Source organism: Leptothrix discophora, assembly GCF_030705305.1.
In the GTDB taxonomy this organism is placed as follows: Bacteria; Pseudomonadota; Gammaproteobacteria; order Burkholderiales; family Burkholderiaceae_C; genus Sphaerotilus; species Sphaerotilus discophorus.
The window spans coordinates 1-111,227 of the sequence record NZ_JAUZEE010000002.1; the positions used below are offsets into that span (position 1 = coordinate 1).

101 protein-coding genes, 1 tRNA gene, 1 other RNA gene and 1 pseudogene (1 of these 104 running past the window's edge) are annotated in these 111,227 nt (G+C 71.2%); 51 read left to right on the plus strand and 53 right to left on the minus strand.

Going from position 1 to position 111,227, the window contains the following annotated elements; all coding sequences use genetic code 11:
• Positions 1–299: 299 nt before the first annotated feature.
• Positions 300–986, minus strand: coding sequence for a recombination regulator RecX (gene recX / locus Q8X39_RS20505; RefSeq protein ID WP_369538090.1), 687 nt, complete (start codon positions 984–986; stop codon positions 300–302).
• A gap of 131 nt (positions 987–1,117) precedes the next feature.
• Positions 1,118–2,173, minus strand: coding sequence for a recombinase RecA (gene recA, locus Q8X39_RS03610; protein ID WP_305748281.1), 1,056 nt, complete (start codon positions 2,171–2,173; stop codon positions 1,118–1,120).
• A 200-nt stretch (positions 2,174–2,373) separates the two neighbouring features.
• Here recA and Q8X39_RS03615 point away from each other — a divergent pair, with 200 nt between their 5' ends.
• The gene (locus Q8X39_RS03615) at positions 2,374–3,045 is read left to right on the plus strand and encodes a response regulator transcription factor (RefSeq protein ID WP_130479999.1); all 672 of its coding nucleotides are present in this window, start codon (positions 2,374–2,376) and stop codon (positions 3,043–3,045) included.
• A 33-nt stretch (positions 3,046–3,078) separates the two neighbouring features.
• Complete coding sequence (locus Q8X39_RS03620) at positions 3,079–4,626, plus strand: sensor histidine kinase (RefSeq protein WP_305748282.1); 1,548 nt, start codon at positions 3,079–3,081, stop codon at positions 4,624–4,626.
• Here the strand turns inward: Q8X39_RS03620 and rodA are convergent.
• From rodA to Q8X39_RS03645, 5 genes are all read right to left on the minus strand, one after another.
• Positions 4,603–5,757, minus strand: coding sequence for a rod shape-determining protein RodA (gene rodA / locus Q8X39_RS03625; RefSeq protein ID WP_305748283.1), 1,155 nt, complete (start codon positions 5,755–5,757; stop codon positions 4,603–4,605). The two genes, Q8X39_RS03620 and rodA, sit on opposite strands and share 24 nt — an antisense overlap.
• Positions 5,754–7,898 carry a penicillin-binding protein 2 gene (mrdA, locus tag Q8X39_RS03630; RefSeq protein WP_305748284.1) on the minus strand — a complete coding sequence of 715 codons (2,145 nt, stop codon included), beginning with the start codon at positions 7,896–7,898 and terminating at the stop codon, positions 5,754–5,756. The genes rodA and mrdA overlap by 4 nt, the downstream gene beginning before the upstream one ends.
• A 25-nt stretch (positions 7,899–7,923) precedes the next feature.
• Positions 7,924–8,442 carry a rod shape-determining protein MreD gene (gene mreD, locus Q8X39_RS03635; protein WP_305748285.1) on the minus strand — a complete coding sequence of 173 codons (519 nt, stop codon included), beginning with the start codon at positions 8,440–8,442 and terminating at the stop codon, positions 7,924–7,926.
• On the minus strand, positions 8,439–9,389 hold the full coding sequence (gene mreC / locus Q8X39_RS03640) for a rod shape-determining protein MreC (RefSeq protein WP_305748286.1): 951 nt from the start codon (positions 9,387–9,389) through the stop codon (positions 8,439–8,441). The genes mreD and mreC overlap by 4 nt, the downstream gene beginning before the upstream one ends.
• A 78-nt stretch (positions 9,390–9,467) precedes the next feature.
• Positions 9,468–10,514 carry a rod shape-determining protein gene (locus Q8X39_RS03645; protein WP_305748759.1) on the minus strand — a complete coding sequence of 349 codons (1,047 nt, stop codon included), beginning with the start codon at positions 10,512–10,514 and terminating at the stop codon, positions 9,468–9,470.
• A 374-nt stretch (positions 10,515–10,888) separates the two neighbouring features.
• Here Q8X39_RS03645 and gatC point away from each other — a divergent pair, with 374 nt between their 5' ends.
• Together gatC and gatA are read left to right on the plus strand one after the other, a co-directional pair.
• A complete protein-coding gene (gene gatC, locus Q8X39_RS03650) occupies positions 10,889–11,188 on the plus strand; it encodes an Asp-tRNA(Asn)/Glu-tRNA(Gln) amidotransferase subunit GatC (protein ID WP_305748287.1) in 300 nt (99 codons plus the stop codon).
• A 16-nt stretch (positions 11,189–11,204) separates the two neighbouring features.
• Entirely contained in the window at positions 11,205–12,710 is a 1,506-nt protein-coding gene (gene gatA / locus Q8X39_RS03655) for an Asp-tRNA(Asn)/Glu-tRNA(Gln) amidotransferase subunit GatA (protein ID WP_305748288.1), read from the plus strand.
• Positions 12,711–12,718: 8 nt separating this feature from the next.
• Here the strand turns inward: gatA and Q8X39_RS03660 are convergent, their stop codons facing one another.
• The 4 genes from Q8X39_RS03660 to Q8X39_RS03675 are packed head-to-tail and all read right to left on the minus strand — an operon-like array spanning position 12,719 to position 14,509.
• Complete coding sequence (locus tag Q8X39_RS03660) at positions 12,719–13,453, minus strand: helix-turn-helix transcriptional regulator (RefSeq protein ID WP_305748289.1); 735 nt, start codon at positions 13,451–13,453, stop codon at positions 12,719–12,721.
• 2 nt (positions 13,454–13,455) lie between these two features.
• A complete protein-coding gene (locus Q8X39_RS03665; RefSeq protein ID WP_305748290.1) occupies positions 13,456–13,764 on the minus strand; it encodes a TfoX/Sxy family DNA transformation protein in 309 nt (102 codons plus the stop codon).
• A 3-nt stretch (positions 13,765–13,767) separates the two neighbouring features.
• Positions 13,768–14,058, minus strand: a complete 291-nt coding sequence (locus Q8X39_RS03670; protein WP_305748291.1) for a VOC family protein — start codon at positions 14,056–14,058, stop codon at positions 13,768–13,770.
• Between the two features lie 46 nt (positions 14,059–14,104).
• Entirely contained in the window at positions 14,105–14,509 is a 405-nt protein-coding gene (locus Q8X39_RS03675) for a VOC family protein (protein ID WP_305748292.1), read from the minus strand.
• Positions 14,510–14,640: 131 nt separating this feature from the next.
• Here Q8X39_RS03675 and Q8X39_RS03680 point away from each other — a divergent pair, with 131 nt between their 5' ends.
• Positions 14,641–15,954 carry an Hsp70 family protein gene (locus tag Q8X39_RS03680; RefSeq protein ID WP_305748293.1) on the plus strand — a complete coding sequence of 438 codons (1,314 nt, stop codon included), beginning with the start codon at positions 14,641–14,643 and terminating at the stop codon, positions 15,952–15,954.
• Positions 15,955–15,969: 15 nt separating this feature from the next.
• Here Q8X39_RS03680 and Q8X39_RS03685 read toward each other — a convergent pair whose 3' ends face one another.
• Positions 15,970–17,883, minus strand: coding sequence for a DUF6600 domain-containing protein (locus tag Q8X39_RS03685; protein ID WP_305748294.1), 1,914 nt, complete (start codon positions 17,881–17,883; stop codon positions 15,970–15,972).
• 83 nt (positions 17,884–17,966) lie between these two features.
• Between Q8X39_RS03685 and Q8X39_RS03690 the strand changes: the two genes are divergently transcribed.
• The 20 genes from Q8X39_RS03690 to Q8X39_RS03785 all read left to right on the plus strand — a co-directional run bounded on the left by Q8X39_RS03690 (position 17,967) and on the right by Q8X39_RS03785 (position 41,630).
• Entirely contained in the window at positions 17,967–18,935 is a 969-nt protein-coding gene (locus Q8X39_RS03690; RefSeq protein WP_305748760.1) for a DMT family transporter, read from the plus strand.
• 63 nt (positions 18,936–18,998) lie between these two features.
• Positions 18,999–20,222, plus strand: a complete 1,224-nt coding sequence (locus tag Q8X39_RS03695; RefSeq protein WP_407067967.1) for a multidrug effflux MFS transporter — start codon at positions 18,999–19,001, stop codon at positions 20,220–20,222.
• Positions 20,223–20,391: 169 nt separating this feature from the next.
• Positions 20,392–21,453, plus strand: coding sequence for a carbonic anhydrase (locus Q8X39_RS03700; protein WP_305748296.1), 1,062 nt, complete (start codon positions 20,392–20,394; stop codon positions 21,451–21,453).
• Positions 21,454–21,840: 387 nt separating this feature from the next.
• Complete coding sequence (locus Q8X39_RS03705) at positions 21,841–22,281, plus strand: division/cell wall cluster transcriptional repressor MraZ (RefSeq protein WP_305748297.1); 441 nt, start codon at positions 21,841–21,843, stop codon at positions 22,279–22,281.
• A 5-nt stretch (positions 22,282–22,286) separates the two neighbouring features.
• Positions 22,287–23,258: a 16S rRNA (cytosine(1402)-N(4))-methyltransferase RsmH gene (gene rsmH / locus Q8X39_RS03710; protein WP_305748298.1), complete on the plus strand. Its 972-nt coding sequence runs from the start codon at positions 22,287–22,289 to the stop codon at positions 23,256–23,258.
• On the plus strand, positions 23,255–23,611 hold the full coding sequence (ftsL, locus tag Q8X39_RS03715; protein ID WP_305748299.1) for a cell division protein FtsL: 357 nt from the start codon (positions 23,255–23,257) through the stop codon (positions 23,609–23,611). Before rsmH ends, ftsL begins: the two co-directional genes overlap by 4 nt.
• Positions 23,608–25,509: a peptidoglycan D,D-transpeptidase FtsI family protein gene (locus Q8X39_RS03720; RefSeq protein WP_305748300.1), complete on the plus strand. Its 1,902-nt coding sequence runs from the start codon at positions 23,608–23,610 to the stop codon at positions 25,507–25,509. The genes ftsL and Q8X39_RS03720 overlap by 4 nt, the downstream gene beginning before the upstream one ends.
• Positions 25,509–27,086 (plus strand): UDP-N-acetylmuramoyl-L-alanyl-D-glutamate--2,6-diaminopimelate ligase, encoded by a 1,578-nt coding sequence (locus tag Q8X39_RS03725; RefSeq protein ID WP_305748301.1) that lies wholly within the window; start codon positions 25,509–25,511, stop codon positions 27,084–27,086. Before Q8X39_RS03720 ends, Q8X39_RS03725 begins: the two co-directional genes overlap by 1 nt.
• Entirely contained in the window at positions 27,083–28,606 is a 1,524-nt protein-coding gene (locus Q8X39_RS03730) for a UDP-N-acetylmuramoyl-tripeptide--D-alanyl-D-alanine ligase (RefSeq protein WP_305748302.1), read from the plus strand. The genes Q8X39_RS03725 and Q8X39_RS03730 overlap by 4 nt, the downstream gene beginning before the upstream one ends.
• A complete protein-coding gene (gene mraY, locus Q8X39_RS03735; RefSeq protein WP_305748303.1) occupies positions 28,596–29,777 on the plus strand; it encodes a phospho-N-acetylmuramoyl-pentapeptide-transferase in 1,182 nt (393 codons plus the stop codon). Before Q8X39_RS03730 ends, mraY begins: the two co-directional genes overlap by 11 nt.
• The gene (locus Q8X39_RS03740) at positions 29,774–31,714 is read left to right on the plus strand and encodes a Mur ligase family protein (protein WP_305748304.1); all 1,941 of its coding nucleotides are present in this window, start codon (positions 29,774–29,776) and stop codon (positions 31,712–31,714) included. The genes mraY and Q8X39_RS03740 overlap by 4 nt, the downstream gene beginning before the upstream one ends.
• Positions 31,711–33,066: a putative lipid II flippase FtsW gene (gene ftsW / locus Q8X39_RS03745; protein ID WP_305748305.1), complete on the plus strand. Its 1,356-nt coding sequence runs from the start codon at positions 31,711–31,713 to the stop codon at positions 33,064–33,066. Before Q8X39_RS03740 ends, ftsW begins: the two co-directional genes overlap by 4 nt.
• The gene (murG, locus tag Q8X39_RS03750) at positions 33,063–34,214 is read left to right on the plus strand and encodes an undecaprenyldiphospho-muramoylpentapeptide beta-N-acetylglucosaminyltransferase (protein WP_305748306.1); all 1,152 of its coding nucleotides are present in this window, start codon (positions 33,063–33,065) and stop codon (positions 34,212–34,214) included. The genes ftsW and murG overlap by 4 nt, the downstream gene beginning before the upstream one ends.
• Complete coding sequence (gene murC / locus Q8X39_RS03755) at positions 34,211–35,623, plus strand: UDP-N-acetylmuramate--L-alanine ligase (protein WP_305748307.1); 1,413 nt, start codon at positions 34,211–34,213, stop codon at positions 35,621–35,623. The genes murG and murC overlap by 4 nt, the downstream gene beginning before the upstream one ends.
• Complete coding sequence (locus Q8X39_RS03760) at positions 35,620–36,696, plus strand: D-alanine--D-alanine ligase (protein WP_305748308.1); 1,077 nt, start codon at positions 35,620–35,622, stop codon at positions 36,694–36,696. Before murC ends, Q8X39_RS03760 begins: the two co-directional genes overlap by 4 nt.
• A 24-nt stretch (positions 36,697–36,720) precedes the next feature.
• Entirely contained in the window at positions 36,721–37,557 is an 837-nt protein-coding gene (locus Q8X39_RS03765; protein ID WP_305748309.1) for a cell division protein FtsQ/DivIB, read from the plus strand.
• Between the two features lie 44 nt (positions 37,558–37,601).
• Positions 37,602–38,828 (plus strand): cell division protein FtsA, encoded by a 1,227-nt coding sequence (gene ftsA, locus Q8X39_RS03770; RefSeq protein WP_305748310.1) that lies wholly within the window; start codon positions 37,602–37,604, stop codon positions 38,826–38,828.
• Positions 38,829–39,038: 210 nt separating this feature from the next.
• On the plus strand, positions 39,039–40,331 hold the full coding sequence (gene ftsZ, locus Q8X39_RS03775; RefSeq protein WP_305748311.1) for a cell division protein FtsZ: 1,293 nt from the start codon (positions 39,039–39,041) through the stop codon (positions 40,329–40,331).
• A gap of 167 nt (positions 40,332–40,498) precedes the next feature.
• Positions 40,499–41,434, plus strand: a complete 936-nt coding sequence (gene lpxC / locus Q8X39_RS03780) for a UDP-3-O-acyl-N-acetylglucosamine deacetylase (RefSeq protein WP_305748312.1) — start codon at positions 40,499–40,501, stop codon at positions 41,432–41,434.
• A 10-nt stretch (positions 41,435–41,444) separates the two neighbouring features.
• The gene (locus Q8X39_RS03785) at positions 41,445–41,630 is read left to right on the plus strand and encodes a hypothetical protein (RefSeq protein WP_305748313.1); all 186 of its coding nucleotides are present in this window, start codon (positions 41,445–41,447) and stop codon (positions 41,628–41,630) included.
• A 47-nt stretch (positions 41,631–41,677) separates the two neighbouring features.
• Here Q8X39_RS03785 and Q8X39_RS03790 read toward each other — a convergent pair whose 3' ends face one another.
• The 5 genes from Q8X39_RS03790 to dusB all read right to left on the minus strand — a co-directional run bounded on the left by Q8X39_RS03790 (position 41,678) and on the right by dusB (position 47,683).
• The gene (locus Q8X39_RS03790; protein ID WP_305748314.1) at positions 41,678–43,915 is read right to left on the minus strand and encodes a putative bifunctional diguanylate cyclase/phosphodiesterase; all 2,238 of its coding nucleotides are present in this window, start codon (positions 43,913–43,915) and stop codon (positions 41,678–41,680) included.
• 180 nt (positions 43,916–44,095) lie between these two features.
• Complete coding sequence (gene ruvC, locus Q8X39_RS03795) at positions 44,096–44,644, minus strand: crossover junction endodeoxyribonuclease RuvC (protein WP_305748315.1); 549 nt, start codon at positions 44,642–44,644, stop codon at positions 44,096–44,098.
• Positions 44,645–44,667: 23 nt separating this feature from the next.
• Entirely contained in the window at positions 44,668–46,287 is a 1,620-nt protein-coding gene (purH, locus tag Q8X39_RS03800; RefSeq protein WP_305748316.1) for a bifunctional phosphoribosylaminoimidazolecarboxamide formyltransferase/IMP cyclohydrolase, read from the minus strand.
• Between the two features lie 89 nt (positions 46,288–46,376).
• A complete protein-coding gene (locus Q8X39_RS03805; RefSeq protein ID WP_305748317.1) occupies positions 46,377–46,616 on the minus strand; it encodes a Fis family transcriptional regulator in 240 nt (79 codons plus the stop codon).
• Positions 46,613–47,683: a tRNA dihydrouridine synthase DusB gene (gene dusB / locus Q8X39_RS03810; RefSeq protein WP_305748318.1), complete on the minus strand. Its 1,071-nt coding sequence runs from the start codon at positions 47,681–47,683 to the stop codon at positions 46,613–46,615. Before dusB ends, Q8X39_RS03805 begins: the two co-directional genes overlap by 4 nt.
• A gap of 193 nt (positions 47,684–47,876) precedes the next feature.
• Here dusB and Q8X39_RS03815 point away from each other — a divergent pair, with 193 nt between their 5' ends.
• Positions 47,877–48,362 (plus strand): YqaA family protein, encoded by a 486-nt coding sequence (locus Q8X39_RS03815; RefSeq protein ID WP_305748319.1) that lies wholly within the window; start codon positions 47,877–47,879, stop codon positions 48,360–48,362.
• 87 nt (positions 48,363–48,449) lie between these two features.
• On the opposite strand, the gene Q8X39_RS03820 is transcribed toward Q8X39_RS03815, so the two are convergent.
• Positions 48,450–48,854, minus strand: coding sequence for a hypothetical protein (locus tag Q8X39_RS03820; RefSeq protein WP_305748320.1), 405 nt, complete (start codon positions 48,852–48,854; stop codon positions 48,450–48,452).
• Positions 48,855–49,353: 499 nt separating this feature from the next.
• On the opposite strand from Q8X39_RS03820, the gene Q8X39_RS03825 reads away from it, so the two are divergent.
• Both Q8X39_RS03825 and Q8X39_RS03830 read left to right on the plus strand, forming a co-directional pair.
• Complete coding sequence (locus tag Q8X39_RS03825; protein WP_305748321.1) at positions 49,354–51,378, plus strand: ShlB/FhaC/HecB family hemolysin secretion/activation protein; 2,025 nt, start codon at positions 49,354–49,356, stop codon at positions 51,376–51,378.
• 55 nt (positions 51,379–51,433) lie between these two features.
• Entirely contained in the window at positions 51,434–52,984 is a 1,551-nt protein-coding gene (locus Q8X39_RS03830) for a carboxypeptidase M32 (protein ID WP_305748322.1), read from the plus strand.
• 25 nt (positions 52,985–53,009) lie between these two features.
• Here the strand turns inward: Q8X39_RS03830 and Q8X39_RS03835 are convergent, their stop codons facing one another.
• Positions 53,010–55,073: a hypothetical protein gene (locus tag Q8X39_RS03835; protein WP_305748323.1), complete on the minus strand. Its 2,064-nt coding sequence runs from the start codon at positions 55,071–55,073 to the stop codon at positions 53,010–53,012.
• A gap of 96 nt (positions 55,074–55,169) precedes the next feature.
• Complete coding sequence (locus Q8X39_RS03840; protein WP_305748324.1) at positions 55,170–55,478, minus strand: copper-binding protein; 309 nt, start codon at positions 55,476–55,478, stop codon at positions 55,170–55,172.
• Positions 55,479–55,638: 160 nt separating this feature from the next.
• On the opposite strand from Q8X39_RS03840, the gene argB reads away from it, so the two are divergent.
• From argB to Q8X39_RS03865, 5 genes are all read left to right on the plus strand, one after another.
• Complete coding sequence (gene argB, locus Q8X39_RS03845; RefSeq protein ID WP_305748325.1) at positions 55,639–56,559, plus strand: acetylglutamate kinase; 921 nt, start codon at positions 55,639–55,641, stop codon at positions 56,557–56,559.
• Complete coding sequence (locus Q8X39_RS03850) at positions 56,556–57,371, plus strand: pyrimidine 5'-nucleotidase (protein ID WP_407067961.1); 816 nt, start codon at positions 56,556–56,558, stop codon at positions 57,369–57,371. The genes argB and Q8X39_RS03850 overlap by 4 nt, the downstream gene beginning before the upstream one ends.
• 146 nt (positions 57,372–57,517) lie before the next feature.
• Complete coding sequence (gene slmA / locus Q8X39_RS03855) at positions 57,518–58,123, plus strand: nucleoid occlusion factor SlmA (RefSeq protein WP_305748762.1); 606 nt, start codon at positions 57,518–57,520, stop codon at positions 58,121–58,123.
• A 43-nt stretch (positions 58,124–58,166) separates the two neighbouring features.
• Positions 58,167–59,090, plus strand: coding sequence for an ATP-binding protein (locus Q8X39_RS03860; protein WP_305748326.1), 924 nt, complete (start codon positions 58,167–58,169; stop codon positions 59,088–59,090).
• 5 nt (positions 59,091–59,095) lie between these two features.
• Positions 59,096–59,614: an NUDIX domain-containing protein gene (locus Q8X39_RS03865; protein ID WP_407067962.1), complete on the plus strand. Its 519-nt coding sequence runs from the start codon at positions 59,096–59,098 to the stop codon at positions 59,612–59,614.
• A 46-nt stretch (positions 59,615–59,660) separates the two neighbouring features.
• Here Q8X39_RS03865 and Q8X39_RS03870 read toward each other — a convergent pair whose 3' ends face one another.
• From Q8X39_RS03870 to pilB, 6 genes are all read right to left on the minus strand, one after another.
• A complete protein-coding gene (locus Q8X39_RS03870) occupies positions 59,661–59,873 on the minus strand; it encodes a DNA gyrase inhibitor YacG (protein ID WP_305748328.1) in 213 nt (70 codons plus the stop codon).
• 37 nt (positions 59,874–59,910) lie between these two features.
• Positions 59,911–60,666, minus strand: coding sequence for a cell division protein ZapD (gene zapD, locus Q8X39_RS03875; RefSeq protein ID WP_305748329.1), 756 nt, complete (start codon positions 60,664–60,666; stop codon positions 59,911–59,913).
• Positions 60,667–60,852: 186 nt separating this feature from the next.
• Complete coding sequence (coaE, locus tag Q8X39_RS03880; RefSeq protein ID WP_305748330.1) at positions 60,853–61,476, minus strand: dephospho-CoA kinase; 624 nt, start codon at positions 61,474–61,476, stop codon at positions 60,853–60,855.
• Positions 61,461–62,399, minus strand: coding sequence for a prepilin peptidase (locus tag Q8X39_RS03885; RefSeq protein ID WP_305748331.1), 939 nt, complete (start codon positions 62,397–62,399; stop codon positions 61,461–61,463). The genes coaE and Q8X39_RS03885 overlap by 16 nt, the downstream gene beginning before the upstream one ends.
• Before the next feature lie 24 nt (positions 62,400–62,423).
• Positions 62,424–63,647 (minus strand): type II secretion system F family protein, encoded by a 1,224-nt coding sequence (locus tag Q8X39_RS03890; protein ID WP_305748332.1) that lies wholly within the window; start codon positions 63,645–63,647, stop codon positions 62,424–62,426.
• Positions 63,648–63,723: 76 nt separating this feature from the next.
• Positions 63,724–65,448, minus strand: coding sequence for a type IV-A pilus assembly ATPase PilB (gene pilB, locus Q8X39_RS03895; RefSeq protein WP_305748333.1), 1,725 nt, complete (start codon positions 65,446–65,448; stop codon positions 63,724–63,726).
• A 264-nt stretch (positions 65,449–65,712) separates the two neighbouring features.
• Between pilB and htpG the strand changes: the two genes are divergently transcribed.
• Positions 65,713–67,614 (plus strand): molecular chaperone HtpG, encoded by a 1,902-nt coding sequence (gene htpG, locus Q8X39_RS03900; RefSeq protein ID WP_305748334.1) that lies wholly within the window; start codon positions 65,713–65,715, stop codon positions 67,612–67,614.
• 130 nt (positions 67,615–67,744) lie between these two features.
• Here htpG and Q8X39_RS03905 read toward each other — a convergent pair whose 3' ends face one another.
• The 7 genes from Q8X39_RS03905 to Q8X39_RS03935 form a co-directional block, all read right to left on the minus strand.
• Positions 67,745–68,794 (minus strand): serine/threonine protein kinase, encoded by a 1,050-nt coding sequence (locus tag Q8X39_RS03905; protein ID WP_305748763.1) that lies wholly within the window; start codon positions 68,792–68,794, stop codon positions 67,745–67,747.
• Positions 68,795–68,900: 106 nt separating this feature from the next.
• Complete coding sequence (locus Q8X39_RS03910; RefSeq protein WP_305748335.1) at positions 68,901–69,902, minus strand: DUF2726 domain-containing protein; 1,002 nt, start codon at positions 69,900–69,902, stop codon at positions 68,901–68,903.
• Positions 69,903–70,137: 235 nt separating this feature from the next.
• Positions 70,138–70,890 (minus strand): GNAT family N-acetyltransferase, encoded by a 753-nt coding sequence (locus Q8X39_RS03915; RefSeq protein WP_305748336.1) that lies wholly within the window; start codon positions 70,888–70,890, stop codon positions 70,138–70,140.
• A gap of 151 nt (positions 70,891–71,041) precedes the next feature.
• Positions 71,042–71,713 (minus strand): DUF799 domain-containing protein, encoded by a 672-nt coding sequence (locus Q8X39_RS03920; protein ID WP_305748337.1) that lies wholly within the window; start codon positions 71,711–71,713, stop codon positions 71,042–71,044.
• Complete coding sequence (locus Q8X39_RS03925; RefSeq protein WP_305748338.1) at positions 71,710–72,072, minus strand: DUF4810 domain-containing protein; 363 nt, start codon at positions 72,070–72,072, stop codon at positions 71,710–71,712. The genes Q8X39_RS03920 and Q8X39_RS03925 overlap by 4 nt, the downstream gene beginning before the upstream one ends.
• Before the next feature lie 14 nt (positions 72,073–72,086).
• Positions 72,087–72,731, minus strand: coding sequence for a CsgG/HfaB family protein (locus Q8X39_RS03930; protein ID WP_407067968.1), 645 nt, complete (start codon positions 72,729–72,731; stop codon positions 72,087–72,089).
• Positions 72,732–72,989: 258 nt separating this feature from the next.
• Positions 72,990–73,589 (minus strand): single-stranded DNA-binding protein, encoded by a 600-nt coding sequence (locus tag Q8X39_RS03935; RefSeq protein ID WP_305748340.1) that lies wholly within the window; start codon positions 73,587–73,589, stop codon positions 72,990–72,992.
• Between the two features lie 173 nt (positions 73,590–73,762).
• Between Q8X39_RS03935 and Q8X39_RS03940 the strand changes: the two genes are divergently transcribed.
• Complete coding sequence (locus Q8X39_RS03940) at positions 73,763–75,757, plus strand: RecQ family ATP-dependent DNA helicase (RefSeq protein ID WP_305748341.1); 1,995 nt, start codon at positions 73,763–73,765, stop codon at positions 75,755–75,757.
• Between the two features lie 239 nt (positions 75,758–75,996).
• Positions 75,997–77,061: a patatin-like phospholipase family protein gene (locus tag Q8X39_RS03945; RefSeq protein WP_305748342.1), complete on the plus strand. Its 1,065-nt coding sequence runs from the start codon at positions 75,997–75,999 to the stop codon at positions 77,059–77,061.
• On the opposite strand, the gene Q8X39_RS03950 is transcribed toward Q8X39_RS03945, so the two are convergent.
• The 3 genes from Q8X39_RS03950 to Q8X39_RS03960 form a co-directional block, all read right to left on the minus strand.
• Entirely contained in the window at positions 77,058–78,053 is a 996-nt protein-coding gene (locus tag Q8X39_RS03950) for a DUF481 domain-containing protein (RefSeq protein ID WP_305748343.1), read from the minus strand. The two genes, Q8X39_RS03945 and Q8X39_RS03950, sit on opposite strands and share 4 nt — an antisense overlap.
• Before the next feature lie 85 nt (positions 78,054–78,138).
• On the minus strand, positions 78,139–78,555 hold the full coding sequence (locus Q8X39_RS03955) for a hypothetical protein (RefSeq protein WP_305748344.1): 417 nt from the start codon (positions 78,553–78,555) through the stop codon (positions 78,139–78,141).
• A gap of 54 nt (positions 78,556–78,609) precedes the next feature.
• Positions 78,610–79,890 carry an acetate/propionate family kinase gene (locus tag Q8X39_RS03960; RefSeq protein ID WP_305748345.1) on the minus strand — a complete coding sequence of 427 codons (1,281 nt, stop codon included), beginning with the start codon at positions 79,888–79,890 and terminating at the stop codon, positions 78,610–78,612.
• Between the two features lie 268 nt (positions 79,891–80,158).
• On the opposite strand from Q8X39_RS03960, the gene Q8X39_RS03965 reads away from it, so the two are divergent.
• Genes Q8X39_RS03965 through Q8X39_RS03980 form a run of 4 tightly spaced genes read left to right on the plus strand, consistent with a single transcriptional unit; the run spans position 80,159 to position 85,055 of the window.
• Positions 80,159–81,169, plus strand: coding sequence for a BMP family lipoprotein (locus tag Q8X39_RS03965; RefSeq protein WP_305748346.1), 1,011 nt, complete (start codon positions 80,159–80,161; stop codon positions 81,167–81,169).
• A 25-nt stretch (positions 81,170–81,194) separates the two neighbouring features.
• Positions 81,195–82,919: an ABC transporter ATP-binding protein gene (locus Q8X39_RS03970; RefSeq protein WP_305748347.1), complete on the plus strand. Its 1,725-nt coding sequence runs from the start codon at positions 81,195–81,197 to the stop codon at positions 82,917–82,919.
• The gene (locus Q8X39_RS03975) at positions 82,916–84,088 is read left to right on the plus strand and encodes an ABC transporter permease (protein WP_305748348.1); all 1,173 of its coding nucleotides are present in this window, start codon (positions 82,916–82,918) and stop codon (positions 84,086–84,088) included. The genes Q8X39_RS03970 and Q8X39_RS03975 overlap by 4 nt, the downstream gene beginning before the upstream one ends.
• Positions 84,081–85,055 (plus strand): ABC transporter permease, encoded by a 975-nt coding sequence (locus tag Q8X39_RS03980; RefSeq protein ID WP_305748349.1) that lies wholly within the window; start codon positions 84,081–84,083, stop codon positions 85,053–85,055. Before Q8X39_RS03975 ends, Q8X39_RS03980 begins: the two co-directional genes overlap by 8 nt.
• A gap of 41 nt (positions 85,056–85,096) precedes the next feature.
• Here the strand turns inward: Q8X39_RS03980 and rnpB are convergent.
• Positions 85,097–85,447: RNase P RNA component class A (gene rnpB / locus Q8X39_RS03985), an RNA gene on the minus strand.
• Between the two features lie 63 nt (positions 85,448–85,510).
• On the opposite strand from rnpB, the gene Q8X39_RS03990 reads away from it, so the two are divergent.
• Positions 85,511–86,449, plus strand: coding sequence for a DMT family transporter (locus Q8X39_RS03990; RefSeq protein ID WP_305748350.1), 939 nt, complete (start codon positions 85,511–85,513; stop codon positions 86,447–86,449).
• 30 nt (positions 86,450–86,479) lie between these two features.
• Here Q8X39_RS03990 and Q8X39_RS03995 read toward each other — a convergent pair whose 3' ends face one another.
• A complete protein-coding gene (locus Q8X39_RS03995; RefSeq protein WP_305748351.1) occupies positions 86,480–87,202 on the minus strand; it encodes an RNA pyrophosphohydrolase in 723 nt (240 codons plus the stop codon).
• A gap of 106 nt (positions 87,203–87,308) precedes the next feature.
• Here Q8X39_RS03995 and Q8X39_RS04000 point away from each other — a divergent pair, with 106 nt between their 5' ends.
• Together Q8X39_RS04000 and Q8X39_RS04005 are read left to right on the plus strand one after the other, a co-directional pair.
• Positions 87,309–89,054 (plus strand): proline--tRNA ligase, encoded by a 1,746-nt coding sequence (locus Q8X39_RS04000; RefSeq protein WP_305748352.1) that lies wholly within the window; start codon positions 87,309–87,311, stop codon positions 89,052–89,054.
• Positions 89,055–89,074: 20 nt separating this feature from the next.
• Positions 89,075–89,728: a lytic transglycosylase domain-containing protein gene (locus tag Q8X39_RS04005; protein WP_305748764.1), complete on the plus strand. Its 654-nt coding sequence runs from the start codon at positions 89,075–89,077 to the stop codon at positions 89,726–89,728.
• Positions 89,729–89,759: 31 nt separating this feature from the next.
• Here Q8X39_RS04005 and Q8X39_RS04010 read toward each other — a convergent pair whose 3' ends face one another.
• From Q8X39_RS04010 to Q8X39_RS04020, 3 genes and pseudogenes are all read right to left on the minus strand, one after another.
• Entirely contained in the window at positions 89,760–91,277 is a 1,518-nt protein-coding gene (locus Q8X39_RS04010) for a tripartite tricarboxylate transporter permease (RefSeq protein WP_305748353.1), read from the minus strand.
• Positions 91,278–91,351: 74 nt separating this feature from the next.
• Complete coding sequence (locus tag Q8X39_RS04015) at positions 91,352–91,852, minus strand: tripartite tricarboxylate transporter TctB family protein (protein ID WP_305748354.1); 501 nt, start codon at positions 91,850–91,852, stop codon at positions 91,352–91,354.
• Positions 91,849–92,821, minus strand: a pseudogene (locus tag Q8X39_RS04020) (Bug family tripartite tricarboxylate transporter substrate binding protein). Before Q8X39_RS04020 ends, Q8X39_RS04015 begins: the two are co-directional and overlap by 4 nt.
• Before the next feature lie 112 nt (positions 92,822–92,933).
• On the opposite strand from Q8X39_RS04020, the gene Q8X39_RS04025 reads away from it, so the two are divergent.
• Complete coding sequence (locus Q8X39_RS04025; protein WP_305748355.1) at positions 92,934–93,641, plus strand: response regulator transcription factor; 708 nt, start codon at positions 92,934–92,936, stop codon at positions 93,639–93,641.
• 50 nt (positions 93,642–93,691) lie between these two features.
• Complete coding sequence (locus Q8X39_RS04030) at positions 93,692–95,077, plus strand: sensor histidine kinase (protein ID WP_305748765.1); 1,386 nt, start codon at positions 93,692–93,694, stop codon at positions 95,075–95,077.
• A gap of 9 nt (positions 95,078–95,086) precedes the next feature.
• Here the strand turns inward: Q8X39_RS04030 and Q8X39_RS04035 are convergent, their stop codons facing one another.
• The 6 genes from Q8X39_RS04035 to hemA all read right to left on the minus strand — a co-directional run bounded on the left by Q8X39_RS04035 (position 95,087) and on the right by hemA (position 100,308).
• A complete protein-coding gene (locus Q8X39_RS04035; protein ID WP_305748356.1) occupies positions 95,087–95,665 on the minus strand; it encodes a UbiX family flavin prenyltransferase in 579 nt (192 codons plus the stop codon).
• Positions 95,666–95,669: 4 nt separating this feature from the next.
• Positions 95,670–95,981 carry a Grx4 family monothiol glutaredoxin gene (grxD, locus tag Q8X39_RS04040; RefSeq protein WP_305748357.1) on the minus strand — a complete coding sequence of 104 codons (312 nt, stop codon included), beginning with the start codon at positions 95,979–95,981 and terminating at the stop codon, positions 95,670–95,672.
• Positions 95,982–96,113: 132 nt separating this feature from the next.
• The gene (locus Q8X39_RS04045) at positions 96,114–96,827 is read right to left on the minus strand and encodes a hypothetical protein (protein ID WP_305748358.1); all 714 of its coding nucleotides are present in this window, start codon (positions 96,825–96,827) and stop codon (positions 96,114–96,116) included.
• A 159-nt stretch (positions 96,828–96,986) separates the two neighbouring features.
• Positions 96,987–97,823, minus strand: coding sequence for a peptide chain release factor N(5)-glutamine methyltransferase (prmC, locus tag Q8X39_RS04050; protein ID WP_305748359.1), 837 nt, complete (start codon positions 97,821–97,823; stop codon positions 96,987–96,989).
• The gene (gene prfA, locus Q8X39_RS04055; RefSeq protein WP_305748360.1) at positions 97,820–98,902 is read right to left on the minus strand and encodes a peptide chain release factor 1; all 1,083 of its coding nucleotides are present in this window, start codon (positions 98,900–98,902) and stop codon (positions 97,820–97,822) included. The genes prmC and prfA overlap by 4 nt, the downstream gene beginning before the upstream one ends.
• Before the next feature lie 92 nt (positions 98,903–98,994).
• The gene (gene hemA / locus Q8X39_RS04060) at positions 98,995–100,308 is read right to left on the minus strand and encodes a glutamyl-tRNA reductase (protein WP_305748361.1); all 1,314 of its coding nucleotides are present in this window, start codon (positions 100,306–100,308) and stop codon (positions 98,995–98,997) included.
• A gap of 97 nt (positions 100,309–100,405) precedes the next feature.
• Here hemA and Q8X39_RS04065 point away from each other — a divergent pair, with 97 nt between their 5' ends.
• Positions 100,406–100,687, plus strand: coding sequence for a hypothetical protein (locus tag Q8X39_RS04065; protein WP_305748362.1), 282 nt, complete (start codon positions 100,406–100,408; stop codon positions 100,685–100,687).
• 22 nt (positions 100,688–100,709) lie between these two features.
• Here Q8X39_RS04065 and Q8X39_RS04070 read toward each other — a convergent pair whose 3' ends face one another.
• A complete protein-coding gene (locus tag Q8X39_RS04070; protein ID WP_305748363.1) occupies positions 100,710–101,672 on the minus strand; it encodes an MBL fold metallo-hydrolase in 963 nt (320 codons plus the stop codon).
• A 148-nt stretch (positions 101,673–101,820) separates the two neighbouring features.
• Between Q8X39_RS04070 and traF (Q8X39_RS04075) the strand changes: the two genes are divergently transcribed.
• Positions 101,821–103,167, plus strand: coding sequence for a conjugal transfer protein TraF (gene traF, locus Q8X39_RS04075; RefSeq protein WP_305748364.1), 1,347 nt, complete (start codon positions 101,821–101,823; stop codon positions 103,165–103,167).
• A complete protein-coding gene (locus Q8X39_RS04080) occupies positions 103,167–104,009 on the plus strand; it encodes a hypothetical protein (protein ID WP_305748365.1) in 843 nt (280 codons plus the stop codon). Before traF (Q8X39_RS04075) ends, Q8X39_RS04080 begins: the two co-directional genes overlap by 1 nt.
• A gap of 9 nt (positions 104,010–104,018) precedes the next feature.
• On the opposite strand, the gene miaB is transcribed toward Q8X39_RS04080, so the two are convergent.
• Both miaB and Q8X39_RS04090 read right to left on the minus strand, forming a co-directional pair.
• The gene (gene miaB, locus Q8X39_RS04085) at positions 104,019–105,317 is read right to left on the minus strand and encodes a tRNA (N6-isopentenyl adenosine(37)-C2)-methylthiotransferase MiaB (protein WP_455363813.1); all 1,299 of its coding nucleotides are present in this window, start codon (positions 105,315–105,317) and stop codon (positions 104,019–104,021) included.
• A 319-nt stretch (positions 105,318–105,636) separates the two neighbouring features.
• Positions 105,637–105,713 (minus strand) — tRNA-Met (locus Q8X39_RS04090).
• A 186-nt stretch (positions 105,714–105,899) separates the two neighbouring features.
• On the opposite strand from Q8X39_RS04090, the gene traF (Q8X39_RS04095) reads away from it, so the two are divergent.
• The 3 genes from traF (Q8X39_RS04095) (at position 105,900) to Q8X39_RS04105 (ending at position 109,521) form a co-directional block, all read left to right on the plus strand.
• Positions 105,900–107,264 carry a conjugal transfer protein TraF gene (gene traF / locus Q8X39_RS04095; RefSeq protein WP_305748367.1) on the plus strand — a complete coding sequence of 455 codons (1,365 nt, stop codon included), beginning with the start codon at positions 105,900–105,902 and terminating at the stop codon, positions 107,262–107,264.
• Between the two features lie 117 nt (positions 107,265–107,381).
• Positions 107,382–108,026, plus strand: a complete 645-nt coding sequence (ureG, locus tag Q8X39_RS04100) for an urease accessory protein UreG (protein WP_305748368.1) — start codon at positions 107,382–107,384, stop codon at positions 108,024–108,026.
• A gap of 121 nt (positions 108,027–108,147) precedes the next feature.
• The gene (locus Q8X39_RS04105; protein ID WP_305748369.1) at positions 108,148–109,521 is read left to right on the plus strand and encodes a TrpB-like pyridoxal phosphate-dependent enzyme; all 1,374 of its coding nucleotides are present in this window, start codon (positions 108,148–108,150) and stop codon (positions 109,519–109,521) included.
• Between the two features lie 79 nt (positions 109,522–109,600).
• Here Q8X39_RS04105 and Q8X39_RS04110 read toward each other — a convergent pair whose 3' ends face one another.
• The 3 genes in view from Q8X39_RS04110 to Q8X39_RS04120 are tightly spaced (at most 32 nt apart) and all read right to left on the minus strand, a layout consistent with a single transcriptional unit that may run on beyond the window.
• Positions 109,601–110,617 (minus strand): S49 family peptidase, encoded by a 1,017-nt coding sequence (locus Q8X39_RS04110; RefSeq protein WP_305748370.1) that lies wholly within the window; start codon positions 110,615–110,617, stop codon positions 109,601–109,603.
• A gap of 32 nt (positions 110,618–110,649) precedes the next feature.
• Positions 110,650–111,048 carry a Rieske (2Fe-2S) protein gene (locus Q8X39_RS04115; RefSeq protein ID WP_305748371.1) on the minus strand — a complete coding sequence of 133 codons (399 nt, stop codon included), beginning with the start codon at positions 111,046–111,048 and terminating at the stop codon, positions 110,650–110,652.
• A 24-nt stretch (positions 111,049–111,072) separates the two neighbouring features.
• Positions 111,073–111,227: the final stretch of an HAD family hydrolase gene (locus tag Q8X39_RS04120; RefSeq protein ID WP_305748372.1), read on the minus strand. It continues 499 nt past the right edge of the window; the window shows 155 of its 654 coding nt (coding positions 500–654); its start codon lies beyond the right edge, outside the window; its stop codon occupies positions 111,073–111,075.

Consider the following 111,227-nt stretch of genomic DNA (forward strand, 5'->3'; position numbering starts at 1 on the left):
ACCGGCACGTCGAACTGGCGCAGGATTTCCTTGCCTTGGTACTCGTGGATCTTCATGGGTGTGGTGTGTGCGTGGTCCTGGGGGGGACGGGGTGATGCACGGCTGCGATGCCGCGTCAGGGGAGGCGACCTGGGGCGGGCGTGCAGGGACACGCAAGGCCGACGGCGCGGCGGCACTCTAGCATGTTGCACTGCCGCAATCGCCACCTTCGGGCTCGATGTTCAGCATGCGGTCTATCGTGGTGCACGTGTTGCCTGAGTTGTGGCGTTCATGCCTCAGCGCCGTGGCGCATCGGTGCATCAACGACGGCGCCAGCGCGACGGCGGACGGCCCGCCGCTGGGCTGCGGCTGCTGCGGGTCCAGGCTTCGCCGTCGCCGTCGCCGTCGCCATCGTCCGGTTCGGCGCTGTCGTCGGCTTTCTGGCCGGCGGACCGCGCGTCTTCGACATCGTGCGTCCCTTCCGGCCCTTCGCCCGGCCCTTCGCCCGGCCCGATCGACTTCTCGACGGCGTCGTCATCACGTGCCGTTCGGTCGGCCTCGCGAGCCTCGTCGATGCGCACGATCCGCCGCACCACCTCGCTGCTGAAGCCACGCGACAACAGGAACCGGTTCTGCCTCGCCGCCTCGCGCAGATCGGCCGGCGGCTGGCCATAGCGACGCTGCCAGAGTTCCTGGGCGCGAGCGAGTTCGGAGGACTGCAGCGTGTCCAGCGCCTCGGCCATCTGCGGGGCGTCGATGCCCTGGGCCTGCAGTTCCTGGCGGATCCGGCTGGCACCGCTGCGGGCGGCGCGCCGATGCACGACCGAGGCCACGTAGCGTGCCTCGTCGAGGAAGCCTCGGCGGGTCAGTTCGTCCAGCACCGCATCGAGGTTCTCGCCGTCCTTCAGGTGCGGCGTGAGCTTGCGAACCAGTTCGGCGCGCGAATGCTCGCGTGCCGCGAGCAGCTTGAGCGCACGGGCCTTGAGCGACAGCGGGGACGTGGCCATGGCGGGCGTGCGGGTGTGGCTGGGCTGAGAAACGACAAGGCCCGGACGCGGGCCGGGCCTTGTCGGGTGATCGCCAGGGACTGACGGTGCAGCGCCGGGCGTCTCGCCTGGATCGGGTCGGTCGACCCGGATCAGGCCGCGCCGGCGTCCGCGCCCGCCGAAGGCAGCAGGGCGATGCCCAGCGAATCGCGGATCTTGTTCTCGATCTCGACGGCCAACGCCGGGTTCTCGCGCAGGAACTCGCGGGCGTTGTCCTTGCCCTGGCCGATCTTCTCGCCGTTGTAGGCGTACCAGGCGCCGGACTTGTCGACCACCTTGGCGATCACGCCCATGTCGATGATCTCGCCTTCGCGGCTGATGCCTTCCCCGTAGAGGATGTCGAACTCGGCGGTCTTGAACGGTGGGGCGACCTTGTTCTTGACGACCTTGACCTTGGTCTCGCTGCCGATGACTTCCTCGCCCTTCTTGATGCTGCCGATGCGGCGGATGTCCAGGCGGACCGAGGAATAGAACTTCAGCGCGTTGCCGCCGGTGGTGGTCTCGGGGCTGCCGAACATCACGCCGATCTTCATGCGGATCTGGTTGATGAAGATGACCATGCAGTTGGTCTTCTTGATCGTGGCGGTGAGCTTGCGCAGCGCCTGGCTCATCAACCGGGCCTGCAGGCCGGGCAGGGCATCGCCCATCTCGCCTTCGAGTTCGGCCTTGGGCGTCAATGCGGCGACCGAGTCGACGACGATCAGGTCGACCGAGCCCGAGCGCACCAGCGCGTCGACGATCTCGAGGGCCTGCTCGCCGGTGTCGGGCTGGCTGATCAGCAGGTCCTGCAGGTTGACGCCGAGCTTCTGGGCGTACTGGGCGTCGAGTGCATGCTCGGCGTCGATGAAGGCGCAGACGCCGGCAAGCTTCTGCATCTCGGAGATGACCTGCAGCGTCAGCGTCGTCTTGCCCGAGGATTCCGGGCCGTAGATCTCGATCACCCGGCCGCGCGGCAGGCCGCCGACGCCGAGGGCCACATCCAGGCCCAGCGATCCGGTGGAGACGACCTGGATGTCCTCGATCACCTCGCCCTCGCCGAGCCGCATGATCGAGCCCTTGCCGAACTGCTTCTCGATCTGGGCCAGCGCGGCCTGCAGGGCCTTGGCCTTTTCGCCGCTGAGGGCGGACTTCGCGGTGCTCGCGTCCATGCGTTTCTCCGTGGATTTGGTCGCCATTATCGTGATGTGCTGGATGTTTGTACAGTACCCGGCGCGCGGCGCATGGGCGGGAAAGAGCGCCGGATTCTGCATGCCGCACCGCGACAACACCGATGGAGGGCGGTCGTGAGCGCTTCCTACAATGACGCGACAAGAGCCTGACGTCGAGCATCCAGCGAGGAGACACCACGATGCGCATCCTGATAGCCGAAGATGACCAGGTCCTGGCCGATGGCCTGCTGCGCAGCCTGCGCGCGGCTGGCTATGCGGTGGACCATGTGGGCAGCGGCTCGGAAGCGGATGCGGCGCTCGCCGCGCACGAGTTCGACCTGCTGATCCTGGACCTCGGCCTGCCCAAGCTGCATGGCCTGGAGGTGCTCAAGAAGCTGCGTTCGCGCGGGTCGTCCGTCCCGGTGCTGATCCTGACCGCGGCCGACAGCGTCGAGCAGCGCGTGAAGGGCCTGGACCTCGGTGCCGACGACTACATGGCCAAGCCCTTCTCGCTGCAGGAACTCGAAGCGCGCGTGCGGGCGCTGACCCGCCGCGGCCTCGGCTCGGCCAGCGCCATCATCCGCCACGGTCCGCTGAGCTTCGACGCGACCGGCCGCGTCGCCTACATCAACGAGCAGATGGTCGACCTGTCCGCGCGCGAACTGAGCCTGCTGGAGGTGCTGCTGCAGCGCGCCGGCCGCCTCGTCAGCAAGGACCAGCTGGTCGAGCGCCTGTGCGAATGGGGCGAAGAGGTCAGCAACAACGCGATCGAGGTCTACATCCACCGGCTGCGCAAGAAGATCGAGCAGGGTCCGATCCGCATCGCCACCGTACGCGGCCTGGGCTACTGCCTTGAGAAGATCCCCGCCTGATGCGCGGATGCGCGGCGTGATCGGCGGCGACGCATGAAGCGCGCGGCGCTGGGTGCGCTGGCGCGGCGGCGCGAGCAGCGTTCGCTGTTCGGCGAGATCCTCGACTGGATGCTCGCTCCGCTGCTGGTGATCTGGCCGATGAGCCTGGCGCTGACCTGGCTGGCCGCACAGGGCATCGCCAGCAAGCCCTATGACCGGGCGCTGCGCGAGTCGGTGCGCACGCTGGCGCAGCGCATCGAGGTGCGCCCCGGCGGCCTCGGCTTCGACCTGCCGCGCGAGACCGCCCGGCTGTTCCGGGCCGACGAGGTCGACAACGTCTACTACCAGGTGCTGGGCAGTCGCGGCGAGTTCGTCAGCGGTGACCGCGACCTGCCGGTGCCGCACGAGAGCGAGTTGCCGCGCCCCGGCGAGCCCCAGTTGCGCGACGACGAGATGTTGGGCGACAGCGTGCGCGTGGCCTATGAATGGGTCGACGTGCCGGGGCAGGACCGCCCGGCGCTGGTGCAGGTGGCCGAGACGCTGACCAAGCGCTCGCGCCTGGCCACCGAGATCATCAAGGGCGTGATCCTGCCGCAGTTCGTGATCCTGCCGGTGGCGGTGCTGCTGGTCTGGTTCGCGCTGGCGCGAGGTCTCGCGCCGCTGAACGCGTTGCAGCAGCGCATCCGCCAGCGTCCCAGCGATGACCTGTCGCCGATCGACGTGCTCGACGTGCCCGAGGAGGTCTCGCCACTGGTCCAGGCCATCAACGACCTGCTCGACCGCCAGCAGGACTCGATGGCCACGCAGAAGCGCTTCCTGGCCGATGCCGCCCAGCAGCTCAAGACGCCGCTGGCGGGCTTGCGCATGCAGGCCGAGCTGGCGGCGCGGGCACTGGCCGACGGCAACGGCGATCCGGCCTCGCTGCGCGAGTCGCTGGAGCACATGGCCAATGCCTCGCAGCGCGCCGCGCACATGGTCAACCAGCTGCTGTCGATGGCCCGCACCGATGCCCAGGCAACGAACGCGGCGCGGGTGCCGCTGGACCTGCGTGCGCTGGCCGTCGACGTGGTGCGCGACTTCGTGCCCAAGGCGCTGGACAAGGGCATCGACCTCGGCTTCGAGGGCCCTGGCGGCGACATCGACGACGGCGATCCCGCCCACGACTGCCATGTGCTGGGCATCCCGCTGATGCTGCGCGAGGCCATCGCCAACCTGGTCGACAACGCGCTGCAGTACACGCCGGCGCGCGGCACGGTGACGGTGCGCCTGCTGGTCGATCCGTTCGGGCAGGTGGTGGTGCTGCAGGTCGAGGACTCGGGGCCGGGCATCCCGGCGAGCGAGCGTGAGCTGGTCTTCCAGCCCTTCTACCGGGCCCTGGGCACGACGGTCGACGGCTCGGGCCTTGGCCTGGCGATCGTGGCGGAGATCGCCGCGCAGCACGGCACCGCGATCGTGCTGGACGATGCCCGCTCGGCGCATCAGGTGCCGGCCGGCGAAGGTCCGGGCGCGCGCTTCACGTTGCGCCTGCCGCGCCAGTTGCCGCCGACGGCCATGGCGGTGGCGAGCGAGCCGGGTGGCTCAGCGCTGCATCAGTCCGCGTGAGCGCGAGATCGACATCAGGATGCCCAGGGACAGGCCGAGCATCGCCATCGCGGTGCCGCCGTAGCTGATGAAGGGCAGCGGCACGCCAACCACCGGCAGGATGCCGCTGACCATGCCCATGTTGACCATGGCGTAGGTGAAGAAGCTCATCGTGATCGCCCCGCCGAGCAAGCGCGAGAACACGCTCGGGGCCGCGAACGAGATCGTCAGGCCGCGCAGGATCAGGAACGAGAAGCCGGCCACCAGCACCAGCGCGCCGATCAGCCCGAATTCCTCGGCGTAGGCCGCGAAGATGAAGTCGGTGGTGCGCTCGGGAATGAACTCCAGGTGGGTCTGCGTGCCCTTCATGAAGCCCTTGCCGGTGATGCCGCCCGAGCCGATCGCGATCATCCCCTGGATGATGTGGAAGCCCTTTCCGAGCGGGTCCTTGGTCGGGTCCAGCAGCGTGCAGATGCGGTTCTTCTGGTAGTCGTGCAGGACGACCCAGTTGACGCCCGGTTCGCACAGCGTCGGCCCGGCCAGCACCAGCGCGACGATGCCGATCACGCCGACCGCCGCGACCGGCACGATCAGCCGCCAGGACAGGCCGGCAAAGAAGATCACGAAGAAACCGGCCGACAGCACCAGGATGGCGGTGCCCAGGTCCGGCTGCTTGGCGATCAGCGCCGCGGGCAGCAACAGCAGCACGCCGGCGATGACGAAGTGTCTCGTCTGCGCCCGGCCCTCGCGGCGCTGGAACCACCAGGCCAGCATCAGCGGCGTGGCGATCTTGAGGATCTCGCTGGGCTGGATCACCACGCCGACGTAGAGCCAGCGGGTCGCCCCCTTCTTGGTCACGCCGAACAGCGCGGTCGCGATCAGCAACAGCATGCCGATGGTGTAGAGCGGCACGGCCATGGCCATCAGGCGCTGCGGTGGCACCTGGGCGACGGTGAACAGGATCAGCGCGGCCAGCAGCATGTTGCGGGCGTGGTCGACGAAGCGTGTGCCGTGGTCGAAGCCGGCCGAGTACATCGCCAGCAGGCCACAGGCGCACAACAGCAGGATGGCGCAGACCAGCGGCGCGTCGAAGCCGTCGAACCAGGGGCGCAGGCGCTGGCGCAGGGTCTGGCGGTTGAAGGACTGGTTCATCGCGGGCGGATCGGGGCGGTCTTGTCGGATGTTGCCTTCGTGGCGACTGCGGCAGCCGTGGCTGCCGTGGCAGCCGTCGCGGAAGAACCCGCCTTGGCCGCAGCACCGGATGCCGCGCCAGATGCTGCCCCGGACGCGGCCCCGGAAGCGGCCCCGGACGCCGCACCCGGCGTCGCGATCCCCGCGTTCATCAGCGTGGGCAGCGCGATGTCGGCGACCCGGCGCTGCTGGCCGACCGGCGCACCGGCCTTGCCGATGCGGGCCAGCTCGAAGTCTTCCTCGCTCGGGTAGAGGCCGCTGAGCAGGTAGTCGAGCACGCGGCGCGCGATCGGCGCGGCGGCCTCGGCCCCGAAGCCCGCGTTCTCGACGATCACGGCCAGCGCCACGGTCGGCTGGTCCAACGGCGCGAAGGCGGTGTAGAGCGAGTGGTCGCGGAAGTATTCGGTCAGCCGGGCGGCGTTGTACTTCTCGTTCTGTCCGACGCTCTTGGCCTGTGCCGTGCCGGTCTTGCCGCCGCTGGCATAGCCGGCACCGGCGAAGACGCGGGTGGAGGTGCCCTCGACCGTCACGCCGTGCAGCGCGCGGCGGATCACCTCGACGTGCTCGGGCTTGAGCGGCAGCGCCTCCAGCGGCTCGCCTGGCGGCGGGCGGCGCTCGTGGGTGACGACGTTCTCGATCTCGTGGACCACGCGCGGTTCATGGCGCTGGCCACCCGATACCAGCGTGGCCATGGCGTGCGCCATCTGCACCATCGTGAAGTTGTTGTAGCCCTGGCCGATGCCCAGCGAGATCGTCTCGCCGGCATACCAGCGCTGCTGGTCGGGGCGCTTGTACTTGCGCCGCTTCCACTCGGTCGACGGCAGGTCGCCGGTGGCCTCGCCGTCCAGGTCGATGCCGGTGCGGCGACCGAAGCCGAAGGGTTCGAGCTGCTGGTGCATCAGGTCCACGCCCATCTCGTTGGCCAGCGAGTAGTAGTAGACGTTGCTCGACAGCACGATGGACTTGACCATGTCGACCGGCCCGAGACCGGAGTCGCCGTGGCTTCGGAAGCGGTGGTTGCCGAACATGAACGAGCCGTTGTCGTTGATGACCTGCGTGGCGCTGCGCTTGCCGGTGTTCAGCGCGGCGATGGCCATGAAGGGCTTGAAGGTCGATCCGGGCGGGTAGGTGCCCTTGAGCGCGCGGTTGAGCAGCGGCTTGTCGATCGACTCGTTGAGCTCCTTCCAGCTGTCCTGGTCGATGCCGTCGACGAACAGGTTGGGGTCGAAGGTCGGCTTGCTGACGAAGGCCAGGATCTCGCCGTTGCGCGGGTCGATCGCCACCAGCGCGCCGCGGCGGTCGCCGAACAGCCGCTCGATCATGGCCTGCAGCTTGATGTCCAGCGCCAGGCGCACGGTGTTGCCGGGCGAGGACGGCTCCGAGCGCAGCCGCCGCACCGGGCGGCCGCCGGCGCTGGTCTCGACCTCCTCGACGCCGGTGATGCCGTGCAGCTCGCGTTCGTAGCGCTGCTCGATGCCGAGCTTGCCGATGATCTCGGTGCCGCGGTAGTTGGCGTATTCCTCTTCCGGCCAGTCGTCCATCGCGGCCTTCTCGGCCTGGTTGATGCGGCCGATGTAGCCCAGCACGTGGCTGGCCAGTTCGCCGTAGGGATAGTTGCGGAACAGCCGCGCCTTGATCTCCACGCCGGGGAAGCGGTAGCGCTGGGCGGTGAAGCGGGCCACCTCGGCGTCGCTCAGCTTGGTGCGGATCGGCAGCGACTCGAAGCTCTTGCTGTCTTCCATCAGGCGGCGGAAGCGGCGCCGATCGCGCGGCTGGATCTCGACCACCTCGGCGAGCTGGTCGATCACCTCGTCGAGCGGCACGGCCAGCTGCGAGCGGTTGATCTCCAGCGTGTAGGCCGAGTAGTTGTCGGCCAGCACGACGCCGTTGCGGTCGACGATCAGGCCGCGGTTCGGGACGATCGGCACCACCGCGATGCGGTTGTTCTCGGCCTGCGTCGACAGCTCGTCGTGGGTGACGATCTGCAGGTGCACCAGCCGCATCACCAGCAGGCCGAAGCAGACCAGCACGACCAGGGCAGCCACGATCAGGCGGGTGCGAAAACGCTCCAGCTCCTGTTCGACGTTGCGCAGTTCGATCATCGGGACGGTCCGCCCGTGGGCGTCATCAAAGCGGCCGGTGCTTGTCGGGGTCCGGCGCACGTCGCTGGGGGGCCAGCAGCACCAGGCTCACGACCGGCCACAACAGCGCTTCGAACAACGGCGAGAGCATCAGTTCCCAGCCCGGGAACTCGCCGCCCGAGGCCAGCCGCAGCAGCAGCGTGACCACGTGCGATGCCGCCATCAACGGCAGCACGTGCAGGGCCTGCGCGGGCGCCGTGAACCAGAGCAGGCGGCGGTGGATGGTGATCGCGAAGTAGCTCAGCAGCGTGTAGGCCAGCGCGTGCTGGCCGAGCAGCGCGCCCTCGTGCACATCCATCAGCAGCCCGAACACGAAGGCCGCGCCGACGCCCACGCGGCGCGGCTGGTGCACGTTCCAGAACACCAGCACGACGGCGACCAGGTCGGGCATCGCCGGCTGGCGTCCCAGCGGAACCATGTTGCCGACCAGGGCCAGCAGCAGGGACCCCCACATGAACCACGGGTTGACCGGCAGCAGCAGCTGGTCGCCGATGCGCGGCATCATGGCCGGCCTCCCGGTGCGGGCATGGGGCGACGCGGGTTGGCGCGACCGCCTGCGGGCGAGGCCGACGACGCGGCCGCCTCCGGTCGTGGCGGCAGCTGGGTGCCGATCGGGTCGATCACCAGCACATGACGCACGCCATCGGCCATCGCCATGGGTTGCAGGCCGATGCGGGCGAAGTCGTTCTGGGTGCGGCGCTCCAGGCTGACCACGCGGGCCACCGGCAGGCCGGGCGGGTAGACGCCGTCAAGGCCGGAGGTGAGCAGCTCGTCGCCGTCGTGCACGTCGGCGTTGGCGGCCACGAAGCGCAGTTCCATGCCGTCGCTGCCGGGCGCGCCGTAGGCGACGTTGCGCTGCTGGGTGCGGCGGTTGAGCACCGGGATCGCGGCATCGCGGTCGACCAGCAGCGTGACCTCGGCCGTCAGCGCGTACAGGCGCGTGACCTGGCCCAGCACGCCGCGTGCATCGATCACCGGCGAGCCCTGCAACAGGCCGGCCTGCTCGCCCTTGTCGATCACGATCTTGCGGCTGTAGGGATCGGGTGCCTCGTAGAGCACCTCGGCTGCATGGCTACGAAGTGCCAGGCGGTCGCGCAGTTCCAGCAGGCTGCGCAGCTGCGCGTTCTCCTGCATCAGCTGCTCGACCGGCAAGGCGCGGGCGGCCTGCTGGCGGGCCTCGGCGCGGGCGGCCTCGGCTTCCTGCTGCGCCAGCGCGATGCCGCCGAAGTAGTCGCCCGCGTTGTTCGCCCCGCGCACCGGCGCGAGCAGCGCGACCTCGATCGGGTGCAGCGCCATCGCGAGCACCGCACGCACCGGCTTGCCGATGCCCAGCCGCGTGTCGGCCGCCATCAGGAAGACCGCTGCGGAGGCGAAGAACACCAGCCGCGTCAGGGCCGAGGGGCCCTGGCGGAAGAACGGCGGCGGTGTGCGGTCGAGGGTGCCCAGCGGCATGTCAGTGGGGCGCGGTCAGGGCGGCCCGTTCGGGGCGGCACCACAGGTCGGCGGCGCGGCGTGCAGGCTCGCGCAGCCTCATTCCGAGGTGAAGATCGAGCCCAGGCGCTCCATGCGTTCGAGCGCCATGCCACAGCCGCGCACCACGCAGGACAGCGGGTCCTCGGCCACGAGCACCGGCAGGCCGGTTTCCTCGGCCAGCAGGCGGTCCAGGTCGCGCAGCAGGGCGCCGCCGCCGGTCAACATCATGCCGCGCTCGGCGATGTCGGCACCCAGTTCCGGCGGGGTCTGCTCAAGCGCCTTCTTGACGCTGGAGACGATCTGGTTGAGCGGGTCGGTCAGGGCTTCCAGGATCTCGTTGGACGAGACCGTGAAGCTGCGCGGCACGCCTTCGGAGAGGTTGCGGCCCTTGACCTCCATCTCCTTGACCTCGGAGCCCGGGAAGGCGCTGCCGATTTCCTTCTTGATCGCCTCGGCGGTCGGCTCGCCGATCAGCATGCCGTAGTTGCGGCGGATGTAGTTGATGATGGCCTCGTCGAACTTGTCGCCGCCGACCCGCACCGAGCCCTTGTAGACCATGCCGCCCAGCGAGATCATGCCGACCTCGGTGGTGCCCCCGCCGATGTCGACGACCATCGAGCCCGAGGCCTCGCTGACCGGCAGCCCGGCACCGATCGCGGCGGCCATCGGCTCCTCGATCAGGTAGACCTCGCTGGCGCCGGCACCCAGGGCCGATTCGCGGATCGCGCGGCGCTCGACCTGGGTCGAACCGCAGGGCACGCAGATGATGATGCGCGGGCTCGGCCGCAGCAGCGAGCGCGGGTGCACCATCTTGATGAACTGCTTGAGCATCTGCTCGGTGACGGTGAAGTCGGCGATCACGCCGTCCTTCATCGGCCGGATGGCCTCGATGTTTCCGGGCACCTTGCCCAGCATGGCCTTGGCCTCGGCGCCAACCGCCTGGATGGTCTTCTTGCCGTTGGGCCCGCCTTCGTGGCGGATCGAGACCACGGAGGGCTCGTTCAGCACGATGCCCGTGCCTCGGACGTAGATCAGGGTGTTGGCGGTCCCCAGGTCGATCGCGAGATCGGTGGAGAAGTAACGGCGCATCGATCCGAAGAACATGGGCAACTCGGCGGCATCCGGAAGGTCGGCCACGTGCGGCGGACACCTTCCTTGAACTCAATGGAACCCCGCGAGGCGGGGCACAGGGCTTGGGTCGGTGACAGTTCGTGACCATTCGACCGACCCCAGAAACCACGAGCCGCCCGGGGCGAGACCACAGGCGGCAGCGTGCTTCTTGCAGGGCGGACCTGCTGGAAAGGCGGGCCATAATACCGCAAGCACCCGGGCGGCCTGCCGCACCGGGACCGCGTCGGAACCCTCGGCGCGACGGTCACGGCACCGGTCTTGCGACCGGCCGGGCGCAGGCTCCCGGGTGGTCCCGACGGCCCGCTCCGCCCCCGCCGACCGACGCGCCTGCACCCACTCCAGACACCATGGCCCTCACACCTGCGGACGTGAGCCGCATCGCCCATCTGGCGCGGCTCGACCTCGGCGAGACCGAGCAGCGTGACCTGCTCGGCCAGCTCAACGGCTTCTTCGACATCGTCGAGCGCATGCGTGCGGTCGACACCACCGGCGTCGAGCCGCTGTACACGCCGCTGTCGGCGGTCCAGGACGTCAGCCTGCGCCTGCGCGAGGACGGCGTCACCGAGACCGACCAGCGCGAGGCCAACCAGAAGAGCGCGCCGGCCGTCGAAGGCGGCCTGTTCCTCGTCCCCCGCGTGATCGAGTGAGCGAGCGAGCCCCGACATGACCGACCTCCATCACCTGGGCGTGGCCGACGTGGCCGCCGCCCTCGACGCCAAGACCGTCTCCAGCGTCGAGCTGACCCGCCACCTGCTCGACCGCGTCGCCACGCACGGGTCGCTCGGCGCCTTCCTCTGCACCGACGCCGACGTCGCGCTGGCCCAGGCCACCGCCGCCGATGCCTGGCGCGCCCAGGGCGTCACCAGCGCCTCCGGTGCCGGCCATGCGCTGCTGGGCGTGCCGATCGCGCACAAGGACATCTTCGTCACGCGCGACTTCCCCAGCACCGCCGGCTCGAAGATGCTGGCCGGCTACCGCAGCCCCTTCGACGCGACCGTGGTCAGCCGCCTGGCCGCCTCCGGCGCGGTCACGCTGGGCAAGCTCAACTGCGACGAGTTCGCGATGGGCGGCAGCAACGAGAACTCGGCCTGGTATCCGGCCCGCAACCCCTGGGATCCGAGCCGCATCACCGGCGGCTCGTCCGGCGGCAGTGCGGCGGCCGTCGCAGCCCGCCTGGTGCCTGGCGCGACCGGCACCGACACCGGCGGTTCGGTGCGCCAGCCGGCCGCCTTCACCGGCATCACCGGCATCAAGCCGACCTACGGCCGCTGCTCGCGCTACGGGATGATCGCCTTCGCCTCCAGCCTCGACCAGGCCGGGCCGATGGCGCGCAGCGCGCTCGACTGCGCCCACCTGCTGCAGGCCATGAGCGGCTTCGACCCGCGCGACGCCACCAGCGCCGAACAGCCGGTGCCGGACTTCGTCGCCGCGACCACCGCCGTGCGCGAAGGCGCCAGCGCGGCCCGCCCGCTGCAGGGCCTGCGCATCGGCCTGCCGCGCGAGTTCTTCGGCGACGGCGTGACCGCCGACGTGCTGGCCGCGACCCGCGCCGCGCTGGCCGAACTGGAACGGCTGGGCGCCACGCTGGTCGACGTCAGCCTGCCGCGCACCGAGCTGTCCATCCCCGTCTACTACATCATCGCGCCGGCCGAGGCCAGCTCGAACCTGGGCCGCTACGACGGCGTGCGCTACGGTCATCGCGCGCAGGACTTCAAGGACCTGGGCGAGATGTACCGCAAGAGCCGCAGCGAGGGCTTCGGCCCCGAGGTCAAGCGCCGCATCATGATCGGCACCTACGTGCTCAGCCACGGCTACTACGACGCCTACTACCTGCAGGCCCAGAAGCTGCGCCGCATGATTGCCGACGACTTCCAGGCCGCCTTCGCGCAGTGCGACCTGATCGCCGGCCCGGTCGCGCCGACCGTGGCGCGGGCGCTGGGCAGCCAGAACGACCCGGTGGCCGAGTACCTGGCCGACATCTTCACGCTGCCCGCCAGCCTGGCCGGCCTGCCCGGCATCAGCGTGCCGGCCGGTTTTGGCGCCGGCGGCCTGCCGGTGGGCCTGCAGCTGATCGGCAACTACTGGCAGGAAGGCGCGCTGCTGCACGCCGGCCATGCGCTGCAACAGGCGACCGACTGGCACCGCCAGGCACCTGCGCTGGCCGCCTGATCGACGCTTCAGTCCCGCGCCGAAGGCCCCCTCGCGGGGCCTTTCGTCTTCTTGAGGCGGCCTTCGTCCTCGATGCGCCGCAGGAAGTCGGCCAGCGTGCGGCCGGGCTCGTCGCGGAAGGGCTCGTCCAGCGTCTCGATCGCGGCCATGCGGTCGAGCCGGAAGTGGCGGAAGTCGCTGCGGGCCTCGCACCACGCGGCCAGCGTCCAGACCGCGTCCCAGCAGAAGCAGGCCAGCGGGCGCACGACGCGCTGGCTGGCCTGGCCGGCCGCGTCGCGGTAGTCCAAGCGCAGCTTGCGGCGCTGGTCGATCGCCAGCCTGACCGGCGCCAGCGCCTCGCGGCCGGGCATGCGCTCGCGCAGGTGGGGCGGCACGAACAGCGCGAGGCGGTCGGCGGCGGTGCGTTCGGTCGATGGCATGACGGCCAGGATGCGGCCCAGCGCGTCCTCGGCGTCGCGAGCCATGCGGTCGTCCAGCCGCGGTGCCGCGACCCGGATCGCGGCGACCAGTGCCTGAGCCTGGGCGCTGCTGAACATCAGCGGCGGCAGCTCGTAGCCGCGCCCGAGCCGGTAGCCGACGCCGGCCTCGCCCTCGATCGGTACGCCTTGCGCCAGCAGGTCGGCGACGTCGCGGTAGACCGTGCGGGCCGACACGCCCAGGCGATCGGCCAGCCAGGCGGCGGTCGACAGGCGCCGGCCCCGGATCAGCTGGACCAGTTCGAACAGGCGTTCGGCACGGCGCATGGTCAGCCCGGCTTGCCGGCGACGACTCGACCGGTGCGGCGCGGTGCCTGGCCCCGGTCATCGAGCCGCATCAGCAGCTCGGTGCGCCGCTCGCGTGCGACCTGGCGCCAGTCGCCGCCGTCCTGCAGCGCCACCAGCGCGTAGAGCAGGTTCAGGCTGGCCGCCGGCCAGATCGCGCGCACGGCGAGGTAGAGCTCGACGGCGTCGCGCGCCTTCACGTCCGCGACCCGGTGCACGCCGACCTGCGCCAGCCAGGCGGCTGACACCGGTCCCAGCGGCACGGCCTGGTCGTCGGCGTTCGACGGTGCCATGCCTTACCCACCCACCGGCGTGCACAGCTCCACCAGGCTGCCGTCGGGGCAGCGCAGGTAGGCGACGGTCAGGCCCCAGGGCTTGACGGTCGGCGGCTTCAGCACGGTGCCGCCGGCCTCGACCGCGCGGGCCAGCGCGTGGCGGGCGAACGAGAGCGTGGTCCCGCCAGTCTGCAGCTCGCCATCGTCGCCGTCCGGCGAGATGAAGCGGCGTTCGAGGCCGAAGGCGCGCTCGTCGAACGAGAGCGAGGCCTCCGGGTCCTGCACGTAGACGATGGTGTAGGCGTAGTGCATGGCGGTCTCCTGCGGGCCCGCCAGTATCGGCCGGGTGCCGGCGCGGTCAGGCCATCGCGTGCAGCCCGACCTGGTTGCCCTCGCTGTCGACGATGACCGCGAAGGCGCCCATCTCGCCAGGCAGGTTGACCCGGGGCACGACGATGCGCAGGCCGGCGCGTTCGGCGCGGCCGACGGCGGCGTCCAGCGACGGTTCGGCGTTCAGGTAGAGGCGCGGGCCGTCGCCGTGTGGCCGCAGCCCGGGCGACTTCATCAGGCAGCCGCCGGTGGCCAGTCCGGCCTCGTAGGGGAAGACGGCCAGCTCGGTCTGCGGCCCCATGGACTCGCGCCGCAGCGTGCGGCCGAGCACCGCCTCGTAGCAGCGCTGGGCCCGGTCGAGGTCGTCGACCGGGATCTCGAACCAGTTGATGGCGCGGGCGTTCAGGGCGGCGGGGGTGGTGTTCTGGTTCATAGAGGACTCCGTGGGGTCGGTTGCAGGAGCCCCCATGCTGCGCCGCCCCTGCTGACAACGGGGTGTCAGCAGGGGCGCGCCCGTATCATCCGCGCCCCGCCGAACCCAGCCCGACCGAGAAAGCCGACGACGTGACCGCAAGAGACTTGAAGACCGACGACTTTTGCGCCATCGACTTCGGCACGTCCAACTCGGCCATCGCGGTGCCGGACGTCGTGTCCGCCGGTGGCATGGCGCTGGTGCCGCTGGAAGACGGTCACCTGACCATGCCGACCGCCGTCTTCTACCTGTCCGAAGGGCCGGGCCTGCAGGCGCTGCCGAAGCTGTTCGGCCGCGCGGCGGTGGCGGCCTACACCGAGGGCACCGAGGGCCGGCTGATGCGCTCGATGAAGAGCGTGCTCGGCTCCAGCCTGATGGACCAGCACACCGACATCGGCGCCGGCCGCTCGGTCAGCTTCAGCGACGTCATCACCGGCTACCTGCTGCACCTCAAGCGCGCCGCCGAGGCCCGCGCCGGCCACCCGCTGCGCCATGCGGTGCTGGGCCGGCCGGTTTTCTTCGTCGACGACGACCCCGTGCGAGACGCCCAGGCGCAGTCCGCGCTGGAGGCCGCCGCCCGCGCGGTCGGTTTCGAGGAGATCGCCTTCCAGTACGAGCCGCTGGCGGCGGCGCTGCACCACGAGGCCACCGTGGACCGCGAGCAATGGCTGCTGGTGGCCGACATCGGCGGCGGCACCTCGGACTTCTCGGTCGTGCGCATCGGTCCCGAACGCCGCGCCCGGCTGGACCGGCGCGACGACGTGCTGGCCCACCACGGCGTGCACATCGCCGGCACCGACTTCGACCGCCGCGTCGAGCTGGGCGCGATCCTGCCGGCGATCGGCTACGGCAGCGTCGGCCCGTCCGTCGGCGGCCAGCCGCCGCGCGAGGTGCCCAGCCGGATCTACTTCGACCTCGCGACCTGGCACCTGGTCAACACGCTGTACCGGCCGCAGCGCCTGGCCGAGGCGCGTGCCACCAAGGTCAACTACGCCGACGTGACGCTGCACCAGCGCCTGATGAAGGTGCTGACCGACCACCTGGGCCATGACCTGCTGGCGCGGGCCGAGCGGGCCAAGATCGACGTCGCCGCCGGTGGTGAGACCCGCATCAACCTGTCGCTGGTCGAGCGTGGCCTGGAAGTCGGTCTGGACGGCGAGCGGGCCGGCGGTTTCGTCGCCGACGACATCGCCCGCATCACCGCCGCCGCACACGAGACCGTGCGGCTGGCCGGGCTGGAGCCGTCGCGCATCGACGCGCTGTTCTTCACCGGCGGCTCGACCGGCCTGAAGGGCCTGACCGACACGCTGTCGGCGGCCTTCCCCGGCGCCCGCCCGGTGCACGGCGACCGGCTCGCCAGCGTGGCGGCCGGCCTGGGCGTCTACGCGCGGCTGCTGCGGGCCTGATCGGTTCCCGGCGGCTCAGCGATCGCCGCCCCGCTCCGGCGGCCAGCGCTCGGGCTTGCCACCCCGTTCGGCACCCCGGTCCCCGCCGCCATGGCCACGCGGGACGTCCGGCTGCCGGATCTCGGGCGGACGCATCGGCTGCGGCCGGGCCATCTCCGGGCGCGCGGCCTCGATGCGGGGCGGCTCCAGGCGTGGTGCGGGTTGCTGGACCGGCGCTGCGGGCTGGACCTGCGGCGGCTGCGGCCTCGGGTTGTCATGGCGCTGCATGTCGGGCCGCTGGAACTCCGGCCGCTGTCCCTCCGGTCGCTGGCGCTCGGGCTGCGGCGGCTCCACACGCGGCGCGGGCCGCAGGATCTCGACCGGCATCGGCGCACTCTGCGAGGCCGGCGGCACCGGGCGGGGCGCGGGGATCACGCGGTCCAGGCCCCGGTCCGGAGTTCGATCCGGATTGCGATCCGGATTTCGCTCCGGGAGGCGCGGAGCCGGGAAGCGCCCGTCGCGCCCGTCGCGATCACCTCGCTCACCCCGATCGAATCGATCCGGCCGCTCGACCACCGGCGGTGCGGGCGGATCGCGGCGCAGCACCGGTGGCGGCGGTTCGGGGGCGCGCACGCGCGGCGGCAGGCGGGACTCGTCGCGCCAGGGTTGGGCCCGGATCACGCCGTGGCCGGCCTCGACCCGGCCGCGCAGGCCGTCGCCGACGCTGATCGCGGCGCGGAAGCCGCTGTAGCGGAATGGCGTGCCGCGCAGCACCTCGTCCGGGCGCTCGACCACGCGGCCCATCAGCCGGTCGTCGTGCACATGCGGGCGGTTGACGGCCTGCACGTAGCGCATGCCGACGCGGAAGGACGGCACGTAGACCTCGCGCGGCGCGAGCGGATACCAGGCCACGCCGCTGCCGATCGAGACGGACCAGGACACGCCGGGGTTGCCGTTCCAGACCACCAGCGCCGGGGCCCAGACCGGGCGCGGCGTCCAGTCGCCGGGCACCCAGCCCCAGCGGTCGCGCCACCAGACCCAGCGGCCGTAGTGGGAGGGCGCGTAGCCCCAGGGCGCGTCGTCGATCCAGGTCCAGCCCCACGGCCGCACCCAGACCCAGCGGCCGTCGCGGTAGGGCGCCCAGCTCGGGCCGACGCGGCGCGGGAACCAGACCCAGCCGTACTCGGGCGCGCGGGTCCAGTCGCCGTGCTCGTCCAGTTCGTCGGCGCCGGTCATCTCGGAGGGCACCGGGTCGTCGCGGCTGGCCAGCGGGCGGGCGCTGTCCTGCGTCATGGCCCAGCGCGCGAACGCGTCCGATTCGGGTGTGGTCAGCCGCCAGCCGCCGTCACGGTACAGCTCGGCGCGCTGGCCGGGGCGCAAGGTCTGGCGGCCGACGCCCGGTTGCTCGATCAGCAGGGCCTGGCGCCAGGCGGTCGCCGAGGCGGTGTCGGGCTCGCCCCGGCGCGGCGCCGGCACGTCGACGCGGAACAGGCCCGCGCCGCTCGGGCTCAGGCGGCCGGCGACGGTCTCGATCGACAGCTCGCGGGCCACCTCGTCGCTGCGCAGCACGATGGCCAGGCTGCCCTCGACCAGCTCCAGCACGATGCGGTCATCGTCCAGCGCCGTGACGGTCAGCTCGCTGTCCTCGCCCAGGCGCAGGCGGGTCGAGCCGATGGCGATCTCGGCGCGGCTGTCGCGGCCGACCGACAGGCGGTCGCCGCCGGTGACCGGCCAGTTGCGCAGGTTGTCCTCGCGGTGCTCGACCGCCGGCGTGCCGTCGTCGTGGCGCAGCCGGGCGTCGCCCTCGACCCAGGCGATGCGGCCGACCCGGCCTGGCGGATCGTCGGCCGCCCGGGCCGTGCCGGCGAACGCCGCCAGGCCGACCAGCAGCGCCAGCGTGGCGGCGGCCCGGCTCAGCCAGGACGCGGGGGCAACGGGACTCAGGGACATCGACGGCTCCAGGGACTTGGTGCTCCGGTCAACGGCCAGCCCCGGTTGGCGGCTGACATGGGGCCGGCATGGACAATGCAGCAATGCTGATCGGAACCTTGTTCGCCCTTGCGGCCGGCCTGATGTGGGGGCTCGTCTTCGTCGGGCCGCTGATGCTGCCCGAGTACCCCGCCGCGCTGCAGTCCTTCGGCCGCTACCTCGCCTTCGGCCTGATCGCGTTGCCGCTGGGCTGGCTGGGCCGGGCCCGGTTGCGCGAGCTGAGCCGGGCCGACTGGCGCGAGGCGCTGCGGCTGGCGCTGGTCGGCAACGTCATCTACTACCTGTTCCTGTCGGCGGCGATCCAGCGCGCCGGCGGGCCGCTGCCCACCATGATCATCGGCACGCTGCCGGTGGTCATCGCCATCACCTCCAACCTGCGCGACGCGCAGCGCGACGGCAAGCTGCCGTGGCTGCAGCTGCTGCCCTCGCTGCTGCTGATCGCCGCGGGCATCGGCTGCGTCAACCAGGTCGAGCTGGCCGCGCTGCGGGCCGATCCGGATGCCGACCACGGCCGCTACGCGCTCGGCGCGCTGCTGTCGGTCGGCGCGGTCGCCTGCTGGACCTGGTATCCGCTGCGCAACGCCGACTGGCTGCGCGCCCATCCCGACCGCAGCCCCAGCACCTGGGCCACGGCGCAGGGCCTGGCCACGCTGCCGCTCGCCGTGCTCGGCTATGCGCTGACCTGGGGCGTGATGGGCGCCAGCGGCAGCTCCTTCGAGATGCCGTTCGGACCGCGCCCGCTCTTCTTCATCGGCCTGATGACGACCATCGGCCTGCTCGCGTCCTGGCTGGGCACGCTGTGCTGGAACGAGGCCAGCCAGCGCCTGCCGACCACGCTGGTGGGCCAGCTGATCGTCTTCGAGACCCTGGCCGCCCTCAGTTACGCCTTCATCCTGCGCGGCCACCCGCCCGGCCCGGTGACGCTGCTGGGTGTGGCGCTGCTGGTGACCGGCGTGTTGACCGCGCTGCGTCTGCGGCCCGAGCCGCTGGTCGCCCAGGCCCACCCGGACTGATCGGACGCCGATGTGAACGACGCACCCCGCACCGAATGGCAGGCCCCGCGCTGGGCCCAGGCCGTGCTGCTGGCCAGCCTGGGCACGCTCGGGCCCTTCTCGATCGACACCTACCTGCCGGCCTTCGCCGGCATCGCCTCGGCACTGGGCGCCACGCCGGTCCAGATGCAGCAGACGCTGTCGGCCTACCTGCTGGGCTTCGCGCTGATGAACCTGTTCCACGGCGCGCTGTCGGATGCGCTGGGCCGCCGCCCGGTCGTGCTGGCCGGCGTCGCGATGTTCACGCTGACCAGCCTCGGCTGCGCGCTGACCGACCACATCGGCTGGCTGATCGCGCTGCGGGCCTTGCAGGGCATGTCCACCGGCGCCGGCATGGTGGTCTCGCGCGCGGTGATCCGCGACGTCTACCCACCCGAGCAGGCCCAGAAGATGATGTCGCAGGTGACCATCTTCTTCGGCATCGCCCCGGCGATCGCGCCGATGGTCGGCGGCTGGCTGTTCGTGCACAGCGACTGGCGCGCGGTGTTCTTCTTCCTGACGCTGGTGGGTTGTGCGATCTGGCTGGGCGTCTGGCGCTCGCTGCCCGAGACCCTGCCGCCGACGCGCCGCCAGCCGCTGTCGGTGGCCGACCTGTGGCGCGGCTACCGCGAGCTGGGCCGCGACCGCCGCTTCTGGCTGCTGGCGCTGGCTTCCGGCGTGCCCTTCAACGGCATGTTCCTCTACGTGCTGGGCGCGCCGAGCTTCCTCGGCGAGCTGATGGGCCTGCGGCCTGAGCAGTACTTCTGGTTCTTCCTGTCGACCATCGCCGGGATCATGGTCGGTGCGGTGGCCAGCGGGCGCATGGCCGGTCGCATCGCGCCGCGCCGCCAGATCCGCTGGGGCTTCGTGATCATGGCGCTCGCCTGCGGCCTGAACGTCGCCGGCAACCTGCTCTTGCCGCTGCACCCGCTGTGGGCCTTCCCGCCCATCCTGCTCTACAGCCTGGGCTGGGCGGTGCTGGTGCCGGTGGTCACGCTGATGGTGCTGGACCTGGCGCCGGCGCGGCGCGGCATGGCCTCATCGCTGCAGGCCACCGTCGGCAGCCTGGCCAACGCGCTGGTGGCTGGCGTGCTCACGCCGCTGGTGATGCACAGCGCGCTGGCGCTCAGCCTGGCCTCGGCCGGGCTGATGCTGATCGGCCTGCTGGCCTGGCTCTGGCAAGGCCGGCTGGTGCGCCAGTCGACCCTGCCCGAGCCGCGCGCCGCCCGGCCCGGCGAGACCGTCGAGGTCGACGCGCCGCTGCCGTGAGCGGCGGCCGAGGCGGTCGCGGCCCCTGTCGACGAAGGGCCGCCGTTCGACTTGTCGCGGGAAGGCGGTCGGCGGCGTGCAGCGTGGTCAGGTGCGCCGCCCGAAGTGCTCAAGTCCACTGGCCGGGCGGCCGAAATCAAGGCAGACACGACACACCCGTGAGCCTTGCATGAACCCGCCTGACGCCCATCCTCCTGTCCTTCTCCTGCGCCACCTGGCCCGCTCGCTGCTCCTGGGCGCCATCGTCGGCCTGCCGATGCTGGGCGCGGCCAGTGCCCAGGCTGGCGAGCGCGTCGAGAAGGGCGGCCAGAAGGCCGTCAGCCTCGACGAGCTGCGCGACCGCCTCGCCAGCCGCGTTGCCGAGGTCCGCGAGGCCCAGCAGTCCCGAGCCGCCGCACCGGCACCCGTGCTGCGCGTGACCGTCAAGACCGACACCCGCGCGCCTGCCGGCGGTGCCCACGGCGCGGCCGAGCCGCCGGCCCGGTCGGGCCGATCGGCCAGAGCCACGACATCCGGCAAGACCCATGTGCCCGACGCAGCGTCCGGCCACGGCGGCGCGCCGCACTGGTCCTACCAGGGCGCCGAAGGCCCGGAGGGCTGGGCCGAGCTGGCGCCCGAGTTCGCGACCTGCGCGCGCGGCCAGCGCCAGAGCCCGATCGACATCCGCGACGGCATCCACGTCGAGCTGGAGGCGATCCGCTTCGACTACCAGCCGGGACCCTTCGGCGTGATCGACAACGGCCACACCATCCAGGTCAACGTTGCGCCCGGCAACGCGATCGAGGTCGGAGGGCGTCGCTACGACCTGGTCCAGTTCCACTTTCACCGGCCGTCCGAGGAGCGCATCAACGGCCGCCAGTTCGACATGGACGTCCACCTCGTCCACAAGGATCCGCAGGGCCGGCTGGCCGTCGTCGCGGTGCTCTTGCAGCAGGGCCGCCAGCATCCGCTGATCCAGTCGGTCTGGAACAACCTGCCGCTGGAGAAGCGCGAGGAGCAGCGCGCCATGGGCACGCTCGACCTGACCCAGCTGCTGCCCGAGGACCGGCGCTACTTCACCTACATGGGATCGCTGACCACGCCGCCATGCAGCGAGGGCGTGCTGTGGATGGTCCTCAAGCAGCCGGTGACGGTGGCCGGCGAGCAGCTGGCGATCTTCAGCCGCCTCTACCCGATGAACGCCCGGCCGATCCAGCCGGCCGCCAACCGCATGATCAAGGAGTCCAACTGATGGCGAACCGCACCCGTTTCCTCCTGCGCTGACGGCGGCGCCGGCCGCGTTCCCGAGCCGGGAACGACGGGGTGCCGTCAGGCCGATCCTGTTCGGCTTTTCAACCGATCCTCTTCGCGGAGGGTCGGTTTTTTCATTTTCTGGACGGATTTCAGCCGAACACGGGGGGTGCCCGTCTGTCAAGGCCCGGTCAAGAGGGGTAACACCTCAAGTGCAACCTCACCAAGCCAGCGCAAGTCGTTCTTTTTGCTGGCTTTTTTGGCAACTGTCACACATTGGGGTGGCCTAGCTAAGTGCTTGATTTCATTGGCAATTTCTCACGGCTCAACTTGACCCTGTGTCTTTTTCTCCGCTACAGTGGGTAGACGTGTCTTATCGTGGGTTTTTGTGGCGGACTTTCATTTCCAAGGGACTTCAGCCCTCGCGCTGGACGCCAAGGGACGGCTCACCGTTCCGGCGCGTCATCGCGAGGTCCTGGTGTCGCTTGCCGAAAGCCGCCTGACGCTGACCAAGCACCCCGAAGGCTGCCTGATGGTCTTCCCGCGACCGGTGTGGGAGGCCTTCCGCGCCAAGGTCGAGGCCTTGCCGATGTCGGCGGCCGGCTGGAAGCGCATCTTCCTGGGCAGCGCGATGGACGTGGAGATCGATTCCGGCTCGCGCGTCCTGATCTCGCCTGAACTGCGGGCCGCCGCCGGCCTCGACCACGACGTCCACCTGATCGGCATGGGCAACCACCTCGAGCTGTGGGATGCCGCCCGCCACATCGCCGCCGAGGCCGCCGTGCTGCAGCAGCCGATGCCCGAGGCGCTGCAGGACTTCACCTTCTGATCCCCATGGCCACCGCCGTCGCCGTTCCAGGGCAGCACCGCACGGTGCTGCTGCACGAGGCAGTCGATGCCCTCGTGCAGTCGCGCGCGGGCACCTATGTCGATGGCACCTATGGCCGCGGGGGGCACAGCCGGCTGATCCTGTCGAAGCTGGCGCCCGAGGGTCGGCTGATCGCCATCGACCGCGATCCCGAGGCCATCGCCAACGCCCGCGAGGGCGAGGGCCGCATCGACGACCCGCGCTTCTCGATCCATCACACCCGCTACGCCGAGTTCGACGCCGTGCTCGACGATCTGGGGCTGGCCCAGGTCGACGGCCTGCTGCTGGACGTAGGTGTGTCCTCGCCGCAGATCGACGACCCGGACCGCGGCTTCAGCTTCCGCTTCGACGGGCCGCTGGACATGCGCATGGACCCGACCCGCGGCCAGAGCGCGGCCGAGTTCATCGCCACCGCGCCGCAGGGGCGGCTGATCGAGGTCATCCGCGACTACGGCGAGGAGCGCTTCGCCCCCGCGCTGGCACGTGCGCTGGTGGCGCGCCGCGAGGAAGGCCGTTCGCCAACCCGCACCAGCGAGCTGGCAGCCCTGTGCGCCAGCGTGGTCAAGACCCGCGAGCGCGGCCAGGACCCGGCCACGCGCACCTTCCAGGCGCTGCGCATTGCCGTCAACGGCGAGCTCGACGAGCTGGAGCGTGCGCTGGCGCAGTCGCTGCGGCGCCTGAGGCCGGGCGGCCGGCTGGTCGTCATCAGCTTCCATTCGCTGGAAGACCGCATCGTCAAGACCTTCATCGCCCGGCATGCCCAGGAGGTCTACGACCGCCGCATGCCGCATGCGCCCAGCCAGCCGCTGGCGCTGCGCGCGATCGCCCGCATCAAGCCCGGCGACGAGGAGGTGCAGGGCAACCCGCGCGCCCGCTCGGCGATCCTGCGGGTGGCCGAGCGCACCGATGCGCCGCTGCCGCCAGAGGCTGGCCGATGACCGCGCGCCTGAACCTGTTGCTGCTGGTCGCGCTGGTCGTCAGCGCGGTCTACCTGGTGCGCACGTCCTATCACTCCCGCCAGCTGTTCGTGCAGCTTGAACGCGAGCGCTCGCAGGCCCGCCAGCTCGAACTCGATGCCGAGCGCCTGACGCTGGCGCGCCGCGAGCTGGCCGCCAACGGCCGGGTCCGCCAGGAAGCCGTGACGCGTCTGGGCATGCGCTCGGCCGGCGCCGGCGTGATGGTCGAGGTCGACGATCCGCTGCTGGCGCATGCCGCCACCGCCACGCAGGGAGCTGCGTCGGTGGCCTCGTCGGTGGCTTCGTCGGTGGTGGCCACCGGAGGGCGGCCATGACGCGCGGCAACCGCCGTTCCGCAGGCGCCGGGTCGGGCCTGGGCTCGCGCCTGTCGGCCTGGCTGCGCCGGCTGGCGGCGGCCCGCCTCTCGCGTGGCGCGGCCAACCGTCCCGGTGCGCGCCGCGACGTCGGCTCGCGTGCGGCGGCCAACGTCGGCCATCCGGCCCAGTACGCCAGCAGCCCGCTGCTGGCGGCCAAGACGCCGCTGTGGCGTTCGCGGCTGGTGGTTCTCGGCGTCGGCCTGGGCTTCCTGGTGCTGCTGGGCAAGGCGGTCTACATCCAGGCCATCAACACCGACTTCTACCTGAAGCAGGGCGAGAGCCGCTACGCCCGGACCTTCGAGCTGCCGCCCAGCCGTGGCCGCATCTTCGACCGCAACGGGCTCGAGCTGGCTGGCAGCGTGCCGGCGCCGTCGATCTGGGCGATCCCGAAGGACTTCAAGGCCGATGCGAGCCAGCTGCAGGCGCTGTCGCGGCTGCTGGGCATGAACCCGCGCGAGCTGAACCTGCGCCTGGCCGAGAACCCGAACTTCGTCTGGTTGCGCCGCCAGGTTGACGACAGCGTCGCGCAGCAGGTGCGCTCGCTGGGCATCAAGGGCCTGCACCAGGCCCGCGAGTTCCGTCGCCAGTACCCCGAGGGCGAGGCCGCCGCGCACGTGGTCGGCTTCACCAACTTCGAGCAGAAGGGCCAGGAGGGCATCGAGCTGACCTTCCAGGGCCAGCTCGAAGGTCGGCCCGGCAGCCGCAGCGTCGTGCGCGACCGGCTGGGCCGCATCGTCGAGAACATCGGCGAGGGACTCGAACCGGTCGACGGCACCGACGTCACGCTGTCGATCGACGCCAAGGTCCAGTACTACGCCTACCAGAAGGTCAAGGAAGCGGTCGAGGAACACAAGGCCAAGTCCGGCAGCGTGGTCGTGCTCGACACCCGCACCGGCGAGCTGCTGGCGCTGGCCAACTACCCGAGCTACGTGCCCGGCGACCGCCAGGCGCTGGCCGGCGGGGCCTTGCGCAACCGGGCGCTGACCGACACCTTCGAGCCCGGGTCGACGATGAAACCCTTCGTCATCGCGCTGTCGATGCAGTCCGGCCGGGTGCGTCCCGACTCCGTGATCCAGACGGCACCCGGACGCCTCTCGATCGGCGGGTCGACCATCTCGGACTCGCATCCGCATGGCCTGCTGACGGTCGAGCAGATCATCCAGAAGTCCAGCAACGTCGGCACGGTCAAGCTGGCCATGCAGATGCAGCCCAAGGAAATGTGGGACGTCTTCAACGGCGTCGGCCTGGGCCAGAAGCCGCAGCTGCCTTTCCCCGGACTGGCCTCCGGCCGGCTGCGACCGTTCAAGAGCTGGCGGCCGATCGAGCAGGCGACCATGAGCTATGGCTACGGGCTGTCGGTCTCGCTGGTGCAGCTGGCGCGGGCCTACACCGTGTTCGCACGCGACGGCCAGCTGATGCCGGTGTCGATCCTGAAGAACGAGGTCCAGGCCAACGGCGTCCAGGTCTTCACGCCCGAGATCGCGCGTTCGGTGCGCAAGATGCTCCAGATGGCGGCCGGCGAGGGTGGCACCGCCCCCAAGGCCCAGACGCTGGGCTATTCGGTCGGCGGCAAGACCGGCACCGCGCACAAGCAGGAAGGCAGCAGCTACCAGAGCAACAAGTACCGCGCCTGGTTCGTCGGCATGGCGCCCATCACGTCTCCGCGCATCATCGTCGCGGTCATGGTCGACGAGCCCAGCAACGGCCGCTACTTCGGTGGCGACGTGGCCGCGCCGGTCTTCAGCCAGGTCGTGCACGAGACGCTGCGCGCGCTGCGCGAGCCGACCGACCTGGCGGTGCAGCCGCAGATCTACGCGCGCTCGGTGGCCGTGCCGGCCGAGGTGGAGTCCAACTGATGGCCCACGCACCGGACACCTCTCGGGAGCTGCTGACGCTGGCTGGCGTCGACGCCGCGCTGGCATGGCTGCTCGCGCGCACCGGCCCGACCGCGACGCTGCAGACCGACAGCCGCCGGGTCGCGCCGGGCGATGTCTTCATCGCCTGGCCCGGCCATGCGACCGATGGCCGCGCCCACGTCGGCGCGGCGCTGGCGGCGGGCGCGAGCGCCTGCCTGGTCGAATCGGCCGGCGTCGATGCCTATGACTTCCGCGATGCCCGCATCGCCACGCTGCCCGGCCTGAAGGCCGCCACCGGCGAACTCGCCCACCGCTGGCACGGCGAGCCCAGCCACCGGCTCGACCTGATCGCCACCACCGGCACCAACGGCAAGACCTCGACGGCCTGGTGGACGGCGCAGGCGCTGGGCGCGGCCGGCCGGCGCTGCGGCGTCATCGGCACGCTCGGCGTGGGCGAGCCGCCCTCGGCGCAGCGTCCCGATGCGACCGTGCACGCGACCGGCCTGACCACGCCCGACCCGGTCACCTTGCACCGCGCGCTGCGCGGCTTCGTCGACCGTGGCTATGCGGCCTGCGCGGTGGAGGCCTCGTCGATCGGCATCGTCGAGCACCGCCTCGACGCGGCACGCATCCGCGTGGCGCTCTACACCAACTTCACGCCCGACCACCTCGACTTCCACGGCGACATGGCGAGCTACTGGGCCGCCAAGCGCCGCCTGTTCGACTGGCCCGGCCTGCAGGCGGCGGTGCTCAACCGCGACGACACCGCCGGTGCCGCGCTGGCCGAGGAACTCGCCGCACGGGGCGACCTGGACATCTGGACCTACACGCTCGGCACGCTGCCGGCGCGGCTGCGCGCGACCGACCTGCACCACGTCGACGGCGGTCTGGCCTTCACGGTGCACGAGGCCAGCACGGTCGAGCCCCGCCAGCGGCAGGCCGTCGACACCCGCGCCGAGGTCCGCACCCACCTGATCGGTCACTTCAACGCATCGAACGTGCTGGCCGTCATCGGCGGCCTGCGCGTGCTGGGCCTGCCGCTGGCGCGCTGCGCGGAACTGGCGGCCGGCTTCACCTCGGTGCCCGGACGCATGCAGCGTGTGCGCGTCGATGCCACCGTCGCGCTGCCGCAGGTGGTGGTCGACTACGCCCACACCGCCGACGCGCTGGACAAGGCGCTCGGCGCGCTGCGCCCGGTGGCCGATGCCCAGGGTGGCCGACTGTGGTGCGTGTTCGGCTGCGGTGGCAACCGCGACGCGAGCAAGCGCCCGGTCATGGGCGACGTCGCCACGCGGCTGGCCGACGTGGTCGTCGTCACCAGCGACAACTCGCGGCTGGAAGACCCGCAGGCCATCGTCGACCAGGTGCTGGCCGGCTGCGGCGCAGCGCCCCACGTGCGCGCCGTGCTCGACCGGACCGAGGCCGTCCACGCCGCGCTGGCCGAGGCCGCGCCCGAGGACGTCGTGCTGATCGCCGGCAAGGGCCATGAAGACACCCTCGACGTTGGCGGCGTCAAGCGGCCGTATTCCGACATCGACACCGCCGCCGCCGCGCTGCGGGCGAGGGCTGACGCATGACGACGACCTGGCTCACGCTGGCGCAGGCTCATGCGCTGATCCAGCGCCGCATCCCGCAGGCCCGGCTGGTCGGCGATGGCACGACGCCGCTGCTGCGGGCCCACAGCGACACCCGCACCCTGAAGGCCGGCGACCTGTTCGTCGCGCTGCGCGGCGAACGCTTCGATGCCAACGACTTCATCGCCCAGGCGCGCGATGCCGGCGCCGTTGCCGCGCTGGCCGAACGTGGCCTGCAGGCGGCCCGCCTGAGCGGCATCGAGGTGCCCGACAGCCTCGCCGGCCTGCAGGCGCTGGCCACCGCCTGGCGCGCTGGCTTCGCGCTGCCGCTGATCGCCGTGACCGGCAGCAACGGCAAGACCACGGTCACGCAGATGATCGCGGCCATCCTGCGCGCCTGGCAGGGCGAGGCGGCGCATGCCACCGCCGGCAACTTCAACAACCACATCGGGGTGCCGCTGACGCTGCTGGCGCTGCGCGAGACGCACCGCGCCTCGGTGGTCGAACTCGGCATGAACCATCCGGGCGAGATCGCCGAGCTGGCCGCGATCGCGCAGCCCACCGTCGCACTGGTCAACAACGCGCAGCGCGAGCACCAGGAGTTCATGCACACGGTCGAGGCCGTCGCGCGCGAGAACGGTTGCGCCATCGCCGCGCTGCCGGCCGACGGCACGGCGGTCTTCCCGGCCGACGAGACCCACACGCCGATCTGGCGCACGCTGGCCGGTGCGCGCCGCGTGCTGACCTTCGCGCTGGCCGACGAGGCTGCTGCGGCCGGCGTGCAGGCCGACTGCCTCGCCCATGCCGACTGGGCCGGTGACCACTGGCAGGCCCGCTTCGACACGCCGGCCGGCCGCATGGACATGGCGCTGGCGGTGGCCGGCCGCCACAACGTCAAGAACGCGCTGGCCGCCGCCACCTGTGCGCTGGCGGCCGGCTGTCCAGCCGAGGCGATCCAGCGTGGCCTGGCTGGCTTCGCGGCGGTCAAGGGCCGCTCGCAGGTCTCCCGGCTCGACTGGGGCGGCCGAGCGGTCACGCTGATCGATGACAGCTACAACGCCAACCCCGATTCGATGCGTGCGGCCATCGAGGTGCTGGCTGCGCTGCCCGCGCCGCGCTGGCTGCTGCTGGGCGACATGGGCGAGGTCGGTGACCAGGGCCCGGCCTTCCATGCCGAGGTCGGCGCGCTCGCCGCCGAGCGTGGCATCGAGCACCTCTGGACCGCCGGCACGCTGGCGGCCGAGGCGGCACGGGCCTACGCGGAGCGGGTCGGTCAGCGGGATGTGCGTCATGCGGCGCAGCATGCCGGTGCGCAGGCTCAGGCGGTGAGCCACCACGACGACACCGCCGCGCTGCTGGCCGCATTGGCCGTGTTGGCCGACCCGGTCCGCGACGGCCCGGCCGCCGCCTCGGTGCTGGTCAAGGGCTCGCGCTTCATGGCCATGGAAAAGGTGGTCGCGGCGCTGCGCGCCCGGGCCGCCGCGTCCTCAGGAACGGCAGGAGAACAACAAGATGCTCGTTAGCCTCGCCGCCTGGCTTCAGGCCCTCGACCCCGACACGCTGGGCTTCCTGCGGGTCTTCCAGTACCTCACCTTCCGTGCGGTGATGTCGGCCATGACCGCGCTGCTGCTCGGCCTGGCCTTCGGCCCGTGGGTGATCCGGCGCCTGACCGAGCTGAAGATCGGCCAGCCGGTGCGCGCCTATGGCGTCGAGAGCCACCTGGTCAAGACCGGCACGCCGACGATGGGCGGCGTGCTGATCCTGCTGTCGATCGCCATCTCCACGGTCCTGTGGTTCGACTGGAGCAACCGCTTCGTCTGGATCGTGATGCTGGTGACCTTCGGCTTCGGCGCGATCGGCTGGGTCGACGACTGGCGCAAGGTCGTCAACAAGAACCCCGAGGGCATGGCCTCGCGCGAGAAGTACCTGTGGCAGTCGCTGATCGGCCTGGTCGCGGCGCTCTACCTCGCCTTCAGCGTCTCGGAGTCCAGCAACCTGCGCGTGCTGGAGCTGTTCTGGCGCTGGATCGGCTCGGGCTTCTCGAACAACCTGCCGCCCAAGGCCGACCTGATCGTGCCCTTCTTCAAGACCGTCAGCTACCCGCTGGGCGTGTTCGGCTTCATCTTCCTGACCTACTTCGTGATCGTCGGCGCGAGCAACGCGGTCAACCTGACCGACGGCCTGGACGGCCTGGCCATCATGCCGGTGGTGCTGGTCGGCTCGGCGCTGGGCCTGTTCGCCTACGTGACCGGCAACGCGGTGTTCTCGAAGTACCTGCTGCTGCCCTACATCCCCGGTGCCGGCGAGCTGCTGATCTTTTGCGCCGCCATGGCCGGCGCGGGGCTGGCCTTCCTGTGGTTCAACGCCTACCCGGCGCAGGTCTTCATGGGCGACGTCGGCGCGCTGGCGCTGGGCGGCGCGCTGGGCACGATCGCGGTCATCGTGCGGCAGGAAATCGTGCTCGGCATCATGGGCGGCATCTTCGTGGTCGAGGCCCTCTCGGTCATGGCCCAGGTGTCCTACTTCAAGTACACGAAGAAGAAGTACGGCCAGGGTCGCCGCATCCTGCTGATGGCGCCGCTGCACCACCACTTCGAGAAGAAGGGCTGGGAAGAGACCCAGGTGGTCGTGCGCTTCTGGATCATCACGATGCTGCTGTGCCTCGTGGGACTGTCGTCCCTCAAGCTGCGATGAACTTCCTGCGCAACCTCCCCATCCTCGTGCTGGGCCTGGGCGACTCCGGCCTGGCGATGGCGCGCTGGGCGCGTCGTTGCGGGGCTGCGCGCATCGTGGTGGCCGACAGCCGGGAGGCGCCACCGCAGGCGCAGCGTCTGGCCGAGGACGTGCCCGGTGCGGAACTGCGCTGCGGCCCGTTCACGCCCGCGCTGATCGAGGATGGCCTGAAGCTCGTGCTCAAGAGCCCCGGCCTGTCGCCGCTGGATCCGGCCATGGCCGCGCTGATCGAGGCTGCCGAGCAGCGTGGCCTGCTGGTGCTGGGCGAGCTGAGCCTGTTTGCGCACGCGCTGGCCGACCTGAAGGCCGAGTGCGGCTATGCGCCCAAGGTCATCGCCATCACCGGCACCAACGGCAAGACCACCACCACCTCGCTGACCGCGCTGCTGGTCGAACGTGCCGGCCTGCGCGTGGCCGTGGCCGGCAACATCGGCCCGACCCTGCTGGACACGCTGGGCGCGGCGCTGGATGCAGAAGCGGCGGCGCTGCCAGATGTCGATGCCGGGGCCGATGCGGATGCCGATGCCGAGGCCGAGGCGACGCCGTCACCGCTGGATGCGCAGGTCGATGTCCAGGCCGAAGACCAGGCCGACGACCAGGCCAACGCTCCGGCCGACCCTGCCGACGCGATCCAGACCTCCGATCCGGTCGAGGACGTCGACGACGAGGGACCGGAGCCTGACGAGGCTGACGCGCCCGACGCATCGGTCGACGCCGAGTCCGATGGCCCTGCCGACGCGCCACCGGCCGAGGACCTGGCCGCCGAGATCGGTGGCGGCGGTCCGCCGCCGCACCTGGTCCCGCCGCCGCCGCCGGCGCCCGAGTTCGCGCACCTGCCGCAGGCCTGGGTGCTGGAGCTGTCGAGCTTCCAGCTCGATGGCGTCACGAACTTCGAGCCGACCTCGGCGGCGGTGCTCAACGTCACGCAGGACCACCTGGACTGGCACGGCGACATGGCGGCCTATGCGGCGGCCAAGGCACGCATCTTCGGCAAGCAGGCCGTGATGGTCCTCAACCGTGACGATGCCGCCGTGCTGGCCATGGTCCCGCAGCCGCCGCCGCCCGAGCTCAACAAGGCCGGCAAGCCGGTCAAGTCCAAGGGCCCGAAGTGGCAGCCGCGCCGCACCGTGCTGTTCGGCCTGGACCGGCCGCGCCGTCCGGGCGACTGGGGCCTGGTGGTCGAGCACGGCATGGCCTGGCTGGTGCGCGCGCACCCCGGCGATCCGCTCGATGAAGCGACAGCCAAGCGCGCTGCGGCCGCCTTCGATCCGGACGAGCTGTCGCTGCAGCGCCTGATGCCGGCCGACGCGCTGCGCATCCGCGGTCGCCACAACGCCGCCAACGCGCTGGCCGCGCTGGCGCTGGCCCGTGCCGCCGGTCTGCCGCTGGCACCGATGCTGCACGGCCTGCGCGAATACCGCGGCGAACCGCACCGGGTCGAATTCCTGCGCAGCGTCGACGGCATCGAGGCCTACGACGACAGCAAGGGCACCAACGTCGGCGCCACCGTGGCCGCGCTGAACGGCCTGGGTCCGGACAAGTCGCCGGCGAAGCTCGCCGTCATCCTCGGGGGCGACGGCAAGGGCCAGGACTTCTCGCCGCTGGCGCCGGCCGTGGCCGCGCATGCGCGGGCCGTGGCGCTGATCGGCCGCGATGCGGCGGCGATCGAGGCGATGCTGGCCGACACGGTGGCCGCCTCCTCGCTGCCGATGGCCCGCTTCGACACCCTCGAAGCGGCGACCCGCTGGTGCTTCGCGCAATGCCGCGCCGGTGACGCGGTGCTGCTGAGTCCGGCCTGTGCCAGCCTGGACATGTTCCGCAACTACGCCCACCGCGCCCAGGTCTTCGCCGACACGGTGGCCGCGCTGGCCGAGGAACGCGGGGAGTACGGCGCATGAACGTCTCCGTCATCAGCCGCCTCGGTGCGCTGTTCGGGCGTCGTCCGGCGGCACCCGCCAACCGCGCGACCCGCGAGGTCGAACGGCCGTCGCTGCTGGCCCGCCTGGCCGCCGGTGCGGGCAGCCTGCTTGGTCTGTTGCGCGGCGATGTCGGCGGCAAGGACGGTGCGCGCGGCTGGGACGCCTCGGGCCAGCCGACCCGCTGGGTCGGCTTCGACATGGCCTTGGTGTGGGTCGTGGTCGGCTTGCTGGCCCTGGGCACGGTGATGGTCTATTCGGCCTCGATCCAGCTGCCCGACAACCCCAAGTTCGCGGCCTATTCGCCGACCCATTTCCTGATCCGCCACCTGATGTCGATCGGCCTGGCGCTGGTGGCCGCCGCCGCCGTGTCGACCTTGCCGATGCGGGTCTGGGAGCGCTGGGCGCCGTGGTTGTTCATCGTCGCGCTGGTGCTGCTGGTGGCGGTGCTGCTGCCCTTCGTCGGCAAGGTGGTCAACAACTCGCGGCGCTGGATTCCGCTGGGCGTCCTGAACTTCCAGCCCAGCGAGCTGGCCAAGCTGGCCATGGCCATGTACGCGGCCAACTACATGGTCCGCAAGATGGACGTCAAGGAAAGCTTCACCCGTGCGGTGCTGCCCATGGCCATCGCGCTGGGCTTCGTCGGTGTGCTGCTGCTGGCCGAACCGGACATGGGCGCCTTCATCGTGATCGCGCTGATCGCGATCGGCATCCTGTTCCTGGGGGGCGTCAACGGCCGCATGTTCCTCATCATCAGCGCGGTGCTGGTGGGCAGCTTCGTGCTGATGATCACCTTCAACGATGTGCGCCGCGAACGCATCCTGGCCTACCTGAACCCGTGGGACGAGAAGTACGCGCAGGGCAAGGGCTACCAGCTGACGCATTCGCTGATCGCCTTCGGGCGCGGCGAGTGGACCGGCCAGGGGCTGGGCTCCTCGGTCGAGAAGCTGCACTACCTGCCTGAAGCCCACACCGACTTCCTGCTCGCGGTGATCGGCGAGGAACTCGGCCTGGTCGGCGTCGCTGCCGTGATCCTGGCCTTCTTCTGGCTGGTGCGCCGCATCTTCGTGATCGGCCGCCAGGCCATCGCGCTGGACCGCGTCTTCGCCGGCCTGACCGCGCAGGGCATCGGCGTGTGGATCGGTGGCCAGACCTTCATCAACATGGGCGTCAACCTCGGCGTGCTGCCGACCAAGGGCCTGACGCTGCCGCTGCTGAGCTATGGCGGATCGGCCATCGTGATGGGCGTGGTCGCACTGGCCGTGGTGCTGCGGGTGGACATGGAGAACCGCCAGCTGATGCGTGGCGGCGGACTCGGCGGGGGCAGGGCATGAGCCGCGCCGCGCGTCACCTCGTCATCATGGCTGCCGGCACCGGAGGCCATGTCATGCCCGGCCTGGCGGTGGCTCAGGTCATGAGCCAGCGTGGCTGGTCGGTCAGCTGGCTGGGCACGCCCGCGGGCATGGAGAACCGCCTGGTGCCGCCGAGCGGCATCCCGCTCGACCGCATCGCCTTCGCCGGCCTTCGCGGCAAGGGCTGGGTCGGCATGCTGCGCGGCGCCGTGCAGCTGCTGTGGAGCCTGGTCCAGTGCCTGGGCATCCTGCGCCGGCGCGGCGCCAGCGCGGTGCTGGGCATGGGCGGCTATGTCTGCGTGCCCGGCGGCCTGGTGACGCGGCTGCTGCGCCGTCCGCTGGTGCTGGTCAACGCCGATGCGGCCCTGCTGCTGTCGAACCGCGCGCTGTCGCGCTGGGCCGACCGCATCGCCTTCGGCTTCGACGGCGCTGCGGCCCGCGCGCTGCCGCGTGCGATCGTGACCGGCAACCCGGTGCGCGCCGAGATCGAGGCCCTCGCGCCGCCCGCGCAACGCTACGGCGCGCGCCGCGGCCCGCTGCGCCTGCTGGTGGTCGGTGGCAGCCTGGGCGCGCAGGTGCTCAACCGCACGCTGCCGCAGGCACTGGCGCTGCTGTCGCCGGCCGAGCGGCCGCGGGTGGTCCACCAGACCGGCGTGGCCCATGCCGACGCGGTGCGCGCGGCCTATGCGCAGGTCGGCATCGCCACCCGCGACCTGGCCGATGACCCGGTCGATCCGCTCGATCCGGCCGGAACCGATGTCATCGTCCGTCCCTTCATCGACGACATGCCGCGCCAGCTGGCCGATTGCGACCTGATCGTCTGCCGGGCCGGTGCCATCACCGTCAGCGAGCTGTGCGCCGCCGGCGTCGCCAGCGTGCTGGTGCCGCTGGTCGTCTCGACCACCTCGCACCAGCGTGACAACGCGGCCTGGCTGGCCAACCAGCAGGCCGGCACCCACCTGCCGCAGGCTGACTTCACGCCCGAGCGCCTGGCCGGCCTGCTGCGCACGCTGGACCGCGCCACCCTGCAACAACAGGCCGAGCGCGCCCGCGCGCTGGTCCAGCCGCGCGCCGCCCAGCGCGTGGCCGACGAGATCGAGGCCCTGGTGGCCCGGAAGGAGGCTGCATGAAACACGCAGTCAAGAAGATTCATTTTGTGGGCGTCGGTGGCGCCGGCATGTCCGGCATCGCCGAGATCCTGCACAACCTCGGCTATGCCGTGTCGGGCTCGGACCAGGCCGACGGCGCGGTTACGCGGCGGCTGGCCGAACTGGGCATCCGCATCCACATCGGCCATGACGCGACCCACATCGCCGGGGCGCAGGCGGTGGTCACGTCCACGGCGGTGAAGGGCGACAACCCCGAGGTCATCGCCGCCCGCGCCGCCCGCATCCCGGTGGTGCCGCGCGCGGTCATGCTGGCCGAGCTGATGCGGCTGAAGCAGGGCATCGCGATCGCCGGCACGCACGGCAAGACGACCACCACCTCGCTGGTCACCAGCGTGCTGGCCGAGGCCGGGCTGGACCCGACCTTCGTGATCGGCGGCAAGCTCAACGCGGCCGGCGCGAACTCGGCGCTCGGCTCGGGCGACTACATCGTGGTCGAGGCCGACGAGAGCGATGCGTCCTTCCTCAACCTGCTGCCGGTGCTGTCGGTCGTCACCAACATCGACGCCGACCACATGGACACCTACGGCCACGACTTCGCCCGGCTCAAGCAGGCCTTCGTCGACTTCCTGCACAAGATGCCCTTCTACGGCGCGGCGGTGCTGTGCGGCGACGACCCGGGCGTGCGCTCGATCATCCCGATGATCTCGCGCCCGGTCATCACCTACGGCCTCGGCGAGGACGTGCAGGTGCGTGCGGTCGACGTGGTCGCGCTGCCCGGCGGCCAGATGCAGTTCACCTGCCAGCGCCGCAACGGCGTGGTGCTGCCCGACCTGGCCATCACGCTCAACCTGCCCGGCGAGCACAGCGTGCGCAACGCGCTGGCAACCATCGCCGTGGCGACCGAACTGGAGCTGCCCGACGAGCCCATCGTCGCCGCGCTGGCCCAGTTCAGCGGCGTGGGCCGGCGCTTCCAGCGCTGGGGTGACCTGGCGTGCGCGAGCGGCGCGGGCCACTTCACGCTGATCGACGACTACGGCCACCACCCGGTCGAGATGGCGGCGGTGGTCTCGGCCGCGCGCGGCGCCTTCCCGGGCCGCCGGCTGGTGCTGGCCTTCCAGCCGCACCGCTACACCCGCACGCGCGACTGCTTCGAGGACTTCGTCAAGGTCATGGGCACGGCCGACGCGATCTGGCTGACCGAGGTCTACGCCGCCGGCGAGGCGCCGATCGTGGCCGCCGACGGCCGCAGCCTGGCGCGTGCGCTGCGCGTGGCCGGCAAGGTCGATCCGCTGTTCATCGACGACGTCGCGGCGCTGCCGCAGGCCATCGTCGAGCAGGCCCAGCCGGGCGACGTGGTGATCGCCATGGGCGCGGGCTCGATCGGCGCCGTGCCGGCCAAGGTGGTCGAGCTGCTGAAGGAGCGCGCATGAACCCGGACCCGTTCAACGCGGACGCGGGCCGGGCGCCGGGCCGCTCCCAGGCCGATCCGCAACCCCTCGGGGGATCGACCGGCGTACCCGCCGGTCGAGGGGCTGGCCACGCGCTGGGCAAGGTCGCCGTGCTGATGGGCGGCGACTCGGCCGAGCGCGAGGTCTCGCTGATGAGCGGCGGCGGCGTGCTGCAGGCGCTGCGCTCGCGCGGCGTGGACGCGCATGCCTTCGACCCGTCCGAGCGCGAACTGATCGACCTCAAGCGCGAGGGCTATGAGCGCTGCTTCATCGCCCTGCACGGCCGCCACGGCGAGGACGGTGCGGTCCAGGGCGCGCTGGAGCTGCTGCACATCCCGTACACCGGGTCCGGCGTCATGGCCTCGGCCATCGCGATGGACAAGGTCATGACCAAGCGCCTGTGGCAGGCCGAGGGCCTGGCCACGCCGGCCTGGGCCCGGCTGGCGCCCGACGAGGTCGACGCGGCCCACATGCTGTCGGTGGCCGACACGCTGGGCCTGCCGCTGGTGGTCAAGCCGCCGCGCGAGGGCTCGTCGATCGGCGTCAGCGTGGTGCGCGACCGGGCCGCGATGGTGCCGTCCGTCCAGCTGGCCGCGCGCTACGACGCCGACGTGCTGTGCGAGGCCTTCGTCGACGGTGCCGAGCTGACCTGCCCGGTGCTGGGCGAGGGCCGCGACGCGGTCGCGCTGCCGGTCATCCGCATCGTCCCGCCGGCGGCCGGCTACGACTACCAGAACAAGTATTTCACCGACGAGGTGCAGTACCTCTGCCCGAGCGGCCTGGACCCGGCGCTGGAAGCCGAGGTGCAGCGCCTGACGCTGGCCGCCTACCGCAGCCTGGGCTGCCGTGGCTGGGGCCGGGCGGACCTGATGCTGCGCGCGTCCGACCAGCAGCCGCTGCTGCTGGAGATGAACACCTCGCCCGGCATGACCGGCCATTCGCTGGTGCCGATGTCGGCCCGCGCGGCCGGCATGGACTACGAGACGCTGTGCCTGCGCATCCTCGCGATGGCACGGCTGGACAACCCGACCGCAGCCCCGGCTGCGGCGGCCTGACGCGGCACAGGTCCGATCGACACGATGAACCCCGCCGCCACCCTGCAGCGCCCCGAGCGCGCCATCGACCCCGCGACGCTGCCCGGCGACGTGCGGCTGATGCGCGTCGGTGCCGGGCTGCTGCTGGGTGTCGCGCTGCTGGCGGTGCTGGTCAGCGCCCTGGCCTGGGCGATGCGCCGGCCGGCCTTCGCGCTGCGCGAGATCCAGCTGGTCGGCGAGGTCGCGCACACCCGCACCGCCGCGCTGGCCACGCAGGTGCTGCCGCGGCTCAAGGGCGGCTACTTCGACATGGACCTCATGGCGGCCAAGGCGGCCTTCGAGGACCTGCCCTGGGTGCGCCATGCGCAGGTCCGGCGGGTCTGGCCGCAGCGCCTGGTGGTCAGCCTGGAAGAGCATGTGCCGGTGGCCTACTGGGAGCGGCCCGAGGGCGATCCGCACCTGGTCAACCGCTTCGGCGAGGTCTTCGAGGTCAACCTCGGCGACCTGGAGGACGACGAACTTCCGACCTTGCGCGGACCGGGTGCCGAGAGCGCGCCACAGGTCTGGGCGATGTGGCAACGCCTGCAGCCCGAGTTCGCGCCGATGGGCGCGCGCATCGTGCGCCTGGCGCTGTCGGACGGCGGCAGCTGGCAGGCCCGGCTGGACAAGGCTGACGCCGTGATCGAGATCGGCCGTGGCGACGTCGACGAGGTGGTGCAGCGGGCCCGGCGCTTCGCGCTGAGCGTGCGACAGGTCAGCGCGCAGTTCGAGCAGCGCCCGGTCGTGCATGCCGACCTGCGCCACCGCGACGGCTACGCCCTGCAACTGCTCGGCCTGGGCACCAAGGAACCCGCGACGGCGGGCACGTTGCGGCGGCGCTGAGGCGCGCCCCGCACGACCGCACACCGGAACGGACAAGGAACAACATGGCCAAGGAATACAAGGACCTCATCGTCGGACTGGACATCGGCACCGCCAAGGTGATGGCGGTGGTGGCCGAGGTCCAGCACGACGGCGAGCTGCGCGTGGCAGGGCTGGGCGTGGCCAATTCGAGCGGCCTCAAGCGCGGCGTGGTCGTCAACATCGACGCGACGGTGCAGAGCATCCAGCAGGCGCTGAAGGAGGCCGAGATGATGGCCGACTGCCGCATCGGCCGCGTCTACACCGGCATCACCGGCAGCCATGTGCGCGGCCAGAACTCGACCGGCATGGTGATCGTGCGCGACAAGGAGGTCACCGCCTTCGACGTCGCCCGCGTGGTCGAGACGGCCAAGGCCATCAACATCCCCGGTGACCTGCGCCTGCTGCTGGTCGAGCCGCAGGAATTCGTCATCGACGGCCACGAGGTGCGCGAGCCGGTGGGCATGAGCGGCGGACGGCTGGAGGTCAAGGTCCACATCGTCACCGGCGCGCAGAGCGCGGCCGAGAACATCGTCAAGTGCGTGCGCCGCTGCGGCCTGGAGGTCGACCACCTGGTGCTCAACCCCAGCGCGTCGAGCCTCGCGGTGCTCACGCCCGACGAGCGCGACCTGGGCGTGGCGCTGGTCGACATCGGCGCGGGCACGACCGACGTGTCGATCTACACCGACGGCGCGGTGCGCCACACCGCGGTCATCCCGATCGCCGGCGACCTGATCACCAGCGACATCGCGATGGCGCTGCGCACGCCGACCAAGGACGCCGAGGAGATCAAGGTCGAGCACGGCGTGGCCAAGCAGCTGCTGGCCGATCCGTCCGAGCAGCTGGAGGTGCCGGGCCTGGGCGACCGGCCGCCGCGCATGCTCAGCCGCCAGGCGCTGGCCGGCGTGATCGAGCCGCGCGTCGAGGAGATCTTCTCGCTGGTCCACCAGGTCATCCGCGAGAGCGGCTGCGAGGAGCTGCTGTCCAGCGGCATCGTGCTGACCGGCGGCAGCGCGGTCATGCCCGGCATGGTCGAGCTGGCCGAGGACATCTTCCTGAAGCCGGTCCGCAAGGGCGTGCCGCTGTACGGCGGGGCGCTCTACGACATGGTCGCGCACCCGCGCGCGGCCACCGTGATGGGCCTGCTCGAAGAGGCCCGGCTGGCGCGGGCGCGCGGCATCAAGGCGGCGCAGTCGGGCCAGACCGGCGGCTGGCTGGGCAAGGCGCGCGACTGGTTCCTCAAGAGTTTCTGATCGATGACGAGCACGTGGGGGGAGGCCACGACCCGATGAACCGATCACACACACAGGGCGCACCGCCCCTGCCCCGGCAGGACGGTCGCCACGGTGGACCGCGCAGGTTCTGCGACGCGGGCATCACCGGGACGGACGACAAGAAGAAGTCAGTCAGGACCTCGCAGACAAACGACGACACACACACGACGCAAAGTTAAGGAGAGCGGCATGGGCATCGAAATGATCGAGGAATTCGACATGGGCACGCAGATCAAGGTGATCGGCGTGGGCGGCGGCGGCGGCAACGCGGTCGACCACATGATCGGACAGGGCGTGCAGGGCGTGGAGTTCATCTGCGCCAACACCGACGCGCAGGCGTTGAACCGTTCGCAGGCGCACAGCCTGCTGCAGCTGGGCCACACCGGCCTGGGCGCGGGCTCGCGTCCGGACCAGGGCAAGGCGGCGGCCGAAGAGGCGCAGGACCGCATCCGCGAGTCGCTCAACGGCGCGCACATGGTCTTCATCACCGCCGGCATGGGCGGCGGCACCGGCACCGGCGCGGCGCCGGTGATCGCGCGCATCGCCAAGGAGATGGGCATCCTGACCGTGGGCGTGGTCACCAAGCCCTTCGAGTTCGAGGGCAACCGCCGCATGAAGCAGGCCGACGCCGGCGTGTCCGAGCTGGAGGCCAACGTCGACAGCCTGATCGTGGTGCTCAACGAGAAGCTGCTCGAGGTCATGGGCGACGACGTCACCCAGGAAGAGGCTTTCGCCGAGGCCAACGACGTCCTGAAGAACGCCGTCGGCGGCATCAGCGACATCATCCACATCCCCGGCCTGGTCAACGTCGACTTCGAGGACGTCAAGACCGTCATGAGCGAGCCGGGCAAGGCCATGATGGGCACGGCGACCGCCAGCGGCCCGGACCGCGCCACCAAGGCCGCCGAGGCCGCCGTGGCCTGCCCGCTGCTGGAGGGCATCGACCTGTCCGGCGCGCGGGGCGTGCTGGTGCTGATCGCCGCGAGCAAGCAGACCTTCAAGCTGGCCGAGAGCCGCAACGCGATGACCACCATCCGTCGCTACGCGGCGGAAGACGCGCACGTGATCTTCGGCACCGCCTACGACGAGAGCCTGGGCGACGCGCTGCGTGTCACGGTGATCGCCACCGGCCTGGCCTCGACCCGTCGTGCCGCACCGACCATCCAGGTCGTGCAGCAGCCGCAGGTCGTGGTGCAGCGCACCGGCACCGACAACATCCCGGTGCTGACCCAGTCGGTCGCGGCCCCGGCGGCGGTGGTCGGTGCGCATGGCCTGAGCGCCAGCGCGGCCGGCCACGGCGCGGCGGTCGGCGGCATGGGCGCGGGCGTGCTGGCCTCGCCGGTCGGTGTCGGCAACGAGTTCGCGGTGCCCAGCGTCTGGCGCAACAACCGCACCCAGGCGGCGGCCAAGGTCGATGCGCTGGCCAGCAACGGCATGGACGAGATCGAGATCCCCGCTTTCCTGCGCAAGCAGGCCGATTGATCCCGTCCGGCGCCGCTCCTGGCCACGTGGTCGGGAGCGGGCCTGAACCGTCGTTCTCCTTCATCCCGGCGCGTGGTCCCGCGCGCCGGGTTTTTGCCATGGCGGCGATAGCCCTGGCCATCGCGCACCGACCGATCCGTGTCGGATCGACCTCCTAAAATCGCGCCATGCTCAAGCAACGCACCCTGAAGTCGTTGACCCGCGCCGTCGGCGTGGGCCTGCACAGCGGCAAGAAGGTCGAGCTGACGCTTCGCCCCGCGCCGCCCGACACCGGCATCGTCTTCCGCCGCATCGACCTGCCGCAGCCGGTTGACATCCCCGTGCGCGCCGACGGCGTCTGCGAGGCCCGCATGGCCACCACGCTGTCGCCCGGTGGCGATCCCGGCGCGCCCAAGGTCAACACGGTCGAGCACCTGATGTCGGCCTGCTGCGGGCTCGGCCTGGACAACCTCTACATCGACATCACGGCCGAGGAAGTGCCCATCCTGGACGGCTCGGCCGCGTCCTTCGTCTTCCTGCTGCAAAGCGCCGGCATCGAGCTGCAGAACGCGCCCAAGAAGTTCCTGCGCGTGCGCAAGCCGATCGAGGTCAAGGTCGGCGAAGGCCAGCGCGCGATGTGGGCCCGGCTGGAGCCGCACCACGGCTACAAGCTCACCTTCGAGATCGACTTCGACCATCCAGCGGTCGACCAGACCGGCCAGCGCGTGGTCTTCGACATGGGATCGGGCCAGTACAAGCGCGACATCGCGCGGGCCCGCACCTTCGGCTTCACCAAGGACCTGGAGCTGATGCGCTCGCGCGGCCTGACGCTCGGCGGCTCGATGGACAACGCCATCGTGGTGGACGACTACCGTGTGCTCAACAGCGACGGCCTCCGCTACGACGACGAGTTCGTCAAGCACAAGATCCTCGATGCCATCGGCGATCTCTTCCTGTGCGGCATGCCGCTGCTGGCCCACTACGTCGCCTTCAAGAGCGGCCACGCGCTGAACAACCAGCTGCTGCGCACGCTGCTGGCCGACGCCAGCGCCTGGGAGGTCGTCACCTTCGAGGACGAGAAGCTCGCGCCGCAGGGCATGGCCGAACTGGCGCCTGCCTGGTGAGGCTCACGCCGTGTTGGTCATCCGTCTTGTCTTCATGCTGCTGATGGTCGCGGCCGTTGCCTGCGTGGCTGCCTACATGTTCACGGGCGAGGTGGCCTGGCGGCGGCGCGGGCTGCTGATCGTCAAGTGGACCGTGCTGGCCGGCCTGGCCGGGGCGGTGGTGCTGCTGCTCGAGCGGCTGACGCTGGCGCTCTGAACCGGCTCGCTGGACCTGCTCGATGGACCGGCGCCGATGCCGGCGTCTCAGCCCCGCAACCCGCGCAGCCAGCCTTCCAGCGCCTCGGCCGACATCGGCCGGCCATGCAGGTAGCCCTGCAGCAGCGTGCAGCCGCGCTGACGCAGGAACTGCGACTGGCCGGCGGTCTCGACGCCTTCGGCCACCACCTCGATGCCCAGGCTTTCGCCGATGCGCAGCACGGCCGTCGTCAGGGCCTGGGCGTTGGCGTCGTGCTCCAGGTCGTGCACGAAGCTCTGGTCGAGCTTGACGCGCTGGATCGGCAGCCGGTGCAGGTGGCTCAGGCTGGAGTAGCCGGTGCCGAAGTCGTCCAGCGCCAGGCGCACGCCCAGTTCGCGCAGCGCGGCCAGCTCGGCCAGGGTGTCGTTGCGGCGATCCAGCAGGGCCGATTCGGTCAGCTCCAGCGTCAGCTTCTCGCCGGGCATCGCGTGCCGACGCAGCGTGTCCGAGATCCAGTCGACCAGGGTCGGGTCGTGGAAGTCGCGCGCCGACAGGTTGACCGACACCTGCGGCACCGCGATGCCGGCCCGGCGCCAGCGCTGCATCTGGGCGCAGGCGCTGTCGACCGCCCAGCGTGACAGCGCGCCGATCAGCCCGCAGGCCTCGGCCAGCGCGATGAAGCGGGCCGGCTCGATCGCGCCAAGCTGCGGGTGCTGCCAGCGGGCCAGCGCCTCGACGCTGTGCAGGCCGGTGATGCCACCACCGTGCGCCCGCACGACCGGCTGGTAGACCAGCACCAGCTCGCCCGCACCGATGGCGCGCCGCAGGTCGGTCTCCAGCCGCATGCGCTCGCGGCTGCGCTCGTCCAGCTCGCGGTGGAAGAAGGCGAGCTGGCCACGGCCCTCGGCCTTGGCCTGGTACATCGCCAGATCGGCATGGCGCAGCAGCGTCTCCAGGTCGGTGCCGTCCTCCGGCAGCATGGCCACGCCGATGCTGGCGCCGGCATGCAGCGTGAGCGCCGCACCGGGCGGGTTGGGCACCGACATCGGCTCGGCCAGCCGCGCGGCGATGCGCTCGGCCATGTCGCGGCTGGCGGGCGGGTCGCAGTCGGGCAGCACGACGACGAACTCGTCGCCCGCCAGCCGGCCGACCAGGTCGTCCTGCCGGACCGAGCGTTCGAGCCGCTGCGCGACCTGGCGCAGCACCGCGTCGCCGACCGCGTGGCCCTGGCTGTCGTTGATCAGCTTGAAGTCGTCGAGGTCGATGAAGAGCAGCGCCAGCGGCCGCTGCTCGCGCCGCGCGGACTGCACCGCCTCGCCGGCCTGGCGCTGCAGCTCGCGCCGGTTCGGCAGGCCGGTCAGGCCGTCGAAGAAGGCCAGTTCGTGGATGTGGGCGCGCGAGTCCTCGCGCTCGAAGGCCAGCGTGCACAGGTCCAGGCAGGTGGCCACCAGGCGGCGATGCAGGTCGGACGGCCCGCGCGATTCCCGGAAGTAGAAGGCGAAGGTCGCCAGCACGCGCTGGCCGTGGTTCTTGATCGGGCTGGACCAGCAAGCCCGGAAGCCCAGCGGCAGGACGGCGGCGCGGTACTTCACCCACAGCGGATCGGTGGCGATGTCGGTCACCAGCACCGGGCTGCCGCGCCAGGCGGCGGTGCCGCAGGAGCCCACGCTCGGGCCGATCGGGACGCCGTGGTAGCTCGCCGCCACCTCGGGCGAGAAGCTGGGACCGGCCAGCGGCTGGATGCGCTGCTCGTCGTCGATGCGCAGCACCGTCGCGACGACGTCCGGCGCCAGCGCCTCGACCTGCTGGCAGACCCGTGTCATCAGCTCGTGCAGCGGCTGCTCATGCACGATGGCATCGAGCACCGGCGCCTGCAGCACGGCCTGGATGCGGGTGGTGGTGATGTCCTCCAGCACCAGCGCGGACAGCGCGGGCGTGCCGTCGCCACGGTCGGACAGGCGTTCGAGCGTGAGGCGGCACCACAGCGCCTGGTCGGCCCGGGTGCGCAGCAGCATCTCCGTCTGGGCTCGGCCGTTGCGCGTGGCCAGGCGGCGCAGCGTGCCCCAGCGGGCCAGGTTGCCGCTCGGGCCCTCCAGCACGTCCTCCGGACGCCGGCCGAGCGGTGCGTCGGGCGACAGGCCCAGCAGCGTCGCGCTGGCGGCGGTCGCATGCACGACGATCTCTTCGGCGTCACAGATCCAGACGCAGTACGGGCCGTGCTCGAACACGCGCAGCACGGCGGGCAGCAGGTCGCCGTCCAGGCGTGCAGCCGGCCGCTGGCGGGACGTTGTCGCAGGATCGGACATGGTGAAGGGTGGACCGTCGGTTCGGTTTCGGATCGTACGCGCGGGGTCCGTCATGAACCAGCGGGGTCCATCACGCGCGCGGTCCTGTCGCCAGGTTCCTGCGTCTCTCTTGCCCTGGGTCAACCATCGCGGGCCGCACCGGCCGGCCTGGCGCGATCGGTCCGGCTCCATCGATCCGGCTCAATAGATCCGGCCGCCCTTGTACTGGGCGTGCTGGCGGCGCGTCAGCGTGGTGCTGGCGGCGGCGGCGGCGAAGGTGCCGCCGGCATGGGCATGGGCGATGGCCAGGCCCAGCGCGTCGGCGGCGTCCTTGCCGGGTTCGCCGGGCAGTTGCAGCAGCCGCGCGACCATGGCCTGGATCTGTTCCTTGCGGGCCTGGCCGTGGCCGACCACGGCCTTCTTCATCTGCACCGCGGTGTATTCGGTCACCGTCAGGTCGGCGCTGACCAGCGCGGCGAGCGCCGCACCGCGCGCCTGCCCGAGCAGCAGCGTGCTCTGCGGGTTGACGTTGACGAAGACGATCTCGAGCGCGGCGGCCTGCGGCTGCCAGGTCGCGACGACCTCGCGCACGCCCTCGAAGATGATGCGGATGCGGCCGGGCAGGTCGCCGATGGCCGCCTCGCGTGTCTTGATCGTGCCGCTGGCGATGTAGCGCAGCCGCGGCCCGTCGGCCTCGATCACGCCGAAGCCGGTGGTGACGAGGCCCGGGTCGATGCCGAGGATGCGCATGGGGCCGGGCCGCGGTCGGGCGTTCAGTGGCGGAAGTGCCGCACGCCGGTGAAGACCATCGCGATGCCGCGCTCGTTGGCGGCGTCGATGACCTCCTGGTCGCGCATCGAGCCGCCCGGCTGGATGACGCAGACCGCGCCGGCGTCGGCCAGCACGTCCAGGCCGTCGCGGAACGGGAAGAAGGCGTCGCTGGCGACCACGCTGCCGGCCAGCGTCAGACCGGCATGACCGGCCTTGATGCTGGCGATGCGGGCGGAATCCAGCCGGCTCATCTGGCCGGCGCCGACGCCCACCGTCATGCCGTCCTTGCAGAACACGATGGCGTTGCTCTTGACGAACTTGCCGACCTTCCAGGCGAACAGCAGGTCGTCGATCTGGGCCGGCGACGGTGCCAGCGTGGTGACGACCTTCAGGTCGGCGCGCTGCAGCTCGTGGTTGTCGGCGCTCTGGATCAGCAGGCCCGAGCCGACGCGCTTGACGTCGTGCGCGTTCTGGCCGCGCTGCCAGGCCGAGGTGCTGCGGCGGTCGATCCCGTCCAGCGGGATCTGCAGCACGCGGGTGTTGGCCTTGGCGGCGAACACCGCCAGCGCCTCGTCGGTGTAGGCCGGCGCGATCAGCACCTCGACGAACTGCTTGGCGACCTTCTCGGCGGCGGCCCGGTCGACCGGGATGTTGAAGGCGATGATGCCGCCGAAGGCCGAGGTCGGATCGGTCTGGAAGGCCTTGGCATAGGCGCCGGCCGCGTCCGCGCCCAGGGCCACGCCGCAGGGGTTGGCATGCTTGACGATGACGCAGGCGACCTCGCCGGCGGCGGCGTCGAAGCCCTTGACGCATTCCCAGGCCGCATCGGCATCGGCGATGTTGTTGTACGAGAGTTCCTTGCCCTGCAGCTGGCGCGCGCTCACCAGCGAGCCGGGGGCCGGGTGCAGGTCACGGTAGAAGGCGGCGGCCTGGTGCGGGTTCTCGCCGTAGCGCAGGTCCTGCAGCTTGACGAAGCGGCCGTTGGACTGGGCCGGGAACTCGCTGCGCACCGGGGCGGCGCCGGCTTCGGTGGCCGCGCCGTCGACCAGCGACGAGAGGTAGTCGCTGATCGCCGCGTCGTAGTTGCTGATGCGGTTGAAGGCGGCGACCGACAGCTTGAAGCGCGTCGCGCGGCGGGTGCGGCCATCGGCGCGCAGCTCTTCCAGCACCTCGGCGTACTGGCTGGCATCGGTCAGCACGGCGACGTCGGCCCAGTTCTTGGCGGCGCTGCGCACCATGGCCGGGCCGCCGATGTCGATGTTCTCGATCGCGTCCTCCAGCGAGCAGCCGGCCTTCGCGACGGTGGCCTCAAAGGGGTAGAGGTTGACGACCAGCAGGTCGATGGTCTCGATGCCGTGGGCTTCCAGCGCGGCCATGTGCTCGGGCAGGTCGCGGCGGGCCAGCAGGCCGCCGTGGACCTTCGGGTGCAGGGTCTTGACGCGACCGTCGAGCATCTCGGGGAAGCCGGTGTGGTCGGCCACCTCGGTGACCGGCAGGCCGGCCTCGGCCAGCAGCCTGGCGGTGCCACCGGTGGACAGCAGCTTGACGCCCAGCGCGTGCAGGCCGCGGGCGAAGTCGAGGACGCCGGTCTTGTCGGAAACGGAAAGGAGAGCGGTGGTCATGGTGCGGTCGGGCCGACGTCGGCCTCGGTGAAGTTCAGGATGCGGGAAAGGGCGCGGCAGGCGATCCGGTGGCCTCGTGGCCGGGTGGCTCAGTCGATGAGCTTGTGCTCGATCAGCTTGCGGCGCAGCGTGTTGCGGTTGATGCCCAGCCACTCGGCGGCGCGGCTCTGGTTGCCGTCGGCCTTGCGCATGACGACGTCCAGCAGCGGACGCTCGACGGCCTTCAGGACCATGTCGTAGAGCGCGTGCGGCTCGGTGCCATCGAGGTCCTGGAAGTAGATCTCGAGGTTCTGGCGGATGGAGTCGTCGATGGGCGGAGAGGAACTCATGCGGTCAGGGCAGCCGGCGGCTGTGCGTCGTCGTGGGTGGGCTCACCGTCCGCGGTGGCGGTGGCGGCCGTCTCGGGCCAGACCGGGTGGCGATCGGCCAGGTCGGTCAGGTAGTCGTCGAGCGCGCGCCACTGCTCGGCGGTGCTCGACAGGGTGTTCATGCGGGCACGGAAGGCAGCGCCGCCGGGCAGCGCGTGCACGGCCCAGCCGATGTGCTTGCGGGCGGTGCGCACGCCGGCCAGCTCGCCATACAGGCCGTAGTGGTCCTGCAGGTGTTCGAGCAGCCAGTCGCGCACCTGCAGCGTGGCCGGCGCGGGGCGTTCGGTGCCGGTGGCGAGGTAGTGCGCGATCTCCTGGAAGATCCACGGCCGGCCCTGCGCCGCGCGGCCGATCATGACGGCGTCGGCGCCGGTGGCGGCCAGCACGGCGGCGGCCTTGCGCGGGCTGTCGATGTCGCCGTTGGCGACCACCGGGATGCGCAGCGCGGCCTTGACGGCGGCGATCGTGGCGTACTCGGCCTCGCCCTTGTAGCCCTGTTCGCGGGTCCGGCCGTGCACCGTCACCATCGACACGCCGACATCCTGCGCGGCAAGCGCCAGGCTTCGTGCGTTCCGGACGTCCTGGCACCAGCCGGTGCGCATCTTCAGCGTCACCGGCACGCCCTGCGGGGCGCAGGCCTCGACCACGGCTGCCACGATGCGCGTGGCCAGGTCCTCGTCGCGCATCAGGGCCGAACCGGCCCACACGTTGCAGACCTTCTTGGCCGGGCAACCCATGTTGATGTCGATGATCTGGGCGCCGCAGGCGATGTTGTCGCGCGCGGCCTGCGCCATCTCGGCCGGGTCGGTGCCGGCGATCTGCACGGCGATCGGCGCGACCTCGCCGGCGTGATCGAGCCGGCGGCTGGTCTTGCGGCTGTCGCGCAGCTCGGGGCGTGAACTCACCATCTCGCTAACGGCATAGCCCGCGCCCAGCCGCTTGCACAGCTGCCGGAACGCGCGGTCGGTCACGCCCGCCATGGGGGCGACGAACAACCGGTTCGGCAGGCTGTGGGGGCCGATCTGCATCACGGGTCGGGGAGAAGGGGGGAAGGACGGCGGGGGCGCCGGGAAAGACTGGGGAGACGGGGCGGGCGGAATGCAGCCGGGTTGCTGCAAAAGGAGGCAGAGTATAGCCAGCGCCTCTCCCCCGGACGGGTGCCTCCGGGTCTTGCGGAGCCACCCCGACGGGTGTCATCCTGGCCCGCCAGAATGTGCCGCCATGGACACCTGGATCCCCTCGCTGCTGGCCGCGCTGGCGCTGCCGCAATACAGCCTGCTGACCGTCTTCGTGGTCTCGACGCTGTCGGCCACCATCCTGCCGATGGGCTCGGAGGCGGTGGTCTTCGGCATCGTCAAGCTCAACCCCTCGGAGTTCTGGCCGGTGGTGCTGGTGGCCACCGCCGGCAACACGCTGGGCGGCGCGATCTCCTGGTGGATGGGCTGGGGCGCCGAGCGGGCCTACGAGAAGGTGACCCACCACGGCCCCGAGAACCGCGCGCTGGCGATCCTCAAGCGCTTCGGCCCCAAGGCCTGCGTGCTGGCCTGGCTGCCGGTGGTCGGCGACCCGCTGTGCCTGGTCGCCGGCTGGCTCAAGCTGCCGTTCTGGCCCTGCGTGGCCTGGATGGCGCTGGGCAAGCTGCTGCGCTATGTCGTGATGACGGCTGGCCTGCTGTGGGTCTTTCCGGGGGCGATCGGCGCGGGCTGATCGATCGGTCGCCGGCCCGCCTGCCGGCCCCGGTCGGCCAGGCCGGCGTGGGGCCGCCCAGGTTGACGTCGAGAGAGGGTCGCCCGGTCAAGCCGGAGCGACGTACACGCAGGTGCCGCGTCGCAGGCCGGTGTCGGCGATCTCGGCGTTCACCGACGTTTCCGTGCCGGACAGCAGGTCCAGGTGGTCCAGTTCCCAGCGGCTGGCGCGCCAGCCGAATCGCAGCACCGCGAGGCCATAGGGCCGGAGCGGCGAGTCGTTCGACAGGTCCAGGAAGCGCAGCAGCGTCCGCTGGCGCATGCCTTGCGGATCGATCCATTCCCGGATCTCGTGGGGCTGCTGCAGCGCGTCCTGGATGCGTCGCGCGTGGCGGCGCTCGTCACCCAGGCCCTGGATCAGCGCGACGAGGTCGGCGAGCCGGAGGTGCAGGACGGTGCCGGTCGGATCGATCGCGGTCTGGAGCAGGTCGGCCCTGTGCGGGCTTGTCGGCATGTGGACCTCCGTTAGGACCGGCTGCCGCCGGCGCACCGACGATTGTTCGGATCGACCCAGGGCCGGCAATGACCGCTATCGGTGGGATGCCCGGGGTGCCCCCACGCAAACAGGTCGGCTGCGGGCCGGTGAGCCCGACGGTGCAGGCCACGAGGCCCGACGGGTGCCGCGCGTCCGGTTCGATGGGGCGCATGTTGGACGTTGGCTGGACAAGCGGACATCCCTGCAGGAAGTCCTCAAGTCGCGGGCGCGCCGACCGAAGACGCAGCCAGCGTCAACGTTTGCATGGACCGCCCGACCGCCATCGGCTGCCGCTCTCGGCGGTCGAGGTGCCCATGCACACCGGAACGTCCACGTTGAAGACATGCGGTGACCGCCGGGAGGTGCTCGCGACATGCCCGGACGCGATGCGGTGACGGCCGCACCTGGCGTCATGCCTGATCTGCCGGCCATTGCCATGGCCAGGGGCTGCACGAGCCCACCCTGCAAGGAAGACACCATGAACCGCATCCATCGGATCGTCCGGAGCCGGACGACCGGGCGCCCCGTCGCCTGCCCCGTCAACGTCAACGTCAACGTCAACGTCAACGCCTGCGCCCAGGCCCACGGACCGGATCGAGTCCGTGTTCAAGCCACGGCCGGGATGGCGCTGCTGCCCGTGGCTGCATCGTTCCTGCTCGCCGTTGTCGGCGTCATCGCTCCGGTCCGGGCGGCGCCGCAGGTCGCGGCCGTGGGCAGCGGCAGTGGCCCGCTGCCAGCGGCGCTCGGCCTGCGTGCCGCCGATGGGGCGATCCAGTCGGGCAACGCGCGTGCCGTGCACGAGGTGACCGCCGTGCCCACCGAGCGGGTGGTGCGTCGCCTGCCGGAGCCCACACCGCCCGCCCGCCCCTTGCCGCCGGACGTGCAGGCCGAGGACGCAGGGGTGGCCGCCGATCCCGCCCTGGCCGAGAACCCCGCGATGGAGCCGCAGGATTTCCGGGTCTTCGAGGTCGCCAGCGTCGCGCTGGGCGGTCGGTCTGTCCTGCTGTCGGCCGGCCTCAGGGCGGAGGTGGTGGCCGAGGTGCTGGCCGAGCTGGAACAGGCCCGCGGCGCACCGGTTGGCACCGCCCGCCTGAGCGCGGTCGCCGCGGGCATGCAGCGCGTGCTCGAACGCGCCGCACCGGGTCAGTTCCGTGTCCACATCCCCGCCCAGAGGCTGCAGGACGGCCGCCTGCTGGTGCAGATCCTGCCGGTGCTGCAGTCGGTCGCAGGCATTGGCGCACCCGGCTTTGACGCGGTGCAGACCCGCGCGAGCCTGCCGTCGCTGCAGGCCGGCATGGTGCTGCCGCTGCTGCGCGATCCGGTCGATCCGCGCGACTGGGCGCTGGCACGCGAGCATCCGCTGCGCCAGGTCGTGCTGCGCCACGTCGAGGCGCCGGGCTCGGACCGCGGCCCGACGGCCGAGGTCGTCGCGATCGCACCGGCCGGCGGCCAGGCGGGTGAAGTGCGGCTGGACAACTCGGGCAGCGAGGCGGTCGGGCGCTGGATGCTCAGCACGCAGCTGCTGGACGGCAACCTCAGCGGTGCCGACGACACGCTCAGCCTGACGCTGAGCCGCTCGGCCACGCAGCCCCAGGCGGTGCGCATCGGCGCGCTGAGCTATGTCCGGCCGATGCCGACCGAACACGCCGCGCTGACGCTGGGCCTGAGCCATGCCGACAGCACCTCCGAGTCGGTCGTGCTGCACGCGGGCGCGCTGGTCGGGCAGGGCCGCCAGGACGAGCTGAGCGTGTCGCTGGCGCGCTTCCTGCCGACCGGCGCCCAGCGCCCTGGCGAGAGCCTGAAGCTGCTGCACGAGCTGGCGGTCGAGCGGGTCGACAGCCGCATCGACGTCATGGCCCAGACGCTGATGCGCTCCCGGCGCACGACGGTGGTGCTGGGCCTGGGGCTGGAGTCGCTGCAAGGGTCTGCCGGCGACCTGCTGCAGCTGCGCCTGATGGCGCAGGGCTACCCGGTCGGCTGGCTCGGCAGCTCCGGCGCGCAGGCCTATGCGGCGGCCCGGACCGGCGCCGGTGGCGCGGCCTGGCTGCGCGCCTCGGTGCTGGGGCACTGGCGCATCGGCTCGCTGCAACTGCAGTCGCAGACGCTGGCGCAGCACAGCGGGCAGCGTCTCGTGCCGTCGCACCAGATGCAGCTGACCTCGGCCAGCGCCGGCGTGCGCGGCTTCGTCGACGCGGTGGTCGGCGGGGACTCGGCGCTGGTCCAGCGCACCGAGCTGCTGGCCGCGCCGATGGCCGGCGCGGCGCTGCTGTGGCGGCCCTATTGGCTCGGCGACATCGGCCGCAAGCTCGGTGGCAACGACGAGCAGGCGGCGACGCTGTCGAGCATCGGCCTGGGCTTGCGGCTTTCGGTGCCGGACGGCCGCGCGGAGCTGGACGCGAGCGTCGTGCGCAAGCTCGACGGCGCCCGGCTCGACGTCGCGCCGGGCGCCTCGGTGCCGCGTTCGCGCGATGGCCTGGGCATGTTGGTGCGGATGCGCTTCTGAGCCCGGGCCGGTCGAGAATTGGCCCCTTCTGCCGACACCGACCAGGTCAACCGACATGACGACGACGCCCGCCCAGAACGCTGCACTGAACGCCGCCCCGCTGCCCGACCCGGTCCGCCAGCCGGCCTATGCCGAACTCGAACGTCGCCATGCCCGGCTGCATCGGCTGGAGCACCTCGGCGCGATCGTCGGCTGGGACCAGGCGGCCAACATGCCGCCCAAGGGCAACGAGGCCCGCGCCGCCGCGATGGCCGAGCTGGACGCGCTGCTGCACGCCCAGCGCACCGACGCCGCGCTGACCGACCTGCTGGCGCGCGCCGGGCAGGAGCCGCTGGACGACTGGCAGCGCGCCAACCTGCGCGAGATGCGGCGCGACTGGCGCGCCAGCAACGCGCTGCCGGCCAGCCTGGTCGAGCGCCGCACGCTGGCCACCGCACGCTGCGAGCACGCCTGGCGCGGCCAGCGTCCGGCCAACGACTGGGCCGGCTTCGTCGAGAACTTCAAGCCGGTGCTGCAGGTCGCGCGCGAGGAGGCGCAGCACCTGTCGGACGCCACCGGCGTGTCGCCCTACGACGCGCTGATGGACCGCTACGAGCCGGGCATGACCAGCGCCGAGGTCGGCCGGGTCTTCAGCGACCTGAAGACCTGGCTGCCCGGCCTGATCCGCGAGGTCCAGGCCCGCCAGGCCAGCGAGCCGCCGGTGCTGCAGCCGCAGGGGCCGTTCGACCGGCGCACCCAGAAGGCGCTGTCGCTGGAGGTGATGGGACGGCTCGGCTTCGACTTCGATGCCGGCCGGCTCGACGAGAGCACCCACCCGTTCTCCGGTGGCGTGCCCGAGGACGTGCGGCTGACCACGCGCTACCTCGACGACGACCTGCAGCAGGCGCTGATGGGCACGGTCCACGAGACCGGCCATGCCCGCTATGAACAGAACCTGCCGCGCAGCTGGCTGGGCCAACCGATCGCGCGGGCGCGCAGCTATGGCATCCACGAGAGCCAGAGCCTGTCCTTCGAGATGCAGCTGGGCGCTCACCCGGGCTTCGTGGGCCAGATGGCGCCGCTGCTGGCCCGTCACTTCGGGGACCAGCCGGCCTTCGCGCCGGACAACCTGGCCCGGCTGGTGACGCGGGTCCAGCCCGGCCTGATCCGGGTCGATGCCGACGAGGTTACCTACCCGGCCCACGTGATCCTGCGCTTCGAGATCGAGCAGGCGCTGTTCGAGGGCGGCCTGGCGGTCGAGGACATCCCGGCGCTGTGGGACGAGAAGATGGCCGCCTACCTGGGCCTGGACACGCGCGGCAACCACCGCGACGGCGCGATGCAGGACGTGCACTGGCCCAGCGGCGCCTTCGGCTACTTCCCCTGCTACACGCTGGGCGCGATGTTCGCGGCGCAGTGGTTCGCGGCCATGCGCCGGGCCACGCCGGACCTGGATGCGCGCCTCGGCGCGGGTGACTTCGCGCCGGTGTTCGGCTGGCTGGGCGAGCACATCTGGTCGCAGGCCTCGCGCTGGGAAACGCCGGAGCTGGCCTTGCGCGCCAGCGGCGAGCCGCTCAACCCGGCGCACTACCGGGCCCATCTGGAGCGGCGTTACCTGGGCCGCTGAACCGACCCGGTCCCGGCTGCGGGCGTCACGGCATCGGCGAGGCGTCCGGCGTGTCCAGCTGGCGCGCCAGCGCAGGCCAGCCGCCGTCGCCGTTCCAGACCAGGCTGCGGCCGCGCGGATCGGCCCCCAGGCCGGTCGACGGCCGCAACGGTGCCTGGCCGCTGGCGGCGTCGTCCCGGCCGGCATCGAGCCAGCGGGCCAGCGCGCCCTCGATCGCGAAGCGCAGCCGCAGCGAGACGCCGCGGCGCGGGCGTTCCTCGACGGTGATCTCGTTGTCCGACCAGCCGCGCGGGTTGTAGCCGATGGCCAGCGCGGCGCGGCTGCTCATGCGGTAGCCGATCTCGGCACCGTAGCCGGTGGCCTTGCCCTCGATCGCGTCGTCGCGGCCGGCGACATGGGTGCTCAGGCTCCAGCGGCGGTCGCCCACGCGGCTTTGCTCCCAGGTCCAGCGGGCGATCCAGATGTCGGTGCGGCGCAGCAGGGGCGAGCCGCTGGCGGCGTCGGTGCGCAGCTCGTCGCGGTCGAGCCGGCGCGAGACCCGCAGCATGGCGCTTTGCTGCGCATCCAGGATGTAGGACGCGTGTCCGAGCCAGATGCGCGCGCGCCGGTCGGCCTGGCCAGCGGCGGCGTTCTCGGCGGCCGCATCGACCTCGCGGCCGGCCCAGGTCATGCGCGTGAGCAGGTGCAGCGCGCGCACCTGCGGCTCGCGCCAGCCCAGCGAGAAGGCGCCCTTGTAGTCGGTCGTGCCCTGCGACGGCGAGCCATGCGGTTGGCTGCGCTCGATCGTCACGCGCAGCGAACTGAGCCAGTCGTCGGCCAGGCGGCGGGTCAGGCGCGACTCGTGGAAGGCGCTGTCGGTGGTGCTGGAGTTGACCGCGCTGAGGGCGGTCGAGAACGAGGCCAGCGGGAAGCGGCTGGTCGACAGCCGGAAGCCGGCCTGGGTCGCCCGCACCGGCGTGCTGCCGGCCAGCGGCACGGCCTGTTCGAGCTGGGTGTCCAGGCCCCAGCGCGGGGCCGGCGTCCAGCTGCGTCGCCAGCCCAGCACGCCCAGCGTGTCGGCCGGATCGGCCAGGCTGTGGCGCCGCACCTGGGTCCAGACCGAGCCGCGGCCGCTGCCGTCGGGCAGTTCCAGGCCGATGCGCTGCTGGTAGGCCGCCGGCAGGGTCATCGCCTCCTCGTCGCCGGCCAGGCCCAGGCGGGGCGCCAGCCGCCAGGACGCCCGGCTGCCGGCCGGCAGCAGGCCGTCGGGCGTGGTCCAGCGCCAGTCCGCGCCGATCTCGAAGGCGCGGGCCGAGCGTTCCGGTGCCACGGCCGGGTCCTGCTGGCCGATCGGCTGGCCGACCCGCGCCATCAGGCTCAGGCCGCTGCCGTCGACCGGCTCGAAGCGGCCACGCCAGAAGGCCATCGAGCCTTGCGCGGCGGGCGCGTAGCGGGTGTCGGGTTCGGGCGCGAGGCGGGCCGCGTGCAGGCCCAGTTCGCTGACCCAGCGCCAGCCGGGCGGCGCCGGCGCATCGGCCGGGGCACCGTCCGTCGCGGGCAGCGCCGGTGCATCGTCCGAACGCCAGCGCCAGCCGAGTTCGCGGTCACGCCGGCGCAGTTCCGTCAGCGGCGTCTGCGGCAGGTCCGAGACCTCGATGCTGCGGTCGCGCTGCCAGAGGTAGAGCTCATGCGCGGGACCGAGCCGGACCTGCGCGCCGACCCGCGTCGTGCGGCCGGTGGGCGGGCGTTCATAGGACAGGTCGAAGCCGTAGGACGGCTGGCGGCTCAGCAGCTGGATGTAGCGGCCGTCCCCGCCGGCCTGGCCGGGCGTGCCGCGCGGGTTGTCCAGGAAGGACGGCTGCACCACGTCCAGCGCGGCGCTCAGGCCGGGTCCGAGGTCGACCTCGCGGCGCTGGCCGTTGCGGCGGTAGATCGCGTCGCGGTCGGCCACCAGGGCGGTGTCGCTCAGGGTGTCGAGGAACTCCCGCGGCTTCTCGCGCACCGCGGGCGGCGCGTCGGCCGGCGTCTGGGCGCCGCTGTCGGGAGCGGTCAGCGCCAGCAGCAGGCTGGCACCGAGGCAACGGATGGGGTGTGGGGGAGGCTTCGGCAAGGTCGCGCGACTGTGCCGATGGAAGATGAAGGCCAGATGTACAGCGTGTGCAGTACAGCGTGTGCCGTGCGTCCGCGCTCGTTGCCCGTGACCGGCTCAGCGCACCAGCGTCAGCCGCGTGACGGTGTAGAGGCCGGAGACCTTCTCGGCGTCGAAACGGACCCGGTCGCCGGCCTTGAGCTGGTCCAGCCACTGCGGATCGCGCACCCGGTAGGCCATCGCCATCGCCGGCAGGTTCAGGTCGGCGAGCGGGCCGTGCTTGATCGTCACCTTGGCCTGGCCCTTGTCGACCCGCATGACCTCGCCGACGTGCTCCTGGGCCAGCGCTGCGCCGCCCACGAGCGTGCCGACGACCAGCAGCGCAAGGGCCGCCAGGGGGCGGCTCAGGACTTCGGAAACGTGCATGGTCGGACTCCGTCAGGTGGGTGGCGCGGGAGGGTCAAGGGATTGAACCACGACCGTGCCGAGCCGCACGTGACGCATGTCCGGTCGCGGGGGCTGTCCCTAGAATCCGCGTCGTTCGCGCCGGCCAGCCCGGCGCTCCCTGCCGCATCCGGAGCCTGCCATGACGAACCCCGCCGCCACCCCGCCTGCCTCGGTCGACCTCGGCCACGTGCCCTCGCGCGACAAGGCCGAGATCCTGGCCCAGGCGCTGCCCTACATCCGCAAGTTCCACGGCAAGACGCTGGTCATCAAGTACGGCGGCAACGCCATGACCGACCCGGCGCTGCAGGCCGACTTCGCCGAGGACATCGTGCTGCTCAAGCTGGTCGGCATGAACCCGATCGTGGTGCACGGCGGCGGCCCGCAGATCGACGAGGCGCTCAACCGCCTGGGCAAGAAGGGCACCTTCATCCAGGGCATGCGCGTGACCGACGAGGAGACCATGGAGGTGGTCGAGTGGGTGCTCGGCGGCGAGGTCCAGCAGGACATCGTCGGCCTGATCAACGCCGCCGGCGGCAAGGCGGTCGGCCTGACCGGCCGAGACGGCGCCATGATCCGGGCCCGCAAGATGCGCCTGGCCGACCGCGACGACCCGAGCAAGGAACACGACGTCGGCCAGGTCGGCGAGATCGAGTCGATCGACCCGAGCGTGGTCAAGGCGCTGCAGGACGACGCCTTCATCCCGGTCATCAGCCCGATCGGCTTCGGCGAGCACAACGAGAGCTACAACATCAACGCCGACCTGGTCGCCAGCAAGCTGGCCGAGGTGCTCAAGGCCGAGAAGCTGGTGATGCTCACCAACATCAAGGGCGTGCTGGACAAGTCCGGCGAGCTGCTGACCGACCTGACCGCGCGCCGCATCGACGAGCTGTTCGCCGACGGCACCATCAGCGGCGGCATGCTGCCCAAGATCGCCGGGGCGCTCGACGCGGCCAGGAGCGGCGTCAACGCGGTCCACATCGTGGACGGCCGCGTGCCGCACGTGCTGCTGCTGGAGATCCTGACCGACCAGGCCTTCGGCACGATGATCCGGGCCCGGTGATCCCCGCGCGCCGGGCCCGTCCCGATCCGCGCCACGCCCGCCCGCGCGTGGCGTTCGGCGGAACGTCCGCCACGCGCGGGCGGGACGGCTCGGCGCCGGTCTGGCTGTTCGACCTCGACGACACGCTGCACGACGCCGGCGTGTCGGCCTTCCGCGGCATCAACGTCGCGATGACCGACTACATCGAGCGCGAGCTGGCGGTCGACCGCGCCGAGGCCGATCGCCTGCGCGGCCACTACTGGGCCCGCTACGGCGCGACGATGCTGGGCCTGATCCGCCACCACGGCGTGCGGGCGCCGCATTTCCTGCACGACACCCACCGTCTGCCCGGCCTGGAACAGCGCCTGCGCGCGCATCCGCACGACCTGGCGGCGCTGGCCCGCCTGCCGGGTCGGCGGCTGATCCTGACCAATGCGCCGCGCGCCTATGCCGAGCGGGTGCTGGATGCGCTGGGCATGCGCCGCCTGTTCCACGGCATCGTGGCCATCGAGCAGATGCGCATGTTCGGCCACTGGCGGCCCAAGCCCGATGCGCGCATGTTCCGCGCGCTGTGCACGAAGCTGCGCGTGCGACCGTCGCGCTGCGTGCTGGTCGAGGACACGCTGGCGCACCAGAAGTCGGCCCGTGCGGTCGGCCTGCACACGGTCTGGATGCAGCGCTGGCTGCTCTCGCGCGGCAGCGCGCACGGGCCCGAAGCAGGTCTGGAACTGCGCCGCAAGCCCGCATTCGTGTGTGACAGAATCCGCGCCCTGCCGGACCTGCTCCGGATCCGGCAGCGGCCTTCCCAACGACCGAGACCGATCCCCCGATGACCCTGCACCTGCGCGCTCACTGGCCCTTGCAAGCGATGGCGGATCCGATCGGCGACGCCGGCGGCGCGGCCCACCCGACGCTGCTGGCCGACGACGAGGCCGATCCCGGCAGGGCCGCACCGATCGAGGCCGTGACGTCCGATGCCATGACTGCCGAGGCTGCACCGGCCCGCAAGCGGCCCAAGCCCGGCGAGCGCCGCATCCAGATCCTGCAGACGCTGGCCGGCATGCTGGAACAGCCCGGCGCCGAGCGCATCACGACCGCCTCGCTGGCGGCCCGGCTCGAGGTCAGCGAGGCCGCGCTCTACCGCCACTTCGCCAGCAAGGCGCAGATGTTCGAGGGCCTGATCGAGTTCATCGAGCAGAGCATGTTCACGCTGCTCAACCAGGTCCAGGAACGCGAGAGCGACCCGCGCCTGCAGGTCGCGCGCAGCCTGACGATGCTGCTGCAGTTCGCCGAGAAAAACCCCGGCATGACCCGCGTGATGGTGGGCGACGCGCTGGTCTACGAGCATGAGCGCCTGCTCGCGCGCATGAACCAGTTCTTCGACCGCATCGAGTCGATGCTGCGCACCAGCCTGCGTGCGCTGGCCGATGCGCGCGGCTCGCTGACGCCGACGGTGGACGCCACCGCGCAAGCCTCGGCACTGGTCGCCTTCGTGCTCGGCCGGCTGCAGCGCTACACCCGCTCGGGCTTCAAGCGCAGCCCGACCGAGCACCTCGACGCCGCCCTGCACCTGCTGGTTCCCTGAGGCCGCCGACGCGGCAGGCCGGCTGCGTAAACTGCCGGCCACCATGACCGACGTCACCCAACTGATCGCCCGCGCCGAAGCCCTGCTCGGCCGCCTCGAAGCCATCTTGCCCGCCCCGGCGCGGGCCCCCGACTGGTCGGCCTCGATCGCCTTCCGCTACCGCAAGCGCGGCGCCAGCGGCGTCATCGAGCCGGTCCGGCATGTCGGCACGATGCGGCTCGACGCGCTGCAGGAAGTCGACACCCAGAAGGACCGGCTGCGCCGCAACACCGAGCAGTTCGTGCAGGGCCGGCCGGCCAACAACGTGCTGCTGACCGGCGCGCGCGGCACCGGCAAGAGCTCGCTGATCAAGGCCTGCCTGAACGAGTTCGCCGCACAGGGCCTGCGCCTGATCGAGGTCGACAAGGCCGACCTGACCGACCTGCCCGACCTGGTCGACCTGGTGGCCGAACGCAGCGAGCGCTTCATCATCTACTGCGACGACCTCAGCTTCGACGAGGGCGAGCCGGGCTACAAGGCGCTCAAGTCCATCCTCGACGGCACCGTCGCCCAGGCCAGCGACAACGTGCTGATCTACGCCACCAGCAACCGCCGCCACCTGCTGCCCGAGCGCATGAAGGACAACCTCGACGCGACCTACACCGACGACGGCGAGCTGCATCCCGGCGAGGCGGTCGAGGAGAAGGTCTCGCTGTCGGAGCGCTTCGGCCTGTGGATCAGCTTCTACCCCTTCAGCCAGCGCGAATACCTCGCGATCGTGGCGCAGTGGCTGCGCCATTTCGGTCTGGACGAGGCCGGCATCGAGGCCGCGAAGCACGATGCCCTGGTCTGGGCGCTGGAGCGCGGCTCGCGTTCGGGCCGGGTGGCCTTCCAGTTCGCCCGTGACCATGCCGGCCGCGAACGCGACGGCGCGACGCCGATCCACGCGCCGATCGCCGACTACGTGCGCGGCAACCCGCAGGCCTGAGCGCGATGGTGGACACGAAGACCACCGCATCGCTGGTCGCGCCCGGTGCCGAGGGCCTGCCCGAACGCGCGCCGGTCCACGTCGCCGTCGGCGTGCTGATCGAGCGCGATGCCGATGGCCACGAGGGCCGCTTCCTGCTGACCTCGCGGCCCGAGGGCAAGGTCTACGCCGGCTACTGGGAGTTCCCGGGCGGCAAGCTCGAAGCCGGCGAGAGCGTCGAGCAGGCCTTGCGGCGCGAGTTGCACGAGGAGATCGGCATCGACATCGGCGCGGCCCATGCGTGGCGCGAGATCGAGGTCGACTACCCGCACGCGCGGGTCCGGCTGCACTTCTGCAAGGTCTTCGACTGGACCGGCGAGTTCCAGATGCGCGAGGCCCAGACCATGGCCTGGCAGGAACTGCCGGTCGAGGTCATGCCGGTCCTGCCCGGCACGATCCCGGTGCTGCAGTGGCTGGCCGAGGAACGCGCCCATGCCGGCGCGACCCATCTTCAGCCGAGCGCCGGGCCGCCCCAAGCCGGCTGACACCCGCTCGGCGGGTGGCTGCGGCAAGCCGCAGCCGGGTGCCCCATCAGTCAGGGACGTCTTCCGCCTTGGGCGGAGGTGCTTCCACGCGGTAGTCCTCCGCTGCCCAGGCACCCATGTCGATCTGCTTGCAGCGTTCGCCGCAGAAGGGCCTGAAGGGGTTGTCGCGGCGGAAGACGGTCGGGCGCCGGCAGGTCGGGCAGGGCACGGTCGGGCCGCTGGCGGCGGGCGGGTTCGGGGCGGGCTTGGGCGTGGTCATGGTGTCAGGCCAGGATTCTCGACCCGCAAGGCGCCGCTCAGGCGCAGAGCGAGACCTCGATGGCGACGTCCTCGACCACCGGGCGCAGGCGGCAGTCCGAGTCGGCGCGCATCAGCCGCACCACCAGCATCAGGCGGTTGCCGCTGAGTTCCGGGACCATGCCCAGCTCGTCGGGCACGTGGACGCGGGCGAGCTGGAAGTTGCGGCCGGCCGGCAGGCTCTGCTGCAGATGGCCGCCTCGGGCCAGCTGGGTCTGGCGCAGGCCGGACTCCCGCAGCAGGTCCAGCGCGACGGTGCAGGCCTGGGCCAGCGGCTCCAGTGTCGAGAGCCAGCGCATCAGGTCGCCGCGCCGGGTCTCGGCCGATTCGGACTGCCAGGCCGCGTAGGCCGGCAGGTCGAAGGCGCAGGTGCCGCCGGGGATGCCGATGCGGCTGCGCACGCTCATCAGGAAGTCGTTGGCGGTCAGCGCCTGGCCGGCCTTGCCGCTGGTCTGGCCCAGGCGCTGGTGCGCCAGGTCGATGCGGCGGATCGCGCGGTCCAGTGCCGACTCGGAGATCGCCGGGTTGCCGCGGTAGCCGGCCAGCGTCTGGCGCTGGCGTTCGAGGTCCTGCAGCAGCTCGAGCTTGAGGTCGGCGCGCGAGGTCACGTCCATCACCTCGAACAGCGTCGCCAGCGCGTAGTGGTGGTCGATCACGCCGGGGCGCGACACCAGTTCCGACAGCCTCGCCAGCAGGTGTTCCAGGCGCAGCCAGGTGCGCACGCTCTCGTTGAACGGGTATTCGAAGGTGGACAAGGTGCGGCGGCTTCCGGGCATCGGAGGAGGCTGCGCGGACATTCCTCGCAGCTGTGGGAATTGTTCCACAGGGCTTCGACCTGAATCGGGGCGATCAGGGAAGTTCCTCGTGCCGATGCGGGGTCTCCCGTGCTTGGCTTCTACGAAGTTTCCGGATCGAGCACCGTTTTTCGCGACCTTGGAGGCTCAGTCGCTGACCCAGCGCGACCAGACCGCGTCGACCTCGGCCTGCAGCGCCTCCAGGCCGATGCCGTCGTTGAGGATGACCGCGTCGGCAACCGCCCGGCGGGCCTCGCGGCTGGCCTGGGCGGCGATCACCGCGCGGACCTGGGACTCGGGCCAGCCGTTGCGCCGCATCACGCGCTCGACCTGGGTCTCGACGCGGCAGTCGACCACCAGAATGCGGTGGACCTGTTCGCGCCAGCGGCCGGACTCGACCAGCAGCGGCACGTCGAAGACCCGCACCGCATCGGGCGGGCCGGCTGCGGCGCGGGCCTGGGTCAGCTGCCGGATCATCGGGTGCAGGATGGCCTCCAGCGCGGCCTTGGCGGCTGGATCGGCGAAGACGCGTGCGCGCATGCGGGCCCGGTCCAGCGCACCGTCGGGGCCGACCATGTCGGCGCCGAAGCGCTCGGCGATCGGTGCCAGCGCGGCGCCGCGGGGTGCGGTCAGTTCGCGGGCCAGCGCGTCGGTGTCGATCACCCACGCGCCGTGCGCGGCCAGCATCGCCGCGACGGTGCTCTTGCCGCTGCCGATGCCACCGGTCAGGCCGATGCGCAGCGGGCGATCCGGGATCAGTGCGGCAGCCACCAGCGCAGCAGCTGGGCGCCGAAGAACATCGATGCGAAGCCTCCGCCGGCCAGGTAGGGGCCGAAGGGGATCGGCACCTCGCGGCGGTGGTTGCGCGCCAGGATCAGGAAGACCCCGACCGCCGCGCCGACCGCCGAGGCCAGCAGGATGATCGGCAGCAGCTGCGCCACGCCCAGCAGCGCGCCGAGCGCGGCCATCAGCTTGAAGTCGCCCTCGGCCATGCCGCGCACGCCGCGCAGTGCCGCGTACAGCGTCGTGATGCCCCACAGCGCGCCATAGCCCCACAGCACGCCCAGCGCCGCATCGGCCAGGCCGACGGGGGTCCAGCCCAGCCAGGCCGACAGCAGGCCCCAGCCCAGCAGCGCATAGGTCAGGCTGTCGGGTAGCAGGGTGGTGTCCAGGTCGATCAGCGCCATCGCGATCAGCAGCGCGGCGGCCACGCAGTAGACCGCCGTCAGCGGCGTGGGGCCGAAGGTCCAGGCGATCAGGCCGAAGGCGAGCGCCGTGCCGGCCTCGACCAGCGGGTAGCGTGCGGAGATCGGCGCGCCGCAGGCGGCGCAGCGGGCCCGCAGCAGCAGCCAGCTGACCACCGGGATGTTGTGGAACCAGCGCAGCGTCGTGCCGCAGGCCGGGCAACGCGAGCGCGGCCGCGACAGCGCCAGCGGCGGCAGGGCTTCCAGCGCGCTGCCAAGCGCCTCGCCGGTCTGGCCGTAGCGGGCCAGCGCGGCCTCGTCGACCTGGGGGCCGAGCGTGCGCTGCAGCGTCGCGCGGTCCTGCAGCAGCGCCTGCACGTCGGCCAGCCAGAGCCGCTCCATGATCGGCGGCAGCCGGTGCACGACGACGTTGAGGAAGCTGCCGATGCACAGGCCGATCACGGCCAGCACCGGCACCGAGAGCCAGAGTTCGAGCGGGGGAAGGTTCATGCCGGGGAGGTTAGCGGTCCGCCGTCAGACCACCTGGCCGAGCTTGAAGATCGGCAGGTACATCGACACCACGATGCCGCCGATGACCGTGCCCAGCACGACGATGATGATGGGCTCCATCAGCGTGGACAGGCCCTTGACCGCCTCGTCGACCTCCTGCTCGTAGAAGTCGGCGACCTTGCTGAGCATCTGGTCGAGCGAGCCGGATTCCTCGCCGATCGAGCTCATCTGCAGCACCATGTTCGGGAACACCTGGGTGGCCTGCATCGCGGTAGTCAGTGCCGCGCCGGTGGCGACGTCGCGCTGGATGTCTTCGGTGGCTACGGCGAAGACCGCGTTGCCGGCCGCGCCGCCGACCGAGTCGAGCGCCTCGACCAGCGGCACGCCGGCCGCGAACATGGTCGACAGCGTGCGCGACCAGCGCGCCACCGCCGCCTTGTGCACCAGCGGGCCGAAGATCGGCACCTTGAGCATGGCGCGGTCGACCGCCATCTGGAACTTCTCGGAGCGGCGCCAGCTCTGCACCGTCATGTAGATCGTCCCGCCGATGCCGCCGAAGATCGCGAACCAGTAGTCGACGAAGAACTCGGACATCGCGATCACCGCGAGCGTGGGCGCCGGCAGGTCGGCGCCGAAGGACTTGAAGATGTCCTTGAACGAGGGGATCACGAAGATCATGATCACCGCGATCACCACGAAGGCCACGACCAGCACGGCGATCGGGTAGATCATGGCCGAGCGGATCTTGTTCTGCAGCTCGATCGTCTTTTCCTGGTAGGTCGCCAGGCGGTCCAGCAGGGTCTCCAGGATGCCGGCCTGCTCGCCGGCCTCGACCAGGTTGCAGTACAGCGCGTCGAACTGCAGCGGGTGCTTGCGGAAGGCGCCCGACAGGCTGGTGCCGGTCTCCACGTCGCTGCGGATGTCGGTCAGCATGCGCGTCAGCCGCGGGTTGGAGCTGCCGCGCGAGACGATGTCGAAGGCCTGCAGCAGCGGCACGCCGGCCTTGAGCATGGTGGCCAGCTGGCGGGTGAAGACGGCGATGTCCTTGCCCTTGATCGACTTGCCGCTGGAGATGCGGCGCTTCCTCACCTTGGTGACCAGGATGCCCTGGCGCCGCAGGCTGGCGCTGACCATGGCTTCGCCGCCGGCGCGCATCTCGCCCCGCACGGCCTTGCCGTTGCGGTCGCGGCCCTCCCACTCGTAGACGAAGTCCTTGATCTTCTTGCCTGTTGCGGCGGCTGTGGCCATCGTTACTCCGTGAGCCTGTGCGTGCGGGTCGTCGTCGGGGGGGCGGGCGGCGGTTCGGTGTCAGCGGGCCGGGGCCTCACTGGTTGGTCACCGAGATCACTTCCTCGAGCGTGGTGTGGCCGTGCCGCACCTTGACGAGACCGGATTGCCGCAGGTCGCGCACGCCCTCCCGTGCGGCCTGTTCGGCGATGTCGAGGGCGGTGCCCTCGCCCAGGATCACCCGCTGGATCGGCTCGGTGATCGGCATGACCTGGTAGATGCCGACGCGGCCGCGGTAGCCGTTGCTGCAGGCCGAGCAGCCGACCGCCTTGTACGGCTTCCAGCTGCCGTCGACGTCCTCGGGCTTGAAGCCGGCGCGCAGCAGCGCCTCGCGCGGGTATTCGGCCGGGGCCTTGCAGTTCTCGCACAGCCGGCGCGCCAGGCGCTGGGCCGAGATCAGGATGATGCTGGAGGCGATGTTGAACGGCGGCACGCCCATGTTGAGCAGCCGCGTCAGCGTGGTCGGCGCGTCGTTGGTGTGCAGCGTGGACAGCACCAGGTGGCCCGTCTGCGCAGCCTTGATCGCGATGTCGGCGGTCTCCAGGTCGCGGATCTCGCCGACCATGATGATGTCCGGGTCCTGTCGCAGGAAGGCCTTCAGCGCGGTGGCGAAGTTCATCCCGGCCTTGTCGTTGACGTTGACCTGGTTGATGCCCGGCAGGTTGATTTCGGCCGGGTCCTCGACCGTCGAGATGTTCACGCCCGGCTGGTTCAGGATGTTCAGGCAGGTGTAGAGCGACACCGTCTTGCCCGAGCCGGTCGGACCGGTGACGAGGATCATCCCGTAGGGCCGGCGGATGGCCGACATCAGCCGGTCCTTCTCGTCGCGTTCGTAGCCCAGTGCGTCCACGCCGAGCTTGGCCGAGGACGGGTCCAGGATGCGGATCACGATCTTCTCGCCGAACAGCGTGGGCAGCGTGCTGATGCGGAAGTCGATCGCGCGGTTGCCGAACTTCAGCTTCATGCGGCCGTCCTGCGGCACCCGCTTCTCGGCGATGTCCAGGCGGCTGATGACCTTGATGCGCGAGGCCAGCTTGTCCTTGATCGCCACCGGCGGCTGCGTGATCTCGCGCAGCTCGCCGTCGATGCGGAAGCGCACCCGGTAGGTCTGCTCGTAGGGCTCGAAGTGCAGGTCGGACGCGCGCATGTTGATCGCGTCGATCAGCATCTTCTGCAGGAAGCGCACGACCGGCGCGTCCTCCACGTCGGCGACGACGTCCTCGTCGGGCTTGGCGTTCGGGTCCTGCTCCTCGACGTCGAACTCGAAGTCGCCCGAGACGATGTTCTCGAGCGCCTCGGTCGCGGAGGTGCTCTTGGAGTCGACGATCTTGAGCAGCTTGTCGTACTCGACCAGCACCCATTCCGGCGTCAGCTGGGTCGCGAACTTGATGCGGTCGACGGCCTCCTGGTCGGTCGGGTCGGCCCCGCCGATGAACAGCCGGTTGCCGCGCTTGCCCAGCACCAGCACCTGGTACTGCGACAGCGTGCGGGCGTCGACCAGGTTCTGCGGCAGCTTCTGCACGTCGACCGCGTCCAGGTCCACCAGCGGCACCGCCAGCGCATGCGACAGCGTGTGGGCCAGGTCGTAGGACGACATCGCGTTGGCACCGACGGCCGCGGCGACGAAGCTGCGGCGCTGGTCGCGGGCGAGCTTGGCGATGTCCTCGGCGGTCCGGGCATTGAGCTTGCCGGAGTTGACCAGGATGCGCGCAACCCCCGAGAGGGAGCTTTGCGGGGCTTCGGACAGGGTTTCGGCAGCCACGGATGGGACGTCGGTTCGGACGCGTTGCAAGGGCGGGAAGAGGACCGTATCGCCCGGTGCGACCCTGTCGCCAGGGTGGGCTTGGAAACGATGATCCGTGATCAGCCCCGGACTGTAAATCCGCTTGGGCCTGTCCCGGCTCCGTCCAGGCTCTTGAAAATGTGGCGCCCGCCCAAAGTCTCAGCGCTCGGGCGTCACGGCGGGCCCTTCGCCGCCGTCCGTCGCACCACCTGTATCCGTCCCCCGCACCCGAGTAGAGGCACCATGGACAAGAAGACGCTGTCGTTCCAGGCCGAGGTCAAGCAGCTGCTGCACCTGGTCACACATTCGCTGTATTCCAACAAGGAGATCTTCCTGCGCGAGCTGGTCTCCAACGCTTCCGACGCCTGCGACAAGCTGCGCTTCGAGGCCCTGGACAACGCTGCGCTGTACGAGGACGCGCCCAACCTCGAGGTGCGCATCTCCTACGACAAGGACGCGCGCCGCATCGTCATCAGCGACAACGGCATCGGCCTGACCGCCCAGGAGGCGATCGACCACCTGGGCACCATCGCCAAGAGCGGCACCCGGGAGTTCATGAGCAAGCTCGAAGGCGAGCAGGCCAAGGACGCCAACCTGATCGGCCAGTTCGGCGTGGGCTTCTACTCGGGCTACATCGTGGCCGACCGCATCACCGTCGAGAGCCGCCGCGCCGGCGTCGCGCCGGACGAGGGCGTGCGCTGGAGCAGCGAAGGCACCGGCGACTTCGAGGTCGAGACCCTGCACCGCGAGCGTCGCGGCACCGACGTCATCCTGCACCTGCGCGAGGGCGAGGACGAGTTCCTCAGCCTGTGGCGGCTCAAGAGCATCGTCGGCAAGTATTCCGACCACATCTCGCTGCCGATCCTGATGCGCAAGGAAGAGTGGGACAGCGAGGCCGGCAAGCACGTCCAGAAGGACGAGTGGGAGACCGTCAACAAGGCTGCCGCGCTGTGGTCGCGCAGCAAGAGCGACGTCACCGACGCCGAGTACAAGGCCTTCTACGAGCAGCTGACCTACGACACCACGCCGCCGCTGGCCTACACGCACAACCGCGTCGAGGGCCGCAGCGAGTACACCCAGCTGCTCTACATCCCGGCCAAGGCGCCGTTCGACCTGTGGAACCGCGACAAGCGCGGCGGCGTCAAGCTCTACGTCAAGCGCGTCTTCATCATGGACGACGCCGAGGCGCTGATGCCGGTCTACCTGCGCTTCGTCAAGGGCGTGATCGACTCGGCCGACCTGCCGTTGAACGTCAGCCGCGAGTTGCTGCAGGAAAGCCGCGACGTCAAGGCGATCCGCGAGGGCTCGACCAAGCGCGTGCTGTCGATGCTCGAAAGCCTGGCCGACAGCAGCGACGAGCAGACCGCCGCCGACGACAAGGCCAAGTACGCGGCCTTCTGGAAGGCGTTCGGCTCGGTGCTCAAGGAAGGCATCGGCGAGGACCATGCCAACCAGGAGCGGCTGGCCCGGCTGCTGCGCTTCTCGTCGACCCATGCCGACGAGGGCGTGTCCTTCGCCGACTACGTCGCGCGCATGAAGGAAGGCCAGGAGACGATCTACTACATCACCGCCGACACCCTGGCCGCCGCGAAGAACAGCCCGCAGCTGGAGATCTTCAAGAAGAAGGGCATCGAGGTGCTGCTGCTGACCGATCGGGTCGACGAGTGGATGCTCAGCCACCTGCACGAGTTCGACGGCCATGAGCTGCAGAGCGTGGCCAAGGGTTCGGTCGACCTCGGCAAGCTGCAGGACGAGGACGAGAAGAAGCAGGCCGAGGCCGCCGCCGAGACCTTCAAGCCGACGCTCGATCGCATCCGCAAGGCCCTGGAAGGTCGCGCCAAGGATGTGCGCGTGACCACCCGTCTGGTCGACTCGCCGGCCTGCCTGGTCGTCGAGGAAGGGGACATGAGCGGCCACCTGGCCCGCCTGCTCAAGCAGGCCGGCCAGAGCGCGCCGGCCAGCCAGCCGGTGCTGGAGGTCAACGCCGGGCACGCGCTGGTGCAGAAGCTGGCCGCCATCCCCGAGGGTGAGGCCCGCTTCGACGACCTCGCGCAGGTGCTGTTCGACAACGCGCTGCTGGCCGAGGGCGGCCATCTGGAAGACCCGGCCGCCCATGTGCGGCGCATCCAGACGCTGATCCTGTAACCCCCCTCCCCCCCCCCCCCGGAGCGGCTCACTCCGCTCCCCCCCAGGGGGGCGCGCTGAGTGGACCGGCGCAGCCGGATCCACCCGCGCCGCTGGATGAAGTCCTGCGGCGCGGGGTGACGTTCGGGCGTCAGGCCACCAGTGCGGGCTCGGCCATGGCCTCCAGCTGCTCCTGCAGCTGGGTGGTCTGCTGGGCCCAGTAGGACGGGCTGTCGAAGTTCGGGAAGGCGATCGGGAAGGCCGGGTCGTCCCAGCGCCGCGCGATCCAGTGGCTGTGCAGGATCAGCCGCAGCGTGCGCAGCGGCTCGACCAGCACCAGCTCGCGGCGGTCGAACTCGCGCAGCGTCTCGTAGCCGTCCAGCAGCGCCCCCAGCTGGGCCTGCATCTCCTGGCGGCTGCCGCCCAGCAGCATCCACAGGTCCTGCACCGCCGGGCCGTTGACGGCATCGTCCAGGTCGACGAAGTGCGGGCCGGCCGGCGTCCACAGCAGGTTGCCGACATGGCAGTCGCCGTGCACGCGCAGCAGCGTCAGGTCGGGCAGGCCGGCCAGGCGCGCGTCGACCGTGTCGAGCGCCTGCAGGGCGGTGCGCTGCCAGGGCTCGAACGCGCCCATCGGGATCCACGGGCTGTCGACCAGGCTGGCGACCGCCGCGCGCACCCGTGCCGTGCCGTCGAAGCCGAGCCGGTGCGCGAACGGCCGGCGCTCGCCGACCTGATGCAGGCGGGCCAGGAAGCGGCCGATCCACGCCAGCACCGCCGGGTCTTCCAGCTCCGGCGAACGCCCGCCACAGCGCGGCGCCACGGCATAGCGCCAGGGCGTCGCATCCGGCTTGGCCGACCACTGCGCCAGCGTCGCCGGCGTGCCCAGCAGCGTCGCGGGGCTGAGCGTGGTCATCTCGGCGCTCGGGGCGACCAGCACCAGCGGCGCCACCGCCGGCACCTCGGCCTCGGCCAGTTCCTGCGCGAAGACATGCTCCTCGAGGATCTGTTCGTCGCGCCACCGGCCGGCCCGGTAGAACTTGGCCACCACGATGCGGCCGTCCTCCAGGTGGATCTGGAAGACCCGGTTCTCGTAGGAATTGAGCTGCAGGATGCGACCGTCGCCGCGCAGGCCGGCCGCGTCGAGCGCGTCCAGGACCACGTCGGGCGTCAGGCCGGCATAGGGCAGGTTGGGGGCCATGTCCGGGTGAGCGGGCGAGCCGCTCGGGCCATCGGTGTCGGGATGCATGCCGGCATCGTAGGCCAGCGCCGCCAGGTGTCGTCGGGCGGGACGGGTCTGGCGCGGCTCAGGGCCGACCGATGATGTGGCCGGCGGTGTCGCCGACGGCACCGAAGTCCTCGCTGCGGCGGATGCGTCCACCGCTGCTGGTGCGGGGCGCGCCGCCGGGACCCTTGGCGCCCGATGACGCGCCGGTCGCGGCCACCGCACCGGCCGAAGCTCCCGCCGATGTGCCACCCTGGCCTGCCCAGGTGCCGCCGGCGCCCGTTGATGGCTTGCCGGCTGGCAGGCTCTCGCGGCCGCTGGCCGCCGCGCCGACCAGGCCGCTGGCGGTGCCCGAGCCGCTGCCGAACCAGCTGCCCGGCGCGTCGTCGGCGAGCGGGTCGCGCTGGCTTTCCGGCGCGAAGAAGGAATCGCCCGAGAAGCCCGACTCGTACCACTGCGAGCCGCCCGAACCGGCCGCGCCGTTGCCGGCGCGCAGCGTGTGCGCCAGCGTCGTGCGCGGGGTCGTGCGGTTGTCGCTGACGTGGCGCGGGACCAGCGGGCGGCTGGCCTCGGCCGGGTTGGGCACCAGCATCTGCAGCTCGGCGGCGCTGGGCAGGTGGTCGGTCATGCACTTGACGTAGCGGACCCGGCAGGCCTCCAGCACGGCCTGCTTGATGATCGCGTGGCGCTTGGGCGCCGGGCGGTCAGGCCGTTCGACATCCAGCGCCGCCAGCACCCGGCCGTTCTCGGCGCAGACCACGAAGCTGACGTGGATGGGGCCGAGCAGCTTGAACCAGTAGGCCAGCTCGTCGCGGTTCTGCGGCTGGCTGAAGCGCACCAGCGGCACCTTGGCCAGCACCGTGTGGTGTGGCAGGGCGGTGCGCAGCTGGCGGAACAGCGCGCGTTCCTCGGTCGAGAAGATCGGCCGCTGGACCAGCGGCCAATCGGTCGGCAGGTCCTGCTGGCGCGAGGAGCGCGGCGCGCTGGCGCTGCCCGGCCGGCGCCACAGCAGCAGTCCGGCCAGCGCCAGCAGGGTGACGGCCGTGAGGGCGATGGCGACGGAGATCCAGACGTTCGGGTGCATGGCGACGGAGGTGGGCTGGCGAAGGGCTGGCGTGAAACCCGATGTTAGGGGCCGGCCTCCGGCGCCTCCATCCCAGGACCGGGTGCACCTTGAACCTGCAACGCACGCGAATCAGCCGCGAATCTTTGGCGAATCCGACGCATGAACCGGGGGGGGTAGGGCGGGTGCCCGGTCGCGCCGACCGGTGCCGCGCTCAGAGGTTGGCGTTCACGGGCCCGCGCTCTCGGACTCGCGATCACTGACTCGCGATCACGCGGCGGCGCGCATAGAGTCGCCGCACCTCCATCACCAGCGTCAGCGCCCAGCCGATCTGGCGAGCCTGTTCCTTGACGCGGTAGTTGACGGCCGAGACGCGATCGGCGATCAGCTCCTCGACCTGCGAGGCCATGCTGTGCGGCGGCAGCTCCAGCCAGGCCTCGGCCTCGCCGCCCTCGCGCTGGACCTTGGCGCCAGCCTTGCGGGCGATCCACAGCATCGCGGTGTTCTCGCTCAGCGCGTGGATCATCATGCGGTGCACGCCCTGGTTGCGGGCATGCCTTGCAGCGTGCGAGAACAGGCGCTCGCCGTAGCCGCGACCGCGCGCATGGCGGCTGACCGAGACCGCGAACTCGATCATCGGCTCGGGCTTGGGTGGCGTCTCGTCATCGGCCGGGACGTCCCAGCCGATCGCGGTCGGCTCCAGGCGGGCGAGCTGCGACGTCGCCACCAGCTGCAGCCGGCGGTTGAAGATGCCGAACAGCTCGTCGCGCTGGAAGTCCAGCGCCTTCACGAAGGCGGCGATGCGGTCGTCGCTGGCCGGGTAGCCGAATCGCAGGTAGCGGTCCCGCTCGTCCAGCGCCAGCAGGTGCTTGAGGATGCCGGGCCGATGCCGCTCGGTCAGCCGGCGGATCGGCACGAAGCGCCACAGGCGACGGCGGCGAACCGGCTGGGTGGGCGCGGCATCGGCCGGCGTCGCACGGCGGGACAGGAGCGATCGGAGGGACTGCATGGGCGCGATTCTAGGTGTTTACCCTAGATCGCCGAGCGAGCGTCAGGCCAAGTCCCGACCGGCGGCGGGAACTTGGCACGCCAGGAATGCACGCGGCCACGCCCCGCACGCCCCGCCTGCGGTTCGGGCCGCCGCGCTGTCGCTTCCGGACTCAGTCGCTGCCGTACTTCGGCGAGCGTGGTCCGTAGAGCAGCCCGTTCGGCCGGCCGGCGCCCAGCAGGCGCTGGCTGGCGATGCCTGCGACCGGGTGGCTGGCGTCGGTCACCTCGTTGACGATCTGCTTGACCACCGCCGTGACCAGCGCGACCAGCAGGCCGCCGTTCTGGCGCTGGTTCTGCTCGGCGCTGGACGCGCTGGCTGCGCCGTTCCACAGCACCGCGCCGGTCTGCAGGTCGACCAGCCGGGCCTCGGCACTGACCACGGCCGCGCTGTCCAGCAGGGTGTAGGTCGCGCCGTACTTCGTCACGCGGATGTACAGCGCCGCATCGGCTCCGAAAACCTCGCGCAGCTTGGCGGGCTCGACCTGGTGGATGTCACCGGCCGTCGACAGGCCGTTCTGCCGGAAAGCTTCGGCCATCAACGTCACCGGGATCACGTAGTAGCCCGATTCGGCCAGCGGCCGGGTGGTCTGGGCCAGCACGCTGGCGGTCGCGTTGACGTCCGAGGTGTCGTTCAGCGGCGGCAGCACCAGGATGGACTTCGGCCGGGCCGACTTGTAGGCGCTGTAGTCATACGGCTTTGGCGCGGCACAGGCGCCCAGGAGGGCGGCAGTGCCCAGGACCAGGGCCAGGCGGGCGCAGCGAACGGGACGACGCGGGTTCATTTCGCACCTCCGGTGCGGCCCTTGGCCAGCAGGAATTCGACGAAGTGCGCGCCTTCGGGGAACCATTCCTTCTCGGCCTGCAGCTGCTGGCGAGCCAGGTCGTCCTGACCCAGCGTCTGGTAGAGCATGCCCAGGTGGGCCCTGAAGCCGGGCGGCAACTTGCCACCGTTCGACTCGATCTTGCGGGCGTCGGCCTCCAGCTCGCCGGCCTGGGTCGACGGCCCGCTGCCGTCGCCCTTGAGGTAGACGTAGACCTGGGACGGGTAGCTGCCCCAGTCGTAGAGTGGCTTGGGTGCCTGGGCGCAGCCGGTCAGCAGGACCAGCAAGGCGATGGCGGGGACATGGCGTGGGGTGTGCATGGCGTCCACCGGATTCAGCGCACGGGCTGCCAGGCGCCCGAGTCGATGCCGGCGGTCAGGCGGTTGACCGCCTCGCGGATCGCCAGGTCCAGCACCTTGCCGTTGAGCGTGGCGTCGTAGCCGGCCGTGCCGCCGGTGCCGAGGATCTCGCGGTTGGACAGGCTGTACTCGCCCGCGCCCTGGGCCGAATAGACCACCTCGGAGGTCGTGATGTTGACCACGTTGAGGCTCACCTTGGCGTAGGCGACCTGTTCCTTGCCGCGACCGAGCAGGCCGAACAGCTGCTTGTCGCCGACCTCCTTGCGACCGAACTCGGTGACGTCGCCGGTGACGACGTAGTCGGCGCCCCGGATCGCCTGGGCGGTGCCCTTGAAGGCCGCTTCCTGGCGGGATTCCTGCAGGTTGTCGCGGTCCAGCACGCTGAAGCGGTTGGTCTGTTGCAGGTGGGTGATCAGCACCGTCTTGGCCTGGCCGCCGAGGCGGTCGACACCGTCGGAGAACATGCCCCTGCCATAGCTGGAACGGTTGTCGAACTTGCCGACCGCGATCGGTGCCCGTGCGCCGGCATACGGCCGGCTGGCACCTTCAACCTGCTGGATCGCGACGCTGCGCGAGCTTTCGGTGGCACAGCCCGCCAGCAGGGCGAGCGTCAGGCCCATGCCCAGCGCGGGCGCGGTACGGAGAAAGGACTTGCGGTTCATGGTCTGGATCCTTGTTGATGCGGGAATCGCCGGCCGGTCAGGTGCCGATGCGGCGAGGTCGGTGATGTTCGTGTCGAGCCGTGACCTTGCCACTCCCCCCATCGGCGGAATGGCCCTGCGGGATGCGCACGGATGGGTTCTTGCCCGCCAGAAACGACAAGGCCCGTCACGTGGGCGTGGCGGGCCTTGCGGGGTCGGGCCGGGCGAATGGCCGGGTCAGAACGGGATGTCGTCGTCCATGTCGTCGAAGCCGGTGGGCGACTTCTGTCCCTGCGACGGCGCGGGGGCCGGAGCGCGCGGGGCCGGGGGGCGGGCGGCCGGGCGGTCGCCGCCGGAGGGCTCGCGGCGGTAGCTGCTGGCACCGCCACCGCCACCACCACCACCACCGCTGCGGGCGCTCATGCCGCCGCCGCCGCCGCCCATGTCGGCGCCCATGTCGTGCTCGTCCATGCCGCCACCCATGCCACCGCCGCCGCCGCCGCCTTCACGGCCGCCAAGCAGCTGCATCTGGTCGGCGATGATTTCGGTGGTGTAGACGTCCTTGCCTTCCTTGTCCTGCCACTTGCGGGTCTTCAGGCGGCCTTCGACGTAGACCGGGCGGCCCTTGCGCAGGTACTCGCCGGCGATCTCGGCCAGGCGGTCGTAGAAGACGACGCGGTGCCACTCGGTCTCTTCCTGGCGGTCGCCGTCCTTGCTTTTCCAGTTCCGGGTGGTCGCCACGGAGACGTTGCAGACCGCCGCGCCGTTGGGCGTGTAGCGGACTTCCGGGTCGCGTCCGAGGTTGCCGATGAGGATGACTTTGTTGACCGAGGCCATGGGCGCGCTCCTGTGTCCTGAAGAGAGGTGATCGTGTCTTGGATGGTTTCGCGACGGCCGTCGCGAAGCCGCAGATTGTGCCAGCCGACCCCGCCGGGGCGATCCCGCTTGAGAGGGATCGGCGCCTGGAAGCGCGCCGCTACCATCGCCCGCTTTCCGACGTTCCAGCCGCCATGACGCCCACCGACACCCGTGCCGCCAGCCCCGCCTTGCAGGTGCTGTCCGACGTGTTCGGCTACGGCGCCTTCCGCGGCCAGCAGGCGGCGATCGTCGAGCACGTGATCGACGGCGGCGATGCGCTGGTCCTGATGCCGACCGGCGGCGGCAAGAGCCTGTGCTACCAGGTGCCGGCCATCGTGCGGCAGCGCCAGGGCAAGGGCATCACGGTGGTGGTCAGCCCGTTGATCGCGCTGATGCACGACCAGGTCGGCGCGCTCGAGGAGGTCGGCGTGCATGCCGCCTTCCTGAACTCGACGCTGGACCTGGCGGCCGCGCAGGCGGTCGAACGCGAGGTCATCGCCGGCCGGCTGACGATGCTCTACGTCGCGCCCGAGCGGCTGATGACGCCGCGCCTCCAGGGCATGCTGGCGTCGCTGCACGAGCGCGGCCAGCTCGGCCTGTTCGCCATCGACGAGGCCCATTGCGTGAGCCAGTGGGGCCACGACTTCCGCGAGGACTACCTGCAGCTGTCGGTGCTGCACGAGCAGTTCCCGGACGTGCCGCGCATCGCGCTGACCGCCACCGCCGACGACCACACGCGCGCCGACATCGTCGAGCGGCTGCGGCTGGAGGACGCCCGGCTGTTCATCAGCAGCTTCGACCGCCCCAACATCCGCTATACGCTGGTCGAGAAGGACAAGCCGCGCGACCAGCTGCTGCGCTTCATCCGCGACGAGCATGAGGGCGAGGCCGGCATCGTCTACTGCGGCAGCCGCAAGAAGGTCGAGGAGACGGCGGCCTGGCTGGTCTCGCAGGACGTCGCCGCCCTGCCGTACCACGCCGGGCTGGACGCCGACGTGCGGCGCCGCCACCAGGACCGCTTCCTGCGCGAGGACGGGCTGGTGATGGTCGCCACGATCGCCTTCGGCATGGGCATCGACAAGCCCGACGTGCGCTTCGTCGCCCACCTCGACCTGCCCAAGAACATCGAGGGCTACTACCAGGAAACCGGCCGCGCCGGCCGCGACGGCGCGCCGGCCGATGCCTGGATGGCCTATGGCCTGGCCGACGTCGTCAACCAGCGCCGCATGATCGACGAGAGCCCGGCCGCCGAGGAGTTCAAGCGCGTCCAGCGCGGCAAGCTCGATGCGTTGCTGGCGCTGGCCGAGACGCACGACTGCCGGCGGGTGCGGCTGCTGTCCTATTTCGGCGAGCAGTACCGCGAGCCTTCATTCGACGACACCCCGCCCGCCGCCGGGCCGCCCCAAGGCGGGCGTGGCCCCCTCGGGGGGCAGGGAGAGCCCGCAGGGCCGACCGTGGGGGCCCGGTGCGGGAACTGCGACAACTGCCTGAACCCGCCGCAGGTCTGGGATGCGACCGAGGCCGCGCGCAAGCTGCTCAGCTGCATCTACCGCTTCCAGCAGCACGGCCAGCAGAAGTTCGGCGCGCGCAGCTTCGGTGCCGGCCAACTGATCGACGTGCTGCGCGGCAAGGTCACCGACAAGGTCACGCAGTACGGCCACGACACGCTCAGCACCTTCGGCATCGGCGCCGAGCTGAGCGAGTCGCAGTGGCGCGCGGTGCTGCGCCAGCTGGTCGCGCTGGGGCTGGTGGTGGCCGAGGGCGAGTTCAACACGCTGGCGATGACCGACGAGGCCCGGGCGGTGCTCAAGGGCGAGGTCACGCTGATGCTCAAGACGCCGACCGAGGCGCCGGCTGGACGGCGCGGTCGCGTCACCCGCAGCGGCAAGGCGGCCGGTCCGAAGCCGCCGCCGATCGCGCTCGATGCCGATGGCCAGGCGCGCTACGACGCGCTGCGGGCCTGGCGCTCCGAGGTCGCGCGCGAGCACAACCTGCCGGCCTACATCGTCTTCAACGACGCCACGCTGGCCGAGATGGCGCACCGCCTGCCGGCCAGCCTGTCCGAGCTGGCCGAGATCGGCGGCGTGGGCGCGAAGAAGCTCGATGCCTACGGCAGCGAGATCCTGCGGGTGCTGGGCACGCGCTGAACGGCGGCGCGGGCTGGCCGCCGGTCGGACCCATCCGGCGGTGGCCCGTCACGGACGCGGCGTCGGATCCAGGCGACGGCGTCGGATTCGGGTCAACCCGGACTGGCAAGATCGATCGCATCCGAAGCCCCGATCCCGCCATGACCGCTGATGCCACCCCGTCGCCCGCCCGCCGATCACCCCGGCGCAAGGCTGCCCCCGCCCCCGCCCCCACCCCCACCCCGGCCACCCCGGCCGCCATGCGGCCCCGCCTGGACCTGGCGCTGCAGGGCGGCGGCTCGCACGGCGCCTTCACCTGGGGCGTGCTGGACGCGCTGCTGGAGGCCGACCGCTACACGCTCGACGGCGTCTCCGGCACCAGCGCTGGCGCGATGAACGCGGCCGTGCTGGCCTGCGGCGTCGCGCGCGGTGGCGCGCAGGGCGGACGCGAGGCGCTGCGGGCCTTCTGGCTGGACGTCGCCGGCGTGCCCGAGTGCCTGGGTGCCAGCGTCGGCCGGACCCCGTCGCCCTTGTCCGCCTTGCCCACCTTCCCCGCCTGGCTCTTCAACCGCGATGCCTGGCCGCTCTACGGTCTCTGGGAATCGTGGTGGAAGAGCCTGTCGCCCTACCAGTTCAACCCGCTGAACCTCAACCCGCTGCGCGACATCCTGCAGCGCCACGTCGACGTCGCGCTGCTGCGCGGCGGCCCGCTCAAGGTGCAGGTGACGGCCACGGCGGTCAGCACCGGCCAGCCGCGCGTGTTCAACGACGGCACGCTGTCGATCGAGGCGCTGCTGGCCTCGGCCTGCCTGCCGCAGATGTCCCAGGCTGTCGAGATCGACGGCGAGGCCTACTGGGATGGCGGCTACTCGGGCAACCCCGCGATCTGGCCGCTGATCTACGGCACCGAGGCGGTCGACGTGCTGCTGGTCCAGATCAACCCGCTGGTGCGCCCCGGCGTGCCGACCCGCGCCGCCGAGATCGCCGACCGCATGAATGAGATCACCTTCAACGCCAGCCTGGTGGCCGAGATGCGCGCCATTGCCTTCGTGCAGAAGCTGGTGCGCGAGCAGCGTGTGTCGGCCGACGACTACAAGGACCTGCGCCTGCACCGCGTCGCCGACGAGGAAGGCCTGGCGCCTTTTGATGCGTCGAGCAAGCTCAACACCGACATCCGCCTGCTGGAGACGCTGTTCGGGCTGGGCCGCGCGGCCGCGACGCGCTGGCTGGCCGAACACGGCGATGCGGTCGGCCAGCAGGGCACGGTCGACATCGGGCAGACGTGGCTCGCGCCCCGGGCGCAGCCCGGCCCTGGGGGCCGCTAGAACCTGTAGTTCAGGCCGGCGTCGATGCTGGATTCGGCGTTGCTCGGCGCCGAATCGAAGGGGAAGGCGCGGCGGTAGGTGTATTCGAGCTTGAGCCAGACCCGCTCGGTCAGCCGGCTGCGCAGGCTGGTGGCCAGGGTGCGGTAGTTCTCGCGCGTGGACCGCTCGTCGACCAGGCTGAACTTGAAGCCGAGGTTGTCCGACACGGCCATGTCGACCTTGCCGGAGACGGTGTACAGGCCCTCGGTGACGCTGTTGCCGTCCTGCTGGGTGGCCCAGCGCACGCCCGGTCCGGCCTCGAGCGTGAAGGACTGGCCGGCCTGCGGTTCCCAGCGTCGGCCGACGCCGACCCGCAGCGACTGCGACGAGCGGAAGAAGCCGTACCGGTTGTAGCGCGAGCGCGGCGAGATGAAGCCGTAGAACGGGTTGTCGGACAGCCAGGTGCGCCAGGCGACGTTGGTGTCGTACTCGTCGCTGTTGACGCTGGAACCGCCCCCGGCCACGCGCACGTACTCGCGGTTGAAGCGCAGCGCACCGGCGATCTCGGTGCGGGTGTAGCGGTACTCGACCTCGCCGTCGCCGGCATAGCGCCGGGTGGTCGACGCGCCGCTCGTGTTCGAGAAGGTGAAGGCGGCATCGACGCGCACGTCCGGTGCCTCGGGCAGCACCTCGGGATGGCGCTCCTCGGGCGCCGGTCCGGACAGGTCGACGATGGTCAGGCCGTCGACGGTGCGGGCCGGCTGACCGGAGGTCCGCACGACCGGCGCCCTCGGCGCAGCCGGCGCTGGCGCGGGAACCGGCGCGACCACGGCGGGCGGCGGTGAGGCGACGACCGGCTCGGGTGGCAGGACCTGCTCGATCGCTGGCACGCTCTGGGCGGCGGCCGGCAGGGAGGCAACGCAGGCGAAGGCGAAGGCGACGGCGGCGGCGGCGGCACAGCGGGCCGCCAGGTGCGGAAGGTGCGGAACGTGCCGCAGGGACAGGTCGTGCATGGGTGCAGGAGAACAGCGGCGGGCGACGCCGCGATGACGTCACCCGGTGGATCGGGCCCGGATTCTCACCGCACCGCAGGGTGCATCAGAGGCGGTAGACGGTCTTCCAGCTGGTGTAGGTCGCGTGGCCTGCGTCATCCACCGCGATGGCGCTGTAGCTGACGCCACCGTACGGCGTCGCCGGCATGACGGTGTCGACGGCATAGGGCCAGCTGTAGTCACGAACCATCAGCTGGGTCGCCCGGCCGCTGCCGTCGTCGTACCAGAACTCGACGTACTTGATCGCGTAGTCGTCGCGGGCATCGGCATCGAGCGCGATGCGGTCGCCGGCATAGGCCTGGGAGCGGCTGACGTTCAGCGTGACCGCCGGCGGCGAGTCGGACGAGCCATCGATGCCGACGTAGACCCCGCCGCCACAACCGGCCAGGGCCAGCGTGGCGGTGAGCAGCAGGGCGCCGACGGCGCGGCGGGCGGTGACTTGGGGGTGGGATGCGCGGGGCATGTCGCCATAACCCGGTCGAGACGGGGCCGGTTGACAGGGTTCGGTCAGGCCCGTTCAGACCGGGGGGCGGCGCGGCGTCGGCGTGGCGCGGTCCAGCAGGGTCCAGGCGGCGTCGGCGGCGACGCGGCCCTCGTCGGTCGGCACGACCCAGACCTCGACCCGGCTGCCCGGCAGGTGGACGGCCATGACGCGGTCGCCGCGGGCCGCCTCGTTGGCGGCGTTGTCCAGCTGCACGTCCAGGTGGGCCAGGCCGTGGACCAGCTCGGCGCGGGTCTGGGCGTCGTGTTCGCCGATGCCGCCGGTGAAGGCGATCAGGTCGATGCCGCCGAGCACCGCACCGAGCGCGCCGGCCTCGCGCCGCAGTCGGTAGTCGAACAGGTCGATGGCGGACTGCGCGGCGGCATGGCCCTCGGCGGTCGCCCGGCGCAGCTCGCGCAGGTCGCCGCTGAGGCCGGAGACGCCGCGCAGGCCGCTCTCGCGGTAGAGCAGGTTCTCGACCTGGGCCAGCGTCCAGCCCTGGCGCCACAGGTGCAGCACGATGCCCGGATCGAGCTGGCCGCAACGGCTGCCCATCATCAGGCCGTCGAGCGCCGAGAAGCCCATCGACGAGGCCACGCTGAGCCCGCCCGAGGCGGCGCACAGGCTGGCGCCGCTGCCCAGGTGCGCCATCAGCACGCGGCCGGAGGCGCGCTCGCTGCGGCGTTGCAGCGCCTGCATCACGAACTGGTAGGACAGGCCGTGGAAGCCGTAGCGACGCAGGCCCTGCTCGTGCAGGTCGGCGGGCAGGGCGTAGCGCTGTTCGAGCTTGGGCAGGCTGGCGTGGAAGGCGGTGTCGAAGCAGCCGATCTGCGGCAGCCCCGGCCAGGCCCGGCGCAGTGCGCGCACGCCGGCCAGGTTGTGCGGCTGGTGCAGCGGCGCCAGGGGTTCGAGCGTGCCGAGCATCGCCAGCACCGCGTCGTCGAGCACCACGGGGGCGCGGAAATGCGGTCCGCCATGCACGATCCGGTGCGCCACCGCGACCACCTGCACCGTCGGCGCACGTGCCGCGAGGTGGTCCTGCATCGCGCGCAGGGCGGTGTCGTGGTGGCGGCTGTCGTCGCCGTCCATCTCGATCGGGCGCGCTGGCTGGCCCTCGATGCTCAGCCGGGCGCTGCCGCCGGGCTGCAGGCCGTCGATCTGGCCCCGTGCGAAGGCGGGGGAGCGGTCGTGCAGGCCGCTGGCGTCGCCACGGGGGTAGAGCGCGAACTTCAGGGAAGACGAGCCGGCATTGACCACCAGCACGGCCGGCTGAGGTGCGCCGCTGGCAGCGGCCGGGGCGGATTCGACGGTTGGCAAGGGCGGTCTCCAGGACAGAACAGGACAGAAGCGGTTGGGTTGTTGCCTGAAAGGATGCCTCAAGCCGGGCCCTGGCCCGTGAAGGTGGGGTGAAGGCTGCATCAGCCGCCGACCTGAAGGTCGCCCCCGCAAGGCCGGGCTTACACCCGATCGCGCCCCAGGTACGGCTATTGCAGAATCAGCCCGCTTTTCGTACGACCGTTCACATGCACGTTCACACGCACGTTCACACGCCAGTTCGCAACCGATCCTCACGGAGCCTCACAGCATGACCCAGCGCCTGTCCCCCCGTCGCCTGATCCTGGCCCTCGCGGCCGCCTGTGCCGGCCTGGCCGCGCTGCCTGCCGCGCAGGCCGAACCGGCGGTGGTCTACGACGCCGGCGGCAAGTTCGACAAGTCCTTCAACGAGGCCGCCTACAACGGCATCGAGCGCTACAAGAAGGAGACCGGCGAGAGCTACCTCGACTTCGAGATCGCCAACGACACGCAGCGCGAGCAGGCCTTCCGCCGCATGGCCCAGAAGGGCGCCAACCCGATCATCGGCGTGGGCTTCACGCAGGCCTCGGCGATCGAGAAGGTGGCCAAGGAATTCCCGCAGCTGAAGTTCGCGATCGTCGACATGGTCGTCAACCTGCCCAACGTGCAATCGGTCGTCTTCAAGGAACACGAGGGCTCCTTCCTCGCCGGCATGATGGCCGCCATGGCCAGCAAGACCGGCAAGGTCGGCTTCGTGGGCGGCATGGACGTGCCGCTGATCCGTCGCTTCCAGTGCGGCTACGAGCAGGGCGCGAAGTACGCCAACCCGAAGGCCGAGGTGCTGGCCAACATGACCGGCACGACGCCGGCCGCCTGGAGCGATCCGACCCGCGGCGGCGAACTGGCGCGCAACCAGTTCTCGCGCGGCGTGGACGTGGTGTTTGCCGCTGCCGGGGGCACCGGCGTGGGCGTCTACCAGGCCGCCAAGGATGCCGGCAAGCTGGCCATCGGCGTGGACAGCAACCAGAACCACCTGCACCCCGGCACCATGCTGACCAGCATGACCAAGGGCGTCGACGTCGCGGTCTACAACATCGCCAGGTCCATCAAGGACAACAGCTTCAAGCCCGGCATCACCGTGCTGGGCCTGAAGGAGAAGGGCGTGGCCGTCGCGATGGACGCCAACAACGCCAAGCTCGTCAGCGCCGACATGCAGAAGAAGCTCGCCGCCGCCGAGGCCGACATCGTCGCCGGCAAGATCAAGGTCGCCGACTACATGGCCGACAACGCCTGCAAGTACTGACACCCCGAACGACCCCGGTCCCGACTTGATCGCTCCAGCCCCCGCCACGGCCGGCCCGCCGGCCGTGCGCCTGATCGGCATCCACAAGCGCTTCGGCGCGGTGCAGGCCAACCGCGACGTCACCTTCGACGTCGCGGCCGGCAGCATCCACGGTCTGATCGGCGAAAACGGCGCGGGCAAGTCCACGCTGATGGGCGTGCTCTACGGACTGCACGCGCCGGATGCCGGCCGCATCGAGATCGACGGCCGCGCGCTGACCCTGGGCCATGCCCGCGACGCCATCGCCGCGGGCATCGGCATGGTCCACCAGCACTTCATGCTGGTCGAGCGCTTCACGGTGCTGGAGAACATCGTGCTCGGCGCCGAGGACAGCTGGCAGCTCGGCACCAGCCTGGCGCGGGCACGCCGCGAGGTGCTGCGCCTGTCCGACGAATACGGCCTGACGGTCGACCCGGACGCCCGCGTGCGCGACCTGCCGGTCGGCGTGCTGCAGCGGGTGGAAATCCTCAAGGCGCTGGTGCGCGGCGCGCGGGTGCTGATCCTCGACGAGCCGACCGGCGTGCTGACGCCGCAGGAGACCGAGCAGCTCATGCGCATGCTGGCGACGCTGAAGTCGCGCGGCACGACCATCCTGCTCATCACCCACAAGCTCAAGGAAGTGCTGGCCATCACCGACCGTGTCACCGTGATGCGGGCCGGCCAGGTCGTCGCCACCCGCGAGACCGCCGGCTGCACCGAGGCCGAACTGGCCGAGCTGATGGTCGGCCGCGCGGTGCGGGCGGTCGGGGATCCGGGCGTCGCGGCCCGGGCCGTGCCGCGGCGTCGCGGCGATCCGGTGCTGGACGTGGCTTCCTTGACCTGGCGTGATCCGCTGGGCGTGGCCCGCCTGAGCGACATCGACCTGCGCCTGCATGCCGGCGAGATCGTCGGCGTGGCCGGCGTCTCCGGCAATGGCCAGAGCGAGCTGCTGGCGCTGCTGGCCGGGCTGCTGCCGGTGCAGCAGGGCAGCATCCGCATCGCCTCGCGGCGCGACGGCGAGCCGGCCCACCGCTGCGATGCCCATCACCCGCCCGACCCGCGCCTGCTGCGCGAGCTGGGCGTCGCCCACGTGCCCGAAGACCGCCACAAGCTCGGCCTGGTGCTGCGCTTCCCGGCCTGGGAATCGGCGGTGCTGGGCTACCACGACGACGCCGAGCTGCGGCTCGGTCCGCGCTGGAGCCGCTGGACCGGCCTGATGGACCACCGCCGCATGCGCGCGCGCTGCCGCCGCATGATGGACGTCTTCGACGTTCGCCCGCGCGACGTCGAGCTGGCCTGCGCCAAGTTCTCCGGTGGCAACCAGCAGAAGCTCATCATCGCCCGCGAGTTCGACCGCCAGCCGCGCGTGCTGCTGATCGGCCAGCCGACCCGCGGCGTCGACATCGGCGCGATCGAGACCATCCACCGCGAGATCCTCCAGCTGCGCGACGCCGGCTGCGCGGTCCTGCTGGTGTCGACCGAGCTCGACGAGATCATGGCGCTGTCCGACCGCATCGTCGTGATGTGCCAGGGCCGCATCACCGGCAACTTCGAGCGGGCCGATGCCGACGAGGCCCGCATCGGCCTGTGCATGGGCCAGGTCGGCAGCACCTCGGCCTTCGACTCGACCCAGAGCCCGAGCGCGCTGCCGGTCGACGCGGCCGCTGCGCCGGTCCTGCCGCCGCCTTCGGCCGCGCGCGACGACGGCCGTCGGTCGGGAGACTTTCGATGAGCGCCGGCGCAGCCTCAACCGCAGCCGCACCCGCGCCGCGCCCACTGCCGCGCTGGATTGACATCGGCGTGCTGCCGCTGCTCAACGTCGCGCTGGCGATGCTGGCCGCCGGCGCGTTGGTCGCGCTGCTGGGCCACAGCCCGTGGGCGGCGCTCAAGCTGCTGGCCGACGGCGCCTTCGGCAGCCCGCTGGCCTGGGGCTACACGCTGTACTACAGCACCAACTTCATCTTCACCGGGCTGGCCGTGGCGGTGGCCGCGCAGGCTGGCCACTTCAACATCGGCGGCGAGGGCCAGGCCACGCTCGGCGGCATCGGCGTGGCGCTGCTGCTGCTGGCGCTGGACGCGCACCTGCCGGCTGTCGTGCTGCTGCCCATGGTCGTGCTGGCCGCTGCCCTGTCCGGCGCGGCCTGGGCGGCGGTGCCGGCCTGGCTGCAGGCGCGGCGCGGCAGCCACATCGTCATCACCACGATCATGTTCAATTTCCTGGCCAGCACGCTGATCGTCTGGCTGCTGGTGAACGTCATCAAGGAGCCGGGCACGCCCTCGGTCGAGACGCGTGCCTTCGCGCTGGCCGGCCACCTGCCGAGCGCGCAGCAGATGGCCGCGCTGGCCGGCATCCCCCTGCCGGCCACGCCGCTGAACCTGAGCCTGCTGCTGGCGCTGGGCTGCGCCGTCGGGGTCTGGCTGATGCTGTGGCACACCCGGCTGGGCTATGCGCTGCGGGCGCTGGGCGATGCGCCCGATGCGGCCCACTACGCCGGCTTCAGCCCGAAGCGGCTGACGGTGGTCGCGCTGATGCTGTCGGGCGCGCTGGCCGGTGGCGTGGGCGTCAACGAGGTCAGCGGCGTGCACCACCGGCTGCTGCTGGACTTCGTCGCCGGGGCCGGCTTCACCGGCATCGCGGTCGCGCTGATGGGCCGCAACCATCCCGGCGGCATCGTGCTGGCCGCGCTGCTGTTCGGCGCGCTGGCGCAGGGCGGCTCCGAGCTGGCCTTCGAGATCCCCGCCTTCACGCGCGACATGGTCATCGCGGTGCAGGGCCTGGTCGTGCTGTTCTGCGGTGCGCTGGCGCTGATGCTGCGCCCGCTGGTGGTGGGGCTGTGGCAGCGCTGGCCGCAGGCGGTTCCGACGATGGCGGGCAGCGGAACCGGAGCCCGCCATGGATGACGCGCTGCTGATCCTCTCGTCGATGCTGGGTGCGACGCTGCGCATCAGCGTGCCGCTGATCCTCTGCGCCATGGCCGGCGTGCTGAGCGAGCGGGCCGGCGTCATCGACATCGGCCTGGAAGGCAAGCTGCTGGCGGCGGCCTTCGCGGCGGCGGCCACCGGCGCCTGGGGCGCGCCGGCCGGGGTCGCGCTGCTGGCGGCGATCGGCGTGGCGGTCATGCTGAGCCTGGTGCATGGCCTGGCCTGCATCACCTTCAAGGGCGACCAGATCGTCTCGGGCGTGGCGCTCAACATCATCGCCCTGGGCCTCACGGCGGTGCTGGGCCTGCACTGGTTTCACCGTGGCGGTCGCACGCCGGACGTGCCGCCGGAAGGCCGTTTCACCGCGCTGTTCCCGGACGCCGCGAGGGCGGTGCAGGACTGGCCGCTGGTCGGTCCCTTCGTCGCCGAGGGCCTGCTCAACCACAACCTGCTGACCTGGATCGCCTTCGCCAGCGTGCCGCTGGTCTGGTGGGGTCTCTACCGCACCCGCTTCGGCCTGCGCCTGCGCGCCGTCGGCGAGAACCCGGCGATGGTCGATGCCGCCGGCATCTCGGTGGCCGGGCTGCGCTACCGCGCGGTCATGCTCGCGGGCGTGCTGTGCGGCATCGGCGGCACCTTCCTGACCCTGGCCCAGAACGCCAGCTTCACGCCCGGCATGAGCGCAGGCCGCGGCTTCATGGCGCTGGCGGCGATGGTGTTCGGCCACTGGCACCCGGTGCGCGCGTTCTGGGCCTGCCTGCTGTTCGGCCTGCTCGACGCGACCGCGATCCGCCTGCAGGGCCTGACGCTGCCGGGCATCGGCGCGGTGCCGGTGGAGCTGATCCAGGCCTTGCCCTACCTGCTGACGGTGGTGCTGCTGGCGGGCTTCTTCGGCCGTGCCGAATCGCCGGCCGCGCTCGGCCGCCCGTATACCAAGGAACGCTAGAAGCCCGTGTTGATCGGCCATTGCGGCCATCGGGGGCAAAAGTGTGAAGCAAGCCGATAGGCCGGATTCTGTGCGGCCGCCGACCCCGAAAGGTCGTCGGCCGTGACCGCCATTCATCTGGGCCGGGGGTCGCCCCACCGGCTCGGTGCCACCTACCCGCCAGCTCGTGCGAGCCGCACTCCAGGGCCGCCGAAGCGACCTTGCACTGGCCTATTTGGTGTTGCTGCGCGTAGAGATTGCCCGTTTCACCCGAACTGAATCGGCTCGTCTCTGTTGCTCTGATCCTCACCTCACGGTGGACAGCCGTTAGCTGCTACGCCGCTCTGTGCAGTCCGGACCTTCCTCCAGTGCCACCTTTCGGATCCGGCACCAGCGACGGTCTGGCTTGCTTCACGCCGTGATTGTCCCATGCGGGCCGAGCGCGCCTGCCCGGTGGCGTCGATACCATCGAACGGATGAGCTCGAATTCGATCCCGGCCGACACGGCCACGCTGGCCGCAACACCCGTCCACCACGCCCACCTCGACCTGTTCGCCGTCGTCTGCCTGGTGGGCTGCTGCGCGCTGTGGGGCCTCAACCAGGTCACGATCAAGCTGGTGCTGCCGGAGGTGCCGGCGATGCTGCAGCTGGCCATCCGCAGTGGCGTGGCCTTCGCGCTGGTGCTGCTGTGGATGCGCCATCGCGGCATCCGCTGGTCGCCGCGCGACGGCACGCTCGGCCCGGGCCTGCTGTCGGGCACGCTGTTCGCGATCGAGTTCGCCTGCATCTTCATCGGCCTGCAGCACACCACGGCGGCGCGCTCGGTGGTCTTCATCAACACCTCGCCCTTCATCGTCGCGATCGTGCTGGCGCTGCTGCTGCCGAGCGCGCGGCTGCGACCGCTGCAGGTCGTCGGCCTCGTGCTGGCCTTTGGTTCGGTGGCGCTGGCCTTTGCCGACCGCACCAGCGGTGGCGACCTGCTGGGCGACCTGCTGGTGCTGGGCGCTGGCCTGATGTGGGGACTGACGACGGTGGTGATCCGGCTGTCGGCGCTGCGCACCGCGCCGTCCGAGCTGACGCTGGCCTACCAGCTCGGCATGGCCACGCTGCTGTCGGTGGTGGCGACGCTCGTGACGGGGCAGACGCAGGCGCTGGCGAACGTCGCGCAATGGAGCGCGCTGGCCTGGGGTTCGCTGTTCTACCAGGCGGGTATCGTGACCTTCGCCAGCTACCTGCTGTGGTTCTGGCTGCTCACGCGCTACCCGACGACCCAGGTGCAGGCCTTCGTCTTCCTGTCGCCGGTCTTCGGCACGCTGTTCGCGGGCGTGGTGCTGGGCGAGCCGGTCACCGCGCTGCTGCTGGTCGGCCTGGCCGGTGTCGGCATCGGCCTGAGCCTGCTGAACCGGCGCGGCTGAGTCGGCCCGCGCCAGCACCGGTCGGCCGGGTCAGCCTTTGCGCGAGCGGTCGGCGGCGTCGCCGAGTTCGCGCGGGACCAGCGCATCGGCAGCGGGCCGGACGCAGGCCTCGGCCGGCGCCACGTGCAGGGCATCGGTCGAGCCGCCTTCGGTGCGGAAGTGCTCGGGCATGGGGCCCTCGGCCCGCAGCGCGTCGACCTGGAAGCCGGCGTGGCCCAGCTGTCCCTCGTCGCGGCGATGACCGCGCATGCCGCTGCGCAGGTAGCGGTTCTGGTGATTGGGCCGCGGCACGTAGCGCGCCAGCTCGGTCAGGGCCATCTCGTAGACGTTGCGCTTGAACTCGATCACGACCTCCAGCGGCACCCAGTAGTCGTGCCAGCGCCAGGCGTCGAACTCGGGGTGATCGGTGGCGCGCAGGTTCATGTCGCTGTCGCGACCGAGCAGCTGCAGCAGGAACCAGATCTGCTTCTGGCCCTTGTAGTGACCGCGCGCGTCGCGGCGGATGTAGTGGTCGGGCACCTCGTAGCGCAACCAGTCGCGGGTGCGGGCAATGATGCGCACGTGCTCGGGATGCAAGCCCACCTCTTCGTGGAGCTCGCGAAACATCGCCTGCTCGGGCGATTCACCATGTTTGATGCCGCCCTGCGGGAATTGCCAGGAGTGCGTCCGGATGCGTTTGCCCCAGAACACCTGGCTCCGCTGGTTGAGCAGGATGATGCCGACGTTGGGCCGGAAGCCTTCACGGTCGAGCATAATCAGACCCCAATTTTCAAGTTGGTTTGATTATTGCACTGGCCCTTGCGGCGCAACCCCGGCAAATACCCACTCGGGGCGGTGCATCTCCAGGTGAACCCCCCGCATGAAAGCAACCCAGTTCTTCATCTCCACGCTGAAGGAAGCGCCCGCTGACGCCGAGGTCAGGAGCCATCAGCTGATGATGCGCGCCGGCATGATCAAGCGGCTTGGAGCCGGCATCTACAACTACATGCCGATGGGCCTGCGGGTGATCCGCAAGGTCGAGGCCATCATCCGCGAGGAGATGAACCGGGCCGGCGCGGTCGAGCTGCTGATGCCGGTCGTGCAGCCCGCCGAGCTGTGGCAGGAGACCGGCCGCTTCGACAAGATGGGCCCCGAGCTGCTGCGGGTGAAGGATCGCCACGACCGCGACTTCATCATCCAGCCGACCAGCGAGGAGGTCGTCACCGACATCGCCCGCCAGGAACTGCGCAGCTACAAGCAGCTGCCGAAGAATTTCTATCACATCCAGACCAAGTTCCGCGACGAGCGCCGGCCCCGTTTCGGCGTGATGCGCGGGCGCGAGTTCACGATGAAGGATGCGTACTCCTTCGACCGTGATCCGGCCGGCGCGGCCAGGTCCTACGAGGCCATGTTTGCGGCCTACAAGCGCATCTTCGACCGCTTCGGGCTGGCCTATCGCGCCGTCGCGGCCGACACCGGCGCCATCGGCGGCGACCTGTCGCACGAGTTCCAGGTCATCGCCGACACCGGCGAGGACGCCATCATCTACTGCCCGACCAGCGACTACGCCGCCAACATCGAGCTGGCCGAGGCCGTCGCGCCGGCCGGTGGCCGGGCCGCGCCGACGCAGGCGCTGGCCAAGACGCCCACGCCCGGCAAGGCCACTTGCGCCGACGTCGCCGCGCTGCTGGGCCTGCCGCTGACGCAGACCGTCAAGTCGCTGGTGCTGGCCACCGACGCGCTCGACGAGGCCGGCGACATCGTCAAGTCCACCGTCTGGCTGCTGCTGGTGCGTGGCGACCACGATCTCAACGAGGTCAAGGCCGGCAAGGTCGAGGGCCTCAAGGGCGGCTTCCGCTTTGCGACGCCGGCCGAGATCGACGAGCACTTCGGCTGCAAGCCCGGTTACCTCGGCCCGATCGGGCTGAAGAAGCCGGTCCAGGTCATCGTCGACCGCACCGTCGCGGCCATGTCCGACTTCGTCTGCGGCGCCAACGACGTCGACCACCACTACACCGGCGCCAACTGGGGCCGCGACCTGCCCGAACCCGATGTGGTAGCCGACCTGCGCAACGTGGTCGAGGGCGATCCGTCGCCCGACGGCAAGGGCGTGCTGGCGATCCAGCGCGGCATCGAGGTCGGTCACGTGTTCTACCTGGGCACCAAGTACAGCCAGGCGATGAACGCGACCTACCTCGACGAGACCGGCAAGCCGCGCCTGATGGAGATGGGCTGCTACGGCATCGGCGTGACCCGCATCCTGGGCGCGGCGATCGAACAGAACCACGACGCACGCGGGATCATCTGGCCCGAGTCGATTGCGCCGTTCACGGTCGTGATCTGCCCGATCGGCTACGACCGCTCGGCCGAGGTCAAGGCCGCCGCCGACGCGCTGCACGACGAGCTGCGCGACGCCGGCATCGACGTGCTGCTGGACGACCGCGGCGAGCGCCCCGGCGCGATGTTCGCGGACTGGGAGCTGATCGGCGTGCCGCACCGCGTCGTCATCTCCGACCGTGGCCTGAAGGACGGCAAGGTCGAGGCGCAGGGCCGTCGCGACGAGGCCGCCACCGCCGTGCCTGCCGCCGAGATCGCGGCCTGGGTGAAGGGCCGCGTCCAGGTCTGAGGACCGACGCGATGCGCGCGATGCCGGCCTGGAAGCAGCTCGCGATCGTCGCGGCGCTGCTGTGCGCGACGGCATCGGCGCGGGCCGGCCGGCAAGCCGAGGAACCGCTGGCCGATGCGGTGCGTGGTGCCCTCGCCGCGGCGGTGGCCGATGGCGCGCCGCCGCGCCTGGAGTTCGCCCACATCGAGCAGCGGCTGGCCTACCTGCGCTGGCTGGGCCAGGCCAGCGAGCGGCTCAAGCGCCGCAAGCCCGACTTCGACGTGCGGCGCGAGTTCCTCGAAGCCGTCTGGTACGAGAGCCGTCGCGCCGGTCTGGACCCGTCGCTGGTGCTGGGGCTGGTCGAGGTCGAGAGCGGCTTCCGCAAGTACGCGATCTCGAGCGCCGGGGCGCGCGGCTACATGCAGGTGATGCCCTTCTGGGTCCGCCTGATCGGCGACGGCGATGCCGGCCGGCTGTTCCACCTGCAGGCCAACCTGCGATTCGGCTGCGTGATCCTGCGCCACTACATCGACCGCGAGCAGGGCAACCTGTTCATGGCGCTGGGCCGCTACAACGGCAGCCGCGGCAAGGCGGCCTATCCGGATGCCGTGCTGGCCGCCCGCCAGCGCTGGGTCCAGCCTGAGGCCGACCTGCGCATCGCCACCGGCGTGGCACCTTTGCCGGTGCCACGCTGACGGGCACGAAGACCCGCGCCCACCGGCGGAATCAGTGGATCGTCGCGGGTCCGGTGGTCATGCCCCGGGCGCGACGGATGCGGTGGATCAGGCGCGGCAGCACCAGCACCGACACGATCACCAGCAGCAGGCCCAGCGAGACCGGGCGGTCGATGAAGACGCGCCAGTGGCCTTCGCCGATCGACATCGCGTTGCGCAGCTGGGCCTCGGCCAGCGGGCCCAGGATCATGCCGACGACCACCGGCGCGGTCGGGAAGTCGTAGCGCCGCATGACCAGGCCGAGCAGGCCGATGCCGTAGAGCAGCACCAGGTCGAAGGCCGACTGGCGCATGCCGTAGACGCCCACCGTCGCGAAGATCAGGATGCCGGCGTAGAGCTGCGGCTTGGGCACGTCCAGCAGCTTGACCCAGAGCTTGACCAGCGGGAGGTTCAGCACCAGCAGCATCACGTTGCCGATGTAGAGCGAGGCGATCAGCGCCCAGACCAGCGCGCCGTTGGTGTCGAACAGCTGCGGGCCCGGGTTGATGCCGTAGTTCTGGAACGCGCCCAGCAGGATCGCGGTCGTGTTGGAGGTCGGGATGCCCAGCGTCAGCAGCGGGATCAGCGTGGCGGTGATGGCCGCGTTGTTGGCCGCCTCCGGACCGGCCACGCCCTCGATCGCGCCGGTGGTGCCGAATTCGTCCTTGTGCCGTGACAGCTTCTTCTCGGTCGCGTAGCTCAGGAAGGTCGGGATCTCGCTGCCGCCGGCCGGGATGGTGCCGAAGGGGAAGCCGATGAAGGTGGCGCGGATCCAGGCCGGCCAGGAACGTTTCCATTCCTCGCGCGTCATGTGGACCTGGCTCATCTTGTTGCGCGTCTCCTGGACCTTGTTGTCGTAGAGCACGACGAACAGCGCCTCGCCGACCGCGAACAGGCCGACCGCGACCAGCACCACCTCCAGGCCGTCCATCAGCTCGGGCACGCCCAGCGTGTAGCGGACCTGGCCGGAGATCTGGTCGATGCCGATCAGCCCCATCGCCAGGCCGATGCCCAGCGCCGTCAGGCCACGCAGCTTGCTGCGGCCGAGCACGGCGCTGACGGTGATGAAGGCCAGCAGCATCAGCATGAAGTACTCGGGCGGGCCGAGCTTGATGGCGTGTTCGGCCACCAGCGGCGCGAACAGCGTGACCAGCACCGTGGCGATGGTGCCGGCCACGAAGGAGCCGATTGCCGCCGTGGCCAGGGCCGCGCCGGCGCGGCCGTTCTTGGCCATCTTGTTGCCTTCCATCGCCGTCACCATCGAGCCGGCCTCGCCGGGAGTGTTCAGCAGGATGGAGGTGGTCGAGCCGCCGTACATCGCGCCGTAGTAGATGCCGGCGAAGAAGATCATCGAGGCGGTGGCCTCGACCTTCAGCGTGATGGGCAGCAGCATCGCCACGACCGTGGCGGGCCCGAGGCCGGGCAGCACGCCAATGGCCGTGCCCAGCGTGCAGCCCAGCAGCGACCACAGCAGGTTGATCGGCGTGCCGGCCGTCATGAAGCCGGCCAGCAATTGGTTCCAGATGTCCATGGGGTATCCCGTCGGGGAACACAGGCGATGCGGGCGCCGCAGCGTGGTGCGGCGCCCGGATCAGGGGAGGCGGCTCAGAGCCAGCCGCCGAGGCCGAGGCCGGGCAGCTGGATGGCCAGCAGCTTGCCGAACAGCCAGTACACCGGCGCGGCAATCGCGATGCCGGTCAGCGCGTCGCGCACCCAGCTGCGCCAGCCGCTCAGCCGGTCACCGCGCGCGACCTGGAAGCCGCGCGCCGCCAGCAGGAAACACAGCGCACAGGCCAGCACGAAGCCGATGCGGGTGATCAGCAGCGCGTTGAGCAGGATGCCGGCGCTGACCCAGGCGAAGCCGATCCAGTGGCCGCGCTCGTCGCCCTCCGGGCCGTCGAATTCGCGGAAGCCGCCGACCCGCGCATGGGCGACCAGCAGCAGGCCGCAGACCAGCAGCAGCGCGCTCACGACCAGCGGCAGGAAGTTCGGGCCGACGCCGCCGTAGCCGGCCTCGGACGGCATCGACATCGCGCCGGCCCCGTAGCCCAGCGCGATCACGACGACGCCGGCGCCGACGCCGGTCTGCGCGAGCCGGTCGCTCACGACACCATCCCCGCCTTGTGCATGATGTCGTGCAGGCTGGTGAACTCGCTGTCGACGAACTTGGCGAAGTCGGCGCCCGCCAGGAAGGCCGGCGTCCACTTGTTCAGCGCCATCGCATCGGCCCAGGGCTTGCTCCGGGCCAGCTGCGTGACCAGCTCGACCAGCGCCTTCTGCTGCTCGGCCGTGATGCCAGGCGCCGCGTAGACGCCGCGCCAGTTGCCGATCTCGACGTTGATGCCCTGTTCCTTGAGCGTCGGGATCGCGACGCCGGGCAGGCGCTCGCCGGAGGTCACCGCGATGGCGCGCATCTTGCCGCTGGCGATGTACTCGTCGAACTCGCTGTAGCCGCTGCCGCCGACCGTGACGTTGCCGCCCAGGATGGCCGCGACCGCCTCGCCGCCGCCCCGGAAGGCGACGTAGTTGATCTTGGCCGCGTCGACGCCGACATCGCGCGCGATCATGGCCGCGGCGATGTGCTCGGTGGAACCACGCGAACCGCCGCCCCACTTGACGCTGCCCGGGTCCTTCTTCATCTGCTCGACCACGTCCTTCATCGTCTTGAAGGGGGAAGCGGCCGGCAGCACGAAGACGTTGTATTCGCTGGTCAGTCGGGCAATCGGCGTGGCGGTCTTCAGGTCAACCGGCGGCTTGCCGGTGATCAGGCCACCGAGCATCACGGCGCCCATCACCATCAGCGCGTTCGGGTCGCCCTTGCTGGCATTGACGAACTGCGCCAGGCCGATGGCCCCGGCCGCGCCGCCCTTGTTCTCGAACTGCACGGCGCTGGCCAGGCCGGCGTCCTGCAGGGCCTTGCCCATGGCCCGGCCAGTGGCGTCCCAGCCGCCGCCCGGGTTGGCGGGAATCATCAGCTTGAGGTTGGCCGCCGCGCGGGCGCTCAGCGGCAGGCCGCCGGCGGCCTGCCAGCGTGGCCAGCGCGCCCAGGGACTTCAGGAAGGTGTCTCGACGCATGGTGCGGGTCTCCGTTGTCGTGTGGCAGGAAGGACAGAATCGATGCCCGGATGGTGCCGAAGCTGGCTGTCGATCGGCTGTCCGGCACCTCGGGGAAAACACCGGCCACGCCATGAAATTGCTGCTCATCGAAGACAACCCGGCCATGCAGACCACGCTGCAGCGCGCCTTCGAGCGCACCGGTGCGCAGGTGGTGGCCTGCGGCGACGGCGCCCGCGCGCTCGACCGCTGGCGTGCCAGCGTGCCCGACGTCGTGCTGCTCGACCTCAGCCTGCCGGGCCTGGACGGGCTGGAGGTGCTCAGCCGTGCCCGCGCCGAAGGGCTGGACACGCCGGTGCTGATCCTGACCGCGCGCAGCGCCGTCGGTGACCGCGTGCTGGGCCTGAACACCGGCGCGGACGACTACCTCGCCAAGCCCTTCGACCTCGACGAGCTGGACGCCCGGGTGCGCGCGCTGGCCCGTCGTCGCGCGCCCACGCACCATGTCCAGCCGGCCTACTGCGGCCTGCAGGCCGATGCCGAGAGTGGTGCGGTCTACGCTCACGGCCAGGCGATGGAACTGGCCCCGCGCGAGGCCGCGCTGTTGCGCGCGCTGCTGGCCCGGCCCGGCCAGGCGGTCGCCAAGGATCGCCTGTTCGAGCTGGTCTTCGCCGGCGAGGCCGACGTCCAGCCCGATGCGATCGAGGTGGTCGCCTACCGGCTGCGCAAGCGCCTGGCCAGCACCGGCGCGAAGCTGGTGACGCTGCGCGGGCTGGGCTACCTGCTCGCGCCGCAGGACCCGGCCGAGCCGGGCGTGGGCGGCACCGGGGGCGGTGCGTGATCCGCTGGCGGGACGGTCGCTGGTTGGACGGCCGCTGGGCGGGCCTGTCGATGCGCAGCCGGCTGCTGGCCGGCGTGCTGCTGCCGGTCGTGCTGCTGATGACGCTCAACACCTGGAGCCTCTACCGCGAGGCCTTGCGCGCGGCCGACCTGGCCTACGACCGGACCCTGCTGGCCTCGGCCAAGACCATCGGCGAGCTGCTCGACATCGGCCCCGGCGCCACGCCGGAGGCCGGCCCGCAGCTGCGCGCGACCGTGCCCTACGCGGCGCTGGAGGCCTTCGAGGCCGACAACCGCAGCCGCATGTACTTCAAGGTCACGGGCTTTTCCGGCGAGATGGTGTCGGGCTTCGAGGACCTGCCGGCCTGGCACGGCCAGATCCCGATGCGCGGGCCCTATGCCGCGCTGGTCGATTTCTACGACGACACCTTCCGCGGCGAACCGGTGCGCGTTGCCGTGCTGCTGCAGCCGGTGGCCGGTCAGGCCGGCCAGGGCATGGCGACGGTCCAGGTGGCCGAGACGCTGGAGCTGCGCCAGACGCTGGCCCGCGCGATGCTCTGGTCGACGCTGTGGCGCCAGCTGCTGCTGCTGGCGGTCATCAGCGCGGTGGTGTCGTGGGTGGTGCAGCGCGCGACGCTGCCGGTGCGCGCGCTGAGCGCGGCCATCGAGGCCCGGCCGGCCGACGACCTGAGCGCGTTGCCGGTCGGCGACGCACCGCGCGAGCTGCAGCCGCTGATCACCGCGACCAACGACGTGATGGCCCGGCTGGCCGGCCTGCTGGCGCGCCAGAAGCGCTTCATCCGCGATGCCTCGCACCAGCTGCGCACGCCGCTGGCGGTGCTCAAGACGCAGGTCCAGTCGGCCCTGCGGGGCGACGTGCCGCCAGGCCAGGCGCTGGCCGAGATCGGCGTCACCGTCGACGGCGCGACCCGGCTGGCCAACCAGCTGCTGGCGCTGGCCAAGCTCGAACAGGCCCGCCACGACCAGCCGCCCGAGGCGCTCGACCTGGCCGCGCTGGTGCGCGACGTGGCGCTGGACCTTGCGCCGCTGATCGCCGAGAAGGCGCTGGAGTTCGAGCTGCTGGCCGACCGCCCGGTGCCCGTCCACACCCAGGCCTGGATGGTCCGCGAGCTGGTCCGCAACCTGCTGCACAACGCACTGCGGGCGACGCCGCGCGGCGGCGGGTTGCGCATCGAGGTCGGGCCGTCGCCCAGCCCCGGCTTCGTGATCCGCGACAGCGGCCCCGGCCTGTCACCGGCCCAGCGCGAGCGGCTGTTCGAGGCCTTCCACAGCGGCAGCCAGGGCGGCAGCGGACTCGGCCTGCACATCTGTCGCGAGATCGCCACCCAGCTCGGTGCGACGCTGGCGCTGGACGATCGGCTCGATGGGGACGGCCGCGTGATCGGCCTGTCGGCCGGGGTCAGCCTGCCGGGTTGACGGGCGAGGTCAGAGCCCGGCCCAGGCCTTGGGCCGGGCGGCGTCCAGGCCGCAGACCTGCAGCACCCGCTCGACCGTCTCGTCGACCAGCTCGTCGATGCTCTGCGGCCGGTGGTAGAAGGCCGGCAGCGGCGGGAAGACCACGCCGCCCATCTCGGTCACGGCGACCATGTTGCGCAGGTGGGCGAGGTTGAAGGGCGTCTCGCGCACCATCAGCACCAGCCGGCGCCGCTCCTTGAGCGTCACGTCGGCCGCGCGGGTCAGCAGGTTGTCGCCGAAGCCGTGGGCGACGGCGGCGAGCGACTTCATCGAGCACGGCGCGATCACCATCGCGTCGGTCGCATAGCTGCCGCTGGCGATGCAGGCCCCGACCTCGCCCGGGCCATGGGCCTGGTCGGCCAGCGCCTCCAGACCGGACCGGTCCAGGCCCAGCTCATGGTGCACGTTGAGGATGCCGGCGGGCGTCGCGACCAGGTGGGTGGTGACGCCGAGTTCGCGTGCGCGCTGCAGCAGCCGCACGCCGTAGACCGCGCCAGAGGCGCCGGTCAGGCCGACGACCAGGCGCGGCGCGGCGGGGCGGGTCGTCAAGCGATCAGTCCTTGACCAGCGCCTGCAGCTCGCCGGCCTGGTACATCTCCATCATGATGTCCGAGCCGCCCACGAACTCGCCCTTGACGTAGAGCTGCGGGATGGTCGGCCAGTTGGCGTATTCCTTGATGCCCTGGCGGATCTCCTCGTCTTCCAGCACGTTGACGGTGGTCAGCGAGCCGACGCCGCAGGCCTTCAGGATCTGGATCGCACGGCCCGAGAAGCCGCACATCGGGAACTGCGCGGTGCCCTTCATGAAGAGCACGACGGGGTTGGACTTGACGATCTCGTCGATGCGTTGCTGGACAGGGTTCATGGTGGGTCAGCCGTGGTGCGGTGGGGCAGGGATGGTCCTGTCGGACAGGACCGGAAAGACCCGGTTTATAAGCGATAGCGGCCCTGCTCCGGCCCGCTGGGGCCTCTCGACGTGGCCACGGGCGGCACCGGATCAGAAGGCGTAGGAGACGCCCACCTGCAGCAGCGGCAGCCAGCGCAGGTCGCCGACCGCGGAGCTGTCGTCCATCGACGCGCCGGAGCGGTTCAGGCGCAGACCGCCGCTGCCGTCGCGCGTGCTCATCAGGCCGACGTCGGCCTTGACGCCCCAGCCGGAGCGGTCCGCGCCCAGCGAGTAGCCCAGCCCGAGGTAGGTCACGGTGCCCGCCTCGCGGACCTGACCCCACAGGGGCATCGTGTGCATGGCCGGCATCACCGGTCGCAGGCCCGCGCTCGATCCGCTGGCCGACCAGCCATCGCCGGCGGCCCGTGCCGTGGCTGACGTCAGGCCGATCCAGCCACCGGTCGCCCGAAGGCCGGCACTTGCGCCCGCCAGGCCATCGGCCCGCGCGCCGCCGAAGTAGTAGTCGCCCAGCAACTGCCAGCCGGCCCGGCCGCTGCGCAGGACGCGGGGGTCGGGGTCGCCCGGCCCGAGCGCGAAACGGGCGACCCAGCTGCGGCCATCCAGCCTCAGGCTGCCGGGCTCGGCGCGCAGCTGCAAGGTTGCGGATCGGTCTTCGGGGTCATCGGCCCGGGCGATGCCGGGCAGGGTCATGACCATGAACGCAGCGGCGATCAAGGGGCTCGACACGGTCCAGGCGGACCGGCGGGCACTGCGGCTGGCGTGGCGGGCTGGAGAGCGGACCTGGGCGTTGAACAGCGGCCTCACGGGGAACTCCTGGCGCGGCAGGCGGGATTCGCCTGCGATGAAACGATGCTACGCCCGGGCCGTCACGGCAGGTGTTGCATCTCGCGCATCAGGGCCTTGCGGTCGATCAGATCGGGTGCCCGGACCTGAACGGCGTCACGCCGAGGCGAGGGTGACCCCTCACGGACGGCGCGCGCCGGTGCAGCGCCGATGGCCGCCGAGGTCCAGCCGGTGGCCGATCTCGTGCCAACCGGCCGCCTCGAAGATCGCCGCGACCGCGTCGGCCTGGTCGTGGCCGTGTTCGAGCAGCAGCCAGCCGCCCGGCCGCAGATGGGCCGGTGCGCCGGCGATCAGCGTGCGCAGGTCGGCCAGGCCGTCCTCGTCGGCAACCAGCGCCTCGCGCGGCTCGTGGCGCAGGTCGGCCAGGTGCGGGTCGTCCGGGCGGATGTAGGGCGGGTTGCTGACGATCAGGTCGACGCGCAGGCCGGTCATCGGCTCGAACCACGAGCCTTGCCGCCAGTCGATGTCCAGGCCCAGCCGCTCGCCATTGGCCCGTGCGACGGCCAGCGCTGCGGCACTGCGGTCGACCGCGCCAACGCGGGCCTTCGGGTGGCGGTGCTGGATCGCCAGCGCGATCGCGCCGCTGCCGGTGCCGAGGTCGAACACCGTCGGTGCCGCACCGCCCAGGGCCGCCAGCCGCTCCAGCGCCCAGTCGACCAGCGTCTCGGTGTCGGGTCGCGGGTCCAGCACGTCCGGCGTGACCTGCAGCAGCAGGCCGTGGAACTCGTGCTGGCCGGTCAGGTAGGCGACCGGCACGCCGGCCGCGCGGCGCGCGCACCAGTCGGACCAGCGGGCCGCCTGCGCCGGGCTCAGCGGGTGGTCGTCGTGGATCAGCAGCCAGGCCCGGTCCCGGCCCAGCAGAGCGCCCATCAGCACGTCGCGGTCGACCCGGTCGAGGCCGGCGGCGCGGGCCTGGTCCAGCGCGACGGCCACCGTGAGCGCCGGCGAGGCGCTCATCCGCGCGCCTCCAGCTCGGCCAACTGCTCGGCCGCCTGGGCCGCCTGCAGCGCGGCGGTCAGCTCGCCGAGGTCGCCGTCCATCACCGCGCCGAGCTTGTAGAGCGTCAGGTTGATGCGGTGGTCGGTCACCCGGCCCTGCGGGAAGTTGTAGGTCCGGATGCGGTCGCTGCGGTCGCCGCTGCCGACCAGGCTGCGGCGCGTGGCGGCCTCGCGCTCGGCCCGGGCGCTGCGCTCGCGTTCGCGGATGCGGGCGGCCAGCACCTGCATCGCGCGGGCCTTGTTGCGGTGCTGCGAGCGGTCGTCCTGGCACTCGGCCACGATGCCGGTGGGCAGGTGGGTGATGCGCACCGCCGAGTCGGTCTTGTTGATGTGCTGGCCGCCGGCGCCGCTGGCACGGTAGGTGTCGATGCGCAGGTCGGCCGGGTTGATTGCGACCTCGGCGGCCTCGTCCGGCTCGGCCAGCACCGCGACCGTGCAGGCGCTGGTGTGGATGCGGCCCTGCGACTCGGTGGCGGGCACGCGCTGCACGCGGTGGCCGCCGGACTCGTACTTGAGCGCCTCGTGCACCGCCTCGCCCTCGATGCGCACGACCACTTCCTTGTAGCCGCCGAGGTCGGACTCGCTGGCCGACAGCAGCTCGGTGCGCCAGCCCTGCCGCTCGGCGTGGCGCAGGTACATGCGCAGCAGGTCGCCGGCGAACAGCGCCGACTCGTCGCCGCCGGTGCCGGCGCGGATCTCCAGGAAGACGTTGCGGTCGTCGTCCTCGTCGCGCGGCAGCAGGGCAGCCTGCAGGGCCTGTTCGAGCGCGGCCAGCCCGGCCTCGGCGGCCTCGATCTCGGCGCGCGCCAGCTCGGCCATCTCGGGGTCATCGAGCATCGTGCGGGCCTCGGCGATGGCGCGCTCATGGCCGACGTAGGCGTCCCAGCGCTCGACCAGCGCGCCGACACGGGCGTGCTCGCGGTTCAGGCCGCGCAGCGTGGCGATCTGCTGGCTGACCGCCGGATCGGCCAGCGCGGCGTCGATCTCGGCCAGACGCAGGCGTTGCCGGTCGAGTTGCTGGCGCAGGAAGGGAGACATGGCGGAGCGGGCAGGGCCCGGAGGTCGGCGTAGGGCGGCGTGGGGCGGCGGAACAGGACGGCGGGCGGCCACGGCGGGCCGGGTCCGCGTCGCTAGGACTCGTCGCTGCCGGGGTCCGGCCGGCCGGGGCGGCGGGTCTCGCCGCGCAGGAACAGCCGCGAGACCACCTCGGCGGTCAGCGCCCGCTGGGTCGGGTCGGCGTTGTGCAGCTCGGCCAGCGTGCCGTGCAGCATCTTCTGGGTCAGGCCGCGCGAGAGTGCTTCCAGCACCTCGTCGACATCCGAGCCCTTGGCCAGCAGCTTGCGGGCGCGGGTGATCTCGGCCGCACGCCAGGCATCGGCCTGGGCGTTGAGCGACTGGATCAGCGGCACCGTGGCGCGCTGGGCCAGCCAGTGCACGAAGTTCTGCACGCCCGCGTCGATGATGGCCTCGGCCTGCGCGACGGCGGCCTGGCGCTTCTCGCCGGCGGTCTGCACCAGCGCCGACAGGTCGTCGACGGTGTACAGGTAGACGTCATCGAGCCGGGCGATCTCGGGCTCGATGTCGCGCGGCACGGCCAAGTCGACCATGAACATCGGTCGGCGCCTGCGCGCCTTCAGCGCCCGCTCGACGGCACCCAGGCCGATCAGCGGCAGCGTGCTCGCGGTGCAGGACACGACCGCGTCGAACTCGTGCAGGCGGGCGGGCAGGTCGGCCAGGCGCATGGCCTCGGCACCGAAGTGGCTGGCCAGCTTCTCGCCGCGTTCGAGCGTGCGGTTGGCGATGGTGATGTGCTTGGGGGCCTTGGCCGCGAAGTGGGTCGCCGCGAGTTCGATCATCTCGCCGGCGCCGACGAACAGGATGCGGATCTTGTGCAGGTCCTCGAACAGCTGTCCGGCCAGGCGTACCGCTGCGGCGGCCATGCTGATCGAGTGCGAGCCGATCTCGGTCGAGGTGCGGACCTCCTTGGCGACCGAGAACGAGCGCTGGAACATCTGGTGCAGCGTCGTGCCCAGCGTGCCGGCGGCATCGGCCTCGCGCACCGCCTGCTTCATCTGGCCAAGGATCTGCGGCTCGCCCAGCACCATCGAGTCCAGCCCCGAGGCGACCCGGAAGACGTGCCGGGCGGCGTCGTGGCGTTCCAGCACGTGGGTGTGGCGACGCAGGTCATCGGCGCTGACGCCGCCGTGCGTGGCCAGCCATTCGAGCACTGGCACCACCAGGTGCGGGGCCTTGCCGGGATCGGTGGCGACGTAGAGCTCGGTGCGGTTGCAGGTCGACAGCAGCGCGACCTCGGGCTCGGCCCGTTGCAGGCCGCCGCGCAGGCCCTGCAACGCCGGACCGAGCTGTTCGAGCGTGAACGCGAACCGGCCGCGCAGGTCCACCGGCGCGGTGTGATGGTTCAGGCTGAGGGCGAAGACGCTCATGGCGCGATTGTAAGATTTCGGGCTCGCGCGTCCTCTTGATCCGGCGCATGTTTCATCCAGCGACAGGTGCCCGACGGCGCCGTTCCCGACACCTGCCATGGGCTTCCTCGACGCGCTCGATCACCTGCTGAACTTCCTGCTGCCAGCGGTGGCGGTGGCCGCGCTGACGGCCGGGCTCGCCAAGCTGCTGTGGCGCCAGGCGCTGGCCGGGGTGGCCTGGCAGCGCCTGGCCGGACATGCGGCGGCGGGCGGTGCGCTGGCGCTGCTGGCCGGGTTGGCGCTGCAGGGCCGCGACGGCCGCATGTCGACCTGGCTGGCGCTGGTCGTGGCCAATGCGGTTGGCCTGTGGTGGGCCGGCTTCGGGCCGGGCCGGCGCTGAACGCCGCCGGTCGCGGATCGGCTCAGGCGTCGAAGACCACCTCGCCGTCGCGCCGCAGCGCACCGCTGCCGAGCAGGTCGGCGAGCAGGCCGGCGAACCAGTCCTCGACCGTCCCGCCGACGCCCGCCGCGCGCTGGGTCGTGGCGATCATCGGCGTCTCGCGGCCCCAGCACCGCAGCGCGTCCAGCGGCTGCGATCCCAGCTCCATCAGGTGGTACTTCAGCAGCACCTTGCCGGCATGACGCGCATGGCGTGACGGGTCGGCGCGGTGGCTGGCCAGGCGGCTGCGGGCACGCGCCAGCGCCGCGTCGACATCGCCGAAGGGCGCGCCGTGGCCCGGCACGACGTGGCGCACCGGCAGGCCGGCGATCAGGTCCAGCACCGCCTCGACCTCGTCGAAGCCGGATGCGCCGTCCAGCTCCGGGAAGACCACGCCAAAGCCGTTTTCCCACAGCGCATCGGCCGAGAGCAGCACGCCGTGCCGTGGCTCGAACAGCACCACCGCGTGCGGGTCATGGCCGGGCGCGGCCATCACCTGCCAGTCCAGACCGCCGACCTGGAGCGACTGGCCGGACTGCAGCGTCGCGTCGACCGGGTAGCGCACACACAGCTGGCCGGTCGGGCGGTAGCCGAGCGCGTCGACATCCCAGGCGCGGGCCGCGTCGGAATGGCCGGGCGGCACCCAGATCCGCGCCCCGAACGCCTCGCGCAGGCGCGCATTGCCGCCGCAGTGGTCCGAATGCAGGTGGGTGTTGACGATGCGGCCGAGCGTCGCGCCGGGCCCGCCGGCGCTGGCCAGCGCATGCCGCACCAGCGCCTCGGTCTGCGCCGCATGCACGCAGTGGCCGCTGTCGACCAGCACGGCCGGCTCGCCGGGCAGGCCATGCAGCAGCGTGTTGTTGGACGACAGCCACCCGCGTTCGAGCACGCTCAGGTGGGCGGGCAGCTCGGCCCGGTTCTGTGGGTTCGTCGCGTCAGCAGGCATCGGTCGGGCGAGGTTCTACAAGTTCCGGTGATTGTCGGCTGGGGAGCGTGCCACTTACTTTCAGGCCGTCCTTCGCCTGGCGCTTCCTTCACCTCGCGCTTCCTTCACCGACGACAGACCCGGCCCAGCCGGGCATCGGGAGATCCACATGACACGCACCCTGCACCCGCTCGCCGCCGCCGCCCTCGGGCTGCTCGCCAGCCTGACCACCGGCCAGCCAGCCCACGCCAACCAGTCGCTGTTCACGCCGGGCTACTGCCTGACCGTCGGGCCGGTCTTCAACCGCAACAACCTGAATTCGGCTGGCTACAACCCGGCCAACGCGATCCGGCTGGTCGCGGCCGACGAGTCGGTCCGCTTCGGCCTGATGCAGGTCGGCGTGCAGTACGAGCTGGGTGCGATCGACGACCTTCAGCAGCAGCTCGACGCGATGGACGCTGCCGTGCAGGCGGCCAAGGCCGATCCGACCACGTCGGAGCAGGGCGTGCAGACCATCAACACGCTGCTGCCCACGCTGGCGCGCGGCGCGCGCTTCAACCTCGCCGTCGGCGGCAGCCTGCTGACGCCGCTGCTGATCCGCAGCGAACGGCTGGACGGCGTGTTCTCGGTCATGGCTCAGGCGCAGATGCAGGTCGCCGGCCAGTTCCTGGGCCAGTCCGCCGAGATCGTCCGGGACGGCAACGGCATCCCCACCGGCCTGCGCACCCGGTCCGGCTTCGACGTCAAGGCGGCCCGGCTGACCCAGCTCAGCCTGGGCTACGGCACCGACCTCACGCGCCGGCTCGCCATCGACGCCAACCGTGGCCTGCTCGACGCTGGCCTGCGCCTGAACGTCTATCAGGCCACGCTCTACCGCCAGGTGGTGGGCTTCACCGACGCCAACGGCAACGGCAACAACGGCGGCAGCCAGTTCTCGCAGGACACCGTCGACCGCCGCAGCGCCTCGGCCCTGGGTGTCGATGTCGGCGTCGCCTGGACCGCCGCCAACTACCAGCTCGGCGCGACGCTCTACAACCTGGGCAGCCCGACCTTCCGCTATGCCGATCCGACCCAGGACAGCTCGGCGGCCAACGCCTACGCCGCCAGCGGCCTGAGCGCCGACCAGCGCAAGGCCCAGGTCGCGCTCAAGACCCACGTCGTCATCGAGGGCTCGCTGCACAGCGACAACAAGCGCTGGCTGGGCCAGACCAGCCTGGCGATCAACGAGGCGCCCAACGTCGTCGGCGAACCGCAGCGGCTGGCCACGATCTCGCTGAGCTACAACGCCGAGCGCTTCGAGGGCAGCTGGGGCACGCTGCTGAACTACATCGTGCCGAGCGTGCGCCTGGGCCTGCGCAAGAACCTCGTCGGCGACAAGCTTGGCAGCACCGGCCTTGGCTTCAGCTGGGGCATCGTCAACGTCGACATCAACAGCAGCCAGCAGAAGGTCAATGCCGACGGCAGCAGCGTGCCGCGCAGCGCCGGGGCCTCGCTGTCGGTGGCGGAGAAGTTCTGATGCCGTTCGATGCCGTGCCGGTCGACGGCCCGCAGGCGGCGCCCGCCGCCGGCTATTCCTACTTCATCGGCCTGGCCCGCCAGCGCCTGAGCTACCAGGAATACGCGAGCCTGCTGCCGGTGCGCAGCAAGGCTGTCGTCAACAACCCGCTGCTGGTCAGCGGCGCGCTGTACGCGCTGGCGCCGGACATCCTGTTCTCGCTCGACAACGAGTCCAGCTTCGCGCCGAGCAGCGGCCAGGAACGCTGGACCGCGCCGGTCGCCACGCTCTTCCCGAATGACCCGCCGGCCGCACCGATCGCGACGACCGTGCCGCTGGTGCAGACCAACGGCGTGCGCATCAGCGACAGCAGCACCCGGCTGCTGGGCCTGTTCCGACTGCAGGGGCCGTGGTTCGTGCATGCCGGGCCGTCGTTCCACAGCCAGTCCTTCCGGCGATTTGCCTTCCAGGCGGGCGTTGACCAGGCCGTCAAGGTCGCGGACACGGACACCGTCGAGGAGACCTCCGCCGAGGTTCTCTGGCACCTGGGAGCGGGTTACGAGAGCGAGCGGGTGCGCGGCGTGCCGGTGCACCTGGGCTGGCGTGTCGACTGGGCCCTGCCGGCCTGGCGCAAGGTCGAGAACACCGGCCATCCGGGCGCGGTCTTCGGCCAGACGCGCGGCGGCTACGACCTCGGCCTGGAAGGCCGCGCCAGCTGGGCCCTGATCGATCACGTCCACCTGGGCCTGTGGGCCAGGCTGCAGACGTCGCGCCGGCCGGTCGACCGGCAAGGCAACGTCGAGCTGCCTCGCACGCGCCAGGACAACCAGTCGCTGGGCGTCGAGTTCCTCTGGAAGCTCTGACCGGCGGCCTCAGCCCCGCGTCACGACCTCGCCGCGCAGCGAGTGCGGGTAGGCGCGGGTGATGGCCACGTCGATCATCTGGCCGACCAGGCGGTCGCGCTGCGGGCCACCGTCGAAGTTGACGATGCGGTTGCACTCGGTGCGGCCCATCAGCTCGGCCGGATCGCGCCGGCTCGGGCCTTCGACCAGGATGCGCTGCACCGTGCCGACGCGGCTGTCGCTGATGCGGCGCACGTTCTCCTCGATGCGGGCCTGCAGCACCTGCAGGCGCTGCAGCTTCACGTCCTGTGGCGTGTCGTCGTGCAGCGCGGCGGCGGGCGTGCCGGGGCGCGGGCTGAAGACGAAGCTGAAGCTGGCGTCGAAGCCGATGTCGTCGATCAGCTTCATCGTGCGGGCGTGGTCGTCCTCGGTCTCGCCGGGGAAGCCGACGATGAAGTCGGTCGACAGGCTGATGTCGGGCCGGATGGCGCGCAGCTTGCGGATCGTGCTCTTGTATTCGAGCGTGGTGTACCCGCGCTTCATCGCCATCAGGATGCGGTCCGAGCCATGCTGCACCGGCAGGTGCAGGTGGTTGACCAGCTGCGGCACGCGGGCGTAGACGTCGACCAGCCGCTGCGTGAACTCGTTCGGGTGGCTGGTCGTGTAGCGGATGCGCTCGATGCCGGGGATTTCGGCGACGTACTCGATCAGCGTGGCGAAGTCGGCGATCTCGGCGGTGCCGCCCATCGGGCCGCGGTAGGCATTGACGTTCTGGCCCAGCAGCGTGACCTCGCGCACGCCCTGGTCGGCCAGGCCGGCGACCTCGGTCAGCACCTCCTCGAAGGGCCGGCTGAACTCCTCGCCGCGGGTGTAGGGCACGACGCAATAGGAGCAGTACTTGCTGCAGCCTTCCATGATGGAGACGAAGGCCGACGAGCCTTCGACACGCGCCGGCGGCAGGTGGTCGAACTTCTCGATCTCCGGGAAGCTGATGTCGACCTGCGGCCGGCCCTGCACGCGGCGGCGCTCCAGCAGCTGCGGCAGTCGGTGCAGGGTCTGCGGGCCGAACACCACGTCGACATAGGGCGCGCGCTCGATGATGGCCGCGCCTTCCTGGCTGGCCACGCAACCGCCCACGCCGATCATCACGCCACGGGCCTTGAGGTGCTTGACACGGCCGAGGTCGCTGAAGACCTTTTCCTGCGCCTTCTCGCGCACCGAGCAGGTGTTGAACAGGATCAGGTCGGCCTGCTCCGGATCGTCGGTGGGCGTGTAGCCCTGGGCCGCGTTCATGACGTCGGACATCTTGTCCGAGTCGTATTCGTTCATCTGGCAGCCGAAGGTCCGGATGTAGACCTTCTTGGTGGCCGGCGCGCTGTCGGGGGCGCTGCCTGGCGCGGCGTCAGGTGCAACGGGGAGTTCGTGGTTCATGGTCTTGCGCCTCGGTGTTGGTGTAGAGCCAGCGGCTGCGCGGGGGATCTGAAGGGCGGCGAGTTTATCGCCCGGGCCTGCACGACCGGGATGCCTCCCCGGAGCGTCACGGCCCCTCTCGCCGGGTGCCGGACCACTGGGTGCCGAACCACTCGGTCGAGCGGGCCTGAAAACACAAAAGCCCCGACTTCCTTCGAAGTCGGGGCGTTGGCTGTTCTGGTGGCGCTTCAGGGATTCGAACCCCGGACCTGCGGATTATGATTCCGTCGCTCTAACCGGCTGAGCTAAAGCGCCTTGAGCCCGCTAGTATAGTGACGATGAATCTAGGTTGGCAAGCGGTTCGCGGAAACTTTTTCGGCAGCCTGGATTTGCACACGTCTGGTGCGGGCGCATGCACCGCCTCGCTCCATTCCGGCGCGCAGCGACCGATAGACAGGGTTCCCTCAATGGCTCGGTGTCGAGCCCATCCCAGGAGCCCATGTGACCCTTCGCCTTTCGTCGACTGCCCCACGTTCCCCGCGCCGCCTGCGCCCGATCGTGGCGGCGCTGCTGCTGGCCGCCACGGCCGGCGCCGTCCAGGCCAACCAGTCGCTGTTCAGTCCGGGCTACGGGCTGACGGTCGGGCCGGTCTTCAATCGCAACAACCTGAATTCCTCGGGCTACAACCCGGCCAATCCGATGCGCCTGGTCGATGCCGACGAGTCGGTCCGCTTCGGCCTGATGCAGGCCGGCGCGCAGTACACGCTCGGTGACGTCGACAACCTGCAGGCCAGCATCGACAGGATCGATGCGGCGGTGTCGGCCGCGCGTTCGGCGACGAACCAGGGTCAGGTCGATGCCCAGATCCAGACCATCAACGGCCTGCTTCCCGGCCTCGACCGCGGCGCCCGCTTCGGCGTCTCGGCCGGCGGCTCGGTGCTGACGCCGCTGCTGGTCCGCAGCCAGGCGCTCCGTGGCGTCCTCTCGCTGAACGTCAACGCGCAGGCGCAGGCGGCCGGCCTGTTCCATGGCAGTGCGGCAGCCCAGGTCCCGGGCCAGAACGCCATCCGCACGGCCTCGGCCTTCGACGTCAAGGCGGCGACCATCACCCAGCTGAGCCTGGGCTACAGCACCGAGGTCGGCCGCTGGTTCGGCCATGACGGTGCCAACGGCAGGTTCGACGGCGGCGTGCGCCTCAACAGCTATCAGGCCACGCTCTACCGCCAGCTGGTCGGCTTCACCGATGCAAACGGCAACGGCAACGCCGGCAACTTCGACCGCGACACGGTTGACTCACGCCGGGCCAGCGCCGTCGGCGTCGACCTGGGCCTGAACTGGCAGGCCGAGAACTGGCAGGTCGGCGCGACGGTCTACAACCTGGGCAATCCGCGCTTCGCCTACCCGGACCCGACCCGCGACGCCAACGCCGCCAACCAGTACGCCGCAACGACGCTGGCCGCTGCCGGCCGCATCGCCGCGAACGATCAGGTCCGGCTCAAGACCCACGTCGTGCTCGAAGGCTCGGTCCACACCGCCAACAAGCGCTGGATGCTGCAGACCAGCTACGCGGCCAACGAGACGCCGAACTTCGTGGGCGATGCGCAGAAGTTCGTCACCGCCTCGGTCAGCTACAACGCCGAGCGCTTCGAGGGCGCCTTCGGCACGCTGCTGAACTACATCGTGCCCAGCGTGCGGCTGGGCTGGCGCAAGAACCTGGTCGGCGACCAGCTCGCCACCAACGGCCTGGGCCTGAGCTGGGGCGTGATCAACCTCGACGTGCAGGCCAGCCAGGCCAAGGTCAACGCCGACGGCAGCAGCGTGCCGCGCAGCGGCGGTGCGTCGCTGTCGATCGCCGAGAAGTTCTGATCGACGCGGGGGCATCGTGCCCCGGTCCGGTGCGTGGGCGGCACGTGGTTTGCTAAGGTTGGGAAACGGTCTTCGAGACCGCTTCGCAACCTGCATCCACCTCTGCCGCACATCCCCATGAGCCACCTGCACGCTGTCCCCGGTCGCACCAAGACACTCCCGCCGCTGCGCGTCGGCGTTGGCGGTCCGGTCGGGTCGGGCAAGACCACGCTGGTCGAGATGCTCTGCAAGACCATGCGCGAGCGCTGGGACCTGGTCGTCGTCACCAACGACATCTACACCAAGGAAGACCAGCGCCTGCTGACGGTGGCCGGTGCGCTGGATCCGGACCGCATCATGGGCGTCGAGACCGGCGGCTGCCCGCACACCGCGATCCGCGAGGACGCCTCGATCAACCTCGAGGCGGTCGATCGCATGCTCGAGAAGTACCCGGACGCCGACATCGTCTTCATCGAGTCCGGCGGCGACAACCTGGCCGCCACCTTCAGCCCCGAACTGAGCGACCTGACGATCTACGTCATCGACGTCGCGGCGGGCGAGAAGATCCCGCGCAAGGGCGGACCCGGCATCACCAAGAGCGACCTGTTCGTGATCAACAAGACCGACCTCGCGCCGCACGTCGGTGCGGACCTGGCGGTGATGGCGTCCGACACGCAGCGCATGCGCCCGACCCGGCCCTACGTGATGACCAACCTGAAGACCCGCGCCGGCCTGGCCGAGGTCATCGCCTTCATCGAGAAGCAGGGCTTGCTGGTGGGGTGACGCCACGCCCAGCGGTGCCCGACCCGGTATCAGTCCCGACTTGCGGCAGCGCCAGCCCCGCCTAGCATCTGCCGACGGCCGGGGCGCGGTGTCCCGGCCTTTCCATGTCGGGAGATGCCGCGTGAGCGACCAGATCAAGTTCCTGCTGTCCGAAGACCAGATGCCCAAGGCCTGGTACAACCTGGCCGCCGACCTGCCGGTGCCGCTGCCGGCGGTGCTGCATCCCGGCACCTTGCAGCCGGTCGGCCCGGATGACCTGGCGCCGCTGTTCCCGATGGCGCTGATCCAGCAGGAAGTCTCGACCGAGCGCTACATCGACATCCCCGAGCCGGTGCGGCAGATCTTCCGCCAGTGGCGCCCCGCGCCGCTGTACCGCGCCCGCCGGCTCGAACAGGCGCTCGGCACCCCCGCGAAGATCTACTACAAGTACGAAGGCGTCAGCCCGGCCGGTTCGCACAAGCCCAACACCGCGATCCCGCAGGCCTGGTTCAACCGCGAGGCCGGCATCCGCAAGCTGACCACCGAGACCGGCGCCGGCCAATGGGGCACCTCGCTGAGCTTTGCCGGCGCGCTGTTCGGCATCGAGGTGCAGGTCTTCCAGGTCCGTGTGTCCTACGACCAGAAGCCGTACCGCCGCGCGGTGATGGAGACCTACGGCGCACAGTGCGTGGCCTCGCCGTCGAACCTGACGCAATCGGGCCGGGCCATCCTGGCGCAGCGGCCCGATCACCCAGGCAGCCTGGGCATCGCGATCTCCGAGGCGGTCGAGCTGGCCGCGCAGCGCGAGGACACCAAGTACGCGCTTGGTTCGGTGCTCAACCACGTGCTGCTGCACCAGACCATCATCGGCGAGGAGGCGATCGCCCAGCTGGAAATGGCCGGCGATGACCCGGACGTGGTGGTCGGCTGCACGGGCGGTGGCTCGAACTTCGCCGGCATCGCCTTCCCCTTCCTGGGCCTGCAGCTGCGTGGCGGTGCCTCGGCCAAGAAGCGCCGCATCGTCGCGGTCGAGCCGGCGGCCTGCCCCAGCCTGACGCGTGGCCGGTATGCCTACGACTTCGGCGACACCGCCCACCTGACGCCGCTGACCAAGATGCACACGCTGGGCAGCACCTTCACGCCGCCGGGCTTCCATGCCGGCGGCCTGCGCTACCACGGCATGGCGCCGATGGTCTCGCACCTCAAGGAACTCGGCCTGATCGAGGCGACCGCCTACCACCAGAACGCCTGCTTCGAGGCCGGCGTGACCTTCGCCCGCGCCGAGGGCATCGTGCCGGCGCCGGAGGCCAACCACGCGGTCAAGGGCGCGATCGAGGAGGCCCTGCGCTGCAAGCGCGAGGGCCGCTCGGAGGTGATCCTGTTCAACCTGTGCGGCCACGGCCACTTCGACATGCAGGCCTACAGCGACTACTTCGCCGGCAAGCTGCAGGACCTGAACTACGACGAGTCCGAGCTGGCCATGGCGCTGGCCGGGCTGCCGTCGGTGCCGGCCTGAACGGGACGGAACGGGCCTGAAACGACGCTGCCGGCATCGAGCCGGCAGCGGTCTTTCCTTTCCGGCAGGCGAGGCCGGCTCAGCGCAGTTGCAGGCTCTCGAGCCTCAGCGCGCGCACCGCGCCGAAGCCGACCGAGGCGCCGAAGCGCTTGGCCAGCCGCTCGGCGACGTTCTCGTGCGGCGTGTAGTCGATGATGTTCTCGGCCTTCACGACCTCGCGGGCAACGTAGTCCAGGTTGCCCAGGCCGTCGGCCAGGCCGAGCTTGACGGCTTCCTCGCCGTTCCAGAACAGGCCGGAGAAGGTCTCGGGCGTTTCCTTGAGCTTCTCGCCGCGTCCCTTGCGGACCACGTCGATGAACTGCTGGTGGATCTGGTCGATCATGGCCTGGGCCAGCGCGCGCTGGCGTTCCGACAGCGGCGAGTACGGATCGAGCATGCCCTTGTTCTCGCCGGCGGTGATCAGGCGGCGTTCGACGCCGAGCTTGTCCATCAGGCCGGTGAAGCCGAAGCCGTCCATCAGCACGCCGATCGAGCCGACGATCGACGCCTTGTCGACATAGATCGCGTCTGCCGCAGCCGCCACGTAGTAAGCGCCCGAGGCGCAGCTTTCCTCGACCACGACATACACCTGCTTGTCGTGCAGCGACTTCAGGCGCCGGATCTCGTCGTGGATGATGCCGGCCTGCACCGGACTGCCGCCCGGCGAGTTGATGCGGATGACGACGGCGCGGGCGCCGACGTCCTCGAAGGCGCTCTTCAGGCCCGAGAGCATCACCTCGGCGCTGGCGACGGTGTCGGGGGCGATCTCGCCGCGCAGTTCGACCAGCGCGGTGTGCGGGCCGCTCGGCGCGCTGGTCGACGCGTTCTGGGTCAGCAGGCCCCAGACCAGCGCCGCGAAGGCGGCCAGCCAGCCCAGCCGGATCAGCAGGTTCCAGCGCCGCGCGCTGCGGCGGTCCTTCAGGTAGTCCTGCGCGAACTGCTCGATCAGGGCTTCGCTGGCGCTGCGGGCGGGTGCTGCCGTCACGGGCGCGGGCGCCGGGGCAGCGTCCGAGGGGGTGGCGCCGCGGTCGGGCGTGTTGGGAGAGTCGGGGTACATCGGGGCTCCGTGCGGCGCGGGCCGCAGGCAGGTCAGGCGCCGAAGGCGGGCGCGAGTTCGGCCTGAGGATACCAATACACCTCGCCGTCACGCTCCTCGACGCGCAGCGGCTTCAGGCGCTTGCCGACGCAGGGGCCGCCGACGCACTGGCCGTTGCGCGGCTCGTACGCGGCGCCGTGGATCGAGCAGATGATCCAGCGCCGGTCGTCGTCCAGGAAGCGGCCTTCCTGCCAGTCCATTTCGGTGGGCACGTGGGCGCAGCGGTTGATGTAGCCCACCGGCTTGCCATCGAAGCGCAGCACGAAGCCGCGCACCGGCTGGCCGTATTCCAGCAGGTCGAAGACATGGGCCAGGCCGCCGTCCTCGAGGTCGGCGGCGGCGCACAGGCGCTCGGGCGGATGCGGGGCCGGGGCGGGGTCAGGAGCGGTCATGGACGGGGTCGGGATCGGATCGGTTCAGGCGTGGCGCTGCAGCCAGTCGTGCAGCTCCTGCACGCTGTGGGCGACCACCAGCGGGTCGTGTGCCTGCAGCTCGGCCGGCTCGTGCGCGCCGTAGGCGACCGCGACGGCGGCGGTGCCGGCGTTCTTCGCGAGCATCAGGTCGTGGCTGG

Excerpts from the sequence above, each read along its gene's own strand:
- recX (WP_369538090.1), bottom strand. The coding sequence starts at position 986 with ATGGCCACGTCCCCGCTGTCGCTCAAGGCCCGTGCGCTCAAGCTGCTC.
- Q8X39_RS04025 (WP_305748355.1), top strand. The coding sequence starts at position 92,934 with ATGAAATTGCTGCTCATCGAAGACAACCCGGCCATGCAGACCACGCTG.
- Q8X39_RS03660 (WP_305748289.1), bottom strand. The coding sequence starts at position 13,453 with ATGCGCCGTGCCGAACGCCTGTTCGAACTGGTCCAGCTGATCCGGGGC.
- Q8X39_RS04010 (WP_305748353.1), bottom strand. The coding sequence starts at position 91,277 with ATGGACATCTGGAACCAATTGCTGGCCGGCTTCATGACGGCCGGCACG.
- ftsA (WP_305748310.1), top strand. The coding sequence starts at position 37,602 with ATGGCCAAGGAATACAAGGACCTCATCGTCGGACTGGACATCGGCACC.
- Q8X39_RS03840 (WP_305748324.1), bottom strand. The coding sequence starts at position 55,478 with ATGCACGTTTCCGAAGTCCTGAGCCGCCCCCTGGCGGCCCTTGCGCTG.
- Q8X39_RS04110 (WP_305748370.1), bottom strand. The coding sequence starts at position 110,617 with ATGTACCCCGACTCTCCCAACACGCCCGACCGCGGCGCCACCCCCTCG.
- Q8X39_RS04000 (WP_305748352.1), top strand. The coding sequence starts at position 87,309 with ATGAAAGCAACCCAGTTCTTCATCTCCACGCTGAAGGAAGCGCCCGCT.
- Q8X39_RS03615 (WP_130479999.1), top strand. The coding sequence starts at position 2,374 with ATGCGCATCCTGATAGCCGAAGATGACCAGGTCCTGGCCGATGGCCTG.
- Q8X39_RS03645 (WP_305748759.1), bottom strand. The coding sequence starts at position 10,514 with ATGTTCTTCGGATCGATGCGCCGTTACTTCTCCACCGATCTCGCGATC.
- Q8X39_RS04115 (WP_305748371.1), bottom strand. The coding sequence starts at position 111,048 with ATGACCGCTCCTGACCCCGCCCCGGCCCCGCATCCGCCCGAGCGCCTG.
- Q8X39_RS03870 (WP_305748328.1), bottom strand. The coding sequence starts at position 59,873 with ATGACCACGCCCAAGCCCGCCCCGAACCCGCCCGCCGCCAGCGGCCCG.
- Q8X39_RS03990 (WP_305748350.1), top strand. The coding sequence starts at position 85,511 with ATGAGCTCGAATTCGATCCCGGCCGACACGGCCACGCTGGCCGCAACA.
- Q8X39_RS04005 (WP_305748764.1), top strand. The coding sequence starts at position 89,075 with ATGCCGGCCTGGAAGCAGCTCGCGATCGTCGCGGCGCTGCTGTGCGCG.
- Q8X39_RS03670 (WP_305748291.1), bottom strand. The coding sequence starts at position 14,058 with ATGCACTACGCCTACACCATCGTCTACGTGCAGGACCCGGAGGCCTCG.
- rsmH (WP_305748298.1), top strand. The coding sequence starts at position 22,287 with ATGGCCACCGCCGTCGCCGTTCCAGGGCAGCACCGCACGGTGCTGCTG.
- Q8X39_RS03685 (WP_305748294.1), bottom strand. The coding sequence starts at position 17,883 with ATGTCCCTGAGTCCCGTTGCCCCCGCGTCCTGGCTGAGCCGGGCCGCC.
- Q8X39_RS03805 (WP_305748317.1), bottom strand. The coding sequence starts at position 46,616 with ATGAGTTCCTCTCCGCCCATCGACGACTCCATCCGCCAGAACCTCGAG.
- rodA (WP_305748283.1), bottom strand. The coding sequence starts at position 5,757 with ATGAACCAGTCCTTCAACCGCCAGACCCTGCGCCAGCGCCTGCGCCCC.
- Q8X39_RS03955 (WP_305748344.1), bottom strand. The coding sequence starts at position 78,555 with ATGCCCCGCGCATCCCACCCCCAAGTCACCGCCCGCCGCGCCGTCGGC.
- Q8X39_RS03915 (WP_305748336.1), bottom strand. The coding sequence starts at position 70,890 with ATGCAGTCCCTCCGATCGCTCCTGTCCCGCCGTGCGACGCCGGCCGAT.
- Q8X39_RS03920 (WP_305748337.1), bottom strand. The coding sequence starts at position 71,713 with ATGAACCCGCGTCGTCCCGTTCGCTGCGCCCGCCTGGCCCTGGTCCTG.
- Q8X39_RS03995 (WP_305748351.1), bottom strand. The coding sequence starts at position 87,202 with ATGCTCGACCGTGAAGGCTTCCGGCCCAACGTCGGCATCATCCTGCTC.
- Q8X39_RS03965 (WP_305748346.1), top strand. The coding sequence starts at position 80,159 with ATGACCCAGCGCCTGTCCCCCCGTCGCCTGATCCTGGCCCTCGCGGCC.
- traF (WP_305748364.1), top strand. The coding sequence starts at position 101,821 with ATGACACGCACCCTGCACCCGCTCGCCGCCGCCGCCCTCGGGCTGCTC.
- hemA (WP_305748361.1), bottom strand. The coding sequence starts at position 100,308 with ATGAGCGTCTTCGCCCTCAGCCTGAACCATCACACCGCGCCGGTGGAC.
- Q8X39_RS03740 (WP_305748304.1), top strand. The coding sequence starts at position 29,774 with ATGAACTTCCTGCGCAACCTCCCCATCCTCGTGCTGGGCCTGGGCGAC.
- Q8X39_RS03700 (WP_305748296.1), top strand. The coding sequence starts at position 20,392 with ATGAACCCGCCTGACGCCCATCCTCCTGTCCTTCTCCTGCGCCACCTG.
- Q8X39_RS04080 (WP_305748365.1), top strand. The coding sequence starts at position 103,167 with ATGCCGTTCGATGCCGTGCCGGTCGACGGCCCGCAGGCGGCGCCCGCC.
- Q8X39_RS03925 (WP_305748338.1), bottom strand. The coding sequence starts at position 72,072 with ATGCACACCCCACGCCATGTCCCCGCCATCGCCTTGCTGGTCCTGCTG.
- lpxC (WP_305748312.1), top strand. The coding sequence starts at position 40,499 with ATGCTCAAGCAACGCACCCTGAAGTCGTTGACCCGCGCCGTCGGCGTG.
- mreD (WP_305748285.1), bottom strand. The coding sequence starts at position 8,442 with ATGATGCCGCGCATCGGCGACCAGCTGCTGCTGCCGGTCAACCCGTGG.
- recA (WP_305748281.1), bottom strand. The coding sequence starts at position 2,173 with ATGGACGCGAGCACCGCGAAGTCCGCCCTCAGCGGCGAAAAGGCCAAG.
- dusB (WP_305748318.1), bottom strand. The coding sequence starts at position 47,683 with ATGCAGATCGGCCCCCACAGCCTGCCGAACCGGTTGTTCGTCGCCCCC.
- argB (WP_305748325.1), top strand. The coding sequence starts at position 55,639 with ATGACGAACCCCGCCGCCACCCCGCCTGCCTCGGTCGACCTCGGCCAC.
- prmC (WP_305748359.1), bottom strand. The coding sequence starts at position 97,823 with ATGAGCGCCTCGCCGGCGCTCACGGTGGCCGTCGCGCTGGACCAGGCC.
- prfA (WP_305748360.1), bottom strand. The coding sequence starts at position 98,902 with ATGTCTCCCTTCCTGCGCCAGCAACTCGACCGGCAACGCCTGCGTCTG.
- ftsZ (WP_305748311.1), top strand. The coding sequence starts at position 39,039 with ATGGGCATCGAAATGATCGAGGAATTCGACATGGGCACGCAGATCAAG.
- ruvC (WP_305748315.1), bottom strand. The coding sequence starts at position 44,644 with ATGCGCATCCTCGGCATCGACCCGGGCCTCGTCACCACCGGCTTCGGC.
- ftsL (WP_305748299.1), top strand. The coding sequence starts at position 23,255 with ATGACCGCGCGCCTGAACCTGTTGCTGCTGGTCGCGCTGGTCGTCAGC.
- Q8X39_RS03930 (WP_407067968.1), bottom strand. The coding sequence starts at position 72,731 with ATGGGCCTGACGCTCGCCCTGCTGGCGGGCTGTGCCACCGAAAGCTCG.
- Q8X39_RS03825 (WP_305748321.1), top strand. The coding sequence starts at position 49,354 with ATGAACCGCATCCATCGGATCGTCCGGAGCCGGACGACCGGGCGCCCC.
- Q8X39_RS03910 (WP_305748335.1), bottom strand. The coding sequence starts at position 69,902 with ATGCACCCGAACGTCTGGATCTCCGTCGCCATCGCCCTCACGGCCGTC.
- Q8X39_RS03815 (WP_305748319.1), top strand. The coding sequence starts at position 47,877 with ATGGACACCTGGATCCCCTCGCTGCTGGCCGCGCTGGCGCTGCCGCAA.
- Q8X39_RS03975 (WP_305748348.1), top strand. The coding sequence starts at position 82,916 with ATGAGCGCCGGCGCAGCCTCAACCGCAGCCGCACCCGCGCCGCGCCCA.
- Q8X39_RS03950 (WP_305748343.1), bottom strand. The coding sequence starts at position 78,053 with ATGCACGACCTGTCCCTGCGGCACGTTCCGCACCTTCCGCACCTGGCG.
- Q8X39_RS03940 (WP_305748341.1), top strand. The coding sequence starts at position 73,763 with ATGACGCCCACCGACACCCGTGCCGCCAGCCCCGCCTTGCAGGTGCTG.
- purH (WP_305748316.1), bottom strand. The coding sequence starts at position 46,287 with ATGACCACCGCTCTCCTTTCCGTTTCCGACAAGACCGGCGTCCTCGAC.
- murC (WP_305748307.1), top strand. The coding sequence starts at position 34,211 with ATGAAACACGCAGTCAAGAAGATTCATTTTGTGGGCGTCGGTGGCGCC.
- Q8X39_RS03675 (WP_305748292.1), bottom strand. The coding sequence starts at position 14,509 with ATGAACCAGAACACCACCCCCGCCGCCCTGAACGCCCGCGCCATCAAC.
- ftsW (WP_305748305.1), top strand. The coding sequence starts at position 31,711 with ATGAACGTCTCCGTCATCAGCCGCCTCGGTGCGCTGTTCGGGCGTCGT.
- mraY (WP_305748303.1), top strand. The coding sequence starts at position 28,596 with ATGCTCGTTAGCCTCGCCGCCTGGCTTCAGGCCCTCGACCCCGACACG.
- mrdA (WP_305748284.1), bottom strand. The coding sequence starts at position 7,898 with ATGATCGAACTGCGCAACGTCGAACAGGAGCTGGAGCGTTTTCGCACC.
- ureG (WP_305748368.1), top strand. The coding sequence starts at position 107,382 with ATGAGCCACCTGCACGCTGTCCCCGGTCGCACCAAGACACTCCCGCCG.
- Q8X39_RS03725 (WP_305748301.1), top strand. The coding sequence starts at position 25,509 with ATGGCCCACGCACCGGACACCTCTCGGGAGCTGCTGACGCTGGCTGGC.
- Q8X39_RS04070 (WP_305748363.1), bottom strand. The coding sequence starts at position 101,672 with ATGCCTGCTGACGCGACGAACCCACAGAACCGGGCCGAGCTGCCCGCC.
- Q8X39_RS03945 (WP_305748342.1), top strand. The coding sequence starts at position 75,997 with ATGCGGCCCCGCCTGGACCTGGCGCTGCAGGGCGGCGGCTCGCACGGC.
- grxD (WP_305748357.1), bottom strand. The coding sequence starts at position 95,981 with ATGAACCCTGTCCAGCAACGCATCGACGAGATCGTCAAGTCCAACCCC.
- Q8X39_RS03905 (WP_305748763.1), bottom strand. The coding sequence starts at position 68,794 with ATGGCCCCCAACCTGCCCTATGCCGGCCTGACGCCCGACGTGGTCCTG.
- Q8X39_RS03935 (WP_305748340.1), bottom strand. The coding sequence starts at position 73,589 with ATGGCCTCGGTCAACAAAGTCATCCTCATCGGCAACCTCGGACGCGAC.
- gatA (WP_305748288.1), top strand. The coding sequence starts at position 11,205 with ATGACCGACCTCCATCACCTGGGCGTGGCCGACGTGGCCGCCGCCCTC.
- Q8X39_RS04030 (WP_305748765.1), top strand. The coding sequence starts at position 93,692 with ATGCGCAGCCGGCTGCTGGCCGGCGTGCTGCTGCCGGTCGTGCTGCTG.
- Q8X39_RS03890 (WP_305748332.1), bottom strand. The coding sequence starts at position 63,647 with ATGGCCACAGCCGCCGCAACAGGCAAGAAGATCAAGGACTTCGTCTAC.
- Q8X39_RS03690 (WP_305748760.1), top strand. The coding sequence starts at position 17,967 with ATGCTGATCGGAACCTTGTTCGCCCTTGCGGCCGGCCTGATGTGGGGG.
- Q8X39_RS03620 (WP_305748282.1), top strand. The coding sequence starts at position 3,079 with ATGAAGCGCGCGGCGCTGGGTGCGCTGGCGCGGCGGCGCGAGCAGCGT.
- Q8X39_RS03980 (WP_305748349.1), top strand. The coding sequence starts at position 84,081 with ATGGATGACGCGCTGCTGATCCTCTCGTCGATGCTGGGTGCGACGCTG.
- mreC (WP_305748286.1), bottom strand. The coding sequence starts at position 9,389 with ATGCCGCTGGGCACCCTCGACCGCACACCGCCGCCGTTCTTCCGCCAG.
- Q8X39_RS04065 (WP_305748362.1), top strand. The coding sequence starts at position 100,406 with ATGGGCTTCCTCGACGCGCTCGATCACCTGCTGAACTTCCTGCTGCCA.
- Q8X39_RS03865 (WP_407067962.1), top strand. The coding sequence starts at position 59,096 with ATGGTGGACACGAAGACCACCGCATCGCTGGTCGCGCCCGGTGCCGAG.
- murG (WP_305748306.1), top strand. The coding sequence starts at position 33,063 with ATGAGCCGCGCCGCGCGTCACCTCGTCATCATGGCTGCCGGCACCGGA.
- htpG (WP_305748334.1), top strand. The coding sequence starts at position 65,713 with ATGGACAAGAAGACGCTGTCGTTCCAGGCCGAGGTCAAGCAGCTGCTG.
- Q8X39_RS03790 (WP_305748314.1), bottom strand. The coding sequence starts at position 43,915 with ATGTCCGATCCTGCGACAACGTCCCGCCAGCGGCCGGCTGCACGCCTG.
- Q8X39_RS03765 (WP_305748309.1), top strand. The coding sequence starts at position 36,721 with ATGAACCCCGCCGCCACCCTGCAGCGCCCCGAGCGCGCCATCGACCCC.
- Q8X39_RS03730 (WP_305748302.1), top strand. The coding sequence starts at position 27,083 with ATGACGACGACCTGGCTCACGCTGGCGCAGGCTCATGCGCTGATCCAG.
- miaB (WP_455363813.1), bottom strand. The coding sequence starts at position 105,317 with ATGAACGAATACGACTCGGACAAGATGTCCGACGTCATGAACGCGGCC.
- Q8X39_RS03720 (WP_305748300.1), top strand. The coding sequence starts at position 23,608 with ATGACGCGCGGCAACCGCCGTTCCGCAGGCGCCGGGTCGGGCCTGGGC.
- slmA (WP_305748762.1), top strand. The coding sequence starts at position 57,518 with ATGACTGCCGAGGCTGCACCGGCCCGCAAGCGGCCCAAGCCCGGCGAG.
- gatC (WP_305748287.1), top strand. The coding sequence starts at position 10,889 with ATGGCCCTCACACCTGCGGACGTGAGCCGCATCGCCCATCTGGCGCGG.
- Q8X39_RS03665 (WP_305748290.1), bottom strand. The coding sequence starts at position 13,764 with ATGGCACCGTCGAACGCCGACGACCAGGCCGTGCCGCTGGGACCGGTG.
- Q8X39_RS03760 (WP_305748308.1), top strand. The coding sequence starts at position 35,620 with ATGAACCCGGACCCGTTCAACGCGGACGCGGGCCGGGCGCCGGGCCGC.
- Q8X39_RS03820 (WP_305748320.1), bottom strand. The coding sequence starts at position 48,854 with ATGCCGACAAGCCCGCACAGGGCCGACCTGCTCCAGACCGCGATCGAT.
- Q8X39_RS03860 (WP_305748326.1), top strand. The coding sequence starts at position 58,167 with ATGACCGACGTCACCCAACTGATCGCCCGCGCCGAAGCCCTGCTCGGC.
- Q8X39_RS03885 (WP_305748331.1), bottom strand. The coding sequence starts at position 62,399 with ATGAACCTTCCCCCGCTCGAACTCTGGCTCTCGGTGCCGGTGCTGGCC.
- Q8X39_RS03830 (WP_305748322.1), top strand. The coding sequence starts at position 51,434 with ATGACGACGACGCCCGCCCAGAACGCTGCACTGAACGCCGCCCCGCTG.